We start from the raw sequence: 115,343 nt of genomic DNA on the forward strand, positions 1-115,343 counted from the left end.
TAAAATTCTGATCTTCTGCTAAGGTTCTTCCCCGGTCTGCATGGAGAACCGTTGTCCAGGGGTTTAAGGATACGCTGATTCCCTCTTCATTTAACTTGGGCTTAAACTTTTCTATCATTTGAAGCCACTCTTTTGTCTTCTCCAATGATAAATGCCCCTGATTGACTTCTTCCATATTCAGAAAAAACTGGACGTCATCAATCTGTGCAGATTTACAAAACTTCAATAAATCATAAAACTTCTCTTCTGCGTAAAAATCCGGGCAGATGCCAATACGCAGCGAGTAAGTAAATTTTTCATTCATTCTTCTTCTCCTTCACTTATTTTTTCCCATTATGCGTTAATTTCCGGAATTTCACAACGATGACTCTTTAGAAATTCACATATTTCTAATAAATATACCTCTCTGAATTTTAATCTTTTCTACGATTACTATCACTTTCTCCAATTCTCTATTGAATCTTTTCTTATTTTTATTATAATGATATTATCAAAAGGCAAAGGTGGAAGAAATAAATGAAAGCAATTAAATTCAAAAAACTGCATACAGACTCCCAAAAAAGCAGGAGCTTTTTTAACAGCACGCTCCTTAGCTTACTTGCAATATCTGTAATTATTACCATTCTTCTTTCTTCTTTTCTTTCCATTAACTATGGAAAAACTTCGCTGAAACTGACTTCCGGTTTTAACCAGAACCTGGTATCACAGACAAATTATACCGTGGAACAGCTCAATGACAATATACAGCGGGTGACCCGTTCTCTCATTAATAATAATGACATTATTTCGTTTCTTTATATGAATAACCGCTCTTCCACCACTCCGATTCTGGCAAGCCGCGTACTGGATAACCAGCTGGTTGTACTTCCTTATGTTGAAAGCATCTATCTCTATAACGCGCAGCTGGATTTATTCTTTTCGTCTAAAAACGGCAGCCAGTCAGGCAGCAGTGAATTTACAGATTCGGATTGTGTAAAGTTGGTGACAGACCCGGACTTTATCGCCGCTTATGATAAACACCCGATTCCAAGAAGGATTAACGAAATGACCCAGAATGCTGAAATTCTCTCCTACGTCTACTATGATTCCTACACCGGCAAGGACGGACGCAGGAATGCTATTATAATTAATACTTATGCCTCCTCTCTGACAGATGCCATCCATTCCATGAACAGATATAAAGAGGGAACCCCTATGGATTTCATTGTAATGGATTCTGACATGACCGTATTAAGTTCTGTACTGACCCCCAGGCTTCTGGAAAATGCCGACACATTCTCATCTTTTAAGGAAAAATTTGCAGACGATAAACGATTCGGCAACGGTTTTTTTACCATTGATAAAACCCGCTATTTTTATTCCTTTACACGTGACAATGTGAATAACTGGTACCTGATCAGCTTGGTTCCCTCCAGTATTATTTTTAAAGATATTATCTCAGCCGTACTGATCAGTTCCGCCATTATGATATCTGTTTTTCTGTTCTGCATCCTCCTGTGCTTATTCTTTGCCAAGAGGCTGAATACACCGATACAGAAAGTAACCCACTTGCTGGAAGACCAGGCCTATGGCGATTCCGATGTAAAGCTTCAGGTTCCAACTGAATTTCAGCATATTCTGACAGTATTTGAATCTTTGCACCAGAACAATCAAAAATTGAATACTTTAAAGAAAAAAAATGCCCAAAGCTATAAAGAGTCTTTCCTGAACAGCCTGGTCACAGGAAACCGCACTGAACCTGTTGACAGCACTCTGCGCGCACTGGAGTCCCAGAATCTTACTTATCTTACAGACCAGCCGATATGCATGGCTGTCCTGAAAATTGATAACTACCAGGATTTTCTCAATGCCAACGCACCGAATGAATTATGGGTATTCCGATTCTCAATCGCTAACATCGCCGAGGAAATTGTCAGACAGTCCTTCACCTGCAATCTTTTCAGCCGGGAAAATGACAAATTTGTAATATTAATTAATTGCGGGAAAGAACTTCCCAATGAAGCTTTCCATCAGAAGCTGCAGAACATATTCCTTTCCATTCAAAAAAACGTAGACCGGTACTTAAAGCTGTCATTAACCGTGGCATACAGCACCCTGTTTAAGGGTCTGGAACACTTGCCCAGCATGTATATCAATATGGAGAACTCACTGCTGCAGAAAATACGTTACGGACACTCCAGTATTATCAGCCCGCAGATGATGGATGACCTGAATTCCGATATTTTCTTTTTCCCTAAGCAATTATCAGAACGACTGTCTTCCGCTGTATTAAATGGAAAAACGGAACAGGCTTTGGAAACCTACCAGAAAATTTCCCAACAGCTCTTTTCCTATGACTATAATGAGATTATGTCTTCCAGCATACGGCTTATTTATGACTTGTATTTTCAGATATCCGATAAATATCCTGTTTTAAAAGAAGACTGCATGACACTATTAAAGGACTGTCTGGTTGACCTGAAAAATGTAGAAATTGCATCTGATATCAGCCGGCTCATGGATACTTTACTCCAGTCCCTCTGCAGCAAAATAGCGTTTCTCCATGATAATCCATTCAGCCAGAATACGGATATCGTAACACAGCGTATCTGCCAGATCGTAGACCGGGAATTTTCCAACCCCTCTTTATGCCTGAGTTCTATCTCAGAAGAGATTGGGCTTTCCCCCAATTATATCGGACAGATTTTTAAATCAGCCATGCAGAAATCTGTTGCCCAGTATATCACAGATCTTCGAATGGAAATGCTTGCCCACTATCTGAATGAGACAAAACTTCCATTAAATAAGATCCTGGATAAAATCGGCATGGAAAAAAATAATTACTTTTATACCCGATTCAAGAAGTACTTTAAAGTATCTCTTGGTGAATACCGCATGAATACACACTTACGTAATGATGAGTAATGAAAGAAAGGCTGTCCCCGGACGATCGTCCGGGGACAGCCTTTTAGAAAACTCTCTTACCATCTTATTTTTCACTCTCTGCAGGAATCACTGAAAATGCATCCTGCAATAATATGATTCATTCTTTGCCACTCCCTTCTATAACGGGATACAGGGAGGCTTCGTACAGTGCTTTCAGATTCTGTATTTTCCAATCCGGGGTTGATCCATTCCCCATAGTCATCATCAGGCGTCCATCCCTTCTGCCATATGCTTTCATCAGAAATGCAATTTCTTCCTTTACCTCTTCTGCAGAACCAAAAGCCATCAGATACTGTACATCCACGCCTGCTAAAATACAAATCTGTCCGCCAAATTTTTCCGCAATCTCCTGCTCATTCATAGTATTCTTCTGGATAGGATGGATCACATCCAGTCCGATTTCAATCAAATCGGGCAGAAACAGCTCAATATTGCCGCAGCTGTGCAGCCAGAAATGAGTTCCCAGCTCATGTGCCTTGTCAATGAGCTTTTTATAATATGGTTTGAAAAACTCCCGGAAAATATCCAGGGAAAAGAAAGGTGCCGTCTGTGTCCCAATATCATCGGATACAAAAAAACCATCTACATCCAGCTCTTCTTTTGTCCGCTCCATAATCCGCATATAAAAATCCGTCAGTCTGGTAAATAAACGGTGAATTTCTTCCGGATACAGATAAAAATCAGTAAGCGCATTTTCCATTCCCCGCAAGGACCAAAGCCGCTCAAAAAAACAATACCACCATCTTCCCAGCAGGTAACGCCCATCCTTTTCTTTTTTTCCCAAAATAAGAGCCGGTGATTTTGGATCTGGAAAAGTATCATAGAATTCCCCCGCATCCTCCCAGTCCTCAATCAGACACTGAGCATCCAGCCCCCTTCCCTCCAAACTATGTTTTCCGGGTGCCGCCCAGTAAAAGTCAGGATCTTCTTTTGGTCCCTCAGTCATTCCCGGCATCTGTAAAAATACTTCATCCACATCACAGGGGTACTTCTCCAGCCAGGCATTGCGTTTTCCGGCATCATTTTCAAATACATTATCATAGATCCAGATATCATATAGGAGCGGAATTCTTTTCGCTGCCCCTTTTCCCTCAATTACACGTAACACATCCTCTTTCTTCAATACTTCCATGCTGCATCCTTTCTTTGTGTACCTTCACTAATCGGAATAAATCCCGTATTTCTGCCAGATCTTCCACATTCTTTCATACCGCTCTAATGCCATGCCCGTATATACGCAGTTAGAGGTGGAGAAGATGTATCCCTTTTCCGCCTCCATTCCCTCACGCAGAGATCTTTGTACTTCAGCGTCGCATTCATCATCCGTTCCAGTCTGTAGCAGACCGCAGTTTACATTTCCGATAAGTGCAATGCCGTCTCCCACAATCTTTCTTGCTTCTGCCAGATTTACGCCCCCCTGGGGATCCAGGGAATGGATCGCATTTGGTTTGCAGTCTGCAATCTGTTTTAAAATGGGCATCACATTCCCGTCTGTATGTTTGATAGAATAATACCCCATTTTTCTGTATTCACTGATGATTTCTTTTAAATAGGGGATGATCAGTTCTTCGAACTGTTCCGGGGAAAAAAATGGATTTGTATTAAAGCAATAATCGGAACAAAGGGTGAATCCATCCAGTAAATGACCTTTTCGGTCCAGCTTATCAGCAAAAGCAGCATGCTCCTCTACTCTTCTCTTAGATATCTCATTTAGTTTTTCCGGCTCCTCCAGCATCTGTACTGCAAAATCAATCATGGTATCCCCGTCCGGAATTGCCCAGGTCGGATCTCCATGCATCATCAGATAATATTCATCTCCTGACTTTTCCCGGATGGTTTCCAGTAACCACTGGATGTTATCAAAGCCCCCTGGGTTGGAGTGTACAAAAATTGCACTGTGATCATATCGCTTTGCAGTATCGATATAAATATCAGCAATCTCCTGAATATGAAGCTTCTGCTCCGTGTAGCTCATCTGATTCCACTGTTCATAGAATCTGTGGCTGGGATGTACCTTACCAAGTGCCTCCATGGTAAGGAAAAATACCAGTTCAAAATGGGGCACCCTTCCCCCGATATCCTCACATTGTAAGGTCTTTATAAAACGTTCTTTGTGTGTCATATTAATACCCGTCACATATTGCAGGTTAGCCTGCAATACAGCCACTAAAAACAAGTTGAAAGAATCACCTCGTGGCTTCCTTTCTATATCATAATTTTCTTTCAACTTTAGAGCATGTTTTAAAATTGCTTTCTGACAGATGTGCGTCACAGTTTGTGGTAGATTTGTCCCGAATGAAGGGCGCGTAGCGGGCTACGTAACCTGAATTCGGGGCAAATATACTGCAAACAATTCGAGGCTTTATTTAACTCCTTTTTGTTCCCTGAATTGTTCCCGGTATGCCTGCGGGGTCACGCCTATTTTTTTCCGGAAATAAGTATAAAAATAATTTGTGCTCACAAATCCGCATTTTTCTGCAAGATCTTTTGCTGCCCGCTCTGTATTCTCCAATTCCTTTAACACCCACTGCAGGCGTTCCCCATTTATATAATCCGCCACAGACATTCCCATATCTTTTTTAAACAGCCTTCCAAGATAATTTGGTGATACACTGAATTCATCTCCCAGCTGTTCCAGTGTGAGATTAGGATCGGAAAAGTTTTCTTCAATATATTTTTTTACTTCATCCAGCTTCCCGATCACTCCTTTTTTAACTGCTGCCTTTTCCTGCTTTTCATGTATTTTTTCAAAAAGCTGTAGGAACAGTTCATCCACTTCAGCAGCCTTTTCACATGCTGTCAGCTGAACTAAGAAGTCATTTGCTTCGGTTTCATAAAAAGAAAAGTCCTTTACACTACGGACAACAGTTATGCCCAGCCAGATAATCGCATTCATATATTCCACCATACTGCACTTTTTAAGTTTCTGTGTAAAGCTCTGGTAGACCTCCCACACATCCTGTCCGGAACGAACTGCCTTAGGCAGGCTGCCCGCCTCCAGCTGCTGGAACTCCGCCTGTTCTCCATGCTCTGTCTGAATCTGTTCGTATGTAAAATAAGTATTCGGCGGATAAAAAAAGCTTTCCTGCATAACCGTTTTCAGATTGCTGTTCACTTCCGGAACCTTTTCCAGATTAACAGTTTCTTCTGATCCGACCAGGGAAAAATTCCATTCAATAAAAACTTTCACATTTTCACAGAACGCGTGGAAACACTCCCTGATCTTCTCCTGCATTCCAGCCTCCTGCGTTGTTTCCAGAAGAAACGTCAGTGTGTGATCCCGGTTAATCAATCCCATTACCTGAAAATACTTCCCAAAAGTTTCTTCAAATATATTCTGAAAGCCATATTTGATATCGTAGGTACCTGTTTTGCCATAAATATCCCGGAATTTTTTGTACGCTTCCAACTGTAAAATCAACACGGCATACTTCTGGTTTTCGTCAACGGAGAATCCAAAGTTATCTATCTGCTGACGCAGCTGGTTTTTTCCAAAAAGCTTTCTGTTGTGAAGAAAATCGCTTAAGAATCCTTCTCTCAGAAGATACCGGTCCGAACGCCTTTCAGACAGGGCATATTTTTTTTCCAGCCTTCTATGTATTTTCAAAATGGTTACTGAATTAGCCAGGGCTATTACAACGACCGCAATTACAATAGTAAGCGTAAATCCCACGATCCAGCGGCGCAGGTCCAGAAGAACATGGAACATTGAATTCCACCTGGTAATTTTGACATAATTCCATTGGCTTTTGCCTGAAAAAAGATAGGAGAAAAAATATTTCTCTCCATCCACCACTGCTTCCTGATACTTAATCCCTTTTTCCGCCAATTGAAGTACCGTTTCCCTCATCTTCGCAGTCTCTTGGACCGGATAGGTCTGTAAATCCACAAGCCTTTCATTCTTTTCATCGATAATAAGCATCCGGCTGTCTTTCAGAATCTCCATATCCAGAATTTCCTGCAGCATCTTATCAAATTTCATATTGACAATAACCACACTTCCCGTTTTTTTCTGTTCTGCTGCATATAATAGATAAGAATAGACAACCTCCGTTTTCTCTGTCTGATTGGAATATTTCGTTGTCATCTCTCTGCGGATCAGATTTTGTGTATGATACTTTTGCGGATTTTCTAAGATGCTTACTATATTCTGGTCGGAATATTCTGCTTTTCCCACTGCCCCAAACCTGCTTCCGGAGGTGATAAAAAGGTCCAGGTCATTATTATAAATATAGATGGATTCAACTTCGGGATTCGTATTCTGGTACAGAGAAAGCTGGTTGCGCACCTTGCTCAGGGTGATACTGTTCAGCGTCTGTCCCGAAACGGCTGTCAGCAGTTCGGAACAGACGTCATCAAGCATTACCTGGGTGGCAATCATATTGGCTGTGCCGTTGGCTTCCTCAAAATCCGTCTGCACCTGTGAAAATGCCTGCATGGACATCCGGATATTCTGATCGATGATGACCTTTTTCACCATGCGGTACATCCATCCCGAACCCGCCAGAATCACTACCAGCATACTTACGGAAATCCCAAGAAAAATTCTGCGAAATAATTTTTGATTCTCCATCTGCTTCTGGTCTTTATGCTTACGAGCAAGATATCCCTTGCAGCTTTCCATCAATTTCATTTCACTTCCCCCTGTCAGCTAATTTTATAATAATTTTCTAACAGAACCCTTCTTTTTGCAACTACAAATTGTGGCAAAGACTTCTTTTTTTATCACTTTCTTCTTTTTCCATGAAAACGCCGTGGGTGGAAAGCTTCATCTACCCGCGGCGTTACATATTTATCTCTGTATATCTTATTATTTTGAAGCGAGGAATTCATCAATCTGCTTCTGCATTTCAGCCATCACTTTATCAATTCCTGCCACATTTAATTTTTCCAGGAATTCGGCATTCGTTTCTTCCACAGGCAGCTCACCGCCCACAAGGCTTTCATACTCTTTTACAACTTTAGACACATTTGTCACTTCCATTTTGACTGCCTCCGGATCAAAGGAGAAACCAAGGATCGGAGATGTCTTCGCACTGTCATTCAGTGCCCTGGTCTGCTCCCAGATATCTTCCGGCTGTCCGGCAAGTGCATAGGTGTTGAATACATTTCCCAATGCCCACGACTGACCATGGGAATAACCGCTGTCAGAAATCAGTTCAATTGTATTCTCACCGGTCTTTTTATAATGTGTTCCTTCGATACCGTAGGAAATCAAATTTATAGCATAAGGATCTGTGTTGATCAGTTCCAGATACTTCAGTGTTTCTTCCGGATGTTTGGAGGTTGTGGAAATGCCATACATGGTTGCAATTACGCTGTTAGTGGAAATATAAGGATCCGTTGCCGCCGTAGCCATTACACATTCATATCCTGCTCTTGCGGATTCTTCGGCTTCCACACCGGGCTTATAAGTTCCGGAATAAAAGGCAGACGTCTTTTTTGCAACACGCTGGCTCTCGCCGTATTCATCCATATATCCGCATTCGCCGTCCAGAAGCCCTTTTTCATTCAGACTGACCAGCTCATTCAGCATATTTTTCCATTCATCTGTTGCATAGAAGTTTACAACCTTAGCGGATGTATCATCCATCTTAATCGCACCGGCTGCCATGTAATCGCTGATATATTCATATCCGCAGTAATCCGCTGCCTGGGCACGATTTACCCCTCCTACCTTTGCACCAAACTGATCAAAGGCTTTCTGGGCATACTCACCTAAATCTGTGAGGTTTTTAACTGTACTAATATCTGTTCCTGTTCCGTCCACATAGTCTTTTGGCATCAGTGCACCGATCTGGCGGGCCACAATCTGCTGGTTTGGAACTGCATAAATTCCGCCTTTTACTGTAGCTGCCGTCCATATATAGTCCGGAATCGCTTTCTGAAGTTCCGGTGCAGCCTTTGGCAGCAGCTCTGTAATGTCTATAAATGCACCTTTTACCACATTGGTATTGTAAGGATTCAGCCAGTTTGACGTAAAGCAGGCATCATACTCTTCACCGGATGCAATAATGGTCTGGATTTTATCACCGTAAGCGCCTCCATGGAATACATAGTCTACGGTTACCCCTATTTTTTCTTTCGTATACTCATTCAGTGCTTCCATTACTGCCTTTCCGTCTGTCTGCTCCGGAACCGGTGTATGAATTTTCAAATTGACAACTTCCTTGTCTTCTTTTTTCTCCGCTCCGCCGCCGTCTCCTTCTTCCGATACGTCATTTTTGCCGCCAGTCTCACTGCCGCTTTCCGCTTTTGCGTCAGTTTGGGAACTTTTCTCTGAATTACTGTTTCCGCTGCATCCAGCCAGTGTCCCCATTACCATTACTGCTGCCATTCCAAAAGCAATCAAATTTTTCCTTCTCATCTTTATTCCTCCTCATAAAATTTATATGTAATTGACATAGCAATTTACATTCTTTATCAGCCTTTTACGCCTCCGACAGTCAATCCTTTTACAAAATATTTCTGGAAAAACGGGAATACAGCCAGCATAGGTCCTGCTGCAATCACGCACATCGCCATACGCATAGATTCCGTGGGCATGTCTGCCATGCTGATTCCCATTCCGGATATTGCTGAATTCTTGATCATCTCCTGTACATCCCGCATCAGAACATAAAGCCGGTACTGGAGATTATAAAGCTCCCGGTTATCAATATACATAAGCGGCTGGAACCAGTCATTCCAGTAATTCAATGTTATAAACATCCCTACCGTTGCCAGGGCGGGTTTTGCAAGGGGCAATACAATTTTCGTAAATATTGTCAGCTCCCCTGCACCATCCACGGTGGCTGCTTCCATCAGCGATGCCGGAAGCTGGGTGAAAAATGTTCGCATTAAGATGATAAACCATGGAACAATCAGCATAGGCAGCAGCATTGCCCAGATCGTATTTTTTAAATGCAGGTATTTTGTCAGCCATATATAGGTAGGAACCATACCGCCATTCAGCACCATGGGAATAATCAGAAATACCGTCAGCGGTTTGCGCCAGGCATAGTCTTTTCTGGACAGGACATATGCGATCATGGAATTCAGTGTGAGCCCGAATCCAAGCCCCAGAACAGTAACTAAAATCGTCACACCATAAGACCGGAGTATTGCAGCCGCATCCTTAAATACAAATTTATACGCATCCAGCGTCACGCCTTTTGGAAAAATTCCATAGCCCTCTTTCATGATTCGGATATCACTGGAAAAGGAAATGGATACCACCGTGATAATGGGAATTACGCATAGTAAACAACACAGACCCAGAAATGCATAAATGATAATTTTAGGGCCTAATGATAAATCTTTCTTCATCTTTATTCCTCCCATTTAAAATAATGCACTGTCTTTGTCCAGTTTCCGTACAACCAGATTGGAGCCCATAATCAGTACAAATCCTATCACTGCCTGGAAACATCCCACAGCGGAACCAATTCCGATATCACCGGTTACACGCAGTGCCCTGTATATGTAAGTATCCAATACATCCGTAGTTGCATAAAGTGCACCCTGGTCTCTTGTCAGATTGAAAAACAGTCCGAAATCCGCATACATAATTCTTCCTACCTGAAGAATTACCATTACTATAATAATTCCTTTCAGCATTGGAAGCGTTATCTTCCATACCATCTGCCATCTGCTTGCTCCATCCAGAGCTGCTGCTTCATAATAGGTATCATCAATTCCCATCAGACCTGCATAATAGATTACACTGTAGTAGCCCGCCATCTTCCACGCATACATAAAAGTCAGTATTACCGGCCAGTATTCTGACCGTGCATACCACGAAATACTGTGCAGCCCCAAAAATTGCAGCAGCTGGTTAATGATACCATAGTCATGATGCAAATACGCATACAAAAGATAACCCACTACTACCCACGACATAAAATATGGGAAAAACATAATCGTCTGTGTTACCTTTATCATTTTTCTGCTTCGCACTTCGTTCATCATCAGGGCAATTGCCACTGAAACCACCAGGGTTATACCGATAAAAAGTACATTCAGTCCAATCGTATTTCTAAGTACTACCCACGCATCGTTAGATTTAAAGAAAAATTCAAAATTTTTAAATCCGATCCAGTCACTTCCTAAAAATCCCTTGTCATACCGAAAATCTTTGAAAGCAATAATCAGTCCTGCAATAGGAACATAAGAAAACAGGAAAAGAATTACGGCTGCCGGCAGGGCCATTATGGTTAATGTCGTATTCTTTTTTCTGGAAACGCGTCCTCTTTTACGTTTTTCCTTCATCTTTATACCCATTGCTTATTGCAGTCTTGCCTGCAATACTGCCACAATAAACAGGTTGGAAGAATCACACCGTGGCTTCCTTTCTTTATTAAAATTTTCTTTCAACCCTCTTCCCCTTTCCATTTTATCAGCGGTTTCATTGTTTTACAAAACTCACTGCCGCTCTGTGCATATTCTCACGCATTTCTTCCTTTTTTACAACTTTTAAATCCTGCAATTACATTGTTTTATAGAGAAAATGGACTTTCAAATCTGTACTTTCAAAAATTAACCTTATTCACAATGGCTATCAGCTTCCCTGATCATCACCAGACTGGATATCAGCTTCCCTGATCATCGCCAAAATATTTTCCGGCGGAATTATATCCACCATCGTATTACAGGTAGAGAGAATAAAACCGCCTCCGGGGCTTGCTGCCTCTATGGTTTTTCGGACATCTGCCTGCACTTCTTCCACGGTGCCAAAGCACATGATATAGTCCAGATCAATATTTCCCCACAGACACAGCCTTTCACCATATTTATCCTTAATCCTGCGGATATCCATACCGGCAGAAGGCTGCAGGGACTGAATGCCGTCAAATCCGCATTCCACCAGATCGTCCATAACGCTGTTCAGGTTCCCGTCGCTGTGAAGAAATACCGGAATATTTTTATATGCCTTGATTTCCCGAATCATCTGCTTATAAAACGGATATACATTCTCTTCCATCACGTAGGGAGGCAGAAACACTCCGGTATTAAATGCCATATCGTCCGCAATAAGAATGGCATCCGCCCCCTTATCCAGGAATAATTTTGCTTTTTTTATCTCAAAAGCAATTACTTTTTCCGTTAATATATGGGTTTCCTCCGGATATGTAATGCAATTCACCATATAGTCTTCCATGGGATACATTTCATTCAGCATAGAGATTGGTCCACCCACCTGGGCAAACACAAAGAAATCCGTCTCCTTTGCGTACTTTTCAACCAGTTCCCCGGTTACCCTGGCAATATCCGGCTCCTGATATTCCCCGGCATCCTCGATATCAACCGGAGGCTTCAAAAGACACTTACTCTCCTCTCCGGCCAGGAAAGTCTGTCCATACACACTTTGCAGCACTTTTTTGCCGTCATCCGTCTGACCTATCTCCCATTCCGGCCAGTCCCCCACATTGACCAGATCCATATGCAGTAATTCCCGTACCTTTTTGTCTCTTTCAAAATGCTGGTGATCCGTCGGATAATCCTCTCCCAGAAGTTTATTGGCGATCTGTGGCTGAATATATAATTCCCCTTTTGGGACTCTGTCACTTTCCATATGTCGTATTGCCGCCCAGACACGCTCCTTTTTTGACATCCGCACCGTGTTTTGGTTTGTTATCGGATTTGCTGCCTGATCTGTTACCTGATTATTCATCATCCAACTTCTCCTTCCTTTTTCCCTGCCCATGCCTGAAATACTTCATATACATTTTCCGGTTTTGCTCCCGGACCAAATTCGCACTGGGCAATGCATCCGCCGCGTTTCCACAGAGTCTCCCGCACTTCTTCCACTGCATCCCGGATATCGGCGGGACTTCCTTCAACCAGAAGATGCTGCCGGTCCATTTCACCCCAGAACGTGATTCTTCCCGCCAAAGGTTCCAGATTCTTTACACCCATACAGAAGATCTGGGAATTGACAGCATCCAGCCCCATTTCTGCTAAATCCGGTAAGATATCCAGAATATATCCGTCAGAGTGCATAAAAATTTTTTTATGATGTCTTTTGGCAATTTCAATATAATCCTGATACATAGGTTTGAAGATTTCACGCCAAATCCGGGGATTAATCAGCAGACTGCTCTGGCTTCCCCAGTCATCCATAAAGTTGATCGCATCCACATCTGTCTTAGCCCATTCCTCCAGCAATTCGCAATAAAAACTATGCATTTTTCCCATCCAGTTTTTCATCCTTTGCGGAATGTCCATTAAATCCATGTAGAGAATTTCCGTTGTTCTGATAAACTGCAGCTGTTCAAAGGGCCTTGGGCAGCATCCGCAAGTCACAAAACGATCCGTGCTTCTGCAGAATTGATTCACCTGATCCCGGTCAAAACTCAGCCATTCCCTGGGTATGTGAATCTTATCCGCATCCTCCCAGTCATCATCCTGAACCAGTGCATCCCGCACTTCACCGATAACTCCTTCCTGAATATTGGTAACAATACAGCCCCATGCATCCCGGCTGATTCCATATCTGTAAGGCTCCCCTTCTTCAATCGTTTTCTCCTTAAAATTGCACACTGCTCCAATTATATCATCGGGAAAATCTCTGTGTATCTTATTAACCATCTCCTGGTGATTCCACTCGCTCCATGGCAGTGTCCACATCTGCCGCGGTACTATTCCGGTCTGATTTCTGAATTCCAGTGTTGCATATACCAGTTCTCTTGGTGTCATTATTCTACCTCTCTTCCTATTATAAAATACTTTTTGATATTCTTTTTTGTATATCGGTTCACTGCTTTCTAAATACATCTTGCAGGTTTATTTCTCTATTATTACATTTCGTTCCATGCCGGCACAAATTTCGATTTTCCTCATGTCTTCATAATACAGATGGCCCATAGAAGCAGGATTCCGGCTATGGTCCACCATTAATGTTACTACTGCATTGTAACGGGTAGGATTTGAGATTTGCAGAAGTATTTCTCTCTCGTCTTCTTTTATAATCTGAGCATTGACATGATCCGAGCACTGCAGTACTTTTCGGTCCAGATCCAGATAAATTCCCGGAATCTCTACATAGGTCAGAAGCATTGACACTTCGGGCCAGTTGGAACCATACAGAAATTCTCCTATTGTTTCCTTTCCTTCCCAGTCGCTGGTCTGCACTCTTTCATTGAAATATCCGGCGGGAAGTGCACGCCCTGCCAATGTATCAACGGGTCTTTCCTGCAGGGAAACAAACTGTGCCAATGCATGGCTGATCCGGCTCATCCAATTCAAATATTTTTGATCCCCCGTATAGCGGTAAAGTTTCAGCATTGAATTTCCGGACAGGGTGCAGATTCCGGGTGCGGAATGTTTATTCTGGGCATTTGCAAATATGGTTCCCCTGGTGTGAGCCCTCATTTTTGCCGCGGTGCTTCTCTCCGGTAAGTGGAAATCATAACTCATTACCCAGGTGACCGCCAATTCAAAAGCTTCTCTGGACGCCTGCAGCCATTTTTCTTTTCCCGTCGTCTCATAAAGCTGTACACAGGATTCCAGAAAACCAAATGCAGATTCACTGTCCGGTGCCTGACAGATTTCTCCGGGTCCTCCGTTCATCATCCCTTTTTTCAAATAGTCCTCCCAATAGAGATCCCCCAGTGCTTCGGCTGTTTCCAGATATTCTGGTTTTTGGAAATATTCATAAGCCAAAGCCAGCGCTGCACAAATAATGGCTGCACTTGCTGTATCTCCCTGTAGAAGCGTTTCCTGCTGCATGTTAATAAATTGTCCCAGCTGTCCGTTTTTTTTGAAAAACCGCACGAATGCATCTGCCTGACATGCTATACTGCATTGCATTTCTTCTATCATTTCCCCATGACGCTTCAGATAAAAAGCCTGTTTCAGAAGAAAATATAACAGATCTGCATCTTTTCTCACCAAAAGAACCGGACTGTTTTCATTCAGAAAGTCATCTCCATAGCTCTGCCCATTTGCATACATCGGGATATACCACCCATTATCCCGCTGCAGGTGTTTCGTGATGAACTTCAGGCTGGAAACTGACTGACTGCGTGCCAGCCCCTTGTCTTCCAGAAGGAATGAATAAGTATTCATACCTCCCCCCACCCAGCCTGCCTGCCAGAAAGAAGGCGGAACATCATTCTCTGTCCCCACACGGAAATATCCCTCTTCCGTAAAATTCATCTTGTTATATTTATCTTTGACTGCATCATAAGCTTTTGAAAATGGGATGTCACAGAACTCCTGACCCGTTTCCATTTCTTCCCGCAGTTCATTGAATTTCATAAAATACTGATTTAGATTATCGGCGGGAAACTGATAATACCGAATTTCCATTTCCAATCGTTCCCCTTCCAGCAATATCATTCCCACATCATCCGATGGCGCCTCACAGGTTGGATAAAAACCGGATCCATCGGGGAGCTCTCCAAAAAAGTATTTTTTCTCTTCTCTGACAGCCGGACAGGAAACCCCAAAAACAGCTCTCTCTACATTGTCTGTTACTGTAAATCCGGTATATCTCCCATGCACCATATGATTTGCCAGAATCAGAACACCTTCCTTTCGGTCCTCCTGAAAATATCCCATGGCAGGAGTACTCATATCACCGGACCGTAGCTGGATACTGGAAGTTTCCCCCTTATAATTGAGATGGGGAATGTCTGTAATTACCCGGTCCCATCCCCCCTCAGTCTTTCCTACGTGATAAGGAGGATAGGAAAGCCGCTTGCTTTTCATCCTGTTCCCGTCATAAACAGCTGCCGGCATAAATACATATTCTCGTCCTGTCCAGCCTTCTTTTATAAATTCCAAAGAGATAGAAACCGGATCTTCCAGACGATGTATCATCTCCGTGCGTATAAGAAAACGCTGCTCATTGCCTTCGTCACTTCGGATACACTGAATCCTGCAGGGAAATTGTTCCAGATCTTTCCACTGTTCATTTTCCCCTCTGTCCGGCTCCCAGCGTTCCTCCTTAACCGGTATACTTCCATGAAACTGTTTAAATACGACCTGATATTGCATTTTAATTCCTCCATTTTAAATTTTATTTTTTTATCTTCGGGATAACGGAAGGAATCATCGGACATTCAGCCATACGGCATGTTTCCGGATCCAGTTCCAGCGTTTTTATTTCATAGGGATTCAACCATACCCTTTTTTTTGCTTCGCCCCAGAGACTGACGGTTACCTCTCTTGCCATTCCGGTACTTTCAAATAACCGCATAAGGTATGTATCCCTTCCCCGGATTTTTTTCATTGCCCCCAGAATGCAGCCGGGGTCTGAGATTTCAATCCATTTCTTTTTTACAGATGCCTTTTCTGTTGGAAAAAATGCTACCGCCAACGGTTTTTCCTGGAATATTGCAGCCTCTGATGCCACATTTTCTATGCGCTGCTTAAAGCTTCCTCCCCCAAGGCGGAAACAGAAGTTTCGTTCTCCCTGATCCATGCATGGAATACTCCTGTCCTGGTCCAGCAAAGTCCTCTCTTCAATGGGATGTGCAGAATAAGCTGCGGAATGGATCAGGGAAATCCTCATGGTTCCATCCCGGAAATCTCCCCCATAGCATCCGTTATTAATACAGGTTAATGCACCATCTTTTTCTTTATCAAAAACACCGCACCATCTTTGAAACACTCTTTCTTTCTCACTTGCTTCATATATCTGAACACCATAAGCCGTTTCACAAACATTTTCTCCATTCAGGCAGGTGGGTATTTCCAGTTTTAGCATTTTGCCTTTTTCCATCCATTCCACAGAAATCTCCAGATCCACATCCTTTCCTTTTTGAGGCAATATATAATGTATCACTGCTCTGGAATTATGATATCGAAATAAAGCTTCCACTATGGTTCGAACCTGGCCGTTCTCGATAATCCGCACACTTTCCAACTGGGCATCCACACCGGAGAAAACCGCACCTTCCTCTTTTTCCATCAGCAAAAATCTGCCTTCCTCTTTTGGAAAGCTCTGCACATTCATTGCCCAGGGATCAAATCCGCTGTCCCGCACGGAAAGCCCAAATGCCCCTTTCTTCAGATACTCAATTCCGTCTATTCTCAGGGAATCCATCAATCCTGTTTTTTTGCTGATCACAGCCTCTATATGCTCCCCGGTAAAAGAAATCTCTGTATTTTGTTCCTGCCGCTCCATTTCTGGCTGCTTCTCCATAAACCTGATCGTACAGTCATACCGGTTCATCTGCATGGGTTCCAGTTCAGCGTAAAATGCTACTTTTTTTCTCCAGTCCAGATTCATATTGCACGCTTCTTTTTCTACCTGGCATGGAATCACTGTATCCCTATAACAGATCTTTGGCATTCCAAAGCTGGAATCCCAGTTCTGATTCTGCATCTGGAATTCACAGGTTACGACTCCTTTTACCGGATAGGGATGGGGATTGTAAATTAATATGGGATATTCTCCCTCTTTTGCCGGCAGCTCCCCTTGCGCCAGGGCAAAGAATGCTCTGTTTTTCTGTTTTTCCAGCAGTTCCATGCCATAGTTCATGATCCGTATACCGGACTCTTCCACTGACTTCACCGCTGAGCCGGGTAAAATATCATGGAATTCAGCAGTAAGCAATGCTCTTTCTGCTTCTTTTAGCTCTTCTTCGGGATATTTCATCTTTTTCTGGAACACTGCTGCAGATACCATTTTTTCCGTCATATACAGCAGTCCTTCCAGTTTTCTGTGCGTCTGTTTGATTCTGATCTGGGCAGTATAACATCCTACTGCCCAGGGATTCAGATCACGATCATATTCAGGCAGATTTTTATGTTCATTTTCAATCTGCTCAAAGTATGACTCCGGAATAGAATGTCTCAGTTCACACCGGGGATTTTCCTTTCTTTTATTTAGAATCTGCGCCATATCCACATGGGACGGTCCGCCCCCATGATTTCCGATTCCCCACAGAAGCAATCCTGTTTCCTGTTCCCGGTGGCTCTTCAGAAACTCTGTGATTTTCTTTCCCGCTTCTCCCATCAGTGAATTATAATGTTCACTGGAACGATGTCCTTTTATACTGGAACCATCAAACCCAATCCATAAAAAGTCATCATCCGCAAGCTGGCAGTCCTCCTGGGACGGGCGGCAGAAAATATAGGAATCATACCCTGCCTTGTGCATAATCTGTACCATCCCCCTGGAGTGTCCGAAAGGATCGAAATTCACTGCTGTTTTGGGAAGTACTCCGAATTTCTCATAAAAATATTCTCTTCCCGCTTCCATCTGACGAACAAAAGACTCCCCGGAGGGCATATTGCAGTCCGGCTGTAAAAACCATCCACCCATAATATGCCATTTTCCTCCTTTCACCAGATCCTGAATTGTTTGAAATAAATCCGGTTCATATTCTTCTACCCATTGATACAGTAATGCTTCATTATGATTAAAAATAAAGCCATCATATTCTTGGCAGAATCTGGCTGCTATCCGAAAAGTAGATAATGCCGCTGCTATCCCCTCTTCCCAGTCCCACAGCCAGACAGGATCCAGATGTGCGTTACAAATCATATGTAATTCTTTCATTCTTGTATTTCTCCATTTCTGTTCTATTTATTCCCCCAGACAGCGAATCAGGTAAAAATACCTGCATTGCAATTATTCACTGCCAGACTTAAATACCCTGCAGATTATGACAGAGTATTTGACTCTACTTTATAAAAACTATCCCCGGATCACAACTACAAAATTTAATCTTTCCTTTGATTTTTAACAATTCATCTCTTTGATTTCCATCACTCCTCTTTTTCTCTGCAAAGTCAGATACCCCGCAGGATACTGCGGGGTATCTGACCAACGCGCCTGTTGCCAAACGAACCTAGAAGTATTACCGTGTTTAGGTCACTGCCGCAAATAAAAAAGCTGATGCATGAAACGGCATTTAATGCCTTTTTTGCAACAGCTTTCCACCATGTTACTTGTATTTCTCGTAGTATTTTTCAGCGATATCATAATTCAAGTTAAAACGTTTCTGTAGATTTTCAACAATTCGATCATGAAAGATACCCTCATCCAGATTATATTGTATAAATACTTCGATGCCTGCTTCCCGGCCGGATTCCCATCCTTCCTTCTTCGCCATATAAATCATATGGTTATGATCCCGGATCGCTTTTTCCCTTGATTCGTATTCGTATCTTTTCTGATCGTCGGCGCTTATGTTTTTTAAGATCTGGTACGCTTCGTTTATGTACTCATTTTTCTCTGCCATCTCTTTGAAATCCTCCTCCCGTTTTCCGTTTAGAAATTTCGCCCATTGCAATAGATCATTTTCCGCTTCTTCCCCATTCCCCAGCTTTGGCAGTTCCAGTACATGCATCTCAAGTTTATCGGAATATAAACTACCTCTCTGGTCTTCCCGGAGATGAAAACAGGAATACCATTGATCTGTATCCTTTAAAAATGCAAAGTCAAGTATACTGATCTGGATACATTTCACCAGAACATCATAATTATCGCCACTAACAATCTGGTCTGTGTACATCTTGCAGGCATAAAACAGGGTGCGCTCCTCCCAACAGTGGAAAGGAAGTACCTGCATTTCCAGATCAATCTGGGTATTGTCATGCATTCTTACCCTTACATCAAGAATTCCTAGCTTTTCATTTTCGTTTTCCTTTCGCAGGCTTGTATTCATAAGTACCGTTTCCTGAATATCCTTTGGGTCCAGGTTCAAAAATGCTGCAATTAATCCTTTCCTGGCTTTCTCACTACACATCAGCTCCTTAAAACAAAAATCAACCGTAGGCAGCATGATAAATGGTTCTGTTTTCTCTTTTTCAGTCTGAATATTACTTATTTTGGGCGAATGATTCATAGTAGTCCTCCTCTTACTTTAAGGCAGTATCCTTGCAGCGTAAGAAAAGTCAGATATATTTTAAATAGTAAATATCGGATAACCATTTACGTCAAGCATAGCAACGCCTCATATATTATTATAATGTCAATTGGAATTTGTCTGGCAGAACAGCCAGCGTGTAGAATATTTGAATATCTTTATGATAGCACAATAGTATAAATATTGCAACACATTTTTTTTACAAGTAACATATTAATATAATTTAACAGTTTCAACCAGAGCGCACCGTTTATAAGCAGAATCATGATACCCTTAAGTTAGAGTTTGTTCAGTTAGCGTTCGACAATTCTGACTAATACAAAACTGCAGCACAGATGCTTTCCCATCCATACTGCAGTACCTTCACATATTTATTCTGTTTCTCTCAGCTGCTCAACAATACTTCCTTTATGAAATATTTTCAGCGATATTGTTGGCACAATAATGGCTATCAGCAGAAAGACAACACAGATAATCACTGCCGGAATGATAGTCAGATGGAAGGTCATAAACCAAATATTCGAACTGATCATCCGCACAAGCGTCACTCCTAAAATTCCTGAACTGATGATTCCAAGGATACCTGCACCCAATGCATAGTATATTCCTTCCATCGTCATCATCCGGTTTAACTGCTTTTTCGTCATACCGATACTCTGCATTGCTGCAAATTCATGACGTCTGGTGATAATGCTGGTGATAACCATATTTATAAAGTTTATTATGCCGGCGATTCCCATTACAATTCCTATAATACCACCTATGACGTACACTACCTGCTGGGTTTTCTTTACATCTGCTTTCAGCAGGCTAACGGAATTATAGCTTCCGTTTGGATTTTCATTCTGAATATAATCATCCAGAAATTCCTCCATCTGCATTTCATATTCCGGATCTATATTAAAGGAATAACTCAAAAGTGTAGGATTTTGATAAATTGTTTCAAAGTCGTTCTGAGACATATAGAAATACGGGCTGTCATTTCCTACCTGGACTACACCTGTATTAATTGAGGGAACCTCATATTCTACATCGTTCAGAAGCGCCTGAGCCAAAACCGTAAATGTTTTTGCCTTCTTTCCGTCTACATAAACATCCACCTTCTGGCCAATTTCACAGTTGTATTCTTTGACAGAAACATTGCCACTGCCCCGGACCTCGCTGACTCCTTCAATTATATAGTTTCCTTCTGCCAGCTTCTCCCGCAATACGTTCAGGTCTTTTTCGCCGTTTACAATAGTCATTCTGGATAAAACAGCATCTGACATTCCAAATGCATTACACATTGGACGTTTATCATCTGCAAGTGTAAAAGACTCACCCTCTGCTGTAATTCCATAACTGTACCCGTCACTCTCTTCTGTATCCACGATCTTGAAACCATAATCAAAGCTGACACTTTTATCATCCAGTGTATTTTTAAATAGACGTCCGCCATCTATCACGCCAGGTTGTTCCTCCACTGCCTTTACCATATTTTCATCCAGCGCATCGTCATGGTGAATAAACCCTTTCATATTATTAAACGTGCTGGAACTGGCAATAATAAAGTCGGTTTTACTCAGGGACTTGATCCATTTATCAGTATCAAAGCTTCCGGCTATTACGAACACAGAATTTAATAACACGGTACATAACAGTAAAGAAATCATGATAAATGCAGTTCTGGTCTTATTCCGACCCAAATTTGCCCATGCCATATGTGTAATTCTGGAACCATTTTTTCGTTTGCTGGTTTTTTTCTTGCTTACCGCGCTGTCACCCACATATCTGGACGCTTCCAGGGAAGAGATTCTGGATGCTTTTTTTGCAGGTTTGCGGACACTTAAATAAACTGTTATTACGGCAAAAAGTGCAGCTCCTATAAAAATTATGGGATTTGGTGATACTTCCACGGTAATTCCTTTATTTGTATTCGCAAACATATCCATTACAGAAGGCAGTACACTCTTCCCAAGGAAAAATCCTAATATCAATCCGATCGGTATTCCGATGCAGGAAAGCCACACTGCCTGCCTGTTTACCATCTGCCTGATCTGTTTTTTTGAGGATCCAACCGTACGCAAAAGTCCGTAGTGCCTGATATCCTGAGCTACTGAGATATCAAAAATATTGTAAATCAGTAAATAGCCGCATATGATAAAAAGAACTGCAAAGCCGGCAATACCAATAACCAGTTTCATATTTAACGGAGGATTTGTGACTTGATTCACTGCACTTAGAATATAATCAGGATCTTCTCTGTCCTCAGGTTCTCCTCCTACTGAACGGATAAAGGAAAATAACTGATCCTGAATATTTGCATTACTTTTTAATACAATATCAGAGAAATAAGTGCCTGCCATTTCCAGATCCTGGTGGTAAGTGTAAGGAAATAATGCGTCATTTTCCGTCATAAACGCTTCCGAAACAATCATCATGCTGACCGGCATGCCGCCAGCTTCCCACCAGCCGGACAATACCATATCAAAATGGTGTATTTCTCCCCGGAGTTCAAATTCTACCGGGATCTTTGCCCCGACCTCCGGTGTAATTCCAAGATCCTCCAATGCTCTATCAGTAGTTGCAATTTCATTCGCCGCCCGGGGTGCCTTTCCATGGGTAGGCACACTAAAGGTCATCTCCTGCTCTACTGCATCCATATAGTCCAGCTCAACATTGTGATGGTTTGTATTTGACAGAAAACCGATTGGACGCCTCTCTCCCACCGTTTCCACCATGTCACTTTCTTTCAGCTTCTGAAACTGGTCTGCCGTCATGTAACGCAGGTCTGCATCTGCCTTACTGCCTTTTTGTTTCTGGCTAGTCAGAGTCATTGACTGGGATGCACCGATTCCAATCGTTATGATGGAGGTAAACAACAGTGCGGTGAGCGCAATTGCTGTCACCGCTGCAATATTTCTCATTTTATTTTTGAAAAAACTGCGCTTTGCCAGTTTATCTACGATTTTTTTATTATTATTTTCCAGCATCTGTTTTCCCCCCTAATTGGCAATCCTTCCGTCTTCAATCCTGATAATTCTGTCTGCGAGCTGCGCAATCTCATTATTATGAGTGATCATGACGATTGTCTGATGAAATCTTTCACTTGTCATCTTCAGCAGTCCCAGTACATCTGCACTGGTTTTACTGTCCAGATTCCCAGTGGGTTCATCAGCAAGAATAATAGCCGGCTTTGTAATCAATGCCCTTGCAATTGCCACACGCTGCTGCTGTCCTCCGGATAAATTATTGGGCATATTAGTAAGCTTATCCTCCAGGGTAAGCATCCCAGCCACGTCCTTCAAAAAATGTTTATCAATCGTACCGCCATCCAGTTCCACCGGGAGAACAATATTTTCATAAGCATTTAAAATAGGAACCAGATTATAATTCTGGAACACAAATCCAATATTGCGTCGCCGGAAAATAGTCAGCTGTTCGTCATTCATTTTTGCAATTTCCTTATCCCGGATCTGCACACTTCCCGATGTGGGAATATCCAGGCCTCCCAGCATATTGAGCAATGTGGATTTACCGCTTCCAGAAGTTCCCACAACTGCCACAAATTCTCCCTGCTCTATTGATATATTTACACCATCCAATGCTCTTGTGATATTTGGATCCATCCCATAATATTTTTTCAATTCCCTGGTTTCTAATATAATACTCATATAAATTGTTCCCCTTTCTTTTGATGACTTTATCTTACCATTCAATTATCTCAAACTTATCTCAAAAGCACATTATCTCGAAACTGTGATAATCTGCATACATAAGTAACGCCTGGCGGCACAAGGAGCATAAGGGCAGACATCTGTCCCTATGCTCCTTGGAAATAATCTCAATTAGGAAGGTAAATCATAAATTCTGCCCCTTCCCCGGGCTTGGATCTAACTTCCACATACCCACCCTGTAAAGTTATGATCTCCCTTGTAAGATATAAGCCTATCCCCACTCCTTCCTGTTCATGTACTTCTTTTTCCCGATAAAAACGCTTAAAAACAGATGCCTGGTTCTTTTCCGGAATTCCTTTGCCGGTATCGCGTATTCTGATTCTGGTATAAAACTCCTGCCGCTCTGCAAAAACAGCAATTTTCCCGCCGCACGGTGTATATTTCACCCCGTTATCCAGGATATTCGATATCGCCTCCGCCGTCCATTTTACATCATGACACAGGAAAAGATCTTCGGGACAGTCAACCGATATATCGATCTGCTTCTGTTCTGCTTTTGGAAAAACGCTGTTTAATGACATTCCAAGTGTTTCGTAAACGGAAGCTCTTTTTTTCCGCATCTCAAATATGCCGGTTTCCAGTCTGGACATTTTAATCATTGCCTGTATAAGAAAATCCAGTTTATTTACCTGAACCGTAATGGAATGCAGGAATTCTTTCTGTTTTTCACGTTCTACTTCCCGATCCTGCAAAATTCCGGCATACATTTTTATATTTGCAACGGGTGTCTTTGTCTGGTGGGAAATATCCGATACCAGACTCTGAATTGCCCTCTTTTCTTCCAGACTGTTTTGATTATGCCGCTGTAAAATTTCATATAGCTTCCTCAGTTTAGACTGCAGCTTCGATAAAAGTGTCTCGCTGATCTCATCAAACACAATATTTTCCTTTTCATCCAGCATCTCATCCAGGCAGGTACTCATTGAATCTGTAAAACCTGTTATCTGTCTGCGCATAACTGCAATTACCACTGCGCCAATTCCTAAAAATCCGATTCCAAATCCAAGCAAAAGCACTCGCATAAACGGATTATCCGTCACATTCCAAACCAGAATGCCGAATATTGCAAGCATTAAAATACCTGCTCCATAAAATATTTTGTAAATCCATACTGTCTGCAGCTTAAACTTAGCACCCATGATTCTCACCCGCCCATTGATACCCCATACCATAAATCGTCTTGATATATTTATGGATATCATCTTCAATCTTGGAACGAAGCCGGTTTACATTTACCGCAAGGGCATGTTTATCTACAAAATTGCCTTCACTGTCATACAGATGTTCTAACATTACCTGATGCGTCAGAAGCTGTCCGGGATGTGCCGTTAAAAGTTTCAGCATTTTATATTCCGTTGGTGTCAGTGTCAGCTCCTGATTCTTGATTCTGGTTTCCGGTTTGTCAAAATCAATCTGTAAATAAGAATCCCTGTACTGATTTTTATTTTCTGTTTTTGAACACCGCTTTAAAACCGCCGCAACCCTTCTGCGAAGCAGCTCCATGCTAAACGGCTTTGTAATATAGTCATCTGCTCCAAGGTCAAACCCTCTGACGGCATCACTTTCCATATCGCAGGCAGTTAGGAAAATAACAGCAGTATCCTTTGTCATTTTCAACTCCTGTATAAATTGAAATCCATTGCCGTCCGGAAGGTTTACATCCAGGAAAATCAAGTCAAATGTCTGTTCTGTCAGAATATTCCGCCCTTCCTCCAGGGAAAAGGCGGATACTATTTCATAATTCTCTGCTTCCAGATCAAAGCTCAAGCCTGTATTTAATGCTTCATCATCTTCTATAATCAATATCCTGCTCATATTGCCTCCCTTCGTATTACGTCCTTTCAGATATTTCTCCTGCATCATTATACGTATATTTTCCCATCCTCTTCCTGTATCTTATAAAATACCGGCCGTTCCTTAAGAGTTTCATTCGGGGAATGAAGGGATAACATCAACGCTCCCTCTTTCGTTTTAAAAAGCATCCCGTGCCCGCCGTCTTTCTTAAACAGCAGTTTCGGTTCCTGCTCCCATTTTCCTGAGATATCCCCATTATCGCTTCTGGCTATGGCCTCCGTATACCCTTCTTCTCCAAAGCTCGACCAAAGCATTAATAAGGTGCCGTCCTGACAGCGATGCATAAAGGGTCCATCGGTGCAATAACATTCCACGTCCTTGCCAAGCCTGTCCGTATCCAGCTTCTTTATCCAGGGAGCCTGCGATGCCCTAAATAATACCTTTGGTTCGCTGACGGGTTTTTTCAAATCCTCAGATAATGCAATGGCACACACTTCCCCGTCACCTATTTGTACCCATTCATGGCAGAAAACGATGTAAGGGACCTGGCTGGAATCAATATATAACGTTCCGTCCAGACATTCCCACTCTTTGGGTGTAACCGGAGATTCGCTGTGCACTTGAAATGGTCCCAGCGGATGAGCAGATCTCAGGATCTGGGTACCCCTGCAAACCCCATCTGCCTTAAAGGAAGCAAAAATATAGTAATTTCCCCGATATTTATGGCACTCCGGTGCCCAGTAATTCTGATCTGCCCAAAAGCCCTCCGGTTTATGGAAAACTTCAACCGGTCCTGTCCACTCGTTAAGATCCTTGCTGTAATAACAATCCAGTCCGTCATCACTGCCCCAGCATCTGGGGCCTCTGGTGCCATACATGTAATAGGTATCTCCGTCTAATAAGACAAAAGGATCGCGTATATTAATTTCATTTGTTTTCATATTAATTTTCCTCCATATTTTCATTGCTTTTTATTTTAGCACTTGCAAATACATAATTCCAGAACTTTTTATGTGTAATCTTTAAGTGATCATTCCTGATTGCAGTCCTTCAGACATAAGTGCTACTTGACATTTTCTGCCTTATTTTCCTATAATAGCTTAGGCGGTGATAAGAATGATAGATAAGACAGCAATCAGCAATTATTATGACAACAGACGCATTTTACTAAAAACAGATGATTATTTATATGTGCTCCCAGATACAGCATTGAATCCATACATATCAAATTATACCCTTACTTTTCCCAACGAAAATATAATATCTGATCAATATACGGTTATTCCACATGGAAGTTCAACACTTGTCTTTCATTTTGACGGAAATAAGATGGAAGGAGATTTATTTGGTGCTGCAACAATAACTAATACAGTGGGTAAACAGGCAAAAGACGCCATATTGATCCTGATTATTGAATTTCAGCCCTGGGGGCTTTTTCCATTTATAAAAGAAAATCAGGCAGATCTGGCAGACAAAACATTTTCTCTGGCTTTATTTCAAAAAAGTTTGCAGAATTTTATTTTTGAGATTATTGAAAAGTCAGGGAGTGTTGATTTCCTTTTTTCTGAATTAGACAAACTCTTACTGATGTATATTGCAAAAAATTATGAAAATGAACAGTATCAAGAAAACCAAAGTTTAAAAATGGCCGCAAATCATATCATTCGGGCAGGCGGCTCGATATCTTCAAAAGACATTGCAAAATCCGTTCATTATAGTGAACGGCATTTAAACAGGATTTTCAAACAATACATCGGAACCAGTACAAAATCCTTTGCTCGTTTAGTCCGAGTCAATAAGGCGATTCAGTTACTGCAAAATACAAATGCACCTACAACGATCGCTCATGTGGCAGACCTGATGGAATATTATGACCATTCTCACTTTACCCGGGATTTTAAATTGATTTGCGGTGTTACACCAGCTCAGTATTTAGAAAACATGTCCGATTTTTACAACGAAATATCTAAATTTTAATTATATAATGTAGGCAGCCAAAGGAGGTGAATGAAATGAAATATGGTGGAACGCTGATCGCAGTTCAGAACATGGAAAAATCAAAATATTTTTATGAAACCGTAATGGAACAAAAGGTAACCATGGATTTAGGTGCCCATGTATCATTTGAAGGTGGATTATCCTTACAAAGCAATTATGCAGAATTAGTGGATGCAGACCTGAAGCCCTTAAGTAAAGAAAACAATTTTCAATTGTACTTCGAAACAAATGATCTAGAGAAATGGTACGAAAAAATAAAACTTATTCCGGAAATTGAATTTTTACATGGCATAAGGGAGTACCCGTGGGGACAGAGAGTCATGCGGTTTTACGATTTTGAACAGCATATCGTTGAAGCGGCGGAAAGTATGGAGAGCGCAGCAAAGCGCTGTCTGGCGCAGGGATGGTCTGTTGAACAGACTGCAAAGAAGACTATGCTGCCTGCTGATTATATCAGGCAGTTGTTGTAGGTGAACATTTTTTTCACGGACTCCGTCAGCTGGCCGCTAAAAACACTTTCGGAAGGATAGAAAATGCCAGTTCTGCGGCCAGCCGACAGAGTCCATGTAATTCCTCCACGCCCCATCTTTTCGTACACTACCTGCTGAAACAAAGCGTCTCCTTACTCAGCGAAACCCTCTGTAAACTATATAAACAGCCTGTTCATCTCCCGCTGCATTCTGCTAATCATATCCTGAATCTCATCTTTATCCGGTATACTACCCGATTCTAATTTTTTAAGCATAGGCAGCAAATATTTATATATTTTATCTTCCTCACCTTTCTCACTGATAATCTTCCCATCTGCCGTTATTGGTGTCAGCCTTTTCTTAGATTTTTCAAATCCCCACAATGCTTTTGGAAGCCATGGATATAAAGATACCATATCGTAATTACGATATACGGAAATATTGGGTGACTGACCTCCTAGTATGGTATGTGCGATAGCAATCTCAGATCCCGAAGCCCATTTTATAAATTTAAATGCATGTTCCGCTTTTTTTGAATTATGACTGATTCCCAAACACCACCCCGCCATAACCGAAGTGCCGGGAAGGGTTGTATATCCAAAATCATTTACAATAGAAGAATTAGAACGTTCGACAATATCTGTTGCATAATTATAAAAGGTACATAGCATAGCAGTTTCTCCAGCCATAAAATGCTGAACGGTATCTGATGGCCTGTCACTTAAAAACTCAGGTGTAGAATATTGTACAGCTTCCAACAGGCTGCGCAGTCCCTTTTTTATGGCATGGTTATTTATAATAATATCATTTTGACTGTTATACAAGTCTCCATGATAATCCCATATTCGCGGCATTAATTCACATACCAGCTGCTCCGGATAAGAAATAGACATAGTATGCCCATATGGCACCGGGGAATCCGGATTGTAAGACCTGGTAAAATATTTTGCCAATGTATTAAACTGAAACCATGTTTGTGGAATTTTTAGCGGTACCATGAATCTTTTATCCAAATCCCTGGCAATACTTTCACTCTGGAATAAACTCTTCCTATAAAACAAAAGCTGAGTACATGCCATATAAGGTAGTGCATAATGCCTGTTTTTAAACATACTATAATGATCCATTGTACCTGTGAGATAATGTTCTGTATGAAAATCAGAATCCTGCATCATTTCATCCAGACATAAAAGGCAGCCCTTATCTGCAAAATAGGGAAGCCAGGGCAAATCGAATAAAATAACATCTATGTCATCCCTGCTACTCTCAAAATAATCACAAATATATTCAAAAGCATTTTCAGGAAGAACCTTCTTTATGCGTACATTAATTTTCTCTTTTGCATAAAAATCAATCAGCAGCTTGGATAAACCACTGACAGAACTCTCATCGTCTAATAATAGAACACAGATCTCATCTTCAAATATCAGGCTATTTTCTTCAGCAGATTCATGGTAATCCTTAATATCTTTTAAGAGAAAACTATCCTGAAAACACAATTCTTCTTTCTCAAATACGATCGGAGATTTAATATTTTTCAATAGCAGTTTTCCCGCTTCTTCTCCTATATTGTAGGCAGAACGGGATGTCTTAATAATGGTTTCATCGTGATAAAAAACATCATCTACCGCATCACCCGTGGTGACAATTGATATATGTTTCCGTTCATCTATATGATAGATCTTCATAGCATATTTAATACCTTCAGCCAACCGGTAAGAGGTTGTAAAAATAATATCGGGTATATCATCTGCTCCTTCAAATAACTGGATTCCTGCCCGAAATCCACACTCTCTAATCGCTGTTGTGGAAATCACAATATTTTTCTCATAAGAAATGTCCTTATCTACAAATGCTTCCTGATACCCCTTCAAAGCCATTCTGTTTTCAGCAAATTCATAGGGCCCCAGGATCATAGATATTTTACGGAAACCTTTGTTCAGTACTTCCTTCGTAAGCCGGTAAAATAAATCTTCATGATCCACAGATATAAAATTACAATCTAATTCCTGCGGTTTGTGATCGATTAAAACATAAGGTATTCTGGAACGCTCCAGTTTTTCAAATATAGACAAATTATCAGGCTGGCAGGAATATAGTATTATCCCGGAAACACTCCTTCCTATGAGATTTAGAACTGCTTTCGTCTCTTTTTCCGTATTATTATCCGATAACTCAAGAACAAAGTTTTGATCATACTGGGAGAAATAACCCTTGATGCTACTTATTATCTTTTCTAAATATGGATCGGAAATATTGGGAAAGACAATACCTATATCATTATTTTTCTGCATTCTAAGTTCTCTTCCGGAATTATGGACTACATAATTCAGACTCCTGATTGCTTCATCAATACGGGCTGCCGTCTCTTCCCCCACCTTCTTTTTATTATTGATATAGTTAGAAACTGTAGCGATTGAAACACCTGAGCGCTTAGCTACATCCTTGATATTTGCCATATTGAAGACCTCCTTTCACATATTTAATCTTTCAGATTTTATTGACCTCAGTATACTAAAGCCGATAAACAAAAGCAAGTAAATAAATCAGTTAAACGTTTTACTAACTGGTAGTAAAATAGAATTGAATCAAAAATTTTACTATGCTATACTTAAACTATTAAAAGAAAGGACAGAAATGCTTATGGAATTCAGAAAATATTTTTACAGCTGCGGTGTTAAAAAATCCATGGTTATCAATATTGATGAACAATTCTTAGAACAGAAGCTCCCCATCATTTTACTCTGTCACGGACATTCCAGACATAAGAATGACGGGCTTGATGTTTTGTCAGACCACCTGGTTCAAAGTGGATTTTGTACTGCACGATTTGATTTTAGAGGATGCAGTTCACTGGATCCGGACCGATATGAATTGTACTGTGCAACACAATGGCCGGAAGATCTTTTAAGCGCAGTTTCATATATCTCTACACTTCCCTGCGTAGATAAAAATCGAATCGGAGTTGCCGGAATCAGCATGGGCGCCTCGACTGCAGTATATGTCAGCGGCATCGATACACGAATTAAAAGTACTGTCTCCATGTCTGGTATCGGAAATTGTTATGAATGGATGAAAGGAGTCTGGTCCAGAAATGAGGGGGATTTTCAATATTTTCTAAAAATATTAGAAAAAGATGAAGAAATTACAGCTGCAACTGGAAAATCCCAGTTGATTCATACACTGGAAATGTATCATTCCAGTGAAGAAGAAAAAAAGAATCTCCAACTAGACAGCTTCCTGAATAATGACATCAACGCATTCGTTTCCCTATCATCTCTTCGTAATATGATGAGTTACAGACCAATTGAAAAATGCGGTTCCATTCATCATCCCATCTTCTTTGCACATGGTGAAAAGGATGAACTGGTACCCGCTGAGGAATCCATGCAGATGTATCAAGCGGCTGCATCTTCCATAAAAAAAATAAAAATCTATGAAGGTATTGATCATAATATCCCAATGGACCCCAACCGGCAGATTGTTTTTGAAGACATATCCAAATGGTTTCAAGAAACTTTATAAATAAATATCTATTTAATTAAAAGGAGAATGAATTATGAAAAAAAAATTATTATCTGTTCTAATGTGTGCAACAATGGTTACCGGACTTTTGGCTGGATGTGCTTCTGCCCCAAAGGATACTGCTGAAAAATCTACTGCAGCTGCTTCCAATACTGCCGATACAAAGTCAGCAGAAGCTTCAGGCGAAACAAAAAGTACCACGGCCAATTTAAAAATAGGTGTTGCTTATTGTCAGCTCAGTGCGCCGGCTGTAAAAGTTTTTGCACAGGGAATACAAGAAAAAGCAAAAGAACTTGGAATCGAACTGATTGAACTGGACGGTGGGTGGGACCCCAGTAAGCAAACAGATCAGATTAACTCTCTCGTATCACAGAAAGTAGATGGCATTGTTTTAAATCCCGTAGATGGAACTTCCATCATTCCTGCTGTAAAAGCAGCACATGAAGCCGGAGTCCCTGTTGTCATGGGTGCCATGAATATTGATGAAAGCGGCAGTGAATACATTACTTCATTTGTAGGCGCTGATGATGAAGATGTAGGAAAATCTGCAGGCGAAATGCTGAAAAAAGCCTTGGGCGAAAAAGGCGGCAAAGTTGCTATCGTTGAAGGAAGCGCCGGAACCTCCGCGCAAATCCTGAGAACGAAAGGTTTTGAAGAAGCTGTTGCCGGAAGTAATATTGAAATTGTAACAAAACTGGCCGGTGACTATGACAAGGCAAAAGCCATGACTGTTACAGAAGACATTCTTACTAAATTTCCTGATATTGCCGGTATCTGGGTTCACGATGATACAATGTGCGTAGGTGTGGTACAGGCTATGAAGTCTATGGGTGTAACAGGAAAAGATGTGGCCGTAGTCAGCTATAATGGAAGTAAAGCAGGTGCCGACATGGTTAAATCAGGAGAAATTATTGCTACCTCCGTTCAGCCACTCGTTGAAGAAGGACGTACCTCTCTTGATGTTCTTGTAAAAGCAATAAACGGCGAAAAAGTCGAAAGCTGGTATAAAGATAAAATAGATCTCTTAGACTCTACAAATGTAAATGATTATGACCCGTCTCTTCTCTGGTAAACTGAAACACAAGAAAAGAGGGTATTTATGAAGCAAACTACAGATGACTACATCTTAAATTTAAAACATATTACCAAAACGTTTCCAGGCGTGACGGCCTTAAATGATATCTCCCTGAAAGTTAAAAGAGGGGAAGTTCTTGGGCTTGTGGGGGAAAATGGTGCTGGTAAATCCACGCTTATGAAAGTACTTACCGGAGTAATTGCAAAAGATTCCGGCACCATAGAAATCGATCAGAAGGAAGTGCGGATTTCTTCCCCTCTGGAAGCCCAGCAACTTGGACTTAGTATCATATTTCAGGAATTTAACCTGGTTAACTCCCTCAGTATCGCCGAAAACATTTTTGTAGGAAGGCTGAAGAAAAAAGGAATTCGCGGCATCGATTGGAAGAATATCTACGAAGAAGCCGCCATTCTTCTTAAAAAGGTAGGATTGTCCATTGATCCGAAAGAAAAAGTAGAAAACTTAAGTGTTGCACGCAAACAAATGACTGAAATTGCAAAAGCTTTATCCTTTCAATCTAAAATTATTATTATGGATGAACCTTCCGCAACTTTGACTTCTAAGGAATTAGACAATCTATTTGCGATCATCGATCAGCTAAAGGCATCCGGAATTACTGTAATCTACATTTCACACCGTTTAGATGAGATATTCCGCCTCTGTGACCGTGTAACCATTATGCGTGATGGTGCGGTGATTGATACAAAACCAACTCAGGAACTGACAAAAGAAACAATCATATCAAAAATGGTTGGAAGAAGTATGGATCAGGAATATCCACCACGAGAAGGCACATTCCAATCCGAAATTGTATTAGAGGCAGTAAATCTTACCAGAGACAAAGCATTTCAAAATATTTCCTTTCAGTTACATAAAGGAGAACGCCTTGGCATCGCAGGGCTGGTCGGTTCAGGGCGTACAGAAATCGTCCGATGCATCTTCGGAGCCGACAAGTTAACTTCCGGTAACATTACCTTAAACGGAAATCCAGTACATATAAATTCTCCCAAAAACGCCATAGATATGGGAATTGCCTTTGTTACCGAGGACAGGAAAAATCAGGGACTGATACTCGAAGAGTCCCTGAGTGTCAATACCTGTCTGGCCGCCTTACATAAAGTTACGTCATTAGGATTTGTAGACAAATCTCTTGAAAAGAAAGCTGCACTTTCTTATATTAAAAAACTTCACATCAAGACATCCGGTACGGAAACTTCCGCACTGAGTTTAAGCGGAGGCAATCAGCAGAAAGTCGTTCTGGCAAAATGGCTCTTTACGGATGCGCAGATTATCATACTGGACGAACCTACGAGAGGAATCGATGTAGGTGCAAAGTACGAACTATACCAGCTAATAAACCAATTGGCCGACGAAGGTAAATCCATTATCATAATCTCTTCCGAATTACCAGAAATCATTAATATGAGCGACAGGCTCCTGGTAATCCATGAAGGAAATCTAAAAGGGGAATTATGCGGAGCGGATAAGACCCCTGAAAATATTATGAAAACTGCAATCTTAAGGGAGGAAAAATGAGAGAGAAACTGTTTAAATTTTCAAATTTGATTTTGCTGCTTATTTTCATCCTGATTGCATCCTTCACAGCAGATAATTTTTTAACTGTTCAGAATTTAATTAACGTAATTCGGCAATGCTGCATTCTTGGACTTTTAACCATCGGCATGTCCTTTGTATTAATCTGCGGTCATATGGATCTGTCTATTGGAAGTATCATGACATTTACCGGAATCATTGCCATCTCTTTCAGTTCGAAAATGCCTGCCGTTCCCGCTATACTTTCAGCACTTTTCGTGGGGATCTTATGTGGACTGGTAAACGGTCTGATTGTTGTCCTCACTCATGCAAACTCCGGAGAATCCCTTATGATCACATTTGGAACCCAATTGCTTTTTTCTGCATTAAGTCTGTTATACACACAGGGGTTTTCTCTGGAAGGAAGCAATTCCAGTTTCTATAATGCAATCGGAACCGGAAGTATCGGAAGATACCTGCCCATTCCTGTCATAATCTATTTCCTGTTAGCTATCATCTTGTCCGTAATAGAAAGCCGCACAACGTTTGGACGTAAAATGCATATCACAGGCTTTAGTACCGTATGCAGTCAATTATCCGGTATACAGACGGGACTTGTAAAGTTAATATGTTATGGAATATCAGGGTTAATGGCTTCAGCTGCAGCCATTGTATTAACTTCCCGTACCCTTGGTGCAACACCGACTGCCGGGACCGGTTATGAAATGGATGCCATTGTGGCTGCCGTTTTAGGAGGAGTCAGCCTGTCAGGCGGTGTTGGAAGTATCGGCAAAGCTTTTGTTGGGGTTCTTACTTTGGGCATTCTTGGAAATGCAATGAATTTGTTGGGATTCCAGACTTTTGATCAAAATATCGTAAAAGGTCTTGTCTTGATTCTGGCAATTGCCTTTGAAGTTTGGAACCGCAAGCAAAATATGCAGATCAGGAGGGCAAAAAATGTTAATCATCAAGAAAATCATTAGAGAGCAGAAACCACTAATTGTACTCCTCGCTATTATTATTGTAATGAGTATTGCTTCTTCATTTTTCCTTACCATTGATAACATAACAAATATTTTAATTCAGGCATCCATCTACGGAATTATGGCATGCGGTATGACTTTTGCAATTATCGGTGGGGATTTTGATTTATCCGTCGGTTCTATTATGGCATTATCCGGTTTGATCAGTGTACTTGCAGAACCATATATTGGGCAAATATTCTCCATTATGATGGGTATTCTCTCAGCCTGCCTCCTTGGACTGGTAAATGGATTTTTAATTGCAAAATGCCATATCAGCTCCTTTATTGCAACCATCGGAACCTCCTATATTATAAAGGGAATTGCCCTTAAAATATCTGATGGCAATCCCATCATCAGTAAAAATAGCTGGTATGCAGAAATTGGAAATGGAAAACTATTTGGTATTCCTTTCCTGATTTTACTTCTTATCGCTCTGGTTCTGATAACCTGGTATATTTTAACCTCTACCCGCTTTGGAAGAAATATCTATACTATGGGTGGAAATTCAGAGGTTGCACACAATAGCGGAATAAATATTGCATTTTATAAAATTTCGGTATTTATTTTAAGTGGTTTAGCCGCGGGTATAGCCGGAATTTTGAATTCTTCAAAATTAAACACTGCTTCTGCATTGCAGGGAGACAATGCCGCTCTCTCTGTCATCACCGGGGTAGTTATTGGCGGTACCAGCCTGATTGGAGGGGTTGGCAGTATTGGGAAAAGTATCATTGGAATCTTGATATTCAGTGTTATTACAAATGCACTTGATTTATTAGGTGTCTTTTCTTACTATCAGACAGCCATCAGAGGTATTCTTCTTATATTGATTATTGGCCTAGGAGCCTGGAGCAGAGCAAAAATTAAGAGTGAATAAGTCTACTCCGACTTACTCACTCTATTTTAATCCATTCCTCTTCCTCTACTTCCACATTTTCCAGACATCCGGCTGAAATCCCACTGTGGCAGATGCCCCATTTCTCACAATAGGTGTCTTTAGAATCTGCTGATTCTCCAGAACCTTCTCGGCTTTATCTTCCTCAGCAATATATCGAACCAGCGCTAAGATATCCTTGTCCCTGCTCTTTTCATCAAGCATATTGTCAAGCCCGCCCACTGCCTGCCTAACTTTATTGAATTCGCCTTTGCTCATCCCTTTTTCTTTCATATCAATAAACTGAAAAGAAATGCCCCGTTCTTTGAAATACCGCTGTGCCTTTTTCGTATCGAAACATTTCGTTGTTCCAAATATCTGTATATTCATTTTAATTATTCCTTTCAACAATTTCCTGAACTCTGCCAACCATTCCACCTTCCAGCATCACTTCTGAGATTTTACCATCTAATTCTTCCCATGGTACAACAGTTCAACAAGGCATAGCGTTACTCCTTTTGAACAGCATTTAACATTGTTCAAATTATTATATCTGGCATCGTCCGCTATGTCAATAGAATCACAGATCCTGCTTTGAAAATGAACGCACTGCCATCACAACACCCGTGGCCATGCAAATTAAAACGGAACAGACTGCAGCATAAAAATACGGCGTTGATGGATCCAGCATGGCTCCCACTGATGCTGCTGACCAGGGAATAATGCTGGCCAAAACAAGCATTTGCGGTGAAGTCTGCCAGGCAGCCAGGCCAATGACCGCAAACAGAAGAGTCAAAAGTAACGAGGGATAAAATAATTTTTTCTGCTTAACTGCTGCATAGAGAACCGGTGACAGACTACAAAACTGAAACAGGCAGCTCTTGGTAACAAAAAGCAAAGGTGCCCACATATCTGCCATACGGAACCGGGACGGAAATAAAAGCCTGTATCCCAACAGTGCAATTCCATCAATTCCTATGATTAAAACCAAATTCCACAAAACCCAGATCAAAAACTTTTCCAGTATAAATGCTGTTTTGATTACCGGAGCCGTAAGCACATTAATAATTGTGTTATCCTGGTACTCCTTTTGAACCAGAAAAGTAAGAAACAACCCATTCATAACTGAGAATGTGATACCGGAAAACATATTCATCGTACGTATCCACTCATCATAATTCAGTGCTGAAACTATGAACAATTCCTTTATAATCAGTAATCCTGGCACTGCCCAGACTATAACCGTCAATATCCAGACCATCTTACTTTTTCTTAGTTTCAAGATTTCTGCTTCAATCAGATTAAGCAATTCCCTCACCTCCCGTAATCTTCTTAAAATAATCCTCCAAACTATCCTTATAAATCTGCAGGGAAGATACGCTGATTCCGGCATTGTAAAAAGCTTCATTGATTTCGGACGGATTCTGCTGGACATCATATATACGAATAAAATTATCTGATTCTACTGTATATTTTTTTATTTGAAGTTTCTTTTCCAGTTCCAATACTGCTTTGGGGACGGATGAAACCTGAACTAAAATATACTTTTCATTTTTCTTTCTCAGCTTTAACATATCGCTTTCTTCCAGAAGATTTCCCTCATGCAGAATCCCAATATCATCTGCAAGCTGCGCTACCTCTGACAGAATATGACTGGAAATTATGATTGTTTTCCCCTGCTCCACGCTTAACCTCTTCATAAATTCCCGCATTTCTGCAATGCCAATGGGATCCAGACCGTTTGTTGGCTCATCTAAAATCAGCAATTCTGGATCATTTAAAATGGCATTGGCTATCCCAAGCCGTTGTTTCATTCCCAGGGAATACGCGGAAAAAGTTTTCTTATCCTTCCAGGGCAGCCCCACTACATCCAGGGCATCATGCACTGCATTTTTCTTTACCGTCCCTCTTATCTTCGCAAATACTTCCAGATTCTGGGTTCCGGTAAGTCCCGGATAAAACCCGGGTATTTCGATTACTGAACCAATACGGGAATAGACCGATTTACCACTCTCTTTTAAATTATTTCCAAAAAGATAAATCTCTCCCGCTGTAACGGATACCAGGTTTAATGCCATCTTCATAATCGTAGTCTTCCCGGCACCGTTTCTGCCAAGCAGCCCATAAATCCTTCCCTTTTTCACATGAATATTTACATCTTTCACTACCGTACGGTTTCCGTAGGTTTTTTTAAGCATGTTTGTCTCCAATATAAATTGATTGCCCATGTATTATCTGCTCCTTTTATTAATATAGGAATATCTTAACATATGAACCTTACCAAAACCTTACCGGCAGCTTGCATTTATCATGTTTCCGAAGTGTTTTTGGCGGATAGTATTCGACTGGCTCCCATCGGATACTATCCGCCAAAAAGCACTCCGGGAAGGTAAGAAAATCTAGATCATTTTCATCCTTATGATAAATTCACATCCCGCCTTTTGGCTGTCCCTGCCGCCTTGTCCCGGAATACAGTGTTCCTGGCTGAAATGTCCCTGGCCGCTTCGAACTTCAATGGTTCCCTGATGCGCCTTTACAAGCTCCTTTACAATGGAAAGTCCCAGACCATTTCCTTTGGTCCCCCGTGCAGCGCTGCATTTATAAAGCCGCTCAAAAACATGGGGCAGATCATCTTTCGAAATTCCACTCCCGTTGTCTGCAGCGTGTATTTCCAAAACATCTTTGCTGCATACAGTACTTAAGAAAAAGACGTCGCCGCCACTGTGTGCCAATACATTCTGTATCAGATTATTCATGATTCTCTGAAACGCACTGCGGTCTATTTTACATATTAATTTTTTATGATCCGGTATATTTATTTCAAAATCAAACCCATTATTTTCCAGATGGGGTATCCAATCAGTCATGATGGTACGGAGTAACTCATATACATCCGTTTCCTGGAACAGATAGATGCGCTCTCCCGATTCCAGCTTAAGCCATTCAAAGAGCGTATCTACATAATCCTTCAGGTTATATGATTTCTTAAGAGCTGTGTCAATATACATCCCCCTGTTCTCTTCGTCTACAAGGTGGCTTGACAATGCTTCCAGGTATCCTGCCACCGACGCCAATGGGGTTCTGATGTCATGGGAAAGGCTGGTGATCAGGCTGCGGTATGTTAATTCCGATTGTTTCTGCCTGTTCATTTCCTCTTTCATATTAACCATAATTGCATTTATTTTATAGATCAGCTCTGCTGTTAAACTGTTCTCATGATCGATCATGCGCCTGTCCGGATTCCCGTCTGCGATTTCATCCAAAATCACGGATGCCTCCCTGAGTTTCTTTTTTACATAGTGCTTTTGTAAAAGAAGTATGATCACACTTGCCAGTAACGCTGTGCAGACTAAACTTAGAATCATCGTTACCATGACTATACCTCCCGGTTAAAGCGATATCCCACTCCCCGCACTGTTTGTATATAAACAAACTCCTGACCATCCGGTTCCAGTTTTTTTCGAAGTCTGCTGATATATGACATAATATTGCTGTCATCAAATCCATATTCATTTGCCCATACCTGTTCATAGAGCTGTTCCTTGGTGAAAATTCTCCCTTGATTGGAAGCCAGAAAATATAACAGATCGAATTCTTTTGCCGTAAGATAGACATCAGCTTCATTTAACAGCACTGCGTGGCTGCCAATATCAATTACCAAATCCTGAAAGCGAAGCACCTCCAATTGAGTATTCCCCTTCTCTTTTTCATTCAGCACCGTATAACGCCGGATTAACGAGTTCACCCGGGCAAGAAATTCCTTTATTCCAAACGGCTTGGTCAGATAATCATCGGCCCCCAGCTCCAGACCGGTAACTTTATCACTTTCATCGGCTTTTGCCGTCAGCATCAATACCGGTATGGAACACAGATCCCTTATTTTCGTCAGCACTGAAAAACCGCTGATATCCGGAAGCATAACATCCAGAACAATAAGCTTATAGTCACCAGCCTCACGCAAAAAACGAATTCCTTCCATGCCGGTTGCTGCCACATCAGCCCAATGTCCATTGTGCTCAATGCATTGTTTTAATAGAATTCCCAATTCTTTATCATCATCAATAATCAATACTTTTTCGGTCATACCGCTTTCCTTCCTATCATAAAATAAATGGGCTAAAGCGTATTTAATTCCTTCAAATACGTCCCCATATACTCCTTGCGTATCTCCTCCGGCACGAGGCTGCCACCGGTTGCCCATGCAATATGCACTGCCTGATCCATTTTCCCGTACAGATGATTCTCCATCAGATATTTCTTTGTCTCCGGATATTGATTCAAATGGATCGGTCCGGTAAATGCCGCGCAGGCACTTGGTTCTAAAAAGATACCCTCCATTTCTATTAAATCACGCATATAATCATACAGATGCCCATCCCTGACCGTAAAGATTCCACTTAACAGTGGTTTCATAATGCTGCCTGCAAATCCGGAAGGGCGCCCCACAGCCAGCCCGTCTGCATGGGTTTGCCCGGATAATCCGATATCCTGTACGGAAATGTTCTGATGCAGCCCGGTTGCCATTCCCACAAGCATACACGGTGCTTTAACCGGCTCCGCAAAGAAGCAGTGGACACAATTTTTGAATAGTTGTTTTAAGCCAAAACTGATGCCGCCCGGGGCTCCGCCAACTCCGCAGGGAATGTATACAAAAAGAGGATGCTGGGAATCAATGCTGATTCCCTGGTCCTTCAGCTGCCCAATAAGTCTCTTTGCTGCTACTGCATAGCCCAGGAATAGATTTCGGGAATTTTCATCATCTACAAAATAACTATTGGGGTCCATATCCGAACATCTTCTGCCGTTTAAAACTGCCTCACTATAATCCGATTCATATTCCACAACCTTGACTCCATGGCTTCTCAGCAAGTCCTTTTTCCACTGTTTTGCATCTGCCGACATATGTACAATGACCTTATATCCGATTGCGGCACTCATAATGCCAATGCTCATCCCCAGGTTGCCGGTGGAACCAACCTGTATGGTATGGTCATTGAAAAAGGACCGGCTTTTGTCCGCTGCCAGGATTTCATAAGAATCCTGAAAAGAAAGCAATCCATGTTCTAATGCCAGATCCTCTGTATGCTTCAGTACCTCATAAATGCCGCCCCTTGCCTTGATGGAACCCGCAATTGCAAGATGACTGTCCTGTTTTAATAACAGCCTGCCGGTCAGGGCGCTCTGATATTTCTCATTTATGTATTCCTGCATTTTAGGAATGGGCGACAGTACAGATTCAATAATTCCGCCCTGTTCTCTTGTCTCCGGAAAACAAGTTGCTATAAACGGAGCAAAACGGTTCAGACGCTCCTCTGCCTCGTCGATATCCTTCATGGAAAGTTCCAGATCTTTTGCGGCAAGTTCAAATGAAACCAGATCCGGATTCATCCAGACAGACTCTCTTTCTTCTATTATAGAAGATAAAACCGGAGTATTTCTAATCAGGTCTGCTGTTTCATATATTTTCATTATTTATTTACCTCTTTCTTCTTTTTCACTATTATCTTCATTATTATGCAGGAATGATGCCGTAGTTTCCCCTATGAATATTTGGAATTTATATCCTGAAAATATTATCTTTTAATTATAAAAATTATTTAGATTCTGATTCCGGCATCATGTTTTTAGAACTGTTTCCATTATACCCGATTATCAGCCATTCAGCCAGTAGCACTCCACATATAATTTTCCATTTTTTAACTAATATACCTTTCCTTATCCTCACATATTTCGTCAAAATACCCATTTATTTTCGTTTATAGCAAATTAGTCTACTAAAAATAGCTAATTTAACAACACAAAAGTACCGTTTCCGTTTAACATAAATTTATCAATACTTATGGAGGTAAATGAAATGCTGGTAAATATGAATGATGTACTGATACCCGCCAAAAAAGGAAAGTATGCCATCGGTCTATTTAATGCAGTAAACCTGGAACTTGCCAGAGGAATTATCGCTGCTGCAGAGAGTACCGGTTCTCCCGTGATTATGGGAACTGCAGAAGTACTTTTTCCTTACGGTCCGCTGGAAGAATTGTCCTATTATCTGCTGCCTATGGCAAAGAAAGCAAATGTTCCCATTGTCGTCCATCTGGACCACGGCCTGAAAAAAGAAACCTGCATAAAGGCACTGGAACTTGGCTTTAGTTCTATCATGTATGACTGCTCTACCGATTCTTACGACGAAAATGTGAGAAAAGTCAGAGAAATGGCTGAAATCGCACACTCCTATGGTGCGAGCATCGAAGGTGAATTAGGGCATGTGGGTGACAATGAAGGTTCTTTTGAAGGTGATTCACATACAAATGATCCTTCCAGATTTTATACAGATCCTGCCCAGGCGAAAGATTTTGTGGAAAAAACAGGTGTGGATGCACTTGCAATTGCGGTTGGTACTGCACACGGAGCTTACAAACTTCCGCCCAAACTGGATTTTGAGCGGATTCGAACAATTGCCAATACTATCTCCGTACCTCTGGTACTCCATGGCGGTTCCGGACTGACAGATCAGGATTTTAAAATGGCTATCCGGGAAGGTATCAGCAAGGTAAATATTTTTACGGATATCAATGTTGCAGCCGTAGAAGCAGCTTTCCGGGATTTCCAGTCTATGAACAAAGGCATCATCGATTTGATTCCGGCAGCGGTAGAAGCAACTAAACAGGAAGTAATGAAAAAAATTGAACTCTTTGGTTCCACCGGAAAAGGGCGGAATACGGATCTGGTAAAAGAGCTGGAGAGAAACCCCGCATTCATCGAGCGGATCGTAAAAGAAGTACTGCTGAAACTGCAGTAGACAATCAGGAGGTAAAGTTTGAAAAAAAACGCTTTCAAACTACTTATTATGGCAGTATCGCAGGCAGACCTGCGATATGCAGGAGGTAAACTATGAGTGAAGCAAAAGCAAGTGTCGTGGTGGCAGGACATATTTGTCTTGATATTACACCGGACTTTCCGAACATTAAAATTGATAAAGTAGATGATATGCTGGTTCCTGGACGATTGATTCAAATGGGATCCGTAGATGTACATATTGGGGGATGCGTATCCAACACCGGTCTTGCACTGAAAATACTGGGAGCTAATGTAAGTCTGATGGGTAAGATTGGAAATGATGATTTTGGCAGTATCGTCTCCGACCAGATCAAATCACACAACGCCATTAACAGTATGAGTATCTCCGGGGAAGAAGATACTTCTTATTCTGTGGTAATTGCTCCAAGAGGCATTGACCGCATTTTCCTGCACCACTCCGGTGCAAATAATTATTTTTACGAGCAGGACCTGGATTTTGACATTATCAAGGACGCACGTCTCTTCCATCTTGGTTATCCGCCGCTGATGAAAAGCCTGTATGCTGACGGCGGCAGTGAACTGCTTAAAATCCTGCAAAGGGTGAAATCCCTGGGTGTTGCCACTTCCCTTGACATGGCAGCCGTTGATGAAAATGACGAAGCCGGAAAGGTGGATTGGGAAGCAATTCTGGAAAAAGTCCTGCCTTACGTAGACTTTTTTGTTCCAAGTATCGAAGAACTGGCTTATATGATTGACCGCCCCAGATACCGGGAATGGATTGCCAGAGCCGACGGCCGGGACGTTACCAGTATCCTGTCCGTGGAAGAAGATATTGTACCTCTCGCCCAAAAGCTCCTTGCTATGGGCTGCAAAATAGTATTATTAAAATGCGGTGTTCCCGGGCTTTTCCTTGCCTCTTCTGATCAGGAAACCCTGGAGAAAATAGGGGAACGCCTGGAATTCAATGCCGGCGCCTGGACAGGCATCCGTCATTTCGAACCCAGCTTTAAACCGGATAAAGTGCTCTCCGGCACCGGAGCAGGCGATACCAGCATCGCAGCCTTTCTGTATGCAATCTTAAATAACTACTGCTGGGAAGACTGTATGAAATATGCCACTGCTACAGGAGCATCCTGTGTCACTGCATACGATTCCTTAAGCGGACTGAAAAGTTTTGATGAGCTTAAGAAAAAGATGGAACAGGGCTGGGAAAAAGTATAGATGCTTTGCTGAGTCGAGGACACCTAAAACATACCATGATACGTTTCAAAAAGCACAGCATATTACAACTACCGGTTGTGATTTGCTGTGCTTTTTCACTAAAAATACTGCTTCCTACATCCGCTTTTCTAATAACCGCAGACACTCTGCTTCTCCGAGGAACATCTGGGCAGTAGCTGCTTCTTTTTCTTCTGCTTCATTATAAATAATCCGTACTTTCCCTGTTTTTCGAAATTCCTTAGGCGTCATGCCCGTTTTTTTCACAAAAATCTGACTCAGATAGCGATAATCGGAAAATCCACAGGTAACGCAGATATCGGTCAGACTTAAATCCGTCTGGGCAATCAGGTATCTTGCCTTTTCAAAACGAAGGAGGGTTACATATTCCTGAAAGGACATATTGAAATTGTCCTTAAAAAAATGAGAAAGGTAGGACAGAGACAGACCTTCCTCTTCTACTAAATCCGAAAGCAGTATCTTAGAAGTATAATTCTCATCTATAAATTTTGTAATACGGGACAGCCTCTCCAAATGCGCATTCCTGGAACGTCTCTCCAGCTCTGTAATCCGGTGGTATGGGCAATAGTACAAAAGTCTGTAGAAAATATCGCAGAGTAATGACATACATTTAAACTCATAATTGGCATTTCTCAAAAAATACAGGTATGCACATTCTTCAATTTCCCTTTGTACCATGTACTTTATTTTCTGGGAAAAATATTTTCCGATATCCACAGAATCAAATTCCAGATTGTAAATATCCGGGTAAAACCGGGCACAAAATCCCGAGGAAATCTGCAGTGATAATATAACTGCGCTGCCTTTTGAGGTATGCAGCTCATGTGGACGCCTGGGATTAAAAAGAAATACGGAGCCATCCGAAAATAAATAGGTCTGCTTATTGCAAAAAACCTCCACCATTCCGGATAGAACCATACAAATCTCAAACTCTTTATGAAAATGGGGCTTCCTGTGGGAAAGCTCCACAATAAATATTTTAATATCATTCAGAAAATTATGTTCCACAAATTCGTATTCTTGATCCATATGCCGCCTCCACAGGAACTCGGTTCCGTTTAAATAATATCTGCTTCCATTCGTTAAACTGCTGCTTACGATGATATACAATCTTGGATTACTGATATTTCTGTCTCCAGGTTGTGGGTGATCTGTAATTAACAATGGAACAAACTCTGACTACAGTATACCTGAATAGCCGATGAAAGAAAAGCTAAAAAAGCAAATTAGTCATATAAAATCAACATATATATGAAAGTTAATTTTTTTGATTACAGTATAATCAAGTTATAAAGAATTATGGTAAAGCAAAGATTTGCCGAGCCATACAAACACATAAGGAGGATACAATATGTCAAGATTTAAATTTTCCGTAGGTCCATGGAACGTACATACCGGAGCAGATTCCTACGGTCCCGCTACCAGAAATGATATTCCTTTTGAAGAAAAGGTAAAGAAATTTTCAGAAATGGGATTTTCCGCAATTCAATTCCACGATGATGATGCAGTGCCAAACCTGAATGATTTAAACGAAGAAGAGATCCGGGCAGAAGCCAGAAAATTAAAAGAGCTGCTAGACAAATACCATATGGCTGCTGAATTTGTAGCGCCCAGACTCTGGATGGATCCCCATACCATTGACGGCGGATTCATGTCCACTTCCAAAGAGGACAGGGACTTCGCCATGTGGAGAGCAAAAAGGTCTATTGATATTGCCAATGAACTGGGCACCGATATGCTGGTTATCTGGCTGGCAAGAGAAGGTACATTATGCGCAGAGTCCAAAAGCCCTGTATGGGCAACCAGGCAGTTAATCGAAGCCATCAACGAAATGCTGCGCTATGATTCTAAGATCCGCGTAGTCATAGAACCCAAACCCAACGAGCCGATTGACCGGAGTATCTGCGGCACCATGGGCCATGTAATGGCAATCTCCGCAGCTACCATCGATCCTTCCAGAGTGGGAGGCAATCTGGAAAGTGCCCATGCAATATTAGCAGGCCTTGACCCTTCCCATGAAATCGGTTTTGCACTTGCAATGAATAAATTATGGACAGTACATTTAAATGACCAGAACGGCATTAAATTTGACCAGGATAAATCCTTTGGCGTGGAAAATCTCCGTCAGGCATTTAACCAGATCAAAGTACTGATGGAAAATAATTATGGTTCCAACGGGGAATATGTAGGACTTGATGTAAAGGCAATGAGAACAACTACCGACGAAGACAGCTATAAACACCTGGAGAACAGTCTGAAAATTGTAAAGGCACTGGAAGACAAAGCAGCACGCTTCGATTACGATTTCCAGAAAAAGTGTGTGGAAAACAGAGACTTTGAAGGTCTGGAAATGTATGTTATGAATCTGCTTATGGGGATTGAATAGCGATTATATAATTTTTATCCAATGGGGGGCTAACATGTCCCCCATTTCCTTATATCTAAAAATATCTTTCTTCTGTCTATATCACCGCGATGATTTTCAGATTAAATCTGGCTTACCGACACCTTTGGCAACAGATTTATTATTTCATCCCGCTCTGCCAGATCTTCAGCAAACGCTGTGGCACTTCCTGCCGATGCCGCAAATTTTAGCGCCAGTGGTACAGAACTTTCATATCCTTTTAAGAATCCTGCAACCATAGAGTCTCCGGCGCCTACCGAATTTTTCACAGTCCCAAAAGGTGCCTGTATCCGGTACACGCTGCCATCTTCATCACCGAATATAGCACCATCCCCTGCCCTGGAAACCAGTACGTTTCTGGCCCCCATTTTCTGTATCTCTTTGATGCAGCAGATGATTTCCTGTTCATTTGTGCAGGAAACCCCGAACACACCGCCTAACTCATGATGGTTTGGCTTGATCAGAAATGGATGGTAGGGAAGCGTTTTAACCAGCAGTTCTCTCTCTGCATCTACCACGACTTTTACATTCCGGTCTGCCAATTGTTCCATAATTTTCTGATAAGCATCGGACGAAAGGCAGGCTGGAATGCTTCCGGCAAGAACAAGGGTATCGTCCCCGGTCAACACTGAAATTTTATCCAGCAGCTGCCTGAATTCATCCTCCGTAATATCTGGTCCATTGCCGTTAAGATCTGTTTCTGTTTCGCCTTTTACCTTTACATTAATTCTGGAATTCCCCCGGGATAAAGCCACGAAATTTGTATGTATTCCCTGCAATTCCAACTGTCTGACGATTTCATTTCCCGTAAAACCCGCCTGGAATCCCATTGCCACACTTTCTGCCCCCAGATGCCTTAGAACAATAGAGACATTGATACCCTTTCCCCCGCAAAAAAGGTGCTCCGAGCTGCTCCTATTTATTTCTCCTGAACTCATATGGGGAATATGCATAATATAATCCAATGCGGGATTAAATGTCACTGTGTAAATCATACCATCTCTCCTTCTACAGGGCCCCTGATGACATCCACCTGGGATTTCAGCCATTCCGTCGTATTTACATCCAGGCCATCGTGGATGATCATGTTCGTTTAACTCATCCCTTTGAGCCTGCTTTGGTATTATTATACTGGAAAATACATTTACTTTCAACTTCCAATTCCACGTATAGGAATCAATACATAATGACAATTTTCTTTGTAGATACCTTGTCTTCCCTTGCTGTTCCAGTCTTTTCATCTATAACTCACCTTCAAATCGGTGAATATTCTGCATCGCCTTAAAAAAAGCTTCCTGGGTAATTTCTTCCGCTAATGCCTTATCATGGCACAGACTCAGCAAATATTGATTTGTTCCCGCTCCGTGTTGTTTCCTTGTTATTTCCGATTATTTCTGTGTTGTTTTGGGGTTGTTTATTCCAATACGTTTGTTCAACTCCCACCGCCTTTGCAATGGCTTTGGCAGTCCGTTCACTATCCCCCGTCATCATTACAATTCTCTTAAATCCGGAGCTTCTCAAAGCGCCTACAACAGCTTTTGCTTCTTCCCGAAGAGGATCTTCAATACATATAATTGCCGCCAGCTCTCCGGCAATCGCAAGATATAAGTGGGAATATTGATCCGGCCTTGCTTCAAACTTTTCCATTTCCTCCGGCAAGATGCTGCTTTTTTCATCTTCAAAAACAAAATGGCTGCTTCCGATCAGAACTTTTTCTCCATTAATATAAGAAGCGATTCCATGTGCCACAATATATTCTACTTTTGTATGCATCTCCTCATGGGTCAGATTTCTTTTCTTCGCCTCCTGTATCACAGCATTTGCCATGGAATGGGGAAAGTGCTCTTCCAGACATGCCGCAATTCTCAACATCTCATTCTGGTCTCGCCCACCAAACGTAATGATATCCGCCACCACAGGTTTCGCTTTGGTTAAAGTTCCTGTTTTATCAAACACAATGGTATTTGCCTCAGCCGCAGCTTCCAGATATTTCCCACCTTTCACCGTGATGTGGTGATTCCCTGCTTCCCTCATGGCAGACAGTACTGATATGGGCATAGCCAGCTTTAAAGCACAGGAGAAATCCACCATCAGGATGGACAGTGCCTTTGACACATTCCGGGTGATCAGATAAGTGATCAACGTTCCTCCCAGACTGTATGGAACCAGTACGTTTGCAAGATTAGATGCTTTTCCCTCCACAGAAGATTTCAGCTTCTCTGATTCTTCAATCATAGTAACTCGTTTCCGGTACTGGAGTTTAAAGACTCATCGAAAGGTTCGCCAGCCGCAACGTCAGTTACCTGCTAAGCCCCTTGGGCTTATTTCTTTTTGCTTTTGTTTACTGGCTCACCCGTAAACGGGTCAATATACTTCTTCAAAGACATTTGATCATATTCCAAATCTTCCTTCAGTTGATTCCGAATATACTCTTCTATCTTTTTTGCATTTTTTCCTACTGTATCCACATAGGCCGACAAAAAAGTCAGACCGACAAACAACCAAAATTTCCTCGTTTTATAAGTATATTTGTGTTGATTTATCGGTCTAAAACCATTGTAATAATCTCAGGAGGATTATTACAATGAAAAAATATAATATTTTTGATGAACTGGCATTTGATACAAAACAGAAACTGCTTTCTTTTTGTGATTTTGCACCCAAGACATTATCCCGTTATGACAGTATTGTTGAACTGTTCAAAAAAGCGATGGAGGACTCAGGAATGGTCTTTTCACTTTCACGCGTCCAAAAATGTCTTGACTGTTTCATCGCATTTAACAATTACAGTGATTACACTTACAAAAACTACAGGAGGATCATTCTTCTTCTCAACGATAATTATATCGGAGAATTAAATTGCTAGAAGATTTTCCCATCTAATTAATGATTATATCGAAAGGCTCCGGCTTGATCTTAAAAGCGAAAAGACTGTCACAACCTACATTGAGGGCCTGGAAAGTTTCAGATCCTATCTGTATCGGCAGATGAAGCTGAATATCGAAAAAATTCAGTACAGTGATATCGACGATGACACGATCAGACACTTCCTTAAGTATCTGACTGAATCCGGACATTCTCTTTCTACAAGAAACATCAAACTTATTTCCATCAAAGGCTATATCAGATACTATGCGGAAAAAGATATCACTTTACTACCTTTATAGCTAAGGGTTTCAAAAATCAAAACAAAGAAGGTTTCTCCAAAGAAGCATAACTGGATATCGGTCGAACAGATACAAGTCCTGCTGGAGCAGCCTTCTAAAAGCAGAACCGTTATCATGGATCGATTTATACTGTTGATACTTTTTTCTACCGGAATGAGATTAAATGAGCTGCTGGAATGCCGGATTGGTGCAGTCCATCTATTCGGCAAAGATTCTTACATATATATCAAAGGAAAAGGCGATAAAGAGCGGGTGATTCCGATCACCAAAGAGACGATTGATAATATAAAAGTCTACCTGGGACTTTTTCATAAAACTTTCAATAACGAGGATTTTCTTATATATACAATACATGATGGGCTCAGGCATAAAATGTCAGCGGATAATGTACAGAGAATTGTCAAAAAGTATGCAGATATGGCAAAAAGTACAGATGACGATTTTCCTGAACTTCATCCACATATGCTCAGGCATTCCTATGGAGCGGTTCTATACAGAAACAATATGTCAAAAGCAGAGATTGCAAGCTGTTGGGTCATGAACAGGAATCCACCACTGAAATCTACGTTGAAACCGATGTTGATATGATCAGAGATTCCTTAAAACAGATATGCAAAGATGACCAGGAAGATTTATTTAAGTCATTAAGTACAGATGAAAGGAAAAAACTCAAAGGGGAATCCTATAAAGTTTTAGACCGATATCGCTCTAAATCTACATAGTATCCTCTGCACCAAAAGTGTCTATTTCCATACTTATATTTGAGATTAGCATGTCTCTCATATATCATTAAGGTACTTTTTCCCTTTAAATACCCTACAAAATCTGACACACTTATCTTTGRCGGTATTTCTACTAACATATGAACATGATCTGGACAGATTTCTGCCTCCACAATATGCACTTCTTTGCGCTTGCATAACATACTTAAGATATTTGCAATATCCTGTTTCAACTCGCCATATATAATTTTTCTTCTATATTTCGGTGCAAAAACTATATGGTACTTACAATTCCACGTTGTGTGTGCTAAACTATTATTGTCCATTTGGACTACCTCCTTTGATTTATAAAACGGTTGGCGAACCTATTTTTATTATATCATTGGAGGTTTTTTACACAACGCTAAAGCTATTCCAACCACCCGCAGAGCAGGTGGTTTATTTGTTCTCCAAAGTTCCGTTTTTCGGATCAACGAAAAACTCCTCAATGGAGAACAGGGCCATGCCCTAACAAAAAAAGGATCATTGCACTTCATAACATGCAATGATCCCTATCGTTCTTCTATTTAATTTTATTTATATAATGGTCCGTAAGCTGCGCAAGCTCTGTAATCCTGACCTTCTTTATCCTGTCCGAATGCGTTCCAGGAAGCTGGTCTGAAGATTTCTTCTTCCGGTACGTTATGCATAGCAACCGGAATTCTTAACATGGAGCACATTGTGATTAAGTCTGCTCCGATATGTCCGTAGCTGATTGCGCCATGGTTAGCACCCCAGTTATTCATTACATCGTATGCTGTCTTAAATGCGCCTTCTCCTGTTGTTCTTGGTGCAAACCAGGTACATGGCCATGTGTAGTCTGTTCTCTTCCATAATTTATCAGATACTTCGTCCGGAAGTTTCACTGTGTGACCTTCAGCGATCTGAAGAACCGGTCCTAAGCCTTTTACAAGGTTCAAACGGATCATGGTTACCGGCATTTCAGCTTCTGTTAAGAAACGGGATGAGAATCCGCCTCCTCTGAAATATCCGTTATCAGCAGGATTCCAGGTCGTTGCATTCATGATTGCATCCTGATCTGCTTCTGTAACTTCATACCAGGGTTTCATAACGCCATTGCCATTTTCATCTTTGGCCTGTCCGTTTGCATCGAGGCAAGCTGCTCCGGAGTTGATTAAGTGAATGAATCCGCCGGCTTCTTTTGCAACACCTTCAATATCATATCCGGTAGCTTTCTTAACAGCTTCAGGGCTCCAGTATGTACGAACATCTGCAAAGATCTGTGCTCTGTTGGTCAATAATTTCATGAACATCATGCCGAGACCGTTTAATACGTCATTTTCTGTTGCCAGGATGTATGGCTCTCTTGCTCCATTCCAGTCAAAAGAAGTATTTAACATTGCTTCCGGGAAATCACAGTTTGGATAGAAATCAGTCCACTGTCTCTGACCCTGGAATCCGGCTGCGATAGCATTGTGTCCAATTGCTTCTTCTGAGAATTTAGGATCCAGATTTTTATTTCCATTCATTAAGTCTTTGATGATACACATCATCTTAACTACGAATTCAAAATCTTTTTCTTTCTGCTCGTCAGATACCTGTAATTCAGGTGGGTTCTTATCGAATCCGATCTTGCATTTTTCTTTAGACCATGCAAGTGCTTTCTTATACTCTGCTTCATCATAGATACCTTCTGTCATACGACGGATGATTTCTACTTCATCAACAGATTCCACTCTCATGCCTAAGTATTCTTCAATAAATGCCGGGTCAATGATAGATCCGCCGATACCCATGCAGATAGAACCAATCTGTAAATAAGATTTACCTCTCATAGAAGCTGCTGCAACAGCTGCGCGTCCAAATCTTAATAATTTATCTTTTACATCGCAGGGAATCTCTGTATCATCTGCATCACAAACATCATGTCCGTAAATTCCAAAAGCAGGAAGTCCTTTTTGTGCATGTGTAGCCAGAACAGATGCAAGGTATACAGCACCCGGTCTTTCTGTACCATTGAATCCCCAAACACCTTTAATCGTGTTCTTTTCCATATCCATTGTCTCAGCGCCATAGCACCAGCAAGGAGTAACTGTCAATGTGATGTCAACGCCTTCTTTTCTGAACTTTTCAGCACAGGCTGCTGTTTCACCAACACGTCCGATTGTGGTATCTGCAATAACAACTTTTACTGGTTCACCATTTGAATATTTTAAATTCTCTTCGAATAATTTAGCTGCTGATTTTGCCATGTTCATAGTCTGCTCTTCCAAAGAACCTCTTACGTCCAAAGCGCCTCTACGTCCGTCAATTGTTGGTCTGATTCCGATTACTGGGTATCCACCGATCAATCTGCTTTCTGCCATTTGAAATTACCTCCATTTTAATAAAATTGTTTGGTTTGTTTATACACTTTACACAATGCAGTTTTATGGCAACCGCATTTTATGTACTAAGTATACAACATAATTTTTGATTTTGCACGTAAAATTATGTTAGGATATGGACAATTTTTGTGATTTTTGTTATACTATATCATCATCACATAATTGGGCGCAAGACGAGTGAAATCATTTCAGACAGGCCCTATAATAGAATTCGAAAGAACACGAGGTCAAAACACATAATATGAAAGCATTCCATGAAGTTCGTTCCTATGATTCCGATTTTATGGTATGGCATTCATCCTATGAGAACATCAGCTTCCTGGCACACTGGCATCAGGAGATCGAATTTATCTATGTCCGCCAGGGCAGTGCCCATTTCAGTATCAATGATGATATTTTTACTGCCCACGCCGGTGATCTGGTCATTGTGGACACGGGTGATTTCCATTACAGCGACTCATCAAATATGGAAAATATACTGGAATTCATTATTTTTGATCCTGGAATTATCAGCTCCCTCTATCACCACTCCCAGTTTTCTCATCCCTGTGTAACCAGAGAAATGCTGGAATCCTATGGTATGAATGAAATGCTGATATCACTGCTGGACAGGGTAGGTGCAGAGCTTAAGAACAAGGAAGCTTATTATAAAGAGATTATTACCGCAGCATTAAGAGAGTTCTGGTATCTGCTAAAACGCAGGATCCCGAAAAATGACAGCGGTCTGCAGAGCACCAGTAAACGCATAAATATGCTTTACGACATGCAGCAGCTCTTATCTTATATGGAAGAACACTATGCCGACAATATTACTCTGTCATTTGCAGCAAAGCAGATGAATTTCAGTGAAAGCCATTTTTCCAAGGTATTTAAAAAACTGATAGGTATTAATTTCGTTACCTACCTGAACATGGTACGCGTGGAACATGCGGCCAGTGAACTGAAAAATACCAGCAATAAAGTCACAGACATTGCAATTGACTGCGGTTTTAATAACATTCGTACATTTAACAGGGTATTTAAAGAAATTACAGGCTGTACCCCGAGTGAATTTTTAAAACTGACAGATCCCGATTCCTATAATCTTACCTATTATAAGCGTAAATCCTCGGAGCAGGAATTTGTTGAAAATGATTCCCTGACCGTTGTAAAAAATATACCATCGGAGGTACTGCCATGACAAACCCCATTCTATACCGTAAACGCCTGATTCCAGAGGAATGCATATTATTAAAAGACGATATACTGCTCTACAGGGATGATCATATTATTCTTACAAAATGGAATACCCTCCATCCTAAGAAAACCCTGCATCACGGCCTTTCCTGTTATCTTCTGGATAAAGGAATTAAGGTAAGCAAATTCTATGACCACGAAAGCCGGCTGATCAGCTGGTACTGCGACATAATCACCTATGACTATGAGGAATCCACGGATACATACATCTTCACGGATCTTCTAGCTGACGTCATCGTCTATCCGGATGGAAAGCTGAAGGTGATCGATCTGGATGAACTTGCCGATGCAGCGGAGCAGGCGTTAATTACTCCGGAAATGATGCTCAAAGCACTAAGGCAGCTGGATACACTGCTTCATGTGATCTACCGGGATGACTTTTATAAATACCAGAAATATATAGAGGATGCTGAAAATCAGGATATGTAGAAAAAGCGGGAAAACATGAGAGGTCATACTCCATGATTTCCCGCTTTTTGTATAGGAAGTGTTTTGGTTTAAATTTGGGTTTAGCTGAGTAAGGACGCTTTGTAGATGGAGGTAGTGTACGGAAAGATGGGCGTGGGAAACTGGCATGGGCTCCGTCAGCTGGCCGCAGAACTGGTATTTTCTAACCTTTCCGAAGTGCTTTTTGGCGGCACGCGGGCATTCACCGAGAAATCCTGATGCATTTCTCGGCTCAGTGCCCGCTTAGTATCCGATGGGAGCCAGTCGAATACTATCCGCCAAAAAACACTTCGAAAAGGTAAGTAAATGTACTCAGCTCTGCTCTACGCTTCCTCCGCCCATACCAGTTTCCCACGCCCATCTTTCCGAGATAGCATTCGTTGATACAAAGCTGGTTTTCTCAGCCTGGTGGAGACCCCTGGGTAGTGACGGTCTGTTTGTTTTTGGATGCAGCAGAGTGTGTTACGGCAGTTCAGTGTGAAAGGGGGATGATAAGACGAAATTTTACCTGCTTTCCTGATCACAGACTTAACTGGATGTAGGTACTATAACCACAAATATACTGTAGTAGAATTTAGAGACAGTTCACAGTGATAACATCCAGCTGGTTTATTGGTTTTTATGTGATCTAAGCCAATAACGTCCGGCATGCCACACGCCCGGGGTCCCACCCTGCTGAGAAAACCAGCTTTGTATCAATAAACTGCATCCCGGAAAGAGAAGGGGGCGGACCATGGCAGGTGTTTGGAAGGCGTATAGCAGATCTGAGCATTTACTTACCTTGCCGGAGTGTTTTTTGGCGGATAGTATTCGACTGGCTCCCATCGGATACTAAGCGGGCAGTGAGCTGCGAAATGCATCAGGATTTCGGAGCGAATGCCCGCGTGCCGCCAAAAAGCGCTCTGGGAAGGTTAGAAAATGCCAGTTCTGCGGTAAGCCTTCCAAACGCCTGCCATGGTCCGTCCCCTTCTCTTTCCGTACACTATCTCCATCTACAAAGCGTCCCCTTCCTCAGCTAAACCCCAATATATTAAACCCGCAGGGAGTCTCAACTTTATCCGGGTCAAATTTCCCACAAAGTGTGACGCACAGCTGCCAGAAAGCTATTTTAAAACAAGCTCTAGTATTTTTTTATTATTTTTGGTATGATAATACCCTGCCGCAAAAAACAAGTAATTAATTATATAACTAGAGGAGGTTAGACGATGGATCAGGAACAGCAGCATTTACAGGAATGTACCCAGATTATCAAAGACAATATTGCATTATATGAAGAGCAGGTGCAAAACAGCCGCCGGGAAACAGATGAGTTGTACATTGCCATTCAGCAGGGAGATACTGAGCTTTATGATCAGTTGATTGTAAGTCAGGACATTACCACTCATGCAGCAAATTCACTGCGTAAGAACCGCGCGGCTCTGGAAAAGCCTTATTTTGGACGAGTGGATTATGAAGAAATTGAGTTTGCCAAACCGGAAAGCATCTACATAGGCAAAAATGGTATCAGCCGAAACAAAACAGAGATTATCATCGTGGATTGGCGTGCTCCTATTTCCAGCGTCTACTATGAAAATACACTGGGCAGAGGAAAATATCATGTACCGGAAGTCGGTGACATCGAAATCGACCTTAAGTTAAAGAGAACCTTTGATATCGTACAAGGTAAGCTGACAGGATTCTACGATAGTGATGTAGCATCCAATGATGAGCTTTTAGTCAAATACCTTGCCAAAAATAAAGATGTTGTACTGGGTGATATTATCGCTACCATCCAAAAAGAACAAAATGAAATAATACGGGATACTCCTTTTACGGATATTATTGTCCAGGGAGTAGCCGGAAGTGGAAAAACGACGGTTGCCATGCACCGGATTTCCTATATTTTATACAATTATGCACACCGTTTTTCCCCTGAGGAATTCTGTATTATAGGAAGCAATGATATGCTCCTGAGCTATATTACAAGTGGTCTTCCGGAACTGGATGTATCCGGTATCGGTCAGAAGCGAATGGATCTTTTCCTGATTCACCTGCTGGATAAAGACTGGAAGAAAAAATTTAAATATATTACCATGAAACCTCAGTCCGCTTTCAAGAGTAAATTAGATTTTATCTACCGTTTGGGTGACTATCTCAAAAAAATAGAGTATCAGTCCATTCCATGCAAAAGTATTAAAGATCCAGCCCTGGGGGTAATACTCTCCGCTGACGGTATCCGTTCGGCTCTAAAGCTCAGCCGGGGATTGTCCCTGAAACAAAAACTGGCCCAGCTAAATGACAGGCTGAAGAACAGAATCCGGCTGTTAACAGATGGACCCAAAAAAGTTTATCGTTCAAAAAAACTATCGCAGTACCGCAATTATTTCAAATGGGAAGCCGAAGCAAAAACTCCTCTTGCCATTTATATTAACTTTTTGATTTCTTATGAATCGGATAAAAACACCCTGGATGTGGATTCCACGCTGGCGGATATTCAAAATGAATCTTTTGATATCTATGATCTTGCTGCGATGGTATTTATTCGAAAACGGATGACAGAGGCAAAGGCTTCTGATGAATACGGACAGATTATTATTGATGAAGCCCAGGATTTTGGCCCAATGATTTATTATGTATTAAGAAATGCACTTCCCGACTGCTACTTCACCATTATGGGGGATGTTTCCCAGAATATAAATTATACAACCGGAATGAACAGCTGGGATGAGCTTTGCAATGAAGTATTTGACCCGGAAAAAGAACATTTCCGGATTCTTGCCAAGAGTTACCGTAATACCATTGAAATCTCAGAATATGCCGGTAAAGTATTGGATAAAGCATCTTCGGGAGCTTACAAAATACAGCCGGTTATCCGGCATGGATCACCCGTCGAGCTGTACCGCTGTCCACCATCGGAAATGGCCGGGCAGGCAGTAACCATAATAAAGGGAATTCAGGAACGGGGATTTGACACCACTGCGGTTATCTGCCGCACCCCGGAAGAAGCACAGAATGTTGAACATCTTCTGGCTGAACAGATTGCAGTTGAAAAAGGTACCGAGATGAACTTTCAAAAAGGTGTCATGGTTCTTCCGATTGCACTTACCAAAGGTCTGGAATTTGATACTGTTTTACTCTGGAACCCGGATACCGAAAATTATCAGGAAAATGAAGGTGATGCAAAGCTTCTTTATGTGGCAATTACACGTGCCCTCCATGAATTGCATATCCTCTGCCATGGAGAATTATCGGATTTGTTTAAATAGATTTAGTTCTTCCAATAACGTCCAGCATACCATCCCCCCCAGGGTCACACCATGCTGAGAAAACCAGCTTTATATCAATAAACTACATCCCGGAAAGAAAAGGGGGCGAACCATGGCAGGCATTTGGAAGGTGTATAGCAGATCTGTGCATTTACTTACCTTGCCCGCGTGCAGCCAAATAGCACTCCGGGAAAGTTAGAAAATACCAGTTCTGCGGTAAGCCTTTCAAATGCCTGCCATCTGTACGCCCCCACTTTGCGGCATATTTGCCCCGAATTCAGGTTACGTAGCCCGCTACGCGCCATTCATCCGGGACAAATCTCCCACAAACTGTGACGCACAGCTGCCAGAAAGCAATTTAAAAAACGCTCTAGAATACCTTTATATATTTAAATTCCAGTTTTTCCGCTCCTGAAAGTCTTAGATAAACAATTTTACAAACTTTCTCATACACTTCCCTTACGAACCTGGTATCTTCAGAACTAATTACACCGTCACCATAATTAGCCTGCATTACAAGATCCATAGCCCTTGCAAATTCATTGGGGTCAATTCCATCAAATCTCTGTATTACTTCCTTTACAAATTCCGGCTCTGTTCCGTCGTATTTTTTTGGAAGTCCTCCAAGCACCATGACATCATACATCGATGCAAAAATACCTCTTACATCTTCTGCTGCCCTTCTTTTTAATATCAGGCTTCTGCGAATCATAATCACAGCTAAGATCATGGCTGCAGCCGCAGCTGCTAAAATAGCCATCAAGGAAACTCTGCCGGTCATACTATCCGTGAAAAATCCATTGGTATTCGCTGACTCTGTCTGAACTTCAGTTTTCAGTTCCTGCCTGCCTTCAGTCTGTACTGTTTTCTTCTTTTCACTTTGTGCTTCCGACTGAGGCGCCTCTGTCTGCTCCTCAGTATTACGGTTTACGGCTCCAGCATATCCCGGTGTTGCTTCTACCGGCATCCAGCCTTCCCCGTCCACGTATATCTCCGCCCATGCATGCGCTTTTTCGTCTTTGATATGAGCTTCGTATTCACCGTCTGAATTAATAGTAAACTCAGATGCAGGTGCGATGTATCCTGCTGCATACCTGGCAGGAATTCCATACATCCGGAACATCAGCACTGCTGTTGTTGCAAAATGTACACAATATCCTTCTTTTCGTTCAAATAAAAAATACTCAGCGAAGTCTTTATTAGCCGGACATTCACCAGGCTGAAGATTATATTTCGCATTTTCGGTCAGCGTTGTAACGATAAAATCCCGTATTTCATTCACATCCGTCATGGGATGGGATTCACATAATGCAGCAAGGTTTGTCAGCCGCTCCGCCGGATACGAGAGATATTTCCCATATGCATAATCCCTGTATTCACCTGACAATGGGCTAAAATCTGATAAGCTCACATAGCCATTGGCACTGATAAGCTGTTCATAACTCCCTCTTTCATAAAAAGAAAATGCTGCTTCATTCTTTGTCGCTGACTCCTGCCGGGATATATATGGTGCATATTCTTCCTCCGAAGATGCTCCCCGTTTTTCGACCAAGATCATCTGTTTTACATTTTCATCGGCTTCTTCCTCCAGCATCGATGCCATTTGAAACGGCTGTTCATAATACTCACGCCTTACATCTTCCGGGGTGCCCATTCCTGCGTCAGTAAAAAAAGAAAGATCGTCATCCTCAGACCAGCGGCTTCCCGTATACTCGTCACCCGTATATCCCTTCAAATAAATCGTCTCGCCCGGAGCCCGATATAAGGTTAACTTCAAAGCTTCTTCTCCGGTAAAATAGACGTTCCCGCCTAATTGTCCGCTGTCAATCTGACCTGCGCCCGACATGCTGATCCGAAGCTTTGGGAACATATTCCGGACGGTCTCCACCAGTGAATTATTCTGGACAAATACTCTTGCTTCTTTCACCTGTGTATTTAGCTTCTCCATTTGCGGGTTGAGAATCAGATAAGAAATTCCAAAAAGTGATACCGCAGCGACACCCATAAATAAGGCACTGTATCCAATCACGCCATTTCGGTAATACTTTGGCACGATGACCTTGGCTTTTCGAAGAGAAAATTCTCCTCTCCCCATGGTAAAAGCTCCTACATAACAAAACAGAAGCAGGCACATGGACCAAAAGGAGGGAACCAGCCCCACCATCATAGCGCCCGCCGTAGGTAGAATTGTCCCCATAAGAACCAGCATTCGGCTTTTCACAGCCACCAGCCCTAAAAAAAGCGTCACACCAAATAAAATCATGACCAGCATCAGGATCTGCGTTGTATCATTTCCAAGCAGGGGATTTGTACTGTACGGATCCAGTTCCATTACAAAATATCTGTTTGCCGCCTCCCGGATAGCATTCATAACGATCAGCGACTGATTCTTCAGTTCCTCAGCATGCCAGTATGCCCAGGCACAGGTGCAAATCAGAGATATTGGAATTAACATCCTCATGTATTTTCCTGTAAAGTAAAATACCCACAGCAGCAATCCTATTACAAGAATTACCCAAAACATTGTATTTTCTCCAAACTCTACCCGAAATGAAGTTATAAAAGAATAAAATGTACCATACAAGCCAGCCTGAAAGAATAAAAATAGCACAATAAAACTAAGCCCATGTACCTTCGTCCTGGGTGCAATCACTGTTACCTTTTCTGCTTTTAAATCAATTCCCGTTTTTTTCTCTGATCTATTCATAATTTATCATTCTTCAATCCGTTTGTCTGCTACCAACGAATTGCCTCTATACCTGAAGGAAATAACCCTCCAGCTGCGACTTTATATCCTCTTTTAAAAATTGCGCACGAGCCTCTCCATTCATAATTAACTGCAGGTTCCCATCCAGCATCATAACCGTACTAAAATTTCCTCCCGGATATTCCGCTCTATATCCAGCATCCATATCATAGGATTCAAAATAGAATACTGCAGTCAGTAGTTCTTCCATCATCTCATAAAAGGATTCCTCATTCTCAACCTGCTTTCTGACAAGCTCATTATGAACTTTATCATACCAGGCCACATAATGAGGACATTCTTCCCGGGCCAGGGCATTTGACAGGGAGACAGCAGTTTCTAAAAATGCATTCATCTGATCCAGCATCTGCCCCTTACTGCTCTCCCAATAGAAATTCAACAGAAACAGGATTTTGCAGCCCTTTGGCATACTGAATTCCTTTGTCATCAATTCATCCGTTCTGGCACTTAATTTCCAGTGCACCCTCTGTAGGGTGTCCCCGTTTCGGAATTCTCTCACCTGATAAATCTCTGAAGGATCATCTCCGCTTCTGTGTGTCTCATACTCCTCGCCTTCAACCGGAAAACGTCTGGTTCGTTCACTGACCTCTGCTTCTATATGGTGCACCGCCGGTAGTATATTCACCTGAATCTTCTCCTGCATTTTTCTCTTTCTGGAAAACAGCATCAGATAATCATAAACTTTGATCCGCTCAAGCATTATCTGAACCTGACCACAATAGCGGGAACTGATACTGCACTGGATCCTTACCTCACTTGAACCCTGTACCGCACCCTTCACCCTTTCTTTTTCCCCGTGTCCGGAAAATCCGTTGCTTAAAACCAGCCTCATAACTATATGATTTACCGGCAGCCAGCAGTTATTTTTAACATAAATCTCCACCGGAATCATTTCTTCCTTGGATGCCACCGGTCCCTTTACCTCCAGGCGTATGCTGATTCCATATGCAAGCATCCATGACATCAGAAACATAGCCGTGGCAAACAGTACCTCAAAAAGCATCAGAATCAGAAGAAATTTTCCGTCATACATAATGCCGAAGAAAACCGTAGCTGCCAGAACCAGAAGATAAATAATTTTATTTTTCATGCATTAACCCTACTTCCTTTTCGGCGTCGGCTTTGGTACCTTTTCCAGAATTTCATCCATTACACCTTCGGTGGTTACATGATTAACCCTTGCCCTGGCATTTAATTTGATTCGGTGCATGCTTACATCCTTCAGTACGGCACAGACATCATTTGGAGTCACATAATTTCTCCCCTCCAGATAAGCCGCTGCCCTAGCCATACGCGTTACCGCTATTGTCCCTCTCGGGCTGACCCCAAGCTCCAGAAATGGATGCTCCCTTGTAGCTGCAATCAATTTCGCTATATAAGTATAAATGACATCATGGATAAAGACCTGTTCTGTCTCCTTTTGCATCTGTACCAGCTCCTGAGCCTGAATAACCGGAACAATATTTTCAATGGGGTTTCCTGAACCTCTGTCCTTCAGAATCGCAATCTCATTTTCCACATCAGGATACCCCATTGTCATACATATCATGAACCTGTCCAGCTGTGATTCCGGAAGCATCTGCGTTCCCGCCGAACCAATGGGATTCTGTGTAGCTATGACAATAAAAGGCTTTGGTACCTCTCTGGTCACACCCTCTACTGTAACATTTCCTTCTTCCATAACCTCAAGAAGCGCAGACTGGGTCTTAGGCGATGTACGATTGATTTCATCTGCCAGAAATAAATTGCACATTATGGCACCCGGCTGAAAGGAAAACTTATTTAATTCCTTCTGATATATGGAGAATCCGGTAATATCTGCCGGCAATACATCCGGTGTAAACTGAACTCTGTGCCAAAGCAGATCCATCGATCTGGAAAATGCTAAAGCCATAGTTGTCTTCCCCACTCCCGGAATATCCTCCAGCAGCACATGCCCGCCTGCCAGCATTGCCATCATCACCTTCTCCACACAGGCATCCTTACCTACCACTGCTTTTTTTACTTCTTCTATAATCTGTCTTACTTTTTGTACATAAATAGACATACTTTCCTCCTATGCCGCATTTCCATATTCTTAACTCTGATTTTAAATATCTTACAAAGAAATACAATGATTTCTCAAACAGACCCTGGATTCACTTAAATCCCGAAACTTTACTCTCTATTATACTATCATAGAAGAAATGCGAAAACCATATAATATTGTTTAAAATAACCTTAATTGTCTTGTTTATTCAAAAGTTCCGCGCCTGATGCAGTACCCCGCAAAAAAATAGCGCCCCGCTGCAGGGCGCTATTTTTTAAAGTTCAATCTCAATCTTTCTATTCGTATGCTGATACTGACGATATTCAACCCCTGCCGCATCCATCATTCTCTTAGACGCAATAACCGCGGGTGTGTCTGCATATTTATCACAGTCATAGATTACCTGAGTGATTCCCGCCTGAATAATTGCCTTTGCACATTCGTTACAGGGGAACAAAGAAACATAAAGCTTGGCACCTTCCAGACTGCCGCCTCTGTAGTTCAGAATAGCATTTAACTCACTGTGGGTTGTGTATACATATTTGCTGTCCAGCGGCCCTCCTTCTCTGCACCATGGAAATTCGTCATCTGAACATCCCATAGGAAAACCATTATATCCCATAGACAATATTTTATTATCATTACTTACAATACAGGCTCCCACTTGTGTATTCGGATCCTTTGAGCGCATTCCTGAAAGTTTTGCAACCCCCATAAAATACTCATCCCAGGAAATATAATCAGTCCTTTTATCGCTCATTGTAAAACCCTCCAAAATTTCTTATTTAGTACCAAAGATACGGTCGCCGGCGTCTCCAAGCCCCGGTACAATGTAGCCATGGTCATTCAGACGCTCATCAAGTGCTCCGATATAGATATCTACATCCGGATGTTCCGTCTGCATACGTTTCACACCTTCCGGTGCTGCAATAATACACATGAACCGTATATTTTTAACTCCTTTTTCCTTCAGCAGATTAATCGCTGCCGAAGAAGATCCGCCTGTTGCCAGCATCGGGTCTACTACAAAAACTTCTCTGTCCCATGAATCTGCCGGTAATTTTGAATAATATTCTACAGGCTCCAATGTTTCCGGATCACGGTAAAGACCAATGTGGCCAACCTTTGCAGCCGGTATCATAGCCAGCATACCGTCTACCATTCCAAGTCCTGCCCTTAAAATCGGAACTACTGCCAATTTCTTTCCCTGAAGTTCTTTCGCCGTCATCGGACAGATAGGGGTTTCAATGTCAACATCTACTAATTTTAAATCCCTGGTTGCCTCATAGCACATCAACATTGCTATTTCACTGATCATCTGTCTGAAATCCTTTGATCCCACTTCTTTCCTACGAATAATTCCAATCTTGTGCTGGATCAATGGATGATCCATAACTGTCACCTTTGACATCGCCCTACCTCCTCACGCACATAAATTGTGTACGTTTCTCTTATTGTTATTTTTTATTTTTATCTTCTGATTTATACAGCAAAATGCGATTACATTTGAATAAGATTACTCTTCGATCAGAGAAATCCTGTTCTTATGTCTTTCATCTCCGGAAAATGGTGTATCCAGAAAAGTATCTACAATTTTAAGTGCCAGTCCCGGTCCTACCACTCTGGCTCCAAAAGCCAGGATATTTGCATCATTATGAAGCCTTGTCGCTTCTGCACTAAAGCAGTCCGAACAAAGTGCTGCACGGATACCTTTCACCTTATTCGCTGCAATAGAAATACCAATGCCTGTTCCACAGATCAGAATTCCCCTGTCACATTCACCGTTCACAACCGCATTCGCAACTTCTCTTGCGTAAATCGGATAATCCACAGCCGCCTCACTGTCACAGCCGAAATCCTTATATTCGATCCCACGTTTCTTCAAGTGTTCCATGATTTCCAGTTTTAATGTGTATCCGCCATGGTCACAGCCTATTCCTAACATAACAATTCCTCCTCATTTAACACTACTACTAATTTTGATATCAATTCTTTTAAATATTCAAAGCATTCCCCATACTCCACCAGATTTCCACCTACCGGATTGGGAATGTCCCCTTTAGAGCCTGCATATTCAGTCAATAGATGTACATTATAAGCATTTTCATGTTCTTCAAAGATTTTATTCTTTTCCCATTCATCCATGGTCAGAATCAATGTCCGCTTGTCAAAATCCTCCTGGACCAGCGGCGTCGCCGTATGATCTTTCATTGACAGCCCGTTGCTCACAAGCACTGCCTCCGCTTTCTGATTCACCGGCTCAGGAAATAGCACGATCAGTCCCTTGGATTCGATCAGTAGATCTTCCAGCAAAAATTTACTCTTCATAATTGCTTCTGCCATAGGACTTCGACATGTGTCGCTATTACTTACAAATATAAGCTTATCATAATGCTTCATATCGTTTTTGCTCCTTATACTTTGATGATCTGATGTCCTGCTGCTTTCATCAGACGGTTCATGATCGCCTGTCCCATCTTTGGTGTCTCAAAGGCCTCTGAGAAAATCTGCGTCACCTCAAGTTCATCAAATTCCCGCAAAATCCCGTACAGATTCTGTGCAATAGAAAGTTCATCACTTCTGGTTCCAATAGATTTTACCATACCGCCTGTATAAGCCCCGGCTGTTTCATCGGATGCGATAACCCCCGGGCTTCCCCCACACTGTATTTCCTGCTGAATCAACTCATTGATTTTAGAAATGACATTCTGTTCCTCACCTTCCAGAATAACCAGATTAGCCTTAGGTGCATAATGCTTATACTTCATCCCCGGTGCCTTTGGATGAATAGAAGCATCATCTTTTAATAAAGCCCGGTCTACCTTTACCGGTCCGATTACTTCTTCCAGCATCTCCCGATTGATATATCCCGGTCTTAATATCATAGGTGTTTCTTCACTCAAATCCACAATTGTAGACTCTAATCCGATCCCCACACTGCCGCCATCAATAATCATATCAATCTTCCCTGAAAGGTCTTCTTTTACATGGCCTGCCTTCGTAGGACTTGGCCTTCCTGAAGTATTCGCACTTGGTGCCGCTATATAGCCGCCGCCTGCCCTGATCAGAGCGCATGCCAATTCATGACGGGGCATGCGCACCGCCACTGTATCTAACCCTCCGGTTGTCCCATAAGGAACTTTGTCATTTTTTTTGAAGATCATAGTAAGCGGTCCCGGCCAGAATGCTTTTGCCAGCGCCACTGCCTTTTCAGGAACCTCTGCTGCTATGCCATACAGATCTGCCATTTCTGCAATATGTACAATCAACGGATTATCGGAAGGACGTCCTTTGGCTTCATAAATCTTGGCTGCCGCCCTTTCATCCAAAGCATTTGCCCCCAGTCCGTAAACCGTTTCTGTTGGAAATGCTACCAGTCCGCCGTTCTTTAAAATTTCCCCGGCTTTCCTGATGCCCTCGTCATTCAATTGCTGATCCATCACTTCTATGATTGTATCCATAATCTGCCTCTTGAATCTGAAGTTGATCAGATTTCTTCTTAAATTTAAAAATAACTATCGTCCATATTATACCATCAGTCACTTAAAAGGGCAATCGTAAATGTGCCCGGGGCATTTTGAAATATTAGCCAAACATATTAAAAAATGAAAAAACTCCCGCTTTATCGGCCCTTTGACCATAAAGCAGAAGCTCCAAAAATTAATCTGATCTTTTGGTAATATATCCCTCCCGGCATTATCACAGTTTATTTCATTCCTTCTGGCTTAATGAATGTATATCTGATTCATCCAAGCTTTCTTTTAGAGCATTTTAGTCATCCGAGCTTTTCTCATCGGGTCTTTTCTCTTGCGTATTTTATTCCTCTAAACATTTTATTATTCCATCACACACCGCCTGTGCCACTTTTTTCTAATATTCATCTGTAACCAGTATAGCAGCCTCTGCCTGATTACTCAAAAACCCACACTTGCTTTTTTCTACTCGCTATTTTTATTTTTCTCCTGCATCAACGCCTTTTGTTTTAAAAATGAATCTTTACTTATTCCCCCATCTAAATACTGCTCATATACTCCATCCATGATTTTACGTTTCTCTACCTCCGGATGGCCTTTAACCATTTTGCTCTGAGCCGTTATTACAGGCGCTGCCACTTTGCCTTGTAAATCACCCTGTAGCTTAACTGCATAATATACCCTTCGTGTTCCGCACTGTCTCTTTGCAAACAGCCAGTTTTATTCCTGTTTTCTGCTTACAACAGTCATTCCTCCTTTCTCGGTCATACTAAAGACTCCTACTGATTCGGCCCTTTACCTCTCGACTACTATGGCCTCTGCTGACTTCTGTACGTTCAGCACCGCCTTTCGACGATGGTTACCTCTTTCTAGGCGTATCGTACAGACCTCCCCGGGTACCACACGTTTCTTTCTCTCCATCCATCTGCCGTATTTACCACACATGCTTCCGTGTAGTCATTGGGCTTCAACTTGCTTGGCAGCCTTACCCTCATGTATAGCCTCTTATGCGATTTCTGTTCGTCAGACCAGAGTTTTGCCCGTTGGTTAGTATGTTCCCAACATCCAGCTTCCTTCAGATTCCACCTCGCGATGGACACCCTTGCCTTCGGCTATATCCTTCCCACTACCGGGCGGATTCCGGACTTGCACCGGTTAGAAACGTGCGCCGCCGGGCGCACCAAAGTAATAGGGTCATACGCACTCGTATGACCCTATTCTCTAGACTATCTTATTTCCCGATAGCCCCTTTTTCTCAATCCTGATTCATCAAATCATCCAACTGAAGTATCGTCATACTTATGCTTTCCTCTGGTTAAATCAGCAGAAATTTTATCATACTTCCTGTCCAGATTGTAAAATAACATCGAGGTGATAGCAATCGCTGTACAAATAGCCGGTACCCATATAAAAGCAAAGTCAATCGAAGTAAGGGCAGAAGCGGATGTCGGATCCGCATTAAAATTACCTGCGGCCAGAATCCATCCCAAAAAAGCTGCACCTAACCCAGAGCCTATTTTCTGACTGAAGGAGGCCGCCGCGTTTCCCATTCCTACTGCTGAAATACCATTCTTCCATTCCCCATATGTGATAGAGTCTTGAAGCATGCCATACATAGGAGCCGCTGAGGCGCCAAATCCAATCCCCTTTATGATGGACATTACAATCAAAAGAGATACACTGCCTGTGGCAAAGGCGGTTCCAGTAAAACCAATCACTGTAACAACCAAACCAAGAATACACAAATTTCTCTTAGTTATTTTTCTCATAATAAATGGTGTTACAAACATAGTAACAATCTGCGCCATAGAAAGCGCATTGGCAATCGGTGAATAAATATCTGTGTCGTTCAGGCGATACTGTGCGAAGTAAATACCCGATCCAAAGAAGGTTGACATCATGATATTAAGCATAAACATAAAGATCACAATAATTACCCAGTAAGGATTTGTGACTAAACCTTTGAGTATTTGAGGAACGGATGCTTTCGACTCCGGTATCTGCCGCTGTTCTTTTTCACTATTTTCAGCGGCCAGATCTTCGGCATTTTCGGTCACACGTTCGCGGCATAACAGGAAACAAAACACGTTGCATATAATTGCTGCAACCATTAAAATAGCAATGGACATACGCCAGCCACTATTGGTATACTGTTCGCCATTGCCAAAGAATCTGGTCATTCTAAGAAGAACTGTATTAAGCGTCATGGTGGCCGCCGTAGCAGTAATGAATTGCAGATTCCCCAGAAGTCCTCTTTCATACTGTACCAGTGTCATAAATCCGTTCATAGAGTTAAAGGGAACGCTCATACCGGTATAAAATATAGAGGCCACCAGATTATAAGTAATAAACATATAGGCTGTCAGCCCTGCACCGCCCAGACTTGATGGAGCACTAAACATTAACACGGTACAAACCGCCAGCGGAAGACTTAAGCGAATAATCCAGGGACGGGCTTTTCCGAATTTGCTTTTTGTATGATCTACCACATAACCCATAATTAAATCTGTAATTCCATCAAAAATTCTGGATATTGCAATGATACTTGCCGCAACTGCTGGATTGGCACCAGCAACACTGACATAGTATACAAGTAAAAATGATGATAAAAGAGAATAGGTAATATTGATTCCATAACCACCAAGGCTATAGCCAAGCCTTTCCTTAAATGACAACTTTCCGCGGGGATCTAATTTTTCCTTCATGACAACTTTCCTTCCTCTGGGAATATTAATTGTTTGTCCCAAGTTTTACTATATTCTTTAGCCACATATCTGCGAGTGGAACCCATTGAGCTACTGTTTCATTTATATCACCCGACTTCTGAAATGTCGCCCGATCAGCAAGCGCCAACCCGTGCGCTCCTTCACTAAAAATATGAAACTCATAGGGAACACCATGATCTGCCATTGCTTCCACAAGCCGAATGGAATGTCTTGGATCTACAGATTTGTCCGTTGCTGTGGTCCATATAAACGTCGGCGCCGTCTTTCGGGTTATCATGTAATTAGGGCTGCAAGCTCTCATTTTTTCTGCTGGCGGATCTGTTTCTCCAAAATAGTCCTGATACATCCATCTATAACTATCTCTTGTCAACTCATCCATTTCCAAATTGTATTGAAACTCCCAGTCTACAAATGGATAGCCTACAATGCAAAAGGCCGGACGCAGCTGAGCTTCTGTTGTATGCAAGCTTTCCGTGAGAATACTACGGAACCAGCTGGATGCGTACATCGTACAATTATGACCACCTGCCGAAAAACCACAGATACCGATCTGTTCCCGATCAATGCACCACTCATCTGCGTGTTTTTTCACAGTCAGCATTGACATACCAAGTTCTATAAGCGGTGCTGGATACTGAACCTCCTTTTTATCAGGGGGTAAGTTTTTTAGATTCTCAGGCCATACATTTGTGCCCCCAGTAAAAACAGAATAACGCAATACAAAGGTATGAAATCCCATTCCTGCGAACCGCATTGCTATCGGTTCGGCTTCACGGTCTGAAAGCATCACATAAGCCCCGCCAGGATTCACAATAATCGCAGGTCTTCTCTTTCCTGCCGCTAATTCTGGAGAATCATCCAGAATATACGCTGTGAGGGTCACATCATCTCTGTTCTCATATAGTCGGTGCGTTTCAATTTTCATACTAAAATTCCTCCCTTTTTCACTATGTTGTCTCAATTATATCAGGGATAGCTCTCTATTTTTATCAAAATACTTGTGTTTTTATCAAGATTCTTTCATTCTCCAAAAAAGATTTTTCTCTGTTCTGATCTCTATATTGCTTTGGCGTCATACCAGTCACTTTTTTAAATGTTGCACCAAAATGACTGCGTGAGGAAAAATCAAAATAATAGGCAATGTCAGTATAACTATAATCCGAATAAATCAAAAGATTCTGAGCATAGTATATTTTTTGTCGCATAATATAATCAGTAATTGTGATCTCTTCTTTTTGCCGAAATAGGTTAGAAAGATAACTTTCATTCAGGCCAATTGCATCCGCTATTTCATGAACTAATATTTTTTCATGCAAATGTTTATAAATATATTTTTTACAGCTTTCTATATATGGGTTGGTATTCTTCATTTTTTTCTGTTTTTTTCTGTTTCTTTCTGCCACAATTCTAGTCAGCTCCATTTCTGCATTTCTAGTAACAGCAGTCAGACTTTTGACACTATTTTGATTCTCAATCTGAGCCATATAATTATCACCAAGTTGAAATGCCTCTTCCGAATCAAGACCTCCCTCTATAGCCGAACGAACTGATATTGCGATTACGGTAATGCAATTGTTTTTAGCGGAACGAATAAGATTTTGTGAACTGACTCCTAATCTTCCAATACGAGGCTCCTCAATAGCATTCTTTAGCTTCTCTATATCCCCTTCACGTATAGCACTTTGCTCCCGCTCCTCCTGCATATAGGAATTATGAAGCCATCCATTCTCCTGCTGCCTAAAATGATATTGTGAACGCATCTCCTCTATATTTCTTTCATATTGGATGCTGCTATTATTTTTCATAAACTCTATATAATTCATCTCCGTGCCAGTCATATAATCATAAAGCATCAACAAGGCTTCAACTAATGTTAAGAAAGGACAATAAAAAGCAGGATTTTGGGGGAGACTTTTGTAATCAGCGTAAAAACAGACTGGTCCAATCAAAAAAAGATTTTCTTCACAATCTGCTGCTGCTCCAAATACAACATCATCATCGCTGTTCATAATTCCCACCTTTATCTCTCTTAACCTTTTGCCTTCTTCCTCAGAAAAATGAGGCAATTGTATATGATCACTCCCCGCATAATTTACAAGTAGTTTATTTTCTGCATCAAACTTTATAATTGGAACATGAATCACTTTTTCTAAATGCCTGCAAAACTTATCTACATTTAAATTTGTATGTATCATTTTTATATCTCCTCCCTATTAACGGTAATGTCAAATTTAACTACCTGTCCGGCACCCTTCATATGGTATATTCATTCTAAAACAATTATAACGAAAAATCCAAAAGAATGGAATGGACAAAGTCCATTCCATTTAACAATTCTGTAATTTTAAAAGATTAACCTGACTCAGGTCTTTTTTGGTTATTCTAACTAGTAATCCCGTTATCCTTATCTATTTTACACTTACTCAGCTTTAGCCGCCGAAACGCGGCATATTCTTCCGCAAGACGCTCCAACTCCCGCTGTTCTGACGACTGGAGATGTTCCCATGCAATCATGGACAACTCCAGTTTCTCTTTCAGCGTTTTAGACTTCCATATACCGACAATGCGTCCTCGACCTGAACCGGTTCTACTTCCTCCGCAATACCGCTCCACAGCCGCTTGCCCTGTGCCGTCGAGCATCACAGCCAATCAATGAATGATTCTAATGTTGCCGGGCCATAGCAATGCAAAAATCTGCGCACCAATTCTTTCTCTGCACCCGGCAGTCTATCCGGCTTATGACCTGTCCAATTTTCAAATGAAGTAAACATCGGACTGATCCCATGCCGCTCCCCAAACACCACCAGGACTGCATCTGTCTTTTCAATCCACTCTGAAACACTTAAAACAAACGTATGTAATCAGATTCCTCATCCAATTTTTTATAACATCCGCCGCTCTTATATTGTTATGTTTTGCACCTGCCATATCAGTAATGCAAATATCATTCTCTGGAATTATCAGGCAAAAAACTTTACCCATTTGACTTGTCCCATAGGACATAGAAACGCTGGAATTTGATATTTTAATCATACCAAACCACAGCGCTCATTTAAAGTAAATTATCCACTTATTTCTACTTCTCCAAACACTTCAAAACTCCATCACACACCGCCTGTGCCACTTTTTCCTGATATTCATCTGTAACCAGCATAGCAGCCTCTGCCTGATTACTCAAAAACCCACACTCCACAATAACAGTTGGGCTCTTTGTCTTTTTCAGCAGATAGTAACTGTCATTGGCCTTGATCTCCCTTGCCCGGTCCACCGCCAGTCCCTGATTCAGCGCTTCCTGTATGTAAGCTGCGATCTTCTGCCCATCTGCAGACTGGGAATAATAAAATACCTGAGGACCATGCACCGACTCGGCAGTATAACTGTTCTGATGGATGCTCACCGTAAATCTGGGGTTGGCGCTGTCAATTAGTTCACATCGTTTTCTCATATCCTGCTGCTTCTTATTGGAAGCACCGGGATCATAAAGCCCATCCTGCGTTTCCCTGGTCATTACAACCGTAACTCCTTTATCTGTGAGGATTTTCTGAATTTTTTTGGCTATTGCCAGATTCAGATCTTTCTCAAGAGCTTTATTAATCCCAACCTTTCCAGGGTCATCTCCGCCGTGTCCGGGGTCCAGAACAATTACTCTGTCCGAGCTCACCTGACTCCCACCAGGTTTACCAACCTCAGATTCAGCTGTTACTGCCGCACTTTTTGCCAGCCTGCTGTCAGCTGCCAGGCTTCCGCCCATACTTCCCAGGAAATAAGCACCTACCAGCACCAATATTCCCATTCCCAGTTCTATCATATTTTTTCTCATAAAAATATCCCTGTCTCATACACTTATTACCAGTATATGCGGCAGGGATATGCTACATTCTATGACTTCTCTATTTGTTTATAAAACTGTCCCATGGCTGAAGAACAGCTTTCTTTTTATTATAATTCATTTTCGATATAACTTTACTGCATCCTTGCTTTAACTTACATATTTTAAAATGACGTCCCAGATGCTTGCTCTTTCAAATCCAAGCTTCCAGGCGGCGATTCCACCCAGATTGTATTCTTTAACTAATTTAGCCTTTTCCTCAATGGACTTCTCATTCTCCAGCCAAATCTTATAGTTGTTGCCGTCACCACCGGTAAACTCTGCATAATCCTGCATAGTTCCTTCGTCCCAGGCTGCCTCAACCCCATTATTTGCAAGAGACTCATCTGCCTGATCCATACCAATCGCTTCACTGGACAACTCCGTAGAGCCGTTCTTATTTGTTGTGATCTTCCACAATCTGGTGTAAAAAGGAACTGCATTGATTACCTTCTCTGCAGGTACTTCAGCAATCGTCTCTGTAATTCCAGCCTTTACAAACGGCATGGATGCCACTGAGCCGGCTTCTTCAGAACCCACATAGTGCTCATCATAACCCATTATAATGACATAATCTGCTACAATACCCTGTTCTTTTCGGTTATAATGTGCCGTAAACGGCTTCGGAACCGGATCATCTATGGATAAAACAATTCCATTCTTGCGGCATTTTACTGAAAGTTCACGAATGAACTGAATATATCCGTCTGCAGCATCCTCCGGAATTGTCTCAAAATCCACATTAATTCCTTCAAAGCCATTTTGAATTGCGGATGCAATCAGTTGATTTGTAATCTTTTCTCTGGACGCTGTAGAACTTAATACCTTTGTAGTATCCACCTGTTCACTGAAATTGTCAATTAATGCCCAGACTTCCAGATCGTTGGCATGTGCAGTTTTAACATAATCCGCGTCTGCCAGACTGGTGAGGTTTCCATCATTATCAGCAATAGAAAACCAGGTTGGTGAAATTACATTTACCCCTTTCAACTCTGCAATATCAGTTGCGAGAGCTGCATTAGAGTCTTCGTTTGTCACCTGATGCCAGACCAGATTAATCTTATGATCCCTGGTAATGCTGGTATATACCGGTTCTTCAAAATCTCTGCTTGTCTCTTCTTCACGTGAATTTGCCAGACGCTTATTTTGTACGTAACCAATATACCCGTCTTTCGTCATCACCTTGGTCCAGTCATCCATTACTTCCAGGACTGTTACCTGATCATTCTTCTTTACATCTGTCAGAACCGGACTTTTAATTCCGCCCTGATAACGGACACTTTCTGACTTCTTCAAATCTGCATAAGTAACTTTACCCCATTTATATGTAACAATCATGCGGCTTGGATCTTTTTCTATTTTATAATCCATATTCGTATACTTCTGCACGAAATCAGCTGCCAGATATACCTTATCCCCATCTACTTTTACAATTTCATAATTTTCATTCTGTTTATTTGCTGAAACAGTATACTCTTTTTTCCCTGCCGGTATCGTTATGATATCCGTAGGTGTAGTATAGATACAGATATTGGCACTTGCATCCCAATAGAAACGGCTGTTTAAATAATTCTTAACCGCTTCATAATCGATATACGCAGTATCACCAGATAAAAATCCCTTATATTCAACCACCTGATCCTGAAGGATCAGCGCCATTTCATTTTCATTTGTGATTCCAAAGTATTCTTCCACGCTCATCCTTTCATTAGTTGGCGTGTACTTCTCTACAACTTTTGTAGCTATACCAATTAAAGCAACGATCGCAATCATGACAACTGCGGCTATAACCGGTACAATTTTTTTCTTCATTCATTGCACCTCCTGTTTTATTTATCTCTCCACCTGTCTAGTATAACACATTTTTACGATTCGTCATTACATAAATCGACATTTTTTATACAATTACTGCCATTTGATTGCAAAGGGGGCCTTGTCTTCAACAGCGTTATATTTTATCGAACCCAATACCGTAAATTTCATTACGGTCATTGCTGTAATAATCCCTCATATAATTATTTTCCTCTCTCGCTGTGCATGCTCTTGCGATGCTTTCGGGATCACTGGGCTTTCCGTCCAGCCACAGAGAAACCCCTGCCTCATCGTACCTTTCTAATTCCTGATACAGCAGAGCATTAAGCGGAACTTTCTTTTTACGCTTTTTATTTTTTTCTGGTTTCATCCTCATCACTCACTTCCTAGACATCTGTACGCATCTGAAATTTCCTTAGGTGCATGTGATATATTATTTTCAAATGCGCAGGCTTTTTACAGCTTTCGTCTTTATAATATCAACTACATCTAAGAGAAAACAGGGACATAAATCCAGAGTTTATAGAATCATCTCAACAGGTGAATTCAATTTAACTTAATTGGAAAAATGCAATGAATTAATTGCTCGAAATCTGCGAAGAATATCGCTGATCAGATATATTGAAATATAGAATCAAAAAGAATATAAATATTTCCGGGCTACTCTCCCCTCCTTTTTATCTCTTTTTATGTCCTATATCTTCTCTTAACGTTTATTATATATAATAAGTTATGAAAAATCAAGTAATTTTTTTAAAAATTACTAATTCTAGTGTATTGACTTATATACAAAGATTGTTTATACTATGGGTTACCCAGTCATGATATGATTTATCGCAGTTTTCACGTATTTGGGATCAGATGGGTATGGATGAAAATGTATAAAAAAGAAGAAATAAACCAGTGATTTACTTTACATATTTGTATGTAACAGTATATAATATAAATATAAGAAGACATTAAGTTTTACAAGCGCTTCGACCTTGCGGCAGCTTTATCTGCCTGCAAGAATAACCCGATGTGTTCGTATCATATTTGGATAGGATGTGATTATATGAAGATAGAAAAAATCAACGACAATCAGATACGCTGTACGCTGACGAAGGAAGACCTTATTGATCGCGAATTAAAATTAAGCGAACTTGCCTATGGTACAGATAAAGCAAAATCTCTGTTTCGTGATATGATGCAGCAAGCTGCCTATGAGTTTGGATTTGAGGCAAATGACATTCCACTGATGATAGAGGCAATTCCAGTTTCCCAGGATTCCATTATTCTCATTATTACAAAGGTAGAAGATCCGGAAGAACTGGATACAAGATTTGCAAAATTTGCTCCGACAGACGGCAGTGAAACAGTAGATGCCGCACCTGCTTCACCCTCAAAATTAGAAGGCGCGGACGATATTTTAAGTTTATTCAAGAAAATTCAGGAAGCTAAGAAGTCACTGAATGAAAAAACACCTGCAAGTACGAAGAAGAAATCTTCTAAGCAGGAGCCTGTATTAGATATACCATATAACCTGACAAAATTATACAAATTTCCCCAGCTGGATTCAGTAATACGGGTTGCCGGTGTTTTAAACGGAAGTTATAATGGTTATAACTCTCTTTACAAAGATGATCATGCGAAAACTTATCATCTGATCATCAGCAAATCTGACCATACACCGGAAGAATTTAATAAAATTTGTAATATTCTTTCAGAATATGGCATGAGCAGCAAATATTCCGCTGCAACAGAAGCATTTTATACGGAGCACATGGAACAGATTGTTGCAGAAGATGCATTGCAGAAACTAGCATTGCTTTAAAACCATCCGCAAATGCCTGTCAAGCAGGATTGCCCATCTACTTTTTAACAATCAAAAGCCGCATCGATTGATGCGGCTTTTTTAAGATTTCATCTATTTACTTACGCTGTCCAGATATGCATTCAGTCTTGCTACTAAAACATCTGGTTCGATTCCATGAACCATAGCTGCTTCTTCTAAAGATTCAGCCTGTGAAGACGGGCATCCAACGCAATGCATTCCACCTTCCATCAGCACAACAGGCATTTGGGGATCTAATCCAATGATTTCGCCAATCAGCATGTCCTTTGTTACTTTTGCCATGTCTATTACCTCCTTCGTCATTTCAGATGTCCCTTATTATAATACTTTTCTTTTTATTATGCAAGGAGTAATATTGATTTCGAAAAATCAACAAGAAACGTGTTCATAATTTATTCATTTGTCATTCAAAAAACCTTTACTTAACTAACATTCTTTCTTCATTTCTATTGCATATAATAATATTATCAACAGGAACAAAAGACAACTTCTTAAGTATTAAGTTACTATTTTGAATAAACTTTTTCATAATAATGCCAGGTAGGACAGCTACCTGGCATCCTCCCTTTATAGGGAGTTTTTTTTGATAAAATATTAAAATAACCTGCTTAATTCAAGATTAACCCAAAGATCATTTATTTTGCTTGGATTATCCTGTTATCAGCAGGCTATTTTTACATAAATAGTAAAACTTATATTAAATAACTTTTCTTTTCAATAAAAATAATTATTTGGGAGTGTGAGTACAAAATCTTCTTTTTATACCTCAAATAATAAATCACCATAAGATGGCATAGGCCACTCCCCTTTATCCACAATCATCTCTAACTGATCCACCGGAATACGAAGTCTGGCCATGGCTTTATCTACTTCTTGATAATAATACATAGCCTGTTCCTGGCCTGACGGCTTACTTGCTGCTATTTCTGTTACTTCTTCCAGATGGGTAAGTTCCTTCTTCGTAACTGCAAGTAATTCGGTAGCCTCTTTCAGCAGCACTATGGAAACCTGAGCCTCTAACCCTGCCTGAACTACTGCATTTACCGTGTCTGCAAGATTACGTATATAACGCAGCACTGCCGGAATAATATGTTTGCTGGCGATATCAATCATTGCCCTGGCTTCAATATTGATTGCTTTAGAGTATCCCTCATATTGAATCTCAGCCCTGGATTCCAATTCCGGCTTTGTAAATACATTAAATTTACTGAATAATTCTATCGCTTTATCTGTTACAAGTGCAGGAATCGCTTCTACCATTGACGTGATATTAGGCAAACCTCTCCTCTTCGCTTCCTCCACCCACTCTTCGGAATATCCATTTCCATTAAACACAATTTTCTCATGTTCGCTTGCATATTCTTTTATAAGATCATGCACTGCCAGATCAAAATCATCTGCTTTTTCTAATACTTCACAAGCCTCTGCAAAAGCTTCTGCTACAATAGTATTAATTACTACATTACATTCTGCTACAGAATCCCTTGATCCTACCATACGGAACTCAAATTTATTACCGGTAAAGGCAAACGGTGAGGTTCTGTTTCTGTCTGTTGCATCTTTGTTAAAGTCTGGTAATGTCTTAACACCTGTGTGAAGTCTTCCACCCTTCAAACTGTGCGTTGCTGTACCGGTACTAATCAGCTGAGTCAATACATCCTCTAACTGTTCCCCTAAAAATACAGAAATGATCGCCGGCGGTGCTTCATTGGCTCCTAAACGATGGTCATTTCCAACATCTGCTGCAGATTCGCGTAATAAATCCGCATGTATGTCCACTGCTTTAAGAATACAAGTCAGAATCAATAAAAACTGTATATTTTCGTGAGGTGTCTTACCTGGCTCCAAAAGGTTAATTCCATCATCGGTTGTAAGAGACCAATTATTATGTTTACCAGATCCATTTACGCCTGCAAAAGGCTTTTCATGAAGAAGGCACTGAAGCCCCTGTTTTTCAGCCACATGCTTCAATGTTTCCATAATAATCTGGTTATGATCTGCCGCTACGTTGCACTGTGCATAAATAGGTGCAAGTTCATGCTGGGCGGGAGCAACTTCATTATGCTGCGTCTTTGACGATACCCCCAGCTTCCAGAGTTCTACATTTACCTCTTTCATAAACTTGGCAATTCTCGGTCTGATGACGCCAAAATAATGATCATCCAATTCCTGTCCCTTTGGAGGCATCGCTCCAAATAACGTTCTGCCTGTAAAAATCAGGTCTTTTCTTTTTAAATAATTTTTTCTATCTACAATAAAATATTCCTGTTCAACGCCTACCGAAGGAGTGACTCTCTTAGATGTTGTATTGCCAAAAAGGCGGATTAGACGCAGTGCCTGTGTCTGTACAGCCTGCATCGAGCGTAAAAGCGGTGTCTTCTGGTCTAAGGCTTCTCCTGTATAGGAGCAAAAAGCAGTTGGGATACAGAGAATTGCACCACCTTCGTCTTCCCTTACAAATGCTGGAGACGTACAGTCCCACGCGGTATATCCTCTTGCTTCAAAAGTAGCACGAAGTCCGCCCGAAGGGAAAGAAGATGCATCCGGCTCTCCTTTAATCAACTCTTTTCCTGAAAACTCCATCAAAATGGAACCGTCTTGGTTTGGAGCTGTAATAAATGAATCGTGTTTTTCTGCAGTAAATCCCGTCAATGGCTGAAACCAGTGTGTATAATGGGTTGCACCTTTTTCTACTGCCCATTCTTTCATGGCAGCAGCAACCACTTCTGCTATCATCGGATCCAGCTCTTTACCTTCATCAATTGTCTTATGTAACTCTTTATATACCTTTTTGGGAAGACGTTCCTGCATCACCTTATCATTGAATACATTCTGGCCAAACAATTCAGCTACATTTATATTATCGCTCATCGTGTTCCTCCACTTTTCTATCATCGCCACAGGAATATGGCATCATTTTATTATTTGCTATACGCATAATACCGTACTTTTTAAAAAATTGCAAGTAAATCACACGAATTTTGCTTGTGCATGTACTATTATATAATGTTATATGGATTATAATCATTTACTATTAATGACATCTTTTTCAATCTTATCCTCTTTCCACCAATATATTTTATACCTTGATTTTTATTCAAATAATCTGATACTTTTCCAACAAATCCTGCCTTTTATCTTGCTCACAAGCAAATTCAAAAAATTCCTTTGTTTTTCCATCCTCAAACATCTTTTTTGCCAATCGCCCCATAAGTTCAAAACCTATTAACTCTCCTTTGAGTTTTCCCTTTTGTTCTCCTCTTTGCTCCCCTTCTAATATCATTTCATCTATCGCCTTACACATATCTATCCCTCCTTCTTCTGTTTTAGCTAATCTTTCAAATTCTAATAACTGCTTCATTCCCCGAAACACCTGATGGTTATATAGGTCCGCAAATCTTTCGTTATCTGATAAATATTTATTAATGATTACATCATTTTTCAATACGCTGCTAATTCCTCCATTTATGACACTTTATCTCTGATTTTTATTCAAATAATCTGATACTTTTCCAGCAAATCCTGCCTTTTATCTTGCTCACATGCAAATTCAAAAAATTCCTTTGTTTTTCCATCCTCAAACATCTTTTTTGCCAATCGCCCCATAAGTTCAAAACCTATTAACTCTCCTCTTTGCTCCCCTTCTAATATCATTTCATCTATTGCCTTACACATATCTATCCCTCCTTCTTCTGTTTTAGCTAATCTTTCAAGTTCCAACAACTGCTTCTTATGCATAAATACTGCCGCAACTTCATATGCATCTGATGCCATATTTTTGTAATRTTCTTTATTTTTTTCTATAAACTCCTTAAATCCCTGCTTCGAATCCTTATTCTGAATCAGTCCAAATACTGCCTTTAAATCCGTCTCAAACTTCTCATAGTCTTTTATCTTACAAATGTTTATTAYCCGTATCGAATAATCCGGTATGTACTGCCTTAAAAACTCTTTATCTACCTCMTCYCCAAACATATCAAACAATGACATCGGCCCATCCCATTCTTCYTCTCCATAATATACTACTTGAGTCATAACAGGAGATATCGTATCTGTTTTTCTCATTCCCGACAAATATTCTGCCCCATCCATTTTGTCTTTGTTCTTTTTATGCTGCTTCTTCAAAGCGCTGACCTGGTCATTGTAAGTCAAAGCATCATACAGCATGCACCTCAACGGCATTGMATAATGTATTTTCATCTGGTTTTCCATACCTAAAATCATGAACCGAATACCGGTTTTGCCGGATACCTTTTTTACAATATCYCTATTTCGCTTTATTRCACCAATATCTCCTTCTTCTCCATGTAACGCCATCCCGGAAAGTGGATTTATATCCGACAACTCTTCCGGGGAAATTCTCATTTTTCCCCGAAACACCTGATGGTTATATAGGTCTGCAAATCTTTCGTTATCTGATAAATACTTATTAATGATTACATCATTTTTCAATACGCTGCTAATTCCTCCATTTATGACACTTTATCTCTGATTTTTATTCAAATAATCTGATACTTTTCCAGCAAATCCTGCCTTTTATCTTGCTCACATGCAAATTCAAAAAATTCCTTTGTTTTTCCATCCTCAAACATCTTTTTTGCCAATCGCCCCATAAGTTCAAGACCTATTAACTCTCCTTTGAGTTTTCCCTTTTGTTCTCCTCTTTTTTCTCCTCTTTGTTCTCCTCTTTGCTCCCCTTCTAATATCATTTCATCTATTGCCTTACACATATCTATCCCTCCTTCTTCTGTTTTAGCTAATCTTTCAAATTCCAACAACTGCTTCTTATGCATAAATACTGCCGCAACTTCATATGCATCTGATGCCATATTTTTGTAATGTTCTTTATTTTTTTCTATAAACTCCTTAAATCCCTGCTTCGAATCCTTATTCTGAATCAGTCCAAATACTGCCTTTAAATCCGTCTCAAACTTCTCATAGTCTTTTATCTTACAAATGTTTATTAYCCGTATCGAATAATCCGGTATGTACTGCCTTAAAAACTCTTTATCTACCTCMTCYCCAAACATATCAAACAATGACATCGGCCCATCCCATTCTTCYTCTCCATAATATACTACTTGAGTCATAACAGGAGATATCGTATCTGTTTTTCTCATTCCCGACAAATATTCTGCCCCATCCATTTTGTCTTTGTTCTTTTTATGCTGCTTCTTCAAAGCGCTGACCTGGTCATTGTAAGTCAAAGCATCATACAGCATGCACCTCAACGGCATTGMATAATGTATTTTCATCTGGTTTTCCATACCTAAAATCATGAACCGAATACCGGTTTTGCCGGATACCTTTTTTACAATATCTCTATTTCGCTTTATTACACCAATATCTCCTTCTTCTCCATGTAATGCCATCCCGGAAAGTGGATTTATATCCGACAACTCTTCCGGTGAAATTCTCATTTTTCCCCGAAACACCTGATGGTTATATAGGTCTGCAAATCTTTCGTTATCTGATAAATATTTATTAATGATTACATCATTTTTCAATACTCTGCTATACCCTCCCTAAAAGTTTTTATGAAATACGAACATCATCTTAATCTGGCAGATTAAAACTAGGATCTTTTTTCTATATCATACTGCATCATAAACCAAATTGCGGTTTAGCTAATGATAATATACTCAATATTCAATTCTATTTATTTAAATGAAAAAATTTGGCAGAAACGCCGTTGAATAAAAGATTTTATACTTTATGAAACAAGTCTAACACAAACATCTATATATTTCAAGAGATTATTTTAAATATTTTTCATTGCAACATATTGATTTACCTTGGTTTTTCTAACATCCTTTTTACAAAGCCGGCAGTACTACATACATTTTTTACCCATACAGATATTAGAGAAATTAATTGACTTAATAAACCTTGTTTTTTCTACCGGCTTTGTATAAAATTATCTATAGCGAAATGAATTGGTATTTCATTTCCAAGTCAACGCTCCGCCCTCAATGGCGCTTTAAAGGCGGAGCATTATGAAGCTTTACTATACTTCGAAGATTAGGTCTCCATAAGACGGCATCGGCCACAACTCTTTATTCACAATCATTTCCAACTGGTCGACAGGCATACGCAATGCGTCCATGGCAGGCATTACTTCTTCATGAAAATATCTTGCCTGTTCTTCGCCTTCTGCTTTTTGTGCGGCAATTGAGGTCACTTCTGACAATTTATCCAATGCATACTCTGCTGCTTCCAGCAAGTCACTGGTCTTATCTAGTAATCTGGATTGCACTTTTGCTTTGGCTCCTGCTTCTTTTACAGACACAATAGTATCCGCAAGCTCTTTCGTATAATGAATTACTGCAGGTATTATCTGTTTTCCTGCAATGTCAATCATTGTTTTCGCTTCAATATTAATCGCTTTTGCATAAGCCTCATATTGGATCTCCACACGGGATTCCAGTTCCGCCTTGGTAAATACTCCAAATTTAGCGAATAAATCCACAGCTTTATCTGAAACAAGTGCAGGAATCGCATCTACCATGGATTTGATATTCGGCAGACCTCTGCGCTCTGCTTCTGCTACCCATTCATCAGAATAGCCGTTTCCATTAAAGACAATTCTCTGATGATTTGTTGCATATTCTTTGATCAGATCATGTACTGCAATGTCAAAATCTTTCGCCTTTTCCAAAACATCACATGCCTCAGCAAATGCTTCAGCGACTATTGTGTTCAACACGATATTCGGTGAAGCAATGGAATCCCTGGATCCTACCATACGGAATTCGAACTTGTTTCCCGTAAACGCAAAAGGTGAGGTTCTGTTGCGATCCGTAGCATCTTTTGTAAAATCAGGAAGTGTCTTTACACCGGTATGCAGAACCTCACCTTTAATGCTCTTGGTCGCCATCCCGGTACTAATCAGCTGTTCCAGTACATCTTCCAGCTGCTCACCCAGAAATACGGAAATAATTGCAGGCGGCGCCTCATTTGCTCCCAGTCTGTGGTCATTTCCAACATCTGCCGCAGATTCACGCAGAAGATCCGCATGTTTATCCACTGCTTTTAGAATACAGGTAAGCACCAGTAAGAACTGAATATTCTCATGAGGCGTTTTTCCAGGATCCAGCAGATTAATACCATCATCAGTGGTAATTGACCAGTTATTGTGCTTACCGGAACCATTTACCCCTGCAAATGGCTTCTCATGTAGGAGACACTGCAAACCATGCTGGCAAGCCACCTTCTTCAATACTTTCATAACAATCTGATTATGATCCACCGCTACATTTGCCTCTGCATAAATCGGCGCTAATTCATGCTGCGCCGGTGCAACTTCATTATGCTGCGTCTTTGAGGAAACACCTAATTTCCACAATTCCTCATTTACGTCTTTCATATAAGATGCTACTCTCTGACGAATTGTTCCGAAATAGTGATCATCCAGTTCCTGCCCCTTCGGAGGCATCGCTCCGAATAAAGTACGTCCCGTAAATATCAGATCTTTTCTCTTCAAATATTTTTGTTTATCCACCAGAAAATATTCCTGTTCCGGTCCAACGCAAGCGGACACTTTCCTGGAAGTGGTATTTCCAAATAATTTCAAAAGACGTATCGCCTGATCGTTGATGGCCTGCATAGATCTTAAAAGCGGTGTTTTTTTATCCAATGCTTCACCTGTATAGGAACAAAAAGCTGTCGGAATGCAGAGAATTGCTCCTGCAGCATCTTCCCTGACATATGCCGGAGAAGTACAATCCCAGGCTGTATATCCCCTGGCTTCAAATGTTGCCCGCAGACCGCCGGAGGGGAAGGAGGATGCGTCCGGTTCTCCCTTAATCAGTTCTTTACCGGAAAACTCCATAAGCACTGTGCCGTCTGCCCTGGGTGCGGTTATAAATGAATCATGCTTCTCAGCCGTAACACCTGTCAGCGGATGAAAAATGTGGGTATAGTGGGTAGCTCCTTTATCCACAGCCCAGTTCTTCATCGCTTCTGCAACCACATCAGCAACCGCAGGATCTAATTCCTTGCCTTCATCAATTGTCTTTCTTAATTCTTTATATACTTTTTTTGGCAGACGTTCCTGCATCACCTTATCACTAAATACATTTTCGCCAAATATCTCCGTTACATTTATTAATTTACTCATATCTGATCCTCCATTTTCCTGCACAAAAAAAGGGCACTCCACCTATGGCGGAACACCCTTGTTCACTCTTTAATCGCTTATCAATTTTTAATCTGAATATAAAATACCCTACTTTGAGTAAAAATGCAAGCAAATTTTTATGTTTTTTTAAATATTTTTCGTTACCGGCATACTTCGTGTCTGTTCTTATGCCTGGTTAACAGATCCGAATAATTCCATTTTTTCTTTCACAGTTGCTTTGATTGCTTCTGTTCCAGGAGCTAATAATTTACGTGGGTCAAATCCTTTTCCCTGTAAATCTTTACCTTCTTCGATATATTTACGTGTAGCTTCTGCAAAAGAAAGCTGGCATTCTGTGTTTACGTTGATCTTAGCAACACCTAAGTCGATTGCTTTTTTGATCATGTCTTCCGGAATACCTGTACCACCGTGAAGAACTAATGGCATTGAGCCAGTTAATTTCTGAACAGCGTCTAATGTTTCAAAGCTTAAGCCTTTCCAGTTTGCAGGATATTTTCCATGGATATTTCCAATACCAGCTGCTAACATATCTACACCAAGATCTGCAATTCTCTTGCATTCTTCCGGATCAGCACATTCGCCTGCTCCAACAACGCCGTCTTCTTCACCGCCGATAGAACCTACTTCTGCTTCCAGAGACATTCCTTTTTCTTTACAGATCTCAACTAATTTCTTAGTATTTGCAACGTTTTCTTCGATTGGGCTGTGAGAACCATCATACATAATAGATGAGAAACCAGCTTCGATACATTTCATACAGCCTTCGAAGCTGCCATGATCTAAGTGAAGAGCAACCGGTACAGTGATGTTTAATTCTTCCATCATACCGTTTACCATTCCTACTACGGTCTTGTAACCTGTCATATATTTACCAGCGCCTTCTGATACACCTAAAATAACCGGTGAATTACACTCCTGCGCTGTAACGAGAACTGCCTTTGTCCACTCCAGGTTATTGATATTAAACTGACCTACTGCGTAGTGGCCTGCTTTTGCTTTGTCTAACATTTCTTTTGCTGATACTAACATCTCTATTACCTCCATATGATATATTTAAAGCCTCATTAAAAAATTGTCTATGCGACCATTATAACCTATCTTTGAATAAAAATAAACTATTATTTTACAATAATGGGAATTGCCTGCTTGTGATTGATGATCTCAACATGCTTATGATCACCGCCAAATTCGCCATCCAGCGTCCAAGGAATCTCTTCCTCTGCCTCCATAACGATATAGTCCGTCTTAAACGAATGTATATATTTGGAATTTACTTCTTTCATAAGCAGAGCCCCTATAATCTCCTGAAGCTCCAATGGATTCTGGGGAGTACGGATTAACGTCACCTCATAGACACCATCATTTAACTTTACATGTTTTCCTGTCATGTTCCGGAATCCGCCAACAGAATCTGAGTTGGTGATCATTCCATAAATAAAATCCCCTTCTATGGTCTCATCATTTGCTTCTATCTTCATCTTATAAGATTTAATTCCATAAAGCCGCTTCACGCCCTCCAGTACATATGCCAGATGCCCTAAAATGTTCTTTAGCTCCTGTCTCGTCTGGTATGACACATCTGTAAAAATTCCAAATGCAGCAATATAAACAAAATAATCATCATTAAAAGAGCCAACATCACAAAGGTAAGGCATTCCATCCATAATATCCTGTGCCGCCTTAACCATATTCTTTGAAAGCTTCAGACTATTGGCAAAATCATTTGTACTTCCCGCAGGAATATACCCTACCGGGCAATCAGCACCGCTTTCCATCATTCCCGTAATTATCTCGTCCAGCGTTCCGTCTCCTCCGCTGCAGACAACCATGTCATATTCACTGGCACGTTCCTTTGTCATCTTGCAGGCATCCAGAAAGCTCTGCGTCGTATAGGAATGTACATCATAACCTCCTTTGACGAAAATATCAATTATCTCCAGAAGCTTATTCTTAATAAGACCTTTACCTGATTTGGGATTGATTATAAATAGCATTTTCTTTTTCATAACATAACACCTCAATACCCCTCTAATGTATGAACCTATTCTACTACCAAAGTTTCACAGATGCAATCATTTTGTTTTTAGAAAAAATTTCATGAATTAAACCATTTCAAACTAGTTGCAGCGTACCGGTTTTCATTTTCTTGAGATTATGCTATACTGTCCTGAGAAAAGGAGGTGTGATACAATGATTTATAAGACAAAAGGGGTCTGTTCACAGGCAATTGATTTTGAGTTAGACGGCGATACCATCAAAAAAGTAACTTTTGTTGGCGGCTGCTCCGGTAATACTCAGGGCGTTGCGCGTCTTGTTGAAGGAATGAACGTGGACGAAGCCATACAAAAACTGGAGGGCATTAAATGCGGTCCAAGACCTACATCCTGTCCCGATCAGCTTGCAAAAGCTTTAAAGGAAGCAACCGGGAAATAAAATATGAGGCTGTTACCTAAAAGTCATGCCAAAGTGTCTTATTCATCAACACGAATAATAACCGTGGTACTGACCGGGTAACAGCCTCATCTAAATTTTTATCTATCCCATTTATCGCACATTGCATTGATCTGGTCTGCAAATTTTGCCAAATCTTTATTCGCCCCGCCTTCGTTATGGCGGATAACTGTAAGCAGTCTTTGCCCGGCACCCAATAATCTGGCAAATACTGTATTCGCTCTTGCCCCCATAACTGTCATGTTCTCAGTATCCTTTACGATTGGAACCGGATGTGCCTCTTTAATAAACACATTTTCAGCCAGGTCAAATATTGTTCCGCTATATGGCGCCGTTGCTTTTAAATGCAGTTCATCACATAAACGATTTTTAAATATCTCACATACACTGTCTTCCCCATGAGTTACAAATACTCTGTCAGGCTTCTTTTCAATTGCCGAAACCCACCTGATCAATCCTTCATTATCCGCGTGTCCGCTAATCCCCTGCAGCTTGCATATCTCTGCATGCACTTCAATTTCTTCTCCAAATAGTTTTACTGTTTTTGCGCCTTCTATAATAGCCCTTCCTAAAGTTCCTGCAGCCTGATATCCCGCAAATACAATAGTGCTGTCTTTACGCCACAGATTATGCTTCAGATGATGTTTAATTCTTCCTGCATCACACATGCCGCTCGCAGATAAGATAATTTTCGGACTGTTATTAAAATTAATATTTTTTGACTCATCACTGGTAATTGCTGTCTTTAAACCGGGAAATCCTATGGGGTTAATCCCCTGATCCAGAAGCGCGGTTGCTTCTTCATCAAAATCTTCTCTCATCCGCTCGCGGAAAATACTTGTGGCTTCCACAGCAAGAGGACTATCCACGTAAACTTCAAATCCTTCGTGGTTCTTAATCAGATGCTCTTCTTTTATCTTACGAATAAAATAAAGGAGTTCCTGGGTTCTTCCTACTGCAAAAGAAGGCACCACAACATTTCCTCCCCTGTCGAAAGTTCTCTGAATAATCTTCGAAAATTCACCTACGTAATCCGGTCTGCCTCCATGGCTTCTGTCACCATAGGTAGACTCCATGACTACATAATCTGCATCCTGAATATATTGGGGATCCCGAATCAGCGGTTGATTCTCATTTCCGATATCACCAGAAAATACAATCTTTTTTTCACAGCCTTTTTCATTTATCCACACTTCAATAGAAGAAGATCCAAGCAGATGTCCCGCATCTATAAAACGTATCTTTATGCCATCTGCAATAGGAATAATTTTATTATAATCATTTCCTATAAAACAGCTGATTGCCCCATTGGCATCTTCCATATCATACAATGGTGCAACTTCAGCTTTCCCGGCTCTTTTTCCTTTTCTGTTCTTCCATTCAGCCTCAAACATCTGAATGTGCGCACTGTCGCGCAGCATAATCTCACATAAATCCTGGGTTGCTCTGGTTGAAAATACCTGCCCCCTGAATCCTCTTTGGTATAAAAGGGGAATCTTCCCGGAATGATCAATGTGGGCATGTGTTAACAGCAGCATATCAATATCACTGGCCGGAACGGGTATATCCTGATTTTCAAAACAGTCAGGCCCTTGCTCCATACCACAATCGATCAGTATCTTTTTTTCGCATGCCTCCAGATAATAGCAGCTTCCTGTTACTTCATGTGTTGCCCCTAAAAATGTCAATCTCATAAAAAATGCCTCTCCTTTCGCCCAAACATAGTTGTATAAGAATATTATACTCTGTTTAGTGCTATTAAGATAGGCATTTTCAAATTAATATTTAATTGTAATCACGATGCTTGTAAAATCCAGAACAGCATAAGCCAAAATCCTCAGATGTTACTGTAAACTGCTGATATGGACTGCTCATACCGATGTCCCTGATTGCTTCAGCGTTGCTAAAATCAGATTTTGGTCCTACAAAATACTGTTTATATCCTTTTGGTCCAATATCCAGAATTCCCTTATCCCACTCAGCAGAGTTTCCACCGTTTGGAATTGCGACAATTCTGACCTTATTCCAGACATCTGCAAAACGCTTTTTCACCGCTCCCAGATTCTTCCGGAGATTCACGGTTCCCAAGAGCAAGCTTCCATCAATGTATTCTCGTTCTCCTGCTCCATTGTGCTTTTTACATAAATCAAAATCATTATATAGCCCACATCTCATACCGCAGCTTGGTACGCCAAGATTAATGCATACACTACAAGGTTCATCGGCAGTGAGATATTTAACTGCCATAATTGTATCTTCCATCTTTTTGTCCATTTTTTCTGAACCATGGTATACAACCAGTCCCTTTTCTAATTCTTCACCATAAACAGCGAAATCAAAACGCCATCCGTTACAAACAAAAGACAGATCTTTTTCGACCTTACAAATTTCATCCACACCAACGTGTTGCATAAATCCATATGGATCCCTGATAAAACTAACTTCATTTTCATCGAAGACCTTAGCATCTTCAGCTTTATTTGTAAGCACTTTCAATTCATCCAAAGTAAATTCCGGCATTATTACCTTACCTACTTTTGATGCCATCAGAACTTCCACTGCTTTATGTATTGAAAATGAGCATAAATCCGCCATTATCATGATTTGATATTCTGGCACTTTTTGAAATCTCTTGTCTGGTTCTGTCTTTTTGCATGCCGAATTCATCAATCCACTAATGTAAATAAATTGGCATTTCTCATCTATATAGTTGTCCACGATACTTCCTGTATGGCATATTCCACACTCAATGTTTTGAAATAAAAAGCGATAGTACTTTGCATTCATGATTTTTTACTCCCCTTTGTCTAATTCGTTTATATTTTTTATTATCAAATGAAAGGTAATGTAGGTCATTCATTTAATATTCTAAAAACTGATATGGATCAGTTAATATAGATACCATTACTATAACTTGTTGTCGATTCGGTTATGCTTCCTTTAGTTGCAACATGCCCACCTTGTACTCGATAATAGTAACCTTTATCCACAACCACATTTGTACTTAATGTAGCCAAAGTCGAATTATAGGAAGTTGAATATCTTTGTAAAACAGATACCCAGGTATTTCCTACTAATCTTTCAAGATAAAGATTGGCTTCAACAGAATCACATAATCTATTGCACATTGTTTTACCAGAAATAGCAACAACTCCATTGCCTCCATTAGAAATAGCACTTGTACCACTCGCAAGATATGTACCTCTTGCTATAGCCTGCCAGGTTCCTTCTGCATAAATGTCAGATGTCAGTAAGCTGCCATCTACTACTTCTCCATCGCGTGGACCCGCGGCGCTTGCACTAAATGTCATGAAGCAAAAACAAATTGACATACAAACTAATGTTGTTAAAATTTTCTTTACCTTTTTCATTATTCTTCTCCTTATTCTTTTGTTTTTACATTACATATATATAAACGTATTAGTAACAAAAATATAACGCTAATATTAAAAATAAATATTATTTAATAATTTTGTAAAATCTTCTTTTGACATTATAGCCTGTATAGAGTAGAAACCATTATCATGCACAAATTCTGTTGCATACATCTTTTCATTATTAGGATTTTCTATCTCTTTAACTTCTACTTCATCTTGAGATTTTAATGTAGTTGTAAATGTATCAATAACTTTTCCGTCAAAACTTTGATTAGCAGAAGATTCCTTATAGGTTCTGTACATAAAAACATTCATGACTGTCTCTTCATACTCGTATTGTAGCAAAGCATTTTGTCCAGTAGTATCTATATCAGCAAACATATATTTCATACCATCTGGCCTATACATGAATTTTACTGGTATAATACCTATCTGATTTTCTATATCCTCGCATGCTTCTTCTTCCTCTGGTTTATTTTCCATATGCATATCATTATTATCCACGCTCACACTAAATTTTTGATTAGAAAATGAATTAAAAACTGACATCAAATACTCCCTATTAGCCGAACTAGTCATACTAACCCCAAGCAAACACAAGCAAACCATAGCGGCTGATCCAGCGAATTTCAACACCTTGTCCCGCTTGCGCTGCGCCAGCTTTCTTTTTCCAATCGCAAGGGCCTTCTTATCTTCGTCAGAAAGCAAGTTATATATTTGCTCACGATTCTCTTCACCCTGAGCATAATTTACCTTCTTTTCTTCTCCCACAACAGTCTCCAGAATCTCCTCTGCCTTTGCTGGTTCCGTTTCTTCTTCATCAACCCACTTCTTCTCGTCCTTCAGTTTCTGAATAATTGCAGCGAAAAGTTCAGGTGGTTCCTCTATTTCATCTATGTAATCTAAATTCTGATCTGAATTTAAAATTTTTTCGTATTCATCTGCCTCTATCATTAATTGCCGTCGGAGAGCCTCATCCATATTATCCTCGGATTCTGTAATCTCCGAGAAAATTGGAAAAGGCTCAATTTTATCACTGTTTTTTCTTTGTTTTCCTTCCACTATTTACTCCCCTCTGCACGAGCAACGTTGCGTATATATCCGATAGCTTTTTAATATAATTATATCCCATCCCGCCCAGTCCCGTCTTGACTTTTTTTCATAACAGTATAATATGTATCTATGATGAACTTTTTGGAGGATGAATATGAAACGAATTATTCTTACAGGTGGCGGCACCGCCGGCCATGTTACACCTAATATTGCACTACTTCCTCGTCTGAAGGAACTGGATTACGATGTTCAATACATTGGTTCCTTTGACGGAATTGAAAAAAAATTAATTGAAGAACTTTCTATTCCCTATTATGGAATCGCTTCCGGTAAATTGAGACGTTACTTTGATCCAAAGAACTTTTCAGATCCATTCAAAGTAATAAAGGGCTACTTTCAGGCTCGAAAATTGATGAAGCGCCTGAAACCGGACGTTATTTTTTCCAAAGGCGGATTTGTAGCTGTTCCGGTAGTTCTTGCGGCAAAACACAGACATATCCCAGTCATTATACATGAGTCAGATATGACACCCGGTCTGGCAAATAAACTTTCCATCCCATCTGCTGATAAAATATGCTGCAATTTTCCTGAAACGCTTTCACACCTACCGGAAGGAAAAGCCTTTCTTACCGGATCTCCCATACGTCAAGAGCTCTTATCCGGTAATAAACTGGCGGCGCTGAAGTTCTGTGGATTTACAGCAAATAAGCCTGTCCTGCTGATTATTGGCGGCAGTCTTGGTTCCGCTGCTGTCAATGCCGCTATTAGGAATATATTACCACAACTTTTGAAAACTTTCCAGGTAATTCACTTATGTGGAAAAGATAAAATCGATGAATCCTTAAAAAATATGGAAGGTTATGTACAATACGAATATATCAAACAAGAACTGGCGGATCTGTTCGCTCTTGCAGATGTAGTTGTCTCCAGAGCAGGTGCAAATGCAATCTGTGAATTACTGGCACTGCGCAAACCAAATCTCTTAATTCCGCTCTCTGCAGCAGCCAGCCGTGGAGATCAGATTTTAAATGCTGCTTCTTTCAAACGTCAGGGATTCAGCGAAGTATTGGAAGAAGAAACTCTGTCGCCCGAGGCACTGCTTAACACTATCCAAAAATTATATGAATCCCGGCGCACCTACGTTGCTGCTATGGAAAAAAGCCAGCAAAATGATGCAATCGGGAAGATCGTTACATTAATCGGACAGGTAATACAAGGAAAGTAGAGGCGCTCGCCTCTACTTTTCTCTATAATCTTTCAGATATTTCTGCCTTATGTACTTCTTAGCCCTGCATAATCTTGCTCGGAATACTGTGACTGCAATCCCAAGTTTTGCCGCTGCCTCTTCCTGGGTCAGTCCATTCACATAGCTTTGGTAAATTACTTCGTACCATCTTTCATTCATCTGCTTTAAATCGTCAAAAATTGTAAACAGCAATTGTGTATTTGCCGTTCTGTTCACTAACTCATCAATTGAATATTCGACCGCTGTATTAATACTGGATGTGGGCATAATCACTTCTCTTCTTACACTTGCTTTTCTGGAATTATCTATCACTGCTCTTTTTGCAGTAATGAGAAGCCATGCCTTAATAAAATCCGGCGCTACTGTATCCATATTGTCATAATATTTCCAAAATACGTGTTGACAGACTTCTTGTGCCAACTCAAAATCCCCAGTCTGATCCAAAGCGGCTTTTATGACCAGACGATGATATCTGTTATATACTTCTGTAAACAATTTATTCTTCATCTTTTGTAGTGTCCTCTTCTCAGCTTATGCTTTAAATTTGGAAAGTATCTCTTCTTTGTCTTTCTCCGTCAGGGTTCCCGGTTTCCACGTTATACCGACAGGATCTTTTGTTCTGCGCGGTATGAGATGAATGTGGAAATGAAATACAGTCTGACCTGCTGCTTCCCCATTATTTTGCAGAATATTGATCCCATCGCACTCCAGTGTGTCCATTAACTGAGCAGCCATCTTCTTTGCCAAAGTGTAAGCTTTTTGGAGTAAGGAATCTGGCATCTCGAAAATATTCGCATAATGTTCCTTCGGAATAATCAGAGCATGCCCTTTCGATGCCGGTCCTAAATCAAGTATTACCTTGAAATCTTCATCTTCAAATATTGCCGCCGAAGGTATTTGTCCATTCGCTATTTTACAAAAAATGCAATCATTTTCTTTCATAAACTCTCTCCTTTTCCTAATAATTATTCACTATTATGTTAGATATTTTGTAAAATTATGTCAATAATATGTATTTGCTATTTTTCGAAACCAATGCTATTCTATGCATGGAGGTGTCGATATGTTAACTAAAAATGACGAAAAACAGATGAAAGCCCTCATGAATGAGCGTGAGGATTTCCGCTATATCATAGAAAAGCTGAAAGAAGATCAACAATTTACTGTATCCCAGATTTCTCATGAGATTCGCAATCCTGTTACTTTAATAAACAGTTCTCTGCAATTGATCGAAAAGCAACATCCGGAAGTAAGAAGCTTTGCTTTTTGGAATCAGACCATGGAAGATATGATGTTCCTCAGAAAACTACTGGACGAATTATCCTCTTTCAATAACGGAGAACGCCTTGCTCTTCAGGAAATGAATGTAAAGTCCTGGATTGAGGCTCTTGCCGGGTCTATTGCAACCCATTTACGTGATACTGATATTGATTTTTCCTGTGACTTTCAGAAAGTGCTGCCCCATATTACTGCTGATGACACTAAATTACACCAGGCAGTCTACAATCTGCTGCGTAATGCCGTCGAAGCAATAGACGACTGCGGTCATATTATCTTTCGAGCGTTAACGAAAGATAAAAAACTGATTATACAGGTTATTGATGATGGTTGTGGCATCCAGGAAGAAGATCTGGATACTTTGTTTGCCCCTTTTGTAACACATAAAAAATGTGGCAGCGGACTTGGGCTCGCCATTACCAAACGAATTGTGGAAGCACATGACGGCAGCTTAACCGTGCAATCCACTCCTGGTACAGGAACCTGCTTTACCATCCTCCTTCCTTATTGCTAGCCTACATAGCTGCATTCTTTAGTCATGAATATTTATTAAATTATTGCATGCTATCATGATCATATTGCTCTATCGGGACACGTTTCTTTTTACGATAGAGCAAAATCGCAAGAAGTACGCCTGTTATCAGGCCACCTACATGCGCCGAGTTATCTATTCCGGCACTGGAAAATCCTTGAAACAAGGTAAGGGCTGCCATTAGTCCCAGCCTTTTACCCGTCAGATCTTCCAGTTTTCCTTTATTTCTTGCTATGATAAATACAAGTGCTCCAATAACTGCAAATACTGCCCCCGATGCTCCGGCTGAAACTGCAAAATCACCGGTTTTCATATCATACCACATCGATAACAGGTTGCCTCCAAGACCACCAATCACGTAAATCAGAAGATAACGTATTTTTCCCACAGATCTTTCCAGAGTATCTCCCAGAAAAATAAGCACCAGCATATTGCTGAATAAATGCTCAATTCCAAAATGCAAAAACATGCAGGTGAATAGCCGGTAATATTCTCCATGCTCTAAAACCCATGGAGTAAAATTTGCACCATGAGTCAGCATAAACTGAACATCCTCTGTATCTCCTATTAATTCCATTACAATAAAAATACCAATGTTAAGAAGAACTATAACTAGATTCATTATAGTCCTGGATTTCAAAAAATCTTTAATTTCGTCCATAGAATCGCCTCTTGCCCTATTGTAACAGATGAATTTCTATTTGCATAGTACTAAGTCACAATTATTAACGCAATTTTAACATAGGTTTATACCATGTTACTACATTATTTTACATTTTTAGAATCTGGTTTCTCATTTTTGTACACCTCCCATTTTCGTCTATTTAACCATACATCTTTACATAATAGTTTCAGAACCACATCATTTTTACAATAAAAAGCGGACATCATCTGCCCGCTTTTATTATTTCTGTAAACGCCTATCGATCTATCAACAAGATTATTTGTAAATTTTTGAAAAAGCTTTTCTATGCATTTCTCCTAAATATATTCGATTCCCACTAAAGTGCTTGTGTTTCAATTTGTTGCCACCGTAATAAAGTTCCAAACATTTTTAATAACCAATATTATCAGATTATCCATGAAATCATGTCGTTTCATCAAAATATTAAACTTCTATAAAGAATAATGCATTAATTTTCTACTAATTCTTATCTAAAATACTTTTACCATAAGTTTATTTTTATATATGTTTGTTTCCATAAAATAGAACCTGGTTCTACAGTTTATTTCTAATATTTACCAGGTATATTGATGAAAGCTTTAACCTTTGACACCCCCAGCGGTAAGTCCCGAAACAAAATACTTTTGAAGGAATAAAAAGATAATAAACAAGGGAAGCATTACAATACAAATTGCCGCTGTCAGCATTGGCCAGTTGGTGGTGAACATTCCCTGGAAATTCAGTAAGCCTACTGTAATAGGGATTCCTTTATCGGTCAAAAGAGTGGCTATCTGCGCCCACATCAGTTCTCCCCAAACATAAGTGAAGTTCATTACAAAACAAGTCGACATTGCTCCTTTCATAAGAGGTAGTATAATCTTAACCATTGTATTAAATTCCCCGCTGCCGTCTATTCTTGCCGCCTCTAATAACTCTATCGGTATAGTTTCAAAGAAGTTTTTTAAGATAATAATTGTACCTGGCAGAGACCAGCCAACATAACCGATTATAATTGCCGCGTATTGGAGCTTCAGCAGCCCTGTCTTGGACAACATCATATACAGTGGAATAATCATTGATTCTGTGGGGAGTACCTGGATAACAAGCAACAGTACTAAGACCAGATTTGCAAATGGAATCTTCAATCTGGACAGGGCATATGCCGCACTTAGAGCAAACACCTGTATAAGTACCAGTGATATCACAGCAATGATAACGCTGTTCAAAAAATATTCCCCGATTTTCCCCTCTGTAAAGGCCTGGATATAGTTTTCATAACGAAATTTTTCCGGCAAAGCCCAGACATTCTGATAGAACTCAGGAGTCGTTTTTAACGAAGTAATAAATGAAAAAATAATAGGCAATACATAGAATGCAATGCAGCTCACCATGGCAATACGAAGCAGGATAGAACCAATACTAAACTTTCTAAATGACAAATGGTGTATTTTAGTATTCATAAGTCTCTCCTTTCGCAATTCGTCTGCCAATAATGACACAGATACTTACAATAATTGTTAATATAATACCTATCGCAGAAGCATTTCCAAATTTATTGAATGAAAATGCAGTTGTTATCATTCTTATGGGTGCTGTCATGGATAAATCTCCCGGTCCCCCCTTGGTCATTGTCCAAACCATATCGTAGGTTTTAAATGACCAGAGCAGCATCATGGAAAGTGCCAGTTTAATTGTCGGTTTTATGAGAGGCAGGATAATTAATCTCACTGACTTTATATATCCTGCCCCATCAAGCTTTGCAGATTCAAACAGAGAACCTGGAATAGACAGCATTCCGGTATAACAAAGCATCATAATTGTGCCTGAAAATCTCCACCCCTGTACGATGGCTATGGTCCACAGGACTGTACCCCGTTCTGAAAGCCAGCCATGCTGCAAGGAGGTCAGTCCAACTGCTTTTAGTGCACTGTTTAACAGACCATTATCCTGGGCAAGCACAAATACAAACAACAATCCGATTACCGTCATAGGCATCATACTGGGGCTGTAAAATATAAATCTGCAGAAAGCCCCTTCCTTTTTCCCCAGGCGATAGATGCAAAGTGCAAATAAAATTCCAAGTACCATTGCCACAACTGTGGAAACAACTCCTATAAATACAGAATTTTTAAGTGCAGCCACTGTACTTCTCTCGGTCAAAGCATTGATATAGTTTGCTATACCGACAAATCTCATGTCCGAGTTTCCATTCCATTCATAAAATGAAAGCACCACATTCCAGATCAGGGGGATTAACATGGTAAATATAATAATGAGAAAAGCCGGAAGCATAAACAAGCAACCTGCAATTATTATTTTTTTGTTCAGAACGTGCTTTTCCTTCTTCTGTTTCATATTACTATTTCTCACTTTCCAACTGCTGCTGTGCGCAGCGCTTCTAATTCATCCAGACAGGTGTCACCATAGAACAGATAATTAGACGGGGTATTATATACAATGTAATCAAACATTTCCGGAGAAATTCCAATTGGCTCTGTCGGGTAAACCTTTGCGGCATCCACACCATATAATTGATAATCGGGATCTGCAGACGCTATGCCCTTTACAGGTACGACATTCCCCGTGTCTGCATACATTTGTAATATTTCTGTACTGGTTAGATATTTCAGTACTTCCACTGCCTTATCCGGATTCTTTGTATTTGCAGTAATAAAGAATCCATCCGATCCGCCCAGCAGATAATTCATATCTGCCTTCCCCATATTGGGCCAGCTTACAATTTCCACATCAAATGCTCCATTTGCTGCTTCTTTAGCAATTCCACATTGATTATTGGTATTTGCAAACATTGCTACCTGCCCCTGTGCGAACGCCGCTGTAATCTGATCCTGAGTTGCTGAGACTGCTCCCTCACCCGGATAGAGATAACTTTTGTCATATAAATCTTTTATTTTATCAAAGACTTCTTTTACCCTGCTGTCCGTGAATGAAATTTCACCCGTATTAAACCTATCCAGCTCGTCCTGGTTATCCCAGCACTGCATCAGGCCATTTCTTACAAACCAGCATGCATTATCTGACTTTACACCAAGTGGAAATGCATCCGTATTTTCTTTAATTTTTTCACAGGCATCAACTAACTCATCCCAGGTCCACTGGTCTTTTACTTCCACACCTGCCTTTTTCATTATATCCGTGTTAACCTGCAGCAATGGATAAACGGTTCCAAACGGAACTGCTACATTTTTATCATCAAATACACCCACTTCCAAAGCGCCTTCTACCCAGGTGTTCTTCCAGTCCTGATCCGAATCTAAATACGGTGTAAGATCAAGTGCCATATCCGACGTGGTGAAATTTTTCATTTGATTTGGCCAGTATTGAACGATATCAACTGCTTCCCCGGCTGCAAACGCTGTTTTAACTGACTTTTCTATTTGAGACTGATCCCAGGTTTTAGATATAAATTTTATCTCCGGAAATTTCTCCTGTACCTTTTTTACAACCTCTGAGGTAACGGGAACCTCGGGATTTTCTATCATCAGAACCATTTCAATGTCTTTGTCCACAGCTTTATTTTCAGCAGCTTTATCCGTAATTTCATTGGCAGCTGTATCGGAACTGCTTTCTTTCATCGTTCCTGTAGTCTCCTTTGCATTCCCACTGCCTCCACATCCGCTTAGTGCTGCTGCTGTCATACTTATCGCCAATAACATCCCAACCAATTTCTTTCTCATATCGTTGTTCCTCCTCTTAATCTGACCAGTCTTTCTCGATGCTCTCTAACCGGATTACGTCGTAATGAACCAGCACGCCTCTGAGGATGTTAAGCATCATACGGTTTCTTTGATATCCTAATTATACGAAAATAAGCAGTCTAAAAAAACAGGAATAATCTACATTAATTATAGAAAATCTACAATTTTCTTATAAAACCAAAGCAGGAAGAACCCGGGCTTATCACCCTGATTCTTCCTGCTCCTGCACACTTCATTTATTACCCCTTTTTACATTCTGCCGGTGAACACCCCATACATTTTTTAAATGCCTGGGAAAAATAGATGGAGTCATGAAATCCGACTTTTTCTGCAACTTCGTATATTTTCAGATCTGTGTCTACTAGCAATACCTTTGCTTTTTCCATACGAATCCGGTTCAGATATTCTTTAAAAGAAACTCCGACCTCTTTTTTAAACAGATGGCTGAAGTAATTTGGTGTCTTTTCTATATATTCTCCCATATACTCAGCTGTCAGATTTTCCATATAATGCATCTCTATATGATGAACAGCTTTTGCAATTGCACTGCTGTACTTATTCCATATCTCCTGCTTTTCCTGATTCAAAGCCTCCTTAAACAACATTTTTGAATATTCCAGATAATCATCCAAAAAATAATACTTATCCAACCGGGCATGTATGGAAACTGTATGAAATGGTTTTTTTCTGTATTCATTTTTTATGTAATAATTATTTACTTCGATACAACTGTCCAATAAAAACTCCAGTACAATATTCATATCTATAACCCTGTTATGCCGCATGATGTTCCCCACCTGGTCCACTATTTGTTCTATACGGGACTCACTTTTATTCAAAAAAGCTTCTGTTAGAGCTCTCGTAAGATCTGGTATATTCTTAATTTCATCTGTTTGGCGATTCCTGCAGGTCGCCCCAGTCTGAATGTGGACACTTTCTCTTCCGTCACAGATGCGGTATTCCAGCCAGCTGCATGCAAGATCGTATCCCCGTTTTACCTGAGATAAGGGCACTTCCGTGCTGACCCCAAGGGAAATCGTAATCCCACCTTCCCGATACCAGTCACACTGTTTCATTTTATCATAACAGCTTTTCATCTTGTTCTGCTGATTGAACACATACAGACTGGAAGGCAGTGCGGGCATTAGAAGAAGATACTGGCCTCCCCTGATACGAAAACAGCTGATATCTTCCTCCAGACTCTCTATATAATACAGCACCTTTCGATCCAGTTCACTATATTCACTCCTGTCAGTATCCGGATCAGCCATCAACGCACCGCAGATAGCAGTTCTGGTATCCATGGCACGAAATCTTGTTTGAAGAAATCCCACAATTACATTTGGATCTACCACCTCTGCGCGAAGCACCTCCCGAATAAAATTTTTTTCATATGAACTTTGATATTCCTCTACTTTTGCCTTTGAAAAGCGCTCCTGTATTATTTTCTGCTTTGTTCTGCTGATGAGACCGATTAAATTTTTAACTTTAATAGGTTTCAGTTCGTAGTCCTCTGCACCGTATTTAATAGCACTTTTTAAGTATTCAAAATCAGAATAGCCGCTGATCATAATTACTTTTACATTTTCATCCTTTTCCCGAATCCTCCGCAAAAATTCCAGACCATCCATTTCCGGCATCCGGACATCTGCTAAAATAATATCCGGTCTGAATTCTTCATATATGACCAGTCCTGAAGCTCCATCACCGCAGTTTCGAACTTCTTCTATACCCAGACTGGACCAGTCTATTCCTTCGGTTATTCCTTCTCTTATCTGTACATCGTCATCGATAATCAAGATTCTCATTTATTCCTTCCCCCTGCATTGGCATCGTCACCCTGACTTCTGTTCCTACACCTGTCCTGCTCTTGAAATACAACCCATATTCTTTTCCATATTTTAATTTAATCCGTTGATCCAGGTTCTTCAGGGCAAATACATTGTGCTCTTCCTGAGCATCCGCCAATTTTTCCCGTATCTTTTCTTCATCCGTACCAACCCCATTATCACGGACAATTATCGTCAGCAATTCGTCCTCCTTTTGAATCCATACTTCAATTGTTCCGCCTTCTATCTTTGGTTCTAACCCATGCAGCATTGCATTTTCCACCAATGGCTGAAGAATTAACTTGGGAATTTTAAAATATTTCAAACCCTCTTCCATCTCAATCCGCATTTTAGCACGGTTTTTATACCGGGAATTCATGATAAACATATAATTTTTAAGATGATTTACCTCTTCTTCAATAGTCACCATTTCTTTTCCGCGGCTAAGTACATGCCGAAAGATATCAGACAATGCCTCCAGCTGTTCAGCAACATCATAATCCTTTTCCTTAACTGCAAGCCAATGAATGGAATCCAGTGTATTATATAGAAAATGTGGGTTGATCTGAGAAGTTAACAGTTGAAGTTCCGCCTCCTGGCTATAAATCTTAGATATATATACCTCCTGAATCAATTCTTCCAAACGTTTTGATACCTGTACAAATTCGCTGCTTATTGTCCCAATCTCATCCCGGCTGTTATTCACCAGTTCAATATTAAACTGCCCTTTTTTTAGCTTTTTCATTTCCCCAAGCAGCTTGTCCAAAGGCCGGATAATAAATCGTTCCTGCACTTTTGCAAATATAAAACCAAAAGTCACACAAAGGCTAACGGCCAATACCATTAAATAAACATACAATGTATTGGATCTCAGAATCTCCTTAGTGGGAACCTCATTGACCAAATACCACCCATTCCTATTGCTTTTCGTATATAAGACCGTCATATTCTTATTTTCAATGGTGGTTTCAAAATATCCCTGATTCCCCGCAAGCTTGTCTCTGATTTGTTCATACCTGCTGTATGTCTGACCAAGTTCTTCTTTATTGGTAGCTGACATAATGTTTCCATCGCAATCCATTAAGAAACTTTCCCATGAATTCTGATTGAGATAAGGCTGATATGCCGCACACAGCTCTTCCTCCGGAACACTGATACTTAAGACAGCATTTACACCTTCCTGTGGATGTATACCATTATAATATGTAACAACTGTTTCTTTTTTATCTTCTTTATATAGAGGAAACAGATCCAGAATATACGGCTGGGACCAAAAGCTCTTCCCTTCTGCCTGCTCCATCTGTTCTATGTACTCTTTGTTTTCCGTATGCAGAACCTTTCCCCTCTGATAGATGATTTTCCCATCCATACTCAGACATAGCGCACTGAAATATTCCTTATTCCTGGTTGTGCTGTCATACCATTCTTTCAGTTCCCAGTAATCTTTCTTCGTGGCTGTTCCAAGCAGAATTTTCTGCATCCAGCTGTTAATCATCAACTTTGATGTAACATCCTCTACGTCATAAAATATTTTATCCACATCTTTATGTACTTCTTTTAGTATAATAATACCAGACTCACAACTGCTTTTTTTGTCAATATGATTGATCCATATAGAAAAGCATCCCCCCGCAATCAGCAGCGGAATAATCACAAAAATCACTAATGATGAGAATAACTTTCTTTTCAGCGTTAAATCCCTGAATTTTCCCAATCCACATTTCCCCCTCAGTATCTTCCTATTATCCACATTTTACATCGTACTAACCACAAAAAGCAACCTCTTCTCTCCATGTTATAAGGCACCGCTCTCATATAACATCCAATATGCTATATTATAACAATCCTTTCGCAATATTTACAAATATTGATTTTATATCCTACCAATTTTGTCAATATATAATAATCTTTTTCATTAAGACCTACTGTATTCGAAAAAGTGCATCACCGCCCTTGACGTGTATACAATGTACATGTTATGATAATCCTGTCAATTAATTAACAATACTTCAATAAATATTCCCTGGCTTTTGTGGGGAAAATTAAGAATATCATATCGTAGGAGGTAATGTATGAGAAGCGAATGGAATGATTTTAACAGTGGTGTTTGGACAAAAGAAATTAATGTCCGTGATTTCATCCAAAAAAACTATACAGTTTATGAAGGTGATGAATCCTTCCTGGCTGAGGCGACAGAAAACACGAAGGAACTGTGGGCTCAGGTAATGGATCTGAACAAAAAGGAACTGGAAGCCGGCGGCGTGCTGGATATGGATACTAAGATTATCTCCACCATTACTTCCCATGGTCCTGGATATTTGAATAAAGAGAAAGAAACGATTGTTGGATTCCAGACTGACAAACCTTTCAAGCGTTCTTTACAGCCTTACGGCGGTATCCGCATGGCGGCAAAAGCTTGTAAAGACAATGGTTATGAATTAGATGCTGAAGTTGATGAGTTTTTCACAAAACACAGAAAGACACATAATGCAGGTGTATTTGATGCCTATACTCCGGAAATGCGTGCATGCCGTTCCAGCCATATCATCACCGGACTTCCGGATGCTTATGGACGCGGACGTATCATCGGCGATTACCGTCGTGTTGCTCTGTATGGTGTTGATCGTCTGATCGAAGACAAAAAAGACCAAAAAGAAAGCACACGTACCATCATGTACTCTGATGTTATCCGTAACCGTGAAGAATTATCCGAACAAATTCGTGCTCTTGAAGAATTAAAAAAATTAGGTGAAATTTACGGATGCGATATTTCCAAACCTGCTACAAATACCAAAGAAGCAATCCAGGCATTATACTTTGGTTATCTTGCAGCTGTGAAGGAACAAAACGGTGCAGCTATGTCTCTTGGACGTACTTCTACTTTCATCGATATCTATGCAGAACGTGACTTAAAGAATGGCACTTTTACAGAAGAAGAAATCCAGGAATTCGTAGACCACTTTATTATGAAACTTCGTCTTGTTAAATTTGCACGTACACCTGAATATAATGACCTTTTCTCCGGTGACCCGACATGGGTAACAGAATCCATCGGTGGTGTTGGTATCGACGGACGTCCTATGGTAACAAAAATGTCTTTCCGTTATCTTCATACTTTAGACAACTTAGGACCTGCTCCTGAACCAAACCTGACCGTACTGTGGTCCACAAGACTTCCTCATAGCTTCAAGGCTTTCTGCGCTAAAATGTCTATAAAGTCTTCTGCTATCCAGTATGAGAACGATGACCTCATGCGAGTAACTCATGGTGATGATTACGCAATTGCATGCTGTGTATCATCTATGCGGGTTGGTAAAGAAATGCAGTTCTTCGGCGCAAGAGCAAACCTTGCAAAATGCTTATTATATGCAATCAACGGTGGTGTTGATGAAGTATCCAAGAAACAGGTTGGACCGAAATACAGACCAATCACATCTGAATACCTTGATTATGATGAAGTTATGTCCGCATACAAAGACATGATGCAGTGGCTTGCAAGAGTTTATGTAAATACTTTAAATATCATTCACTATATGCATGATAAATACTGCTATGAAAAATTACAGATGTCTCTGCATGATGAAAAAGTAACACGCTGGTTCGCAACCGGTATCGCTGGTCTTTCCGTAGTAGCTGACTCTCTGTCTGCTATCAAGTATGCGAAAGTTAAAGCAGTCCGCGATGAAGACGGAATCGTTGTTGACTACCAGGTAGAAGGAGACTTCCCAAAATACGGAAACGATGATGACCGTGTTGACAGTATTGCAGCTGACCTTGTAAGAACCTTTATGAAATATATCAGCGGAAACCACACATACCGTGGCGGTATCCCTACAACTTCTATCCTGACAATTACCTCAAACGTTGTTTATGGTAAAAACACAGGAGCTACTCCGGATGGAAGAAAAGCCGGAGAACCATTTGCACCGGGTGCGAACCCAATGCATGGACGTGATGAGCACGGAGCAGTTGCTTCCCTCGCATCTGTATCCAAACTTCCATTCCGTGAAGCACAGGATGGTATTTCCAATACCTTCTCCATTATTCCGGGAGCACTTGGTAAAGATGATCAGATCTTCGCAGGCGATATCTCCGTAGATATGGATCTTGGCTGTGGAAGCTGTAATGCGCCAACACTTTTTGACGGCGTAGAAGATGAAGAAAACTAAAATCTAAATTAATTATATGGAGGGCTTATCCTACCCATATATTCGAAATAGATGTAACCGATTGACGCACAGGCAATTATCAATTATAAGGAGGACAATACTATGACAGTAAATAATGCTCAGGTAGAAAACTTAATTAATCTTTTAGATGGCTATGTTGAAAAAGGCGGCCATCACTTAAATGTAAACGTGTTCACCCGTGATACATTACTGGACGCACAGGCTCATCCCGAAAAATATCCACAGCTTACCATTCGTGTATCCGGTTATGCTGTAAACTTTAACAAACTGACAAAAGCACAGCAGGATGAAGTTATTTCCAGAACATTCCATGGTGCAATGTAATATTGCGTGATTGTCATCAATCTAAGGATTCAGGAGGTATAACTATGAAAGGCCGTATTCATTCTTTAGAGAGCTTTGGTACTGTAGACGGGCCGGGTATCCGGTATGTTGTATTTACCCAGGGATGCCCCATGCGCTGTCAATACTGCCACAACCCGGATACCTGGGAGGTAAATGCCGGCACATGGATGGATTCAGAAGAAATTCTGTCCAACTATGATAAGAACCGTGCCTTTTATAAAAACGGAGGTATCACCGTCACCGGCGGTGAACCTCTCCTTCAGATTGACTTTGTAACAGATCTCTTTGAAAAATCAAAAAAAGAAAATATTCATACGTGCATTGATACTTCGGGCATCACCTTTGTTCAGGGAAATTCTGAGTATTTAAAAAAGCTTGATCGTTTATTATCCGTGACAGATCTGGTTATGCTGGATATCAAGCATATTAATATGGAAGCTCATAAAAAGCTGACCGGGCACTCCAACGAACGCATTCTCCAGTTTGCCGAATATCTGGAAAAAAAGAAAATACCTGTGTGGATCCGCCACGTACTGGTACCCGGAATTACTGATGATCCAAAGTATCTGACAGAGCTTGGCAATTATATAGGGGGTCTGTCTAACCTGAAGGCACTGGATGTGCTTCCCTATCACAATATGGGAAAAAGTAAGTATGAACAGCTGGGAATCGATTATCCCCTCAAAGATCTGGACAATTGTCCCAAGGAAAAAGTTGTATGGGCAAAATCCCTGATTTTAGACGGAATTCGACAAAAACGGCAGAAAAATTAACAAATATTTCACTTGTATATTCATTATAAATGTATTAGAATAAATTGAAAGGCTTGGTAGACAAGTCAAAAAACAGTATATTAATTAAGGAGGATATTATCATGGCATATGTAATTTCAGATGAATGTGTAGCTTGTGGATCATGCGCTCCAGTATGTCCAGCAGAAGCAATCAGCGAAGGTGATGGAAAATACGTAATCGATGCAGATACTTGCTTAGATTGTGGAACATGCGAAGCTGAATGCCCAACAGGCGCTATCTCAGCAGAATAATTAAGGTATTTGAACACGGGAGATTTCCTCCCGTGTTTTTTTATGTCTGAAAACTAATCCCAGATTTAATTCACTGCTCGCAGCCGGCAGGCAACCTGCTGCTTAAGCCAGAACAGCACTATGCCCAGTGGACTTGGAGCTCACTCAATAAAAAAGATATAGAACATAAAATTTATGATCTGAAGGATGAAACAATGTATAAAACCTATATCTCCTTTAATGATTATCAGTCTTTCTCAGATTTTAAATCGTTTGAAAAAGAAAATGATATAAATCTATCATGGGTGGCATGCAGAACCGGTGAGACGGATTCTTACCTGGACTATATAACCGGTTTTCAAACTCAGCCGGAAGGTATTATCCAGCACAATCCTTATCCGGACAGATATCCATATTTGAAACTGGATTCAACTGATCTATCTCTGAATGAGCTGGATGCATTGACAAATGATGAAAACACCATGAAAAATCATATGGTCAGTATGCTTCGGTATCTTTCTAATCAGAATACCTTCTGCAAAATGATTGGCATTGAAACAGGAATTTTAAAATCTACATCTTCTTATATAGAAGAAAACGGTTTATCTATTTACGGCTTCGTAAGCTGGCTTAACAAAAAAGACATTGAAAAATTACAACATTCAGATATTATAAGATCTGTTTATTATGAATCCTGAAATACTTGCAAATCGTACATTATACGACCTGACGCTGGTCTATTCAGACCTAAACAAAAGTGCTCACCTATAATTATAAGGCGAGCACTTTTGTAATACCAGAGAATAAAGCAGCATAGGTATATAGAGGAAAAATACGTTTTACAATCAGTGTCTCCAAAAAAAGAATCCTTTTTTCTGCTTTACATCCTCGGACTTCGTTGCAGCCACAAGACGTTTAGAGCCCTGGTTCTGGTGCGCGCGGATAGTCTCATCCAATCTTCTGTATCTGTCTTCCTCTTTTTCCTCACGCAGCTTCATCAGGTAGTCAATTTCTTTGGTGACACTTTCACTGATCTGCTCATTCAGCTCTTTATTATTTTCCTTTAAAGCAGAAGTGACGATGTTACCCACAATTTTTTCAAATTGCAGCAGCTTGTCCACATTGAAATCCAGATCTGACAGCGCCGTTTCCAATACATCTGCATCGCACTTTTCGGATTCTTTTTTATCCGAAGACATTTCTTTTTTACTGTCCTTAGCGGCTCTTTCCTGTTTGTTTCCATTCTGATGGGACTTGTCCTTCGAACCTTCATTTGAAATCTCCTTATGGGGCTTCTGAGGGCCTTCAGATGATTGTTCTTTATGTTGATCTTTCTCTGGCATGGAATCAATATCCTGCTCCGGTTTATTTGCTTCATGATCTTTATCAAGTGATTTCCTGTTTAGTTTTTCTTCCAGGTGAATAATATTATCTGTATTCTTGATTTCTCTTTTTGCAATCTCCGGTATTAAAACTTTTATCGCTTTTAATTGAAATCCTCTCTCTTTGAGTTCTTTAATATTCTGGAATATACGAATATTTTCTTCTGTATAGTATCGGTGACCCAGTTCCGTCCGCGCAATGGGAAGCTCCAGCTCCTCTTCCCAATAACGCAGAACATGCGCTTCAACTGCGACCTTCTTAGCCGCATCGGAGATCATATATCTCGTCTCGTCCATTATTTCCATACGTCCCCTCCATTATAAAATAGAATCTATACAGGCATTTTGGCCATAAGCAAAAAGTAAATCTGCACATGGCTATTATATCATATTGATTCTTAGATTCAAACATGGAGATATCGCAATTAATGTCAGGAATATGCCTGATTCATCAGTATAATGCAGGCTTCGACGTATTTCCTGTTCAACGTGTTTAGTACATTGCTAATTTTTCCAAACGGGAAACCTCTTCTTTTGTTAAGATGTATTTTTCCTGTACCTTAATAAGGGGTACATTGTTATGAATGTCTTCTAATGCATTCAGCATATCACACCTGGCTTTACCTGTTGCCCGTGTTACTGCTTCCCCTACTGCCTCTTCTATTTCCGTTTTAAATAACTCCCTGATTGCTTCACACATATTATTCTTTGCCTCCTTAAACTCATTTTTATTGGATCTTATAATAAGATTCATCGCTGACTGATAGAGCTGGTTTTTTTGATTCTTTTCGTATTCCCATGATAAATTTTCAATTAGCCTTCTGTCATTTATTCCTTCATCTAATCCTCTTAACCACAGATTTTTCTCTTTTGTAAGCATTCTGGTTATGAGTAACTGCATTGGCATAATATCACCCAAAATATAAAAAATCAGCATGAATCCACTCCCTTCTTTGGATCCATTACCACAACTACTGTATGCCTCAAGATAAGAAGCGAAAGATCCATTTTATTTTTTAATCATACTCTAATGCGAGTTAATATACGGCAAGCGGGACGTGCAGATAGAATAATTAAACTTTAAACAGGAACTAATACTTACTGCAATACCTTTAAACCACCTTGCCAGGAATATCATTTAAAACACAATACTTAAATTATTTTATATGGGAATTAAAAGCAGAACTGCTCTATTAGAAATATATTTTTATTATATAACACAACATCTTAAAAGTCAACACAAATATTTATATTATATAATTTATATATTTATATTAACATATTGTATATAGATTTTATAATAAAAGCGCTCACCGTTTAAGATGAACGCTCTTTCCTTTATTTCTGCATGTTTGCAAATTTCGTGTAGTTCGGCAGCCAAACAAGTTCTATCGTGCCTATCGGACCATTTCTCTGCTTTGCAATGATAACTTCCGCAATATTGGGCCTGTCTGTATCTTTGTTATAATAATCGTCACGATACAGGAACATTACCACATCGGCATCCTGCTCAATCGCCCCGGATTCACGAAGGTCAGATAACATTGGCCGATGTTCCGGCCTCTGTTCAACGGCACGGCTAAGCTGGGACAGAGCAACCACAGGTACATGTAATTCCCTTGCAACTTCTTTCAGGGAACGGGAAATATCTGAGATTTCCTGCTGCCTGGAATCCGTTTTTTTACTTCCGGTCATCAGCTGCAGGTAGTCGATGATAATAATTCCCAGATCCTGCTCAAGTTTATATTTACGGCACTTGGAACGTAAATCATTAATTGAGATACCCGGTGTATCATCGATGATCAAATGGGATTTTCCAATAATTCCTGCACCTTCTATCAGCTTAGACCAGTCTTCATCTGACAGATTTCCTGTTCGTATGGATTGTGAATCAACCTTTGATTCCAGAGAGAGCAGACGATTTACCAGCTGCTCTTTTGACATTTCCAAACTGAAAATAGCCACTGTTTTATTTTCTTTGAATGCCATGTTCTGTGCAACATTTAATACAAAAGCAGTTTTACCCATGGATGGACGGGCTGCTATCAGAATAAGATCAGAGGGCTGGAATCCTGACGTTTTATAATCCAGGTCTATAAATCCAGTAGGGATTCCGGTAACACTTCCCTTATTCTTGGCAGCCTGTTCTATTTTATCCAACGCGTTCAGCACTACCTCTTTAATCGGAACATAATCACCCGAGGTATTGCACTGGACGATATCAAATATCTTCTTCTCAGTATCTCCCAGAATGTCTTCCAGCCTGTCCTTAGCCACATAACAGGTATTAGCGATATCTTCCGTAGTACGAATCAATTTTCTGAGCATTGATTTTTCCTGGACGATATTTGCATAGTACTTTACATTTGCCGAGGTTGGTACCGCATTTAGCAGATCCCTGACAAATTCCAGGCTGCTGATTTCAGGAGGAACTTCCTTTTCCTTCAGGCGGTCCTGTAATGTAATCAGATCCACCGGTTTGCCCTCATTATATAACTCCAGCATGGATTCAAATAAAACCCCGTATTGGTGCTGATAGAAATCTTCGCTGCTGATAATCTCGGAAGCAGTCATAATCGCTTCTCTATCCATGATCATAGAGCCAATTACAGACTGTTCTGCCTCGACGCTATGTGGCAATATTCGTTTTATGAGTGCTTCTTCCATGTCAGACTTCCTCCTAAGCTTCCTTTACTACAACCTTTAATTCTGCTGTTACTTTAGGGTGCAGCTTGATTGGAACAAGCGTAGTTCCAAGAGCCTTGACCGGACTTGTAAGCATCATTTTTTTCTTATCAATATCATATCCCAGCTGCGCCTTCGCTGCTTCTGCAATTTCTTTGGTGGAAACAGAGCCAAATGTTCTTCCGCCCTCTCCGACTTTGATGGATACGGTAACCTGCTTTTCAGCAATTTCTGCTGCAAACGCCTTTGCCTCATCCAGAATCTGCTGCGCTACTTTTTCCTCATGTGCTTTCTGAAGCTTCAGGTCATTAATATTCTTTGGTGTTGCTTCAATGCCCAGTTTTTTCGTGAATAAATTTCTTGCATATCCATCGCTGACATTTACAATTGCGCCTTTGTTTCCAAGTGATTTTACATCTTCTAATAATATAACTTTCATTTAAATCGCTCCTTCTTCTGTCATTTTAATTATTACATCCTTTAATTTGCTGATAGCCTCTTCAACCGTTGTATCTTTTAACTGGGCACCGGCTATATTCAGATGTCCTCCACCGCCCATACGTTCTGTAATGATCTGTACGTTGACCTCATCGATCGAACGGGCGCTGATATATACCTGTTTATTAAACGGTGTAAACACAAAAGATGCCTTCACACCGATAATATTCAATAATTCATTCGCTGCCTGAGCTCCCACTACCGTAGGGCTTTCAATATTTTCACTCGGACAGATACTAAATGCATAGCAGTTCAGGAACAGCTCCGCATGACGGACCGCTTCTGCTCTCGCCTTATATGCAGACATATCATTCCTGAGCATTTTACGGACTCTTGTAACATCTGCTCCACAGCGTCTTAAAAATGCTGCTGCTTCAAAGGTACGAACTCCCGTCTTTGCCACAAAATTATTTGTATCGATAATAATTCCTGCATAGATACAATCTGCTTCTATGTTTTTAAGCTTAATGCCATCCACAAAATACTGCAGTATTTCAGCAACCATCTCACAGGTTGAAGATGCATATGGCTCAATATAAGACAATACTGCATTTTTAATAACTTCACTGCTCTGGCGGTGATGATCCAGAACAACAATTGTTTTTGTCTGTTCTAAAATAGACGAGCATTCAGCCATACTTGGGCGATTGGTATCAACTACTACCACAACCGTATTGTTATCTACGATTTCTTCCGCCTGGGCATGGTTTACAAACATATCACTTTCATAATCTTTATTATTCAAAAACATATTCATCCAGGGACGAATCGAACTGTTTACATCTTCGATTACAATATGAGCCTTTTTATTCATGAGCCTCGCCGCACGGTAGACACCTATGGAAGCTCCAAAAGAATCAATATCGGTAATCTTGTGGCCCATGACCACTACATCTTCTTTGCTGTCAATAAACTCACGCAATGCGTGTGCTTTTACCCTTGCTTTAACACGGGTACTCTTTTCCATCTGCTGTGATTTTCCGCCGTAATAAGAAATTTTCTCATTATCCTTTACGACAGCCTGATCACCGCCGCGCCCAAGCGCCAGTTCTATTGCAATACGTGAAAAATCATAATTCTGTACATAGCCATTTCCATTTACACCAATACCGATACTAAGTGTAACGCTCATATCGTTGCCGATATTAACGGACTTTACTTCCTCTAATAAGGAAAACCGGTTAGATTCCAGCGTTGTTAAAGATCTCTGTCTGATAGCAATAAAATACTTATCTTTCTCAATTTTCTTTACAATACCATCCAGGCTTGTGATGTATTTATTTATTTTACGGTCTATCAGTGCCATCAACAGCGATCTGCGGACTTCCTCCACGCTCTCTAGGGCTTCATCATAATTATCAATATAAATAAGTCCGGCAACCAGTTTCTGCTCTTTATTTTCTCTTATATACTGATTTAATTCTGTTGTATCAAACAGATATACCGCAATTAAATAATTCTGGTCTTCCGGCACTTCTACAATATTTACAGAATCTGCCAGTTCCTCAATCGATACCCGCTGAAGCTGGGCACGGTAATCTTCTCCGTCAAAATGAACTTCTATGGTCTGGATATCTTCATTTTTAGGCAAGACATTAACACTGATCTCAGGAAACAGGTTTAATATATTCTTATGATATTTCGGATCTTTTCCCACCGCATTACAAAATGCCTCATTCATCCATATGATCTTACCCTCGGTGTCCAGCAAGCCATAAGGTATCGCAAATTTCTGAAGCATCTTCTTCTGTATCTGCCCATATTGTGTGGCAAACGACACAAGTTCTGTCATAATACGGGGTTTGTACAATACAAATACGCCGATAATCAAAACAATATATACCACACTGAACAGCGCTGCTGCGATCCCGGCCTTGGTATCCACTGCAAAAACTGCAATATTCATCAGCAGTAAAAACACTACCAGCGCCAGCGGCCATTGCATATATGATTTTAATCTTCCGCTATATTTAATCTTTCTATTTATCTTTTTCATAGATTGTACTCCCATACTTAAAAAAGGATAGTATTAACTACTCTATTCTATCACAAAATCTATTAGTGGGAAAGACCTTTTTATGTAGTCCTCTTTCAAACAAAATGTGATTATAGAAATCCCCTTGTTATTTCCGGTCATATTATGTTAGAATGAAGCTGTATCAAAAAACTAACGAAAACATTAAGGAGTGGAATACATGGGTGGAATATTCGGCGTAGCTTCAAAGACAAGCTGTGTGCAAGATTTATTCTTTGGAATTGACTATCATTCACATTTGGGTACCAGAAGAGGCGGTATGGCAGTCTATGGAAAAGACGGATTCAACAGGGCAATCCATAATATTGAGAATTCCCCTTTTCGTACTAAATTCGAACGGGACATTGATGAACTGGAGGGTAATCTGGGAATCGGCTGTATCTCTGATAATGAACCTCAGCCTTTATTGGTGCAGTCACATCTTGGCAGTTTTGCCATTACAACCGTAGGTAAAATCAACAATATTGACCAGCTGGTACAAAATGCATATGACAACGGCTGTACTCATTTCCTGGAAATGAGCGGCGGTCTGATTAATGCAACCGAACTGGTCGCTTCTCTAATCAATCAAAAGAGTTCTATATTAGAAGGAATGTTATATGTTCAGGAGATGGTAGAAGGCTCCATGACCATGCTGGTTATGACCCCTACTGAGATTTATGCATCCAGAGACCGTATGGGAAGAACACCACTTGCAATTGGCAAGAAGGAAGACTCCTATTGTGTATCCTTTGAGTGTTTTGCCTATGTCAACCTGGGTTACCTTGATTATAAAGAACTGGGGCCGGGCGAAATTGTAAGAATCACCCCTGAAAGTGTGGAAACCCTCAGCAAACCAAGAGAAAAAATGAAGATCTGTTCCTTCCTCTGGGTTTATTATGGATATCCCACATCCTCCTATGAAGGAGTCAATGTGGAGCAGATGCGTTACAATTGCGGACGTCTTCTGGCTAACCGGGATACGGTTAAACCAGATGTTGTTGCCGGTGTTCCTGATTCCGGAGTTGCTCACGCAATCGGTTATGCAAATGCAACCGGGATTCCTTATTCCCGCCCTTTCATTAAATATACACCAACCTGGCCCCGTTCCTTTATGCCCCCGAAACAAAGCCAGCGTAATATGATCGCGAAAATGAAGTTAGTTCCGGTGGAAGCCTTAATCCGTGACAAAAAACTGTTATTAATCGATGATTCTATCGTACGCGGTACACAGCTTCGGGAAACTACTGAATTTCTTTACCAGGAGGGTGCAAAAGAAGTACATATACGTCCTGCCTGCCCGCCTTTAATGTTCGGCTGCAAATATCTGAACTTTTCACGTTCAAATTCTGAAATGGATTTGATTACACGACGGATTATTCGTGAACGGGAAGGGGAAAACGATATCAATATGCTGGATGACTACACCAATCCGGACAGCCAGAACTATATCGAAATGATAGACGAAATTCGAAAACAGCTTAATTTCACTACCCTGCGTTACCACCGGCTGGATGATATGCTGGCTTCTATCGGCATCGAACCATGCAAATTGTGTACCTATTGCTGGAACGGAAAAGAATAAAAAGATACAGCAGCCCGGATGTTTTCTTCCCGGGCTGCTGTTTTTAACATTCAATTATAATCTGATTTCCTGTTCCTTCTATTATACTGTCTGCTCCAAGCAGTCCCGCTTTCCAGTTTTTACCTCCACCTTCTGTGGTTAGTGTAATCTTATTGCCCTCACGTCTTGCCGAAGCAGTCATGACCGTATTCCCTTTCTGGTCCGGTATTTCTACCGTCGATATTGCTCCCTCCGTAAATTCTGAAAGATAGAGTGTAACACCGTCCGCAAAATCATAAGATGCTTCTTCAGCATTATTTCCCACCGGCAGTATTGTATTCTCCTTTACCATCAGCGGCAGAGAAAAGTAATCATGCTTTTCTTTTCTCCAGGTTCCGCCTTTTCGTTTCTCACCGGTAAGCAGGTTTGTCCAGATACCCTTTGGCAGATAGTAATCCACTTCACCGGATTCTTTGAAAACAGGTGCTATCAGAAGAGAATCTCCTAAGAAAAATTGCTTATCCAGGGTATCGCAGGCACGGTCGTCGGGATATTCTATAAACATAGGCCGGTGCATGGGTATTCCCTGTTGGTGAGCTATAACTGCCTGTCTGTACAGATAAGGCATCAGGCTGCACTTGATATTTACAAATTTTTTAAGTACCTCACAAGCTTCTTCATCAAACAACCAGGGTACACGATAAGAAGAAGATCCATGAAGCCGGCTGTGAGAGGTCAGCAGTCCGAACTGGCACCAGCGTTTGTAGATATCCGCTGACGCGGTCTGTTCAAAACCGCTGATATCATGGCTCCAGAAACCAAATCCGCTGAGCGCCAGGGATAAACCGCCCCGTAAAGTTTCTGCCATAGAAAGATAAGAAGCAGAACAGTCGCCTCCCCAATGTGCCGGAAATTTTTGTCCTCCAACTGTTGCAGAACGGGCAAACAATACAGCTTCTCCTTCGCCCCGCTCTTTTTCCAGTAATTCAAACACAGTCTGATTATACAAATAGGTATAATAGTTATGCATCTTAACCGGGTCTGAACCGTCAAAATACGTGATATTCTTCACCGGAATACGTTCTCCAAAATCAGTCTTGAAACAGTCTGTCCCCATATCAAGGAGCGTCTTTAACTTGCTTTGATACCATTTTGCCGCATCCGGATTGGTAAAATCCACCAACCCCATACCCGGCTGCCACAGATCCGTCTGCCAGACACTTCCGTCGGACTTTTTAACCAGATATCCATTTTCCATGCCTTCTCTGAACAGATAGGATTGCTGAGCGATATATGGATTAATCCAAACGCAGATCTTCAATCCTCTGTCATGATACCGCTGCAGCATTCCTTTTGGATCCGGAAATACCTTTGGATCCCATATAAAGCTGCACCATTCGTACGCATCCATCCAGTAGCAGTCAAAGTGGAATACAGACAGCGGAATTTTCCGGTCAGCCATCC

The 115,343-nt window shown here is 40.7% G+C and carries 102 protein-coding genes and 3 pseudogenes (2 of these 105 running past the window's edge); 31 read left to right on the forward strand and 74 right to left on the reverse strand.

Annotated features, from left to right (window positions below):
* Positions 1 to 304, reverse strand: the start of a protein-coding gene (locus QR40_RS18685) for a hypothetical protein (protein ID WP_052430937.1). Its footprint begins 1,724 nt before the window's first position; 304 of the gene's 2,028 nt are visible here — the first part of the coding sequence; it begins with the start codon at positions 302 to 304; the stop codon falls past the left edge of the window.
* Between the two features lie 212 nt (positions 305 to 516).
* Here QR40_RS18685 and QR40_RS18690 point away from each other — a divergent pair, with 212 nt between their 5' ends.
* Positions 517 to 2,904 (forward strand): helix-turn-helix domain-containing protein, encoded by a 2,388-nt coding sequence (locus QR40_RS18690; protein ID WP_044296359.1) that lies wholly within the window; start codon positions 517 to 519, stop codon positions 2,902 to 2,904.
* Between the two features lie 118 nt (positions 2,905 to 3,022).
* Here the strand turns inward: QR40_RS18690 and QR40_RS18695 are convergent, their stop codons facing one another.
* Together QR40_RS18695 and QR40_RS18700 are read right to left on the reverse strand one after the other, a co-directional pair.
* Entirely contained in the window at positions 3,023 to 4,057 is a 1,035-nt protein-coding gene (locus tag QR40_RS18695) for a uroporphyrinogen decarboxylase family protein (RefSeq protein ID WP_044296360.1), read from the reverse strand.
* 27 nt (positions 4,058 to 4,084) lie between these two features.
* Positions 4,085 to 5,092, reverse strand: coding sequence for a uroporphyrinogen decarboxylase family protein (locus QR40_RS18700; RefSeq protein ID WP_052430938.1), 1,008 nt, complete (start codon positions 5,090 to 5,092; stop codon positions 4,085 to 4,087).
* Between the two features lie 94 nt (positions 5,093 to 5,186).
* On the opposite strand from QR40_RS18700, the gene QR40_RS33805 reads away from it, so the two are divergent.
* Entirely contained in the window at positions 5,187 to 5,252 is a 66-nt protein-coding gene (locus tag QR40_RS33805; protein ID WP_416389857.1) for a DUF6783 domain-containing protein, read from the forward strand.
* Between the two features lie 35 nt (positions 5,253 to 5,287).
* Here the strand turns inward: QR40_RS33805 and QR40_RS18705 are convergent, their stop codons facing one another.
* The 14 genes from QR40_RS18705 to QR40_RS18770 form a co-directional block, all read right to left on the reverse strand.
* Entirely contained in the window at positions 5,288 to 7,558 is a 2,271-nt protein-coding gene (locus tag QR40_RS18705) for an AraC family transcriptional regulator (protein WP_044296361.1), read from the reverse strand.
* Between the two features lie 177 nt (positions 7,559 to 7,735).
* Positions 7,736 to 9,292, reverse strand: coding sequence for an ABC transporter substrate-binding protein (locus tag QR40_RS18710; protein WP_044296362.1), 1,557 nt, complete (start codon positions 9,290 to 9,292; stop codon positions 7,736 to 7,738).
* Positions 9,293 to 9,348: 56 nt separating this feature from the next.
* Complete coding sequence (locus QR40_RS18715) at positions 9,349 to 10,233, reverse strand: carbohydrate ABC transporter permease (RefSeq protein ID WP_052430939.1); 885 nt, start codon at positions 10,231 to 10,233, stop codon at positions 9,349 to 9,351.
* Positions 10,234 to 10,248: 15 nt separating this feature from the next.
* Positions 10,249 to 11,187, reverse strand: a complete 939-nt coding sequence (locus tag QR40_RS18720; protein WP_052377588.1) for an ABC transporter permease — start codon at positions 11,185 to 11,187, stop codon at positions 10,249 to 10,251.
* Positions 11,188 to 11,464: 277 nt separating this feature from the next.
* The gene (locus QR40_RS18725; protein ID WP_044296364.1) at positions 11,465 to 12,580 is read right to left on the reverse strand and encodes a uroporphyrinogen decarboxylase family protein; all 1,116 of its coding nucleotides are present in this window, start codon (positions 12,578 to 12,580) and stop codon (positions 11,465 to 11,467) included.
* Positions 12,577 to 13,602: a uroporphyrinogen decarboxylase family protein gene (locus QR40_RS18730; RefSeq protein ID WP_044296365.1), complete on the reverse strand. Its 1,026-nt coding sequence runs from the start codon at positions 13,600 to 13,602 to the stop codon at positions 12,577 to 12,579. The genes QR40_RS18725 and QR40_RS18730 overlap by 4 nt, the downstream gene beginning before the upstream one ends.
* 87 nt (positions 13,603 to 13,689) lie before the next feature.
* Positions 13,690 to 15,906: a glycoside hydrolase family protein gene (locus QR40_RS18735; protein WP_044296366.1), complete on the reverse strand. Its 2,217-nt coding sequence runs from the start codon at positions 15,904 to 15,906 to the stop codon at positions 13,690 to 13,692.
* 22 nt (positions 15,907 to 15,928) lie between these two features.
* Positions 15,929 to 18,418 (reverse strand): glycoside hydrolase family 38 N-terminal domain-containing protein, encoded by a 2,490-nt coding sequence (locus QR40_RS18740; RefSeq protein ID WP_044296367.1) that lies wholly within the window; start codon positions 18,416 to 18,418, stop codon positions 15,929 to 15,931.
* A gap of 388 nt (positions 18,419 to 18,806) precedes the next feature.
* The gene (locus QR40_RS18745) at positions 18,807 to 19,709 is read right to left on the reverse strand and encodes an Rpn family recombination-promoting nuclease/putative transposase (RefSeq protein WP_044296368.1); all 903 of its coding nucleotides are present in this window, start codon (positions 19,707 to 19,709) and stop codon (positions 18,807 to 18,809) included.
* 392 nt (positions 19,710 to 20,101) lie between these two features.
* Entirely contained in the window at positions 20,102 to 22,702 is a 2,601-nt protein-coding gene (locus tag QR40_RS18750) for an ABC transporter permease (RefSeq protein ID WP_044296369.1), read from the reverse strand.
* Between the two features lie 12 nt (positions 22,703 to 22,714).
* Positions 22,715 to 23,383: an ABC transporter ATP-binding protein gene (locus tag QR40_RS18755; RefSeq protein WP_027291890.1), complete on the reverse strand. Its 669-nt coding sequence runs from the start codon at positions 23,381 to 23,383 to the stop codon at positions 22,715 to 22,717.
* Positions 23,384 to 23,553: 170 nt separating this feature from the next.
* Entirely contained in the window at positions 23,554 to 24,585 is a 1,032-nt protein-coding gene (locus tag QR40_RS18760; protein ID WP_052430940.1) for a sensor histidine kinase, read from the reverse strand.
* On the reverse strand, positions 24,575 to 25,261 hold the full coding sequence (locus tag QR40_RS18765; protein ID WP_044296441.1) for a response regulator transcription factor: 687 nt from the start codon (positions 25,259 to 25,261) through the stop codon (positions 24,575 to 24,577). Before QR40_RS18765 ends, QR40_RS18760 begins: the two co-directional genes overlap by 11 nt.
* 47 nt (positions 25,262 to 25,308) lie before the next feature.
* On the reverse strand, positions 25,309 to 26,181 hold the full coding sequence (locus QR40_RS18770; protein WP_044296370.1) for a glycoside hydrolase family 43 protein: 873 nt from the start codon (positions 26,179 to 26,181) through the stop codon (positions 25,309 to 25,311).
* 175 nt (positions 26,182 to 26,356) lie between these two features.
* Here QR40_RS18770 and QR40_RS18775 point away from each other — a divergent pair, with 175 nt between their 5' ends.
* Together QR40_RS18775 and QR40_RS18780 are read left to right on the forward strand one after the other, a co-directional pair.
* On the forward strand, positions 26,357 to 27,217 hold the full coding sequence (locus tag QR40_RS18775; RefSeq protein ID WP_044296371.1) for a helix-turn-helix domain-containing protein: 861 nt from the start codon (positions 26,357 to 26,359) through the stop codon (positions 27,215 to 27,217).
* A 35-nt stretch (positions 27,218 to 27,252) separates the two neighbouring features.
* Entirely contained in the window at positions 27,253 to 27,708 is a 456-nt protein-coding gene (locus QR40_RS18780) for a VOC family protein (RefSeq protein ID WP_044296372.1), read from the forward strand.
* A 176-nt stretch (positions 27,709 to 27,884) separates the two neighbouring features.
* Here QR40_RS18780 and QR40_RS18785 read toward each other — a convergent pair whose 3' ends face one another.
* A complete protein-coding gene (locus QR40_RS18785) occupies positions 27,885 to 30,167 on the reverse strand; it encodes an extracellular solute-binding protein (RefSeq protein ID WP_044296373.1) in 2,283 nt (760 codons plus the stop codon).
* 184 nt (positions 30,168 to 30,351) lie between these two features.
* Between QR40_RS18785 and QR40_RS18790 the strand changes: the two genes are divergently transcribed.
* From QR40_RS18790 to QR40_RS18810, 5 genes are read left to right on the forward strand one after another with little or no spacing between them, the layout of a single operon-like run.
* Positions 30,352 to 31,233, forward strand: coding sequence for an alpha/beta hydrolase (locus QR40_RS18790; protein ID WP_160295843.1), 882 nt, complete (start codon positions 30,352 to 30,354; stop codon positions 31,231 to 31,233).
* 34 nt (positions 31,234 to 31,267) lie between these two features.
* Positions 31,268 to 32,305 (forward strand): sugar ABC transporter substrate-binding protein, encoded by a 1,038-nt coding sequence (locus tag QR40_RS18795; RefSeq protein ID WP_027291898.1) that lies wholly within the window; start codon positions 31,268 to 31,270, stop codon positions 32,303 to 32,305.
* 27 nt (positions 32,306 to 32,332) lie between these two features.
* The gene (locus QR40_RS18800; RefSeq protein ID WP_044296374.1) at positions 32,333 to 33,844 is read left to right on the forward strand and encodes a sugar ABC transporter ATP-binding protein; all 1,512 of its coding nucleotides are present in this window, start codon (positions 32,333 to 32,335) and stop codon (positions 33,842 to 33,844) included.
* Positions 33,841 to 34,824, forward strand: a complete 984-nt coding sequence (locus tag QR40_RS18805) for an ABC transporter permease (protein WP_044296375.1) — start codon at positions 33,841 to 33,843, stop codon at positions 34,822 to 34,824. The genes QR40_RS18800 and QR40_RS18805 overlap by 4 nt, the downstream gene beginning before the upstream one ends.
* A complete protein-coding gene (locus QR40_RS18810) occupies positions 34,799 to 35,740 on the forward strand; it encodes an ABC transporter permease (protein WP_044296376.1) in 942 nt (313 codons plus the stop codon). The genes QR40_RS18805 and QR40_RS18810 overlap by 26 nt, the downstream gene beginning before the upstream one ends.
* A 45-nt stretch (positions 35,741 to 35,785) precedes the next feature.
* Here the strand turns inward: QR40_RS18810 and QR40_RS18815 are convergent, their stop codons facing one another.
* The 6 genes from QR40_RS18815 to dsdA all read right to left on the reverse strand — a co-directional run bounded on the left by QR40_RS18815 (position 35,786) and on the right by dsdA (position 41,206).
* Positions 35,786 to 36,127, reverse strand: a complete 342-nt coding sequence (locus tag QR40_RS18815) for an arsenate reductase family protein (protein WP_044296442.1) — start codon at positions 36,125 to 36,127, stop codon at positions 35,786 to 35,788.
* Between the two features lie 190 nt (positions 36,128 to 36,317).
* A complete protein-coding gene (locus QR40_RS18820) occupies positions 36,318 to 37,145 on the reverse strand; it encodes an ABC transporter permease (RefSeq protein WP_081998978.1) in 828 nt (275 codons plus the stop codon).
* Complete coding sequence (locus QR40_RS18825; RefSeq protein WP_044296378.1) at positions 37,039 to 37,965, reverse strand: ABC transporter ATP-binding protein; 927 nt, start codon at positions 37,963 to 37,965, stop codon at positions 37,039 to 37,041. Before QR40_RS18825 ends, QR40_RS18820 begins: the two co-directional genes overlap by 107 nt.
* Before the next feature lie 171 nt (positions 37,966 to 38,136).
* Positions 38,137 to 39,111, reverse strand: coding sequence for a sensor histidine kinase (locus QR40_RS18830; RefSeq protein WP_052430941.1), 975 nt, complete (start codon positions 39,109 to 39,111; stop codon positions 38,137 to 38,139).
* A 2-nt stretch (positions 39,112 to 39,113) separates the two neighbouring features.
* The gene (locus QR40_RS18835; RefSeq protein WP_027291903.1) at positions 39,114 to 39,821 is read right to left on the reverse strand and encodes a response regulator transcription factor; all 708 of its coding nucleotides are present in this window, start codon (positions 39,819 to 39,821) and stop codon (positions 39,114 to 39,116) included.
* 32 nt (positions 39,822 to 39,853) lie between these two features.
* Positions 39,854 to 41,206 carry a D-serine ammonia-lyase gene (gene dsdA / locus QR40_RS18840; protein ID WP_044296380.1) on the reverse strand — a complete coding sequence of 451 codons (1,353 nt, stop codon included), beginning with the start codon at positions 41,204 to 41,206 and terminating at the stop codon, positions 39,854 to 39,856.
* A 385-nt stretch (positions 41,207 to 41,591) separates the two neighbouring features.
* On the opposite strand from dsdA, the gene QR40_RS18845 reads away from it, so the two are divergent.
* A complete protein-coding gene (locus QR40_RS18845; protein ID WP_027291905.1) occupies positions 41,592 to 42,533 on the forward strand; it encodes a class II fructose-bisphosphate aldolase in 942 nt (313 codons plus the stop codon).
* A 92-nt stretch (positions 42,534 to 42,625) separates the two neighbouring features.
* Entirely contained in the window at positions 42,626 to 43,753 is a 1,128-nt protein-coding gene (locus QR40_RS18850) for a carbohydrate kinase family protein (protein WP_044296381.1), read from the forward strand.
* A 114-nt stretch (positions 43,754 to 43,867) separates the two neighbouring features.
* On the opposite strand, the gene QR40_RS30045 is transcribed toward QR40_RS18850, so the two are convergent.
* Positions 43,868 to 44,800, reverse strand: a complete 933-nt coding sequence (locus QR40_RS30045; protein ID WP_052430942.1) for an AraC family transcriptional regulator — start codon at positions 44,798 to 44,800, stop codon at positions 43,868 to 43,870.
* Positions 44,801 to 45,122: 322 nt separating this feature from the next.
* Between QR40_RS30045 and QR40_RS18860 the strand changes: the two genes are divergently transcribed.
* The gene (locus QR40_RS18860; RefSeq protein ID WP_027291908.1) at positions 45,123 to 46,157 is read left to right on the forward strand and encodes a TIM barrel protein; all 1,035 of its coding nucleotides are present in this window, start codon (positions 45,123 to 45,125) and stop codon (positions 46,155 to 46,157) included.
* A gap of 101 nt (positions 46,158 to 46,258) precedes the next feature.
* Here QR40_RS18860 and pfkB read toward each other — a convergent pair whose 3' ends face one another.
* The 4 genes and pseudogenes from pfkB to QR40_RS18875 form a co-directional block, all read right to left on the reverse strand.
* A complete protein-coding gene (pfkB, locus tag QR40_RS18865; RefSeq protein WP_044296382.1) occupies positions 46,259 to 47,170 on the reverse strand; it encodes a 1-phosphofructokinase in 912 nt (303 codons plus the stop codon).
* 246 nt (positions 47,171 to 47,416) lie between these two features.
* A complete protein-coding gene (locus QR40_RS33810) occupies positions 47,417 to 47,518 on the reverse strand; it encodes a sigma factor (protein ID WP_276327272.1) in 102 nt (33 codons plus the stop codon).
* A gap of 19 nt (positions 47,519 to 47,537) precedes the next feature.
* Positions 47,538 to 48,431, reverse strand: a pseudogene (locus QR40_RS18870) (HAD-IC family P-type ATPase); the annotation flags it as partial.
* Between the two features lie 65 nt (positions 48,432 to 48,496).
* Positions 48,497 to 48,706: pseudogene (locus tag QR40_RS18875) on the reverse strand (IS200/IS605 family transposase); the annotation flags it as partial.
* Positions 48,707 to 48,759: 53 nt separating this feature from the next.
* Here QR40_RS18875 and QR40_RS18880 point away from each other — a divergent pair.
* From QR40_RS18880 to QR40_RS31015, 3 genes are read left to right on the forward strand one after another with little or no spacing between them, the layout of a single operon-like run.
* Entirely contained in the window at positions 48,760 to 49,041 is a 282-nt protein-coding gene (locus QR40_RS18880; protein ID WP_044296383.1) for a hypothetical protein, read from the forward strand.
* A 16-nt stretch (positions 49,042 to 49,057) separates the two neighbouring features.
* Positions 49,058 to 49,342 carry a site-specific integrase gene (locus tag QR40_RS33815; RefSeq protein WP_416389858.1) on the forward strand — a complete coding sequence of 95 codons (285 nt, stop codon included), beginning with the start codon at positions 49,058 to 49,060 and terminating at the stop codon, positions 49,340 to 49,342.
* A 54-nt stretch (positions 49,343 to 49,396) separates the two neighbouring features.
* Positions 49,397 to 49,930, forward strand: coding sequence for a tyrosine-type recombinase/integrase (locus tag QR40_RS31015; protein WP_276325449.1), 534 nt, complete (start codon positions 49,397 to 49,399; stop codon positions 49,928 to 49,930).
* 124 nt (positions 49,931 to 50,054) lie between these two features.
* On the opposite strand, the pseudogene tnpA reads toward QR40_RS31015, so the two are convergent.
* Positions 50,055 to 50,390: pseudogene (gene tnpA / locus QR40_RS18890) on the reverse strand (IS200/IS605 family transposase); the annotation flags it as partial.
* 246 nt (positions 50,391 to 50,636) lie between these two features.
* Positions 50,637 to 52,430 (reverse strand): L-fucose isomerase, encoded by a 1,794-nt coding sequence (locus tag QR40_RS18895; protein ID WP_027295156.1) that lies wholly within the window; start codon positions 52,428 to 52,430, stop codon positions 50,637 to 50,639.
* A 262-nt stretch (positions 52,431 to 52,692) separates the two neighbouring features.
* On the opposite strand from QR40_RS18895, the gene QR40_RS18900 reads away from it, so the two are divergent.
* The 6 genes from QR40_RS18900 to QR40_RS33280 all read left to right on the forward strand — a co-directional run bounded on the left by QR40_RS18900 (position 52,693) and on the right by QR40_RS33280 (position 57,794).
* Positions 52,693 to 53,631: a helix-turn-helix transcriptional regulator gene (locus tag QR40_RS18900; RefSeq protein ID WP_027295157.1), complete on the forward strand. Its 939-nt coding sequence runs from the start codon at positions 52,693 to 52,695 to the stop codon at positions 53,629 to 53,631.
* The gene (locus QR40_RS18905; protein WP_044296384.1) at positions 53,628 to 54,116 is read left to right on the forward strand and encodes a ribonuclease FAU-1 family protein; all 489 of its coding nucleotides are present in this window, start codon (positions 53,628 to 53,630) and stop codon (positions 54,114 to 54,116) included. The genes QR40_RS18900 and QR40_RS18905 overlap by 4 nt, the downstream gene beginning before the upstream one ends.
* A 105-nt stretch (positions 54,117 to 54,221) precedes the next feature.
* On the forward strand, positions 54,222 to 54,353 hold the full coding sequence (locus tag QR40_RS32650) for a hypothetical protein (protein WP_276325446.1): 132 nt from the start codon (positions 54,222 to 54,224) through the stop codon (positions 54,351 to 54,353).
* 735 nt (positions 54,354 to 55,088) lie between these two features.
* Positions 55,089 to 55,283 (forward strand): DUF6783 domain-containing protein, encoded by a 195-nt coding sequence (locus tag QR40_RS33820; protein ID WP_416389855.1) that lies wholly within the window; start codon positions 55,089 to 55,091, stop codon positions 55,281 to 55,283.
* 56 nt (positions 55,284 to 55,339) lie between these two features.
* Positions 55,340 to 57,379 (forward strand): HelD family protein, encoded by a 2,040-nt coding sequence (locus tag QR40_RS18910; RefSeq protein WP_052430945.1) that lies wholly within the window; start codon positions 55,340 to 55,342, stop codon positions 57,377 to 57,379.
* Between the two features lie 229 nt (positions 57,380 to 57,608).
* The gene (locus QR40_RS33280) at positions 57,609 to 57,794 is read left to right on the forward strand and encodes a DUF6783 domain-containing protein (protein ID WP_081998983.1); all 186 of its coding nucleotides are present in this window, start codon (positions 57,609 to 57,611) and stop codon (positions 57,792 to 57,794) included.
* Here the strand turns inward: QR40_RS33280 and QR40_RS18915 are convergent.
* The 17 genes from QR40_RS18915 to QR40_RS18985 all read right to left on the reverse strand — a co-directional run bounded on the left by QR40_RS18915 (position 57,750) and on the right by QR40_RS18985 (position 74,424).
* Positions 57,750 to 60,086: a transglutaminase-like domain-containing protein gene (locus QR40_RS18915; RefSeq protein ID WP_044296385.1), complete on the reverse strand. Its 2,337-nt coding sequence runs from the start codon at positions 60,084 to 60,086 to the stop codon at positions 57,750 to 57,752. The two genes, QR40_RS33280 and QR40_RS18915, sit on opposite strands and share 45 nt — an antisense overlap.
* A gap of 46 nt (positions 60,087 to 60,132) precedes the next feature.
* Entirely contained in the window at positions 60,133 to 61,236 is a 1,104-nt protein-coding gene (locus QR40_RS18920) for a DUF58 domain-containing protein (RefSeq protein ID WP_044296386.1), read from the reverse strand.
* 9 nt (positions 61,237 to 61,245) lie between these two features.
* Entirely contained in the window at positions 61,246 to 62,193 is a 948-nt protein-coding gene (locus QR40_RS18925) for an AAA family ATPase (RefSeq protein WP_027295161.1), read from the reverse strand.
* Between the two features lie 256 nt (positions 62,194 to 62,449).
* Positions 62,450 to 62,935: a deoxycytidylate deaminase gene (locus QR40_RS18930; protein ID WP_027295162.1), complete on the reverse strand. Its 486-nt coding sequence runs from the start codon at positions 62,933 to 62,935 to the stop codon at positions 62,450 to 62,452.
* A 21-nt stretch (positions 62,936 to 62,956) separates the two neighbouring features.
* The gene (gene upp, locus QR40_RS18935; RefSeq protein ID WP_027295163.1) at positions 62,957 to 63,586 is read right to left on the reverse strand and encodes a uracil phosphoribosyltransferase; all 630 of its coding nucleotides are present in this window, start codon (positions 63,584 to 63,586) and stop codon (positions 62,957 to 62,959) included.
* A gap of 105 nt (positions 63,587 to 63,691) precedes the next feature.
* Positions 63,692 to 64,120 (reverse strand): ribose 5-phosphate isomerase B, encoded by a 429-nt coding sequence (gene rpiB / locus QR40_RS18940; protein WP_027295164.1) that lies wholly within the window; start codon positions 64,118 to 64,120, stop codon positions 63,692 to 63,694.
* Positions 64,114 to 64,503: an arsenate reductase/protein-tyrosine-phosphatase family protein gene (locus QR40_RS18945; RefSeq protein ID WP_242858562.1), complete on the reverse strand. Its 390-nt coding sequence runs from the start codon at positions 64,501 to 64,503 to the stop codon at positions 64,114 to 64,116. Before QR40_RS18945 ends, rpiB begins: the two co-directional genes overlap by 7 nt.
* A gap of 86 nt (positions 64,504 to 64,589) precedes the next feature.
* Positions 64,590 to 65,636, reverse strand: a complete 1,047-nt coding sequence (locus QR40_RS18950; RefSeq protein ID WP_044296387.1) for an L-threonylcarbamoyladenylate synthase — start codon at positions 65,634 to 65,636, stop codon at positions 64,590 to 64,592.
* A gap of 477 nt (positions 65,637 to 66,113) precedes the next feature.
* Positions 66,114 to 66,254 (reverse strand): hypothetical protein, encoded by a 141-nt coding sequence (locus QR40_RS31895; RefSeq protein WP_160295845.1) that lies wholly within the window; start codon positions 66,252 to 66,254, stop codon positions 66,114 to 66,116.
* A 668-nt stretch (positions 66,255 to 66,922) separates the two neighbouring features.
* Positions 66,923 to 68,353 (reverse strand): MFS transporter, encoded by a 1,431-nt coding sequence (locus QR40_RS18955; RefSeq protein WP_044289532.1) that lies wholly within the window; start codon positions 68,351 to 68,353, stop codon positions 66,923 to 66,925.
* A 25-nt stretch (positions 68,354 to 68,378) separates the two neighbouring features.
* The gene (locus QR40_RS18960) at positions 68,379 to 69,299 is read right to left on the reverse strand and encodes an alpha/beta hydrolase (protein ID WP_027295167.1); all 921 of its coding nucleotides are present in this window, start codon (positions 69,297 to 69,299) and stop codon (positions 68,379 to 68,381) included.
* A 64-nt stretch (positions 69,300 to 69,363) separates the two neighbouring features.
* On the reverse strand, positions 69,364 to 70,569 hold the full coding sequence (locus QR40_RS18965; protein WP_044296388.1) for a helix-turn-helix domain-containing protein: 1,206 nt from the start codon (positions 70,567 to 70,569) through the stop codon (positions 69,364 to 69,366).
* A gap of 187 nt (positions 70,570 to 70,756) precedes the next feature.
* Positions 70,757 to 70,987 carry a hypothetical protein gene (locus tag QR40_RS18970; protein WP_160295846.1) on the reverse strand — a complete coding sequence of 77 codons (231 nt, stop codon included), beginning with the start codon at positions 70,985 to 70,987 and terminating at the stop codon, positions 70,757 to 70,759.
* Positions 70,988 to 71,013: 26 nt separating this feature from the next.
* Positions 71,014 to 71,178: a DNA glycosylase AlkZ-like family protein gene (locus QR40_RS33825; RefSeq protein ID WP_416389856.1), complete on the reverse strand. Its 165-nt coding sequence runs from the start codon at positions 71,176 to 71,178 to the stop codon at positions 71,014 to 71,016.
* A 272-nt stretch (positions 71,179 to 71,450) separates the two neighbouring features.
* A complete protein-coding gene (locus QR40_RS18975; protein WP_081820312.1) occupies positions 71,451 to 72,194 on the reverse strand; it encodes an N-acetylmuramoyl-L-alanine amidase in 744 nt (247 codons plus the stop codon).
* A 159-nt stretch (positions 72,195 to 72,353) separates the two neighbouring features.
* The gene (locus QR40_RS18980; protein ID WP_027295170.1) at positions 72,354 to 74,054 is read right to left on the reverse strand and encodes a glycosyl hydrolase family 18 protein; all 1,701 of its coding nucleotides are present in this window, start codon (positions 74,052 to 74,054) and stop codon (positions 72,354 to 72,356) included.
* A 136-nt stretch (positions 74,055 to 74,190) separates the two neighbouring features.
* The gene (locus tag QR40_RS18985; RefSeq protein WP_044290161.1) at positions 74,191 to 74,424 is read right to left on the reverse strand and encodes a hypothetical protein; all 234 of its coding nucleotides are present in this window, start codon (positions 74,422 to 74,424) and stop codon (positions 74,191 to 74,193) included.
* A gap of 684 nt (positions 74,425 to 75,108) precedes the next feature.
* Between QR40_RS18985 and QR40_RS18990 the strand changes: the two genes are divergently transcribed.
* On the forward strand, positions 75,109 to 75,867 hold the full coding sequence (locus QR40_RS18990; RefSeq protein ID WP_027295172.1) for an adaptor protein MecA: 759 nt from the start codon (positions 75,109 to 75,111) through the stop codon (positions 75,865 to 75,867).
* Between the two features lie 93 nt (positions 75,868 to 75,960).
* Here QR40_RS18990 and QR40_RS18995 read toward each other — a convergent pair whose 3' ends face one another.
* From QR40_RS18995 to QR40_RS19030, 8 genes are all read right to left on the reverse strand, one after another.
* Complete coding sequence (locus QR40_RS18995) at positions 75,961 to 76,170, reverse strand: DUF1858 domain-containing protein (RefSeq protein ID WP_027295173.1); 210 nt, start codon at positions 76,168 to 76,170, stop codon at positions 75,961 to 75,963.
* A gap of 477 nt (positions 76,171 to 76,647) precedes the next feature.
* Positions 76,648 to 78,759, reverse strand: a complete 2,112-nt coding sequence (locus QR40_RS19000; protein WP_027295174.1) for a glutamine synthetase III family protein — start codon at positions 78,757 to 78,759, stop codon at positions 76,648 to 76,650.
* Between the two features lie 226 nt (positions 78,760 to 78,985).
* Positions 78,986 to 79,249 carry a hypothetical protein gene (locus tag QR40_RS19005; protein ID WP_152614247.1) on the reverse strand — a complete coding sequence of 88 codons (264 nt, stop codon included), beginning with the start codon at positions 79,247 to 79,249 and terminating at the stop codon, positions 78,986 to 78,988.
* A gap of 131 nt (positions 79,250 to 79,380) precedes the next feature.
* On the reverse strand, positions 79,381 to 80,340 hold the full coding sequence (locus QR40_RS19010; RefSeq protein ID WP_044296391.1) for an Rpn family recombination-promoting nuclease/putative transposase: 960 nt from the start codon (positions 80,338 to 80,340) through the stop codon (positions 79,381 to 79,383).
* A 47-nt stretch (positions 80,341 to 80,387) separates the two neighbouring features.
* Positions 80,388 to 81,395, reverse strand: coding sequence for an Rpn family recombination-promoting nuclease/putative transposase (locus QR40_RS19015; RefSeq protein ID WP_044296392.1), 1,008 nt, complete (start codon positions 81,393 to 81,395; stop codon positions 80,388 to 80,390).
* 500 nt (positions 81,396 to 81,895) lie between these two features.
* Positions 81,896 to 84,007 (reverse strand): glutamine synthetase III family protein, encoded by a 2,112-nt coding sequence (locus QR40_RS19020; protein ID WP_044296393.1) that lies wholly within the window; start codon positions 84,005 to 84,007, stop codon positions 81,896 to 81,898.
* A gap of 186 nt (positions 84,008 to 84,193) precedes the next feature.
* Positions 84,194 to 85,057, reverse strand: coding sequence for a class II fructose-1,6-bisphosphate aldolase (gene fba, locus QR40_RS19025; protein WP_027295177.1), 864 nt, complete (start codon positions 85,055 to 85,057; stop codon positions 84,194 to 84,196).
* Between the two features lie 89 nt (positions 85,058 to 85,146).
* Positions 85,147 to 86,034: a diacylglycerol/lipid kinase family protein gene (locus QR40_RS19030; protein ID WP_044289534.1), complete on the reverse strand. Its 888-nt coding sequence runs from the start codon at positions 86,032 to 86,034 to the stop codon at positions 85,147 to 85,149.
* 184 nt (positions 86,035 to 86,218) lie between these two features.
* Here QR40_RS19030 and QR40_RS19035 point away from each other — a divergent pair, with 184 nt between their 5' ends.
* Positions 86,219 to 86,461, forward strand: a complete 243-nt coding sequence (locus tag QR40_RS19035) for a TIGR03905 family TSCPD domain-containing protein (RefSeq protein ID WP_027295178.1) — start codon at positions 86,219 to 86,221, stop codon at positions 86,459 to 86,461.
* A gap of 98 nt (positions 86,462 to 86,559) precedes the next feature.
* Here the strand turns inward: QR40_RS19035 and QR40_RS19040 are convergent, their stop codons facing one another.
* From QR40_RS19040 to QR40_RS19055, 4 genes are all read right to left on the reverse strand, one after another.
* A complete protein-coding gene (locus tag QR40_RS19040) occupies positions 86,560 to 88,173 on the reverse strand; it encodes an MBL fold metallo-hydrolase RNA specificity domain-containing protein (protein ID WP_044296394.1) in 1,614 nt (537 codons plus the stop codon).
* A gap of 91 nt (positions 88,174 to 88,264) precedes the next feature.
* Positions 88,265 to 89,266: a hypothetical protein gene (locus QR40_RS19045; RefSeq protein WP_044296395.1), complete on the reverse strand. Its 1,002-nt coding sequence runs from the start codon at positions 89,264 to 89,266 to the stop codon at positions 88,265 to 88,267.
* Between the two features lie 98 nt (positions 89,267 to 89,364).
* The gene (locus tag QR40_RS19050; protein ID WP_044296396.1) at positions 89,365 to 89,850 is read right to left on the reverse strand and encodes a DUF6147 family protein; all 486 of its coding nucleotides are present in this window, start codon (positions 89,848 to 89,850) and stop codon (positions 89,365 to 89,367) included.
* Between the two features lie 75 nt (positions 89,851 to 89,925).
* Positions 89,926 to 90,918 carry a DUF4367 domain-containing protein gene (locus tag QR40_RS19055; RefSeq protein WP_044296397.1) on the reverse strand — a complete coding sequence of 331 codons (993 nt, stop codon included), beginning with the start codon at positions 90,916 to 90,918 and terminating at the stop codon, positions 89,926 to 89,928.
* Positions 90,919 to 91,063: 145 nt separating this feature from the next.
* On the opposite strand from QR40_RS19055, the gene QR40_RS19060 reads away from it, so the two are divergent.
* Complete coding sequence (locus QR40_RS19060) at positions 91,064 to 92,134, forward strand: undecaprenyldiphospho-muramoylpentapeptide beta-N-acetylglucosaminyltransferase (RefSeq protein WP_044296398.1); 1,071 nt, start codon at positions 91,064 to 91,066, stop codon at positions 92,132 to 92,134.
* Between the two features lie 12 nt (positions 92,135 to 92,146).
* On the opposite strand, the gene QR40_RS19065 is transcribed toward QR40_RS19060, so the two are convergent.
* Together QR40_RS19065 and QR40_RS19070 are read right to left on the reverse strand one after the other, a co-directional pair.
* Entirely contained in the window at positions 92,147 to 92,662 is a 516-nt protein-coding gene (locus QR40_RS19065) for an RNA polymerase sigma factor (protein ID WP_027295183.1), read from the reverse strand.
* 24 nt (positions 92,663 to 92,686) lie between these two features.
* Positions 92,687 to 93,097 (reverse strand): HIT family protein, encoded by a 411-nt coding sequence (locus QR40_RS19070; RefSeq protein ID WP_044296399.1) that lies wholly within the window; start codon positions 93,095 to 93,097, stop codon positions 92,687 to 92,689.
* A gap of 121 nt (positions 93,098 to 93,218) precedes the next feature.
* Between QR40_RS19070 and QR40_RS19075 the strand changes: the two genes are divergently transcribed.
* Positions 93,219 to 93,947 carry a sensor histidine kinase gene (locus QR40_RS19075; RefSeq protein ID WP_044296400.1) on the forward strand — a complete coding sequence of 243 codons (729 nt, stop codon included), beginning with the start codon at positions 93,219 to 93,221 and terminating at the stop codon, positions 93,945 to 93,947.
* 40 nt (positions 93,948 to 93,987) lie between these two features.
* Here QR40_RS19075 and QR40_RS19080 read toward each other — a convergent pair whose 3' ends face one another.
* From QR40_RS19080 to QR40_RS19105, 6 genes are all read right to left on the reverse strand, one after another.
* Positions 93,988 to 94,626: a rhomboid family intramembrane serine protease gene (locus tag QR40_RS19080; protein ID WP_044289535.1), complete on the reverse strand. Its 639-nt coding sequence runs from the start codon at positions 94,624 to 94,626 to the stop codon at positions 93,988 to 93,990.
* Between the two features lie 602 nt (positions 94,627 to 95,228).
* Positions 95,229 to 96,089: a carbohydrate ABC transporter permease gene (locus tag QR40_RS19085; protein WP_027295187.1), complete on the reverse strand. Its 861-nt coding sequence runs from the start codon at positions 96,087 to 96,089 to the stop codon at positions 95,229 to 95,231.
* The gene (locus tag QR40_RS19090) at positions 96,079 to 96,984 is read right to left on the reverse strand and encodes a carbohydrate ABC transporter permease (protein ID WP_044289537.1); all 906 of its coding nucleotides are present in this window, start codon (positions 96,982 to 96,984) and stop codon (positions 96,079 to 96,081) included. The genes QR40_RS19085 and QR40_RS19090 overlap by 11 nt, the downstream gene beginning before the upstream one ends.
* An 11-nt stretch (positions 96,985 to 96,995) precedes the next feature.
* Positions 96,996 to 98,327, reverse strand: a complete 1,332-nt coding sequence (locus tag QR40_RS19095; RefSeq protein ID WP_044296401.1) for an ABC transporter substrate-binding protein — start codon at positions 98,325 to 98,327, stop codon at positions 96,996 to 96,998.
* A 260-nt stretch (positions 98,328 to 98,587) separates the two neighbouring features.
* Positions 98,588 to 100,156 carry a response regulator transcription factor gene (locus tag QR40_RS19100; RefSeq protein ID WP_044296402.1) on the reverse strand — a complete coding sequence of 523 codons (1,569 nt, stop codon included), beginning with the start codon at positions 100,154 to 100,156 and terminating at the stop codon, positions 98,588 to 98,590.
* Complete coding sequence (locus QR40_RS19105) at positions 100,134 to 101,891, reverse strand: cache domain-containing sensor histidine kinase (protein WP_044296403.1); 1,758 nt, start codon at positions 101,889 to 101,891, stop codon at positions 100,134 to 100,136. The genes QR40_RS19100 and QR40_RS19105 overlap by 23 nt, the downstream gene beginning before the upstream one ends.
* Before the next feature lie 358 nt (positions 101,892 to 102,249).
* Here QR40_RS19105 and pflB point away from each other — a divergent pair, with 358 nt between their 5' ends.
* The 5 genes from pflB (at position 102,250) to QR40_RS19130 (ending at position 106,434) form a co-directional block, all read left to right on the forward strand.
* Entirely contained in the window at positions 102,250 to 104,346 is a 2,097-nt protein-coding gene (pflB, locus tag QR40_RS19110) for a formate C-acetyltransferase (RefSeq protein ID WP_027295192.1), read from the forward strand.
* Between the two features lie 102 nt (positions 104,347 to 104,448).
* Positions 104,449 to 104,691 (forward strand): autonomous glycyl radical cofactor GrcA3, encoded by a 243-nt coding sequence (gene grcA3, locus QR40_RS19115; protein ID WP_027295193.1) that lies wholly within the window; start codon positions 104,449 to 104,451, stop codon positions 104,689 to 104,691.
* Positions 104,692 to 104,735: 44 nt separating this feature from the next.
* The gene (gene pflA / locus QR40_RS19120; protein ID WP_027295194.1) at positions 104,736 to 105,485 is read left to right on the forward strand and encodes a pyruvate formate-lyase-activating protein; all 750 of its coding nucleotides are present in this window, start codon (positions 104,736 to 104,738) and stop codon (positions 105,483 to 105,485) included.
* Between the two features lie 101 nt (positions 105,486 to 105,586).
* Positions 105,587 to 105,757: a DUF362 domain-containing protein gene (locus QR40_RS19125; RefSeq protein ID WP_027295195.1), complete on the forward strand. Its 171-nt coding sequence runs from the start codon at positions 105,587 to 105,589 to the stop codon at positions 105,755 to 105,757.
* Positions 105,758 to 105,936: 179 nt separating this feature from the next.
* Positions 105,937 to 106,434, forward strand: a complete 498-nt coding sequence (locus QR40_RS19130) for an anti sigma factor C-terminal domain-containing protein (RefSeq protein ID WP_276325450.1) — start codon at positions 105,937 to 105,939, stop codon at positions 106,432 to 106,434.
* Between the two features lie 147 nt (positions 106,435 to 106,581).
* On the opposite strand, the gene QR40_RS19135 is transcribed toward QR40_RS19130, so the two are convergent.
* The 5 genes from QR40_RS19135 to QR40_RS19155 all read right to left on the reverse strand — a co-directional run bounded on the left by QR40_RS19135 (position 106,582) and on the right by QR40_RS19155 (position 112,297).
* Positions 106,582 to 107,415 carry a helix-turn-helix domain-containing protein gene (locus QR40_RS19135; RefSeq protein ID WP_081998988.1) on the reverse strand — a complete coding sequence of 278 codons (834 nt, stop codon included), beginning with the start codon at positions 107,413 to 107,415 and terminating at the stop codon, positions 106,582 to 106,584.
* Positions 107,416 to 107,611: 196 nt separating this feature from the next.
* Entirely contained in the window at positions 107,612 to 108,055 is a 444-nt protein-coding gene (locus tag QR40_RS30060; protein ID WP_052430946.1) for a hypothetical protein, read from the reverse strand.
* Positions 108,056 to 108,456: 401 nt separating this feature from the next.
* Positions 108,457 to 109,785 carry a replicative DNA helicase gene (dnaB, locus tag QR40_RS19145; protein WP_027295198.1) on the reverse strand — a complete coding sequence of 443 codons (1,329 nt, stop codon included), beginning with the start codon at positions 109,783 to 109,785 and terminating at the stop codon, positions 108,457 to 108,459.
* Positions 109,786 to 109,798: 13 nt separating this feature from the next.
* Positions 109,799 to 110,242, reverse strand: coding sequence for a 50S ribosomal protein L9 (gene rplI / locus QR40_RS19150; RefSeq protein ID WP_027295199.1), 444 nt, complete (start codon positions 110,240 to 110,242; stop codon positions 109,799 to 109,801).
* Positions 110,243 to 112,297 carry a DHH family phosphoesterase gene (locus QR40_RS19155; protein WP_027295200.1) on the reverse strand — a complete coding sequence of 685 codons (2,055 nt, stop codon included), beginning with the start codon at positions 112,295 to 112,297 and terminating at the stop codon, positions 110,243 to 110,245. It lies immediately after the preceding gene.
* A gap of 199 nt (positions 112,298 to 112,496) precedes the next feature.
* Here QR40_RS19155 and QR40_RS19160 point away from each other — a divergent pair, with 199 nt between their 5' ends.
* Complete coding sequence (locus QR40_RS19160; RefSeq protein ID WP_027295201.1) at positions 112,497 to 113,900, forward strand: amidophosphoribosyltransferase; 1,404 nt, start codon at positions 112,497 to 112,499, stop codon at positions 113,898 to 113,900.
* A gap of 43 nt (positions 113,901 to 113,943) precedes the next feature.
* Here the strand turns inward: QR40_RS19160 and yicI are convergent, their stop codons facing one another.
* A protein-coding gene (yicI, locus tag QR40_RS19165; RefSeq protein WP_044296405.1) for an alpha-xylosidase crosses the window boundary here: on the reverse strand, positions 113,944 to 115,343 show its 3' portion. It continues 874 nt past the right edge of the window; 1,400 of the gene's 2,274 nt are visible here — the last part of the coding sequence; its start codon lies beyond the right edge, outside the window — the gene reads right to left on this strand; it ends in the stop codon at positions 113,944 to 113,946.

This window comes from Robinsoniella peoriensis (assembly GCF_000797495.1).
GTDB lineage: Bacteria > Bacillota > Clostridia > Lachnospirales > Lachnospiraceae > Robinsoniella > Robinsoniella peoriensis.

Bases quoted from the DNA above. Each gene is read 5' to 3' on its own strand.
- QR40_RS18690 (WP_044296359.1), top strand. From the start codon at position 517: ATGAAAGCAATTAAATTCAAAAAACTGCATACAGACTCCCAAAAAAGC.
- QR40_RS18695 (WP_044296360.1), bottom strand. From the start codon at position 4,057: ATGGAAGTATTGAAGAAAGAGGATGTGTTACGTGTAATTGAGGGAAAA.
- QR40_RS18705 (WP_044296361.1), bottom strand. From the start codon at position 7,558: ATGAAATTGATGGAAAGCTGCAAGGGATATCTTGCTCGTAAGCATAAA.
- QR40_RS18710 (WP_044296362.1), bottom strand. From the start codon at position 9,292: ATGAGAAGGAAAAATTTGATTGCTTTTGGAATGGCAGCAGTAATGGTA.
- QR40_RS18715 (WP_052430939.1), bottom strand. From the start codon at position 10,233: ATGAAGAAAGATTTATCATTAGGCCCTAAAATTATCATTTATGCATTT.
- QR40_RS18720 (WP_052377588.1), bottom strand. From the start codon at position 11,187: ATGGGTATAAAGATGAAGGAAAAACGTAAAAGAGGACGCGTTTCCAGA.
- QR40_RS18725 (WP_044296364.1), bottom strand. From the start codon at position 12,580: ATGATGAATAATCAGGTAACAGATCAGGCAGCAAATCCGATAACAAAC.
- QR40_RS18730 (WP_044296365.1), bottom strand. From the start codon at position 13,602: ATGACACCAAGAGAACTGGTATATGCAACACTGGAATTCAGAAATCAG.
- QR40_RS18735 (WP_044296366.1), bottom strand. From the start codon at position 15,906: ATGCAATATCAGGTCGTATTTAAACAGTTTCATGGAAGTATACCGGTT.
- QR40_RS18740 (WP_044296367.1), bottom strand. From the start codon at position 18,418: ATGAAAGAATTACATATGATTTGTAACGCACATCTGGATCCTGTCTGG.
- QR40_RS18745 (WP_044296368.1), bottom strand. From the start codon at position 19,709: ATGAATCATTCGCCCAAAATAAGTAATATTCAGACTGAAAAAGAGAAA.
- QR40_RS18750 (WP_044296369.1), bottom strand. From the start codon at position 22,702: ATGCTGGAAAATAATAATAAAAAAATCGTAGATAAACTGGCAAAGCGC.
- QR40_RS18755 (WP_027291890.1), bottom strand. From the start codon at position 23,383: ATGAGTATTATATTAGAAACCAGGGAATTGAAAAAATATTATGGGATG.
- QR40_RS18760 (WP_052430940.1), bottom strand. From the start codon at position 24,585: ATGGGTGCTAAGTTTAAGCTGCAGACAGTATGGATTTACAAAATATTT.
- QR40_RS18765 (WP_044296441.1), bottom strand. From the start codon at position 25,261: ATGAGCAGGATATTGATTATAGAAGATGATGAAGCATTAAATACAGGC.
- QR40_RS18770 (WP_044296370.1), bottom strand. From the start codon at position 26,181: ATGAAAACAAATGAAATTAATATACGCGATCCTTTTGTCTTATTAGAC.
- QR40_RS18775 (WP_044296371.1), top strand. From the start codon at position 26,357: ATGATAGATAAGACAGCAATCAGCAATTATTATGACAACAGACGCATT.
- QR40_RS18780 (WP_044296372.1), top strand. From the start codon at position 27,253: ATGAAATATGGTGGAACGCTGATCGCAGTTCAGAACATGGAAAAATCA.
- QR40_RS18785 (WP_044296373.1), bottom strand. From the start codon at position 30,167: ATGGCAAATATCAAGGATGTAGCTAAGCGCTCAGGTGTTTCAATCGCT.
- QR40_RS18790 (WP_160295843.1), top strand. From the start codon at position 30,352: ATGGAATTCAGAAAATATTTTTACAGCTGCGGTGTTAAAAAATCCATG.
- QR40_RS18795 (WP_027291898.1), top strand. From the start codon at position 31,268: ATGAAAAAAAAATTATTATCTGTTCTAATGTGTGCAACAATGGTTACC.
- QR40_RS18800 (WP_044296374.1), top strand. From the start codon at position 32,333: ATGAAGCAAACTACAGATGACTACATCTTAAATTTAAAACATATTACC.
- QR40_RS18805 (WP_044296375.1), top strand. From the start codon at position 33,841: ATGAGAGAGAAACTGTTTAAATTTTCAAATTTGATTTTGCTGCTTATT.
- QR40_RS18810 (WP_044296376.1), top strand. From the start codon at position 34,799: ATGTTAATCATCAAGAAAATCATTAGAGAGCAGAAACCACTAATTGTA.
- QR40_RS18815 (WP_044296442.1), bottom strand. From the start codon at position 36,127: ATGAATATACAGATATTTGGAACAACGAAATGTTTCGATACGAAAAAG.
- QR40_RS18820 (WP_081998978.1), bottom strand. From the start codon at position 37,145: ATGAAGCTTTTTACAATGCCGGAATCAGCGTATCTTCCCTGCAGATTT.
- QR40_RS18825 (WP_044296378.1), bottom strand. From the start codon at position 37,965: ATGGGCAATCAATTTATATTGGAGACAAACATGCTTAAAAAAACCTAC.
- QR40_RS18830 (WP_052430941.1), bottom strand. From the start codon at position 39,111: ATGGTAACGATGATTCTAAGTTTAGTCTGCACAGCGTTACTGGCAAGT.
- QR40_RS18835 (WP_027291903.1), bottom strand. From the start codon at position 39,821: ATGACCGAAAAAGTATTGATTATTGATGATGATAAAGAATTGGGAATT.
- dsdA (WP_044296380.1), bottom strand. From the start codon at position 41,206: ATGAAAATATATGAAACAGCAGACCTGATTAGAAATACTCCGGTTTTA.
- QR40_RS18845 (WP_027291905.1), top strand. From the start codon at position 41,592: ATGCTGGTAAATATGAATGATGTACTGATACCCGCCAAAAAAGGAAAG.
- QR40_RS18850 (WP_044296381.1), top strand. From the start codon at position 42,626: ATGAGTGAAGCAAAAGCAAGTGTCGTGGTGGCAGGACATATTTGTCTT.
- QR40_RS30045 (WP_052430942.1), bottom strand. From the start codon at position 44,800: ATGGATCAAGAATACGAATTTGTGGAACATAATTTTCTGAATGATATT.
- QR40_RS18860 (WP_027291908.1), top strand. From the start codon at position 45,123: ATGTCAAGATTTAAATTTTCCGTAGGTCCATGGAACGTACATACCGGA.
- pfkB (WP_044296382.1), bottom strand. From the start codon at position 47,170: ATGATTTACACAGTGACATTTAATCCCGCATTGGATTATATTATGCAT.
- QR40_RS18880 (WP_044296383.1), top strand. From the start codon at position 48,760: ATGAAAAAATATAATATTTTTGATGAACTGGCATTTGATACAAAACAG.
- QR40_RS18895 (WP_027295156.1), bottom strand. From the start codon at position 52,430: ATGGCAGAAAGCAGATTGATCGGTGGATACCCAGTAATCGGAATCAGA.
- QR40_RS18900 (WP_027295157.1), top strand. From the start codon at position 52,693: ATGAAAGCATTCCATGAAGTTCGTTCCTATGATTCCGATTTTATGGTA.
- QR40_RS18905 (WP_044296384.1), top strand. From the start codon at position 53,628: ATGACAAACCCCATTCTATACCGTAAACGCCTGATTCCAGAGGAATGC.
- QR40_RS32650 (WP_276325446.1), top strand. From the start codon at position 54,222: ATGGAGGTAGTGTACGGAAAGATGGGCGTGGGAAACTGGCATGGGCTC.
- QR40_RS33820 (WP_416389855.1), top strand. From the start codon at position 55,089: ATGGTCCGTCCCCTTCTCTTTCCGTACACTATCTCCATCTACAAAGCG.
- QR40_RS18910 (WP_052430945.1), top strand. From the start codon at position 55,340: ATGGATCAGGAACAGCAGCATTTACAGGAATGTACCCAGATTATCAAA.
- QR40_RS33280 (WP_081998983.1), top strand. From the start codon at position 57,609: ATGCCTGCCATCTGTACGCCCCCACTTTGCGGCATATTTGCCCCGAAT.
- QR40_RS18915 (WP_044296385.1), bottom strand. From the start codon at position 60,086: ATGAATAGATCAGAGAAAAAAACGGGAATTGATTTAAAAGCAGAAAAG.
- QR40_RS18920 (WP_044296386.1), bottom strand. From the start codon at position 61,236: ATGAAAAATAAAATTATTTATCTTCTGGTTCTGGCAGCTACGGTTTTC.
- QR40_RS18925 (WP_027295161.1), bottom strand. From the start codon at position 62,193: ATGTCTATTTATGTACAAAAAGTAAGACAGATTATAGAAGAAGTAAAA.
- QR40_RS18930 (WP_027295162.1), bottom strand. From the start codon at position 62,935: ATGAGCGATAAAAGGACTGATTATATTTCCTGGGATGAGTATTTTATG.
- upp (WP_027295163.1), bottom strand. From the start codon at position 63,586: ATGTCAAAGGTGACAGTTATGGATCATCCATTGATCCAGCACAAGATT.
- rpiB (WP_027295164.1), bottom strand. From the start codon at position 64,120: ATGTTAGGAATAGGCTGTGACCATGGCGGATACACATTAAAACTGGAA.
- QR40_RS18945 (WP_242858562.1), bottom strand. From the start codon at position 64,503: ATGAAGAGTAAATTTTTGCTGGAAGATCTACTGATCGAATCCAAGGGA.
- QR40_RS18950 (WP_044296387.1), bottom strand. From the start codon at position 65,636: ATGGATACAATCATAGAAGTGATGGATCAGCAATTGAATGACGAGGGC.
- QR40_RS31895 (WP_160295845.1), bottom strand. From the start codon at position 66,254: ATGGTTAAAGGCCATCCGGAGGTAGAGAAACGTAAAATCATGGATGGA.
- QR40_RS18955 (WP_044289532.1), bottom strand. From the start codon at position 68,353: ATGAAGGAAAAATTAGATCCCCGCGGAAAGTTGTCATTTAAGGAAAGG.
- QR40_RS18960 (WP_027295167.1), bottom strand. From the start codon at position 69,299: ATGAAAATTGAAACGCACCGACTATATGAGAACAGAGATGATGTGACC.
- QR40_RS18965 (WP_044296388.1), bottom strand. From the start codon at position 70,569: ATGATACATACAAATTTAAATGTAGATAAGTTTTGCAGGCATTTAGAA.
- QR40_RS18975 (WP_081820312.1), bottom strand. From the start codon at position 72,194: ATGAGAAAAAATATGATAGAACTGGGAATGGGAATATTGGTGCTGGTA.
- QR40_RS18980 (WP_027295170.1), bottom strand. From the start codon at position 74,054: ATGAAGAAAAAAATTGTACCGGTTATAGCCGCAGTTGTCATGATTGCG.
- QR40_RS18985 (WP_044290161.1), bottom strand. From the start codon at position 74,424: ATGAAACCAGAAAAAAATAAAAAGCGTAAAAAGAAAGTTCCGCTTAAT.
- QR40_RS18990 (WP_027295172.1), top strand. From the start codon at position 75,109: ATGAAGATAGAAAAAATCAACGACAATCAGATACGCTGTACGCTGACG.
- QR40_RS18995 (WP_027295173.1), bottom strand. From the start codon at position 76,170: ATGGCAAAAGTAACAAAGGACATGCTGATTGGCGAAATCATTGGATTA.
- QR40_RS19000 (WP_027295174.1), bottom strand. From the start codon at position 78,759: ATGAGCGATAATATAAATGTAGCTGAATTGTTTGGCCAGAATGTATTC.
- QR40_RS19005 (WP_152614247.1), bottom strand. From the start codon at position 79,249: ATGAAGCAGTTATTAGAATTTGAAAGATTAGCTAAAACAGAAGAAGGA.
- QR40_RS19020 (WP_044296393.1), bottom strand. From the start codon at position 84,007: ATGAGTAAATTAATAAATGTAACGGAGATATTTGGCGAAAATGTATTT.
- fba (WP_027295177.1), bottom strand. From the start codon at position 85,057: ATGTTAGTATCAGCAAAAGAAATGTTAGACAAAGCAAAAGCAGGCCAC.
- QR40_RS19030 (WP_044289534.1), bottom strand. From the start codon at position 86,034: ATGAAAAAGAAAATGCTATTTATAATCAATCCCAAATCAGGTAAAGGT.
- QR40_RS19035 (WP_027295178.1), top strand. From the start codon at position 86,219: ATGATTTATAAGACAAAAGGGGTCTGTTCACAGGCAATTGATTTTGAG.
- QR40_RS19040 (WP_044296394.1), bottom strand. From the start codon at position 88,173: ATGAGATTGACATTTTTAGGGGCAACACATGAAGTAACAGGAAGCTGC.
- QR40_RS19045 (WP_044296395.1), bottom strand. From the start codon at position 89,266: ATGAATGCAAAGTACTATCGCTTTTTATTTCAAAACATTGAGTGTGGA.
- QR40_RS19050 (WP_044296396.1), bottom strand. From the start codon at position 89,850: ATGAAAAAGGTAAAGAAAATTTTAACAACATTAGTTTGTATGTCAATT.
- QR40_RS19060 (WP_044296398.1), top strand. From the start codon at position 91,064: ATGAAACGAATTATTCTTACAGGTGGCGGCACCGCCGGCCATGTTACA.
- QR40_RS19065 (WP_027295183.1), bottom strand. From the start codon at position 92,662: ATGAAGAATAAATTGTTTACAGAAGTATATAACAGATATCATCGTCTG.
- QR40_RS19070 (WP_044296399.1), bottom strand. From the start codon at position 93,097: ATGAAAGAAAATGATTGCATTTTTTGTAAAATAGCGAATGGACAAATA.
- QR40_RS19075 (WP_044296400.1), top strand. From the start codon at position 93,219: ATGTTAACTAAAAATGACGAAAAACAGATGAAAGCCCTCATGAATGAG.
- QR40_RS19080 (WP_044289535.1), bottom strand. From the start codon at position 94,626: ATGGACGAAATTAAAGATTTTTTGAAATCCAGGACTATAATGAATCTA.
- QR40_RS19085 (WP_027295187.1), bottom strand. From the start codon at position 96,089: ATGAATACTAAAATACACCATTTGTCATTTAGAAAGTTTAGTATTGGT.
- QR40_RS19090 (WP_044289537.1), bottom strand. From the start codon at position 96,984: ATGAAACAGAAGAAGGAAAAGCACGTTCTGAACAAAAAAATAATAATT.
- QR40_RS19095 (WP_044296401.1), bottom strand. From the start codon at position 98,327: ATGAGAAAGAAATTGGTTGGGATGTTATTGGCGATAAGTATGACAGCA.
- QR40_RS19100 (WP_044296402.1), bottom strand. From the start codon at position 100,156: ATGAGAATCTTGATTATCGATGACGATGTACAGATAAGAGAAGGAATA.
- pflB (WP_027295192.1), top strand. From the start codon at position 102,250: ATGAGAAGCGAATGGAATGATTTTAACAGTGGTGTTTGGACAAAAGAA.
- grcA3 (WP_027295193.1), top strand. From the start codon at position 104,449: ATGACAGTAAATAATGCTCAGGTAGAAAACTTAATTAATCTTTTAGAT.
- pflA (WP_027295194.1), top strand. From the start codon at position 104,736: ATGAAAGGCCGTATTCATTCTTTAGAGAGCTTTGGTACTGTAGACGGG.
- QR40_RS19125 (WP_027295195.1), top strand. From the start codon at position 105,587: ATGGCATATGTAATTTCAGATGAATGTGTAGCTTGTGGATCATGCGCT.
- QR40_RS19135 (WP_081998988.1), bottom strand. From the start codon at position 107,415: ATGGACGAGACGAGATATATGATCTCCGATGCGGCTAAGAAGGTCGCA.
- QR40_RS30060 (WP_052430946.1), bottom strand. From the start codon at position 108,055: ATGCTGATTTTTTATATTTTGGGTGATATTATGCCAATGCAGTTACTC.
- dnaB (WP_027295198.1), bottom strand. From the start codon at position 109,785: ATGGAAGAAGCACTCATAAAACGAATATTGCCACATAGCGTCGAGGCA.
- rplI (WP_027295199.1), bottom strand. From the start codon at position 110,242: ATGAAAGTTATATTATTAGAAGATGTAAAATCACTTGGAAACAAAGGC.
- QR40_RS19155 (WP_027295200.1), bottom strand. From the start codon at position 112,297: ATGAAAAAGATAAATAGAAAGATTAAATATAGCGGAAGATTAAAATCA.
- QR40_RS19160 (WP_027295201.1), top strand. From the start codon at position 112,497: ATGGGTGGAATATTCGGCGTAGCTTCAAAGACAAGCTGTGTGCAAGAT.